We start from the raw sequence: 115,343 nt of genomic DNA, 5'->3' as shown, positions 1-115,343 counted from the left end.
TACGGCGGAGCCGGAATGGATTTTACATCCTACATTCTGGCGATTCATGAACTGTCAAAAGTAAGCGCCACACTGGGCGTTGTCTTATCTGTTCATACTTCGGTAGGAACAAACCCGATACTGGACTTTGGAAACGAAGAACAGAAAAAGCGATACGTACCCAAACTGGCATCAGGTGAGTATATCGGTGCCTTCGCTCTAACCGAGCCAGGCTCCGGAAGTGATGCGGCCGGGATGAAGACGACCGCTGTAAAAAAAGATGATCATTACATTCTGAACGGATCGAAAGTGTTTATTACAAATGCAGGTGCTGCCCAAACGTATATCGTTTTTGCCAAGACAGAGCCGACTGCAGGCGTTAAAGGCATCAGCGCATTTATCGTGGAAAAAGATACACCGGGATTTACGGTCGGCGCGAAGGAAAAGAAGATGGGCCTTCACGGTTCAAACACGTCTTCCCTTTCATTTGAAGATGCCAAAGTACCTGTTGAAAACCTTCTTGGTGAGGAAGGAGAGGGCTTTAAAATCGCCATGGCAAACCTCAATTTCGGCCGGATCGGCATCGCTGCCCAGGCGCTCGGGATTGCTGAAGCGGCCCTCGAGTACGCAACAGCCTATGCTAAAGAACGAAAGCAATTCGGCCGCTCGATCGGCTCCCAGCAAGGTGTCGCCTTTAAGCTTGCAGACATGGCCACTAAAGTGGAAGCAGCCAAGCTCCTCACCTACCGTGCAGCAAACCTGAAAGAACACGGACGCTCCTGTGGAATGGAAGCATCCATGGCGAAGATGTTCGCCTCTGACACAGCCATGAAAGTGGCAACAGAAGCGATTCAGGTCCTCGGGGGATACGGCTATGTAAAAGAATACCCGGCAGAGCGTTTCTTCCGCGATGCAAAAGTCACACAAATCTACGAAGGAACCAACGAAATTCAACACCTCGTAATCAGCAAAGCACTACTTAACAACTAAATGCTTTGTTGGAATTACTGAAAAAGGGATGGGGTAATCCGAGATCATCACAACCTTTTACGATTAAAACACCTTCCAACTTTATTGAGCAGTACTTCTGTAAATAAAAGAAGATGAATCCTGAATACACGAGTCTCATGTGAAAGCGCATGAAAGAAACTGAAAAAATAAAAGTGTGACGCCAAGAACGTCATGCTTCAAGGCTCTAGAATTGCAGAAAAATCAGGATTTGATTCTTTGACAACTAAAGGACGTTGTCGTTAAAAGTAGTGTTGATTGGAGCGAATGCGCGACACTCCTGCGGGAGGAGCGAGTCCCTGGGAGACCCCGGAAGCGCAAGGCGCTGAGGAGGCTCCCGGACCGCCCGCGGAAAGTGCAATGAGCGTAAATCAAGATCTACCTGTAACAGAGCCGATGTTTAAAGTAAATGGACTTTTTCAGTGGTCTCCACCAGCACAAGGAGGCTCGGCGGCACCGCGGATAGCGAAAGACATGGCGACAGCATCAAACCGATTTCTTACCAAACCAAAACAAAACAACAGAACAACGAGAATAAGAGGCTGTAAGCATGACAGCCCAACCTATGGAGGAATAAAAATGGATTTCTTACTCAGTGAAGAACAACAGATGATCCGGAAGATGGTCCGGGATTTTGCAGAAAACGAAGTAGCACCGACAGCGGCAGAACGTGACGAGGAAGAACGATTCGACCGCGCCATTTTTGACCAGATGGGAGAACTCGGACTGACAGGCATTCCATGGCCGGAAGAGTACGGCGGTATCGGAGCCGATTACTTAAGCTACGTCATTGCCGTAGAAGAACTTTCCCGTGTCTGCGGATCAACAGGCGTAACCCTATCCGCCCACATCTCACTGGCAGGGTGGCCGATCTATACGTTTGGAACAGAAGAGCAAAAGCAAAAATTCCTTCGTCCAATGGCCGAAGGAAAGAAGATGGGAGCCTACGGGCTGACAGAGCCCGGATCCGGAAGCGATGCTGCCAGTATGAAAACTGTGGCAAAGCGAGACGGGGACGACTACATCATTGACGGTTCGAAAATTTTCATTACCAATGCCGGCGAAGCAGAGATCTATGTTGTTTTTGCCCTCACAGATCCAGAGAAAAAGCACAAAGGATGCTCCGCATTTATCGTTGAAAAAGGAACGCCCGGCTTCTCCATGGGGAAAAAAGAAAGCAAACTTGGCATCCGTTCGTCTCCAACCCTTGAAATCATTTTCGACCAGTGCCGTGTACCTGCAGAAAACATGCTGGGCAATGAAGGAGACGGCTTTAAGATTGCCATGATGACCCTTGACGGCGGACGAAACGGGATTGCAGCCCAGGCAGTAGGGATTGCCCAGGGAGCGCTGGATGCGTCTGTCAATTATGCAAAAGAGCGTAAGCAGTTCGGAAAGCCAATCGGCGTTCAGCAGGGTATCGCCTTTAAACTCGCAGATATGGCTACTAAAATTGAAGCGTCCCGCCTTCTCACGTATCAGGCGGCCTGGAGAGAAAGCCAGGGCATCTCCTATGGAAAAGAATCAGCGATGTCGAAGCTGTTCGCAGGAGATACCGCCATGGAAGTGACAGTGGAAGCGGTTCAGGTATTCGGAGGATACGGTTATATTAAAGAGTATCCTGTAGAGCGCTACATGCGTGATGCGAAAATTACACAGATTTACGAAGGTACCAACGAAATTCAGCGCCTCGTCATTTCAAAAATGCTGCTGGCAGATTAATAGAATGAAAGGGGGAAAGAGAATGGAAAACATAGCAGAACGGATCAGAAACAAAGAACTCCGTGCCCTTGCCAGAGGAATCAGCTACGTTGAAGACAATCATGAACAAAAACAGGAACTTCTCTCCACGCTCTTTCCCCATACAGGGAAAGCCCATATCGTAGGAATTACCGGTTCCCCCGGAGCCGGTAAAAGCTCTCTTGTGAACGGTCTGGTGAAAGTATGGCGTAAGCAGGGGAAAACCGTCGGAATTGTAGCGGTTGATCCTACTAGCCCTTTTTCAGGCGGGGCCCTTCTTGGAGACCGTGTACGCATGCGGGACCACGAAGAAGATGACGGCGTTTTTATCCGGAGCATGGGAACGAGAGGGAGTCTTGGGGGACTGTCCGAAGCATGTAAGGATGCCATCCGTCTTATGGATGCCTCAGGTCTTGATATTGTCATCGTGGAAACCGTGGGTGTAGGGCAGAGTGAACTGGACATCATGAAGATCGCCGATACGATTGCCCTTGTTCTTTACCCGTCGGGCGGCGACGTGATTCAGGCGTTTAAAGCAGGGATTATGGAAATTGCCGATGTGTTCGTGATTAACAAAGCCGATCTTCCGGGCGTCGATCAATTAAAAGGGGAAGTGGAAGATCTGCTTCACTTAACCGCTGAACATAAGGACTGGAAGCCGCCGATATTGAAGACTGTATCGACTGAAGGAAAAGGAATGGACGACGTTGTCTCCCGAATCACTGCTCACAAGGAACAGCTTTTATTGTCAGGCGGTGGAACTGAGCGCAGGCTCAGTCAGCTTGAAGAGGAAGTCACAAGAAGACTGAAAGAACAATTCGCAGAGGATATCCGCGATCTTGTCCGAAGCGAGCTTGAAAATTCGCAAGAACCAGGTGACCCGTACGATACGGCTGCCCGGGTTTACAGACAATACAGAGAAAAATCAGGGGTCAAGGAGGGGAACGCGTGAAGAAAAAACAAGTGCCGTCCATGGTGAAGGATCAGCGTCTGGTTAAAAAACGCAGAGATCAGATTGTAAAAGCAGCGGTTCAGCTATTTAACAAAAAAGGGTATCACAAGACAACCACTCGTGAAGTTGCCCAGGAGTCGGGCTTCAGTATTGGGACGCTTTACGAGTATATCGGCTCAAAAGAAGACATTCTCTACCTTGTCTGTGACTCTGTGTACGATGAAGTAGTGGAAAACTGGGCGCAGCTCATGGATGAAAACCTTCATGGGCTGGAGCGTCTTAAACAGGTGATCGAAGCGTACTTCCGTGTGGTAAACGATCTGCAGGATGAGGTCCTCGTTATGTATCAGGAATCCAAGTCCCTTTCCGGGGAAGCCCTCAATTATGTGCTGCAAAAAGAATTGAAAATGAAAGCCATGTTTGAAAAAGAACTGCAAAATGCCATTGACGAAGGGTACTTATCCCTTACAAAAGAAGAACTTGATCTTGCGTGCCACAACATTTTAGTTGCAGGACATATGTGGACATTCCGGCGCTGGGTGGTTCAGCGTGAATACACAATCGATCAGTACTGCAAGCTTCAGCTACGTCAGTTGCTTGAAGGCTTTAACCTTCAGACATCACCCAGCGTTGAAAAAGAACTGAGCTGATTACTCACAGAAGAAGGCACTAAAAAAGTTCGGTCTTTAACTTTTTTAAGCGCCTTCTCAGAAAGGAAGGATCAACATGAAACGTTACGAACCGAAAAACCCGGTCCGCTTTGTTACGGCTTCAGGCCTTTTTGACGGCCACGACGCCTCCATTAATATTATGAGGCGGATGCTTCAGGCAACAGGTGCCGAAGTCATTCATCTCGGTCATAACCGCTCCGTAGAAGAGGTCGCTGACGCTATCGTCCAGGAAGATGTCCAGGGTGTAGCCATCTCTTCTTATCAGGGGGGGCACGTGGAATATTTTAAATATCTCTACGATTCTCTTAAAGATCGAGGGGTAAGCCATGTAAATATTTTTGGCGGCGGGGGAGGAGTTATTATCCCTGCAGAAATGAAAGAGCTTCATGACTATGGAATCAAACGAATCTATTCTCCGGAAGACGGGCGGAAAATGGGCCTCCAGGGGATGATTAATGAAATGATGGAGTTGTGCGATTTCCCTCTGGACGATGTGTCGGATGTGGATCTTCAAAAGCTTACAAACCGTGAAGCGAAAGATATTGCACGAATGATCACGGTAGCTGAAAAACGGGCGTTCAACAGCCGGGAAGTGGCAGCCTCTGCAGAAACACTCTTTGAAGAAGCGGTCAATCAGTCGAATCTGCCCGATGTCCCTGTCCTTGGGATTACCGGAACAGGAGGCGCAGGGAAAAGTTCGTTAACCGATGAACTGGTCCGGCGTTTTTTACGGGCATATGAGGACAAAACCCTGGCGATCCTGAGTGTTGACCCGACTAAGAAAAAAACCGGTGGAGCACTGCTCGGTGACCGGATCCGGATGAATGCGATTCATCATCCCCGTGTTTACATGAGAAGCCTTGCTACCCGTGACAGCCGTCAGGAACTGTCAAAAGCGATTGAAGAATCCATCCGTGTAGTGAAAAAAGCCGGTTTTGACCTGATCATTGTGGAAACGAGCGGAATCGGTCAGGGAGATGCTGCCATCTCAGACGTGGCAGATGTATCCATGTACGTCATGACAAGCGAGTTCGGGGCGCCTTCTCAGCTTGAAAAAATCGATATGATCGATTTTGCCGATCTGATTGCCATTAATAAATTTGACAGAAAAGGCTCAGAGGATGCCCTCCGTGAAGTGCGCAAGACGTACCAGCGAAGCCATACGCTCTTTGAAGAAGATCCTGAGACCATGCCTGTTTTCGGCACAATTGCAAGTCAGTTTAACGATCCGGGAACGAACCGTCTATTTTACGAGCTTGCAGCCATTCTGGATAAAAAATGCGGCGGCAGCTGGGGCACCGACCTCGGTAAAACTGACAAGCTGACAGAAAAGGATGCCATTATCCCTCCTGAGCAGATCCACTATCTTCGTGAGATCGCCCAGACAGTAAGAGGATACCATGCTGATACAGAGGCTGAAGTAAAGAAAGCCCGCCGATTGTTCCAGGTGGAGGGAACCCTTGAAGCGATCGATGAAGAAGGTACAGAAGGTGTTGACCGCACGAGCCTTCTTGAGCTTCGGGATCACTACTCCCAGTCTCTTAATTCACATTCAAAAGAAACTCTTGATACGTGGGAAAGCACGAAAGAAGCCTATGCTAAAGACGAGTTCGTCACGAAAATCCGTGACAAGGAAATCGTGACGGAACTGAAGACAACAAGCCTGTCCGGACTCGATATTCCAAAAGTGAGTCTGCCGAAATACGAAGACTATGGCGAGATTGTCCGCTGGGTCCGTAAAGAAAACGTACCGGGCAAGTTTCCTTACACAGCAGGCGTGTTTCCGTTCAAGCGTAAAGGGGAAGACCCGAAGCGTCAGTTTGCCGGAGAAGGATCTCCTGAACGCACCAACCGCCGCTTCCACTATTTATCCAAGGACGACGAAGCGAAGCGCTTATCCACTGCCTTTGACTCCGTTACGCTGTACGGGGAGGACCCGGGATACCGTCCTGACATTTACGGAAAAGTCGGTGAGAGCGGTGTGAGTATCTGTACCCTTACCGATATGAAAAAGCTATATGACGGGTTTGATCTGTGTGCTCCGTCTACGTCTGTTTCCATGACGATCAACGGGCCGGCACCGATTATTCTCGCCATGTTTATGAATACAGCGATCGATCAGCAGCTCGCATTCTTCGCAGAGGAAAACGGCCGCCCTCCAACGGATCAGGAGGCTGCGGGAATTAAAGCCAAGACCGTTTCTACGGTCCGAGGTACTGTTCAGGCCGATATTTTAAAAGAAGACCAAGGACAGAACACGTGTATCTTTTCAACGGAGTTTGCTCTTCGTATGATGGGAGACATCCAGCAGTACTTTATCGATAACAAAGTACGTAACTATTATTCAGTCTCCATCTCCGGCTACCATATTGCCGAAGCCGGGGCGAATCCGATCAGCCAGCTTGCCTTTACACTGGCTAACGGATTTACGTACGTGGAGTATTACTTGAGCCGCGGAATGAACATTAACGACTTTGCGCCGAATCTGTCGTTCTTCTTCAGTAACGGCCTCGATCCTGAGTACACCGTTATCGGACGTGTAGCGCGGCGTATCTGGTCTGTAGCTATGAAGAACAAGTACGGAGCAAATGAGCGAAGCCAGAAGCTGAAGTATCACATTCAAACATCGGGCCGTTCTTTACACGCCCAGGAAGTGGACTTCAACGACATCCGTACAACACTTCAGGCACTGCTTGCGATATATGACAACTGTAATTCTCTTCATACGAATGCCTATGACGAAGCGGTGACAACACCGACAGAGGAATCTGTCCGCCGTGCCATGGCGATCCAGCTGATTATTACAAAGGAGCTCGGCCTGGCAAGAAACGAGAACTCTCTTCAGGGCTCGTTTATTATCGACGAACTTACGGATCTTGTAGAAGAAGCGGTGTTAATGGAACTTGAGCGTCTGAATGACCGGGGCGGTGTACTCGGTGCCATGGAGACTCAGTATCAGCGAGGAAAAATTCAAGAAGAATCTCTACTTTATGAGACGAAAAAGCATAACGGTGACCTTCCAATCATCGGCGTGAACACGTACCTGAACCCGAATCCACCGTCAGAGGACGAGTTTGAGATGGAACTGGCCCGTGCCACAAAAGAAGAAAAAGAGGGACAGATTACTCATTTGAAAGAATTCCAGGAATCAAACGGAACAAAAGGGGAAGAAGCGTTAAACCGCCTGAAGCAGACGGCGCTGAATGGGGGCAACCTGTTTGAAGAGCTGATGGAGACGGTCCGCTATGCGAGTCTCGGCCAAATTACAAATGCTTTATATGAAGTGGGCGGTCAGTACCGCAGAAACTTGTAAACGTTATGTAGGGACCCGGGCTGCCTCAATCTGAGGCAGCTCTTGTTTATTAAAAGGAAATTTAAAAGTTCTCTGTGAATTTATAAGGAGATTTGACCGCGTAAGCTTCCTTGATCAAATGAAGTATTTAGCTTTGTTTTAATAATGGGTATTTTTAAGAGACGATTTACCTGTAGGAAAGGAATTCCTAAGTACCTAAGTGTCTCTTTCACGTCCTTACTTTGAATTGGAGAAGCGATGTAGCCGGAATCTCCGAAGACTCCTGCGGTAGTAGGGCTGGGAGAGACACCGCAAACGAAGTGAGGAGGCTCGCCGGCACCACCGCGGAAAGCGAAGGACATACCGGCTGCATGTTACATCTTACGACTTTTAATATTTGTGTTTCTCCTTAATATGGGTGGGGGTCTGTAAACTCAAGTAACGGAAATCGACCTCCGGATTTAACAGGGTCAGTGAGTAAGTTAATCCAGAGGATCTTTGCTTTTTCCGTATTTCAAAAGGTCATAAACAGCCATCATGTCACTCGGATGATCTTCTGAGTACCGCGCCGGGAAAAGGGCGAAGAACATATAATAGACTGAAAAGTAGACGAACTGGTAAAAAAAGATGTGAGGTTCAAACATGCCGGTCAGTATGAGACTGTTTATGAGAATGATGCTCCCGGCATTAAATAAAGATCCGCCGAGAAAAACGAGTATATGAGCGGTTTTCGTGTCGTGTTTCAGTTTTTCGTACTGGCAAAAGCTATGCCAGAAATAAATCCGTCTTACCTCTACAGGGCCAATGTCAAATAATTTTTTGCCGGCACCGATCGTAAAGGTAATCTTCCCTCCAAAAATCCAGGCAAAAAAAGCATGACCAGCCTGGTGAATCATTGTGATCAGAGGAAGAATGACTAATAGTGACAAAAAGAACAATGTCATGTCTTCTAAATTAAAAATAGAGATTTCTCCTCTCCTGCTCAATGTTAAAGCGTCAGGGGTTTTGAGCAGGAATTGACGGAAAGGACCGGCTTCTTAAAAGATCGTTGTGTTAAAGGTCATTGCTTTTGTCAGTAAGCGTTGATGGAGCGAAACGTGAGGAAAATCAACACCGAAGTATAACAAAACCTAACAGATAAATCCAGCCGGTAAGCGGGGGGCTTCCGGCCTCTTTTTTTAAGAAGCGGACTCTCATAATAAAAAATGTTGCTTGCTTCTGTCAATGAAACGGTGTAAAAAGGGTATAAAGAAGGTTTGAAGTGGAAAACATTGGATGGATAGGGATGGTTTGATTTACGCTTAAAGTAAGTGCTTTCCGATGGTTGCTGCAAGGTACGCTTTGTGGCTTACATACCCTTTATTTAGATTCCTGCTGTCTGGATCATTTCTTTCTTCAACCTGCTTTGATAGACTGGCATAAAGACAGTGTTTATGTTTATAATGAAAGGTGCAATTTAACAATTCTCTGTTTCGATTTTGATAAGGAAATAGTGTCGGGAGCCAAGAGGTCCACGAGGTTCTCACATTACCTATAAAGAACTAAGATTATGAGGGCGAAAGGAAGTGCCGGTTGTGAGCTTTAAACAATATAATGATACACAGCTGAAAGAATTATCCATGTTGGAGATTGCATACGAACTTTTGAAGGAGAAAAAAGGGTCTGAAGAGTACCACGTGTTGCTTAAGCAAGTAGCTGGGATGAAAGAAATCTCTGATGCCGATCTCAAAGACCGTATTGCGAACCTTTACACTGAAATGTCTCTTGACGGCCGTTTCGTAAACCTTGGAGACAACAAGTGGGGTCTTCGTTCCTGGTATCCGTTCGATCAGACGGAAGAGGAACTTTCCCAGACAAACAAGCCGAAAAAGAAAAAGCTTCGTGCATCTGCAGATGAAGATGATGACATCTTTGGTGATCATGAGGAAGACTTCGACGAGTTTGAAGATCTTGAAGATGAGCTTGACGAACTTGCCAATGAAGAAGACGAGGACTTCGAAGATCTTGATGAAGAAGACGAGTTTGACGGTGAAGAGGACGAAGAAGACTTAGACAGTGAAGACGAAGAAGATCGTTAATTTTGCCTGCTGCTCATTACAGACTGCCTATTGACATGGACGTACATTCTAGGTAGAATCATTTTTGGGCTACACAAGTACGTAAATATGAACGAAACCAATATATAAACAAAAGTGCCCCTCAATGCGAACGCTTGAGGTGGGCACTTTTGTTTTTTTGTTTTGGCTATGTTAAAAGATTATTGTTGTATTAAAAAGTTGATTGCGCGAATATGTCCCCGCGGAAAGGGAGCGCATAGGAGCGGAGATCAACATTAACAGAGCCTTGTTTTTTAAAGTGCGGAAGCTTCTTACCATTTAGGGTTATCCTAAAGGCGGATGTTCCGTCCCCTGAAATACACATAAGAAAAGGAAGGGAACGTAATGACAAAATATATCTTCGTAACCGGTGGAGTAGTATCTTCTCTTGGAAAAGGCATTACCGCGGCATCTCTCGGCCGTCTTCTTAAAAACAGAGGCCTGAAAGTGACGATCCAGAAATTTGACCCATACATTAACGTGGACCCGGGAACAATGAGCCCGTATCAGCACGGGGAAGTATTCGTTACAGGCGACGGTGCTGAAACGGATCTTGACCTTGGTCACTACGAGCGCTTTATTGATATTAACCTGAATAAAAATTCAAACGTAACAACAGGTAAGATATACTCCAGTGTCCTGAAAAAAGAGCGCCGCGGAGATTACCTTGGCGGAACCGTACAGGTTATCCCCCATATTACCAATGAGCTGAAAGAGCGGATCTTCCGTGCAAGCAAAGACGGCAGCCCGGATGTTGTCATCACTGAAATCGGCGGAACAGTCGGGGACATTGAAAGCCTGCCTTTCCTTGAAGCCATCCGTCAGATCAAGAGTGACGTGGGTGTGAGAAACGTAATGTACATTCACTGTACACTTATCCCTTACCTGGCAGCTGCAGGGGAAATGAAGTCAAAACCGACCCAGCACAGTGTAAAAGAGCTCAGAAGCCTCGGTATCCAGCCAAACGTAATCGTGGTTCGTACAGAGCGCCCCGTACCTGAAGACATGAAGGATAAAATTGCCCTTTTCTGTGACATTGAAAAGGAGGCCGTTATTGAAGCACGTGATGCTGAAACACTTTACGAAGTTCCTCTTGAGCTTCAGCGTCAGAACTTCGACGACTATGTCTGCAATTACCTTGATCTTCCGAAAGCGGAAGCAAACATGGACGAGTGGAACGCCCTTGTTGAAAAAGTAACAAACCTGTCAAAGAAAACAACCATTGCCCTCGTAGGTAAATATGTTGCCCTGCAGGATGCTTACCTGAGTGTAGCGGAAGCTCTGAAGCACGCAGGATTTAACTTTGATGCCGACGTAGATATCAAGTGGATCAACTCAGAAGATGTGACACGTGAAAATGCTGCCGAGCTTCTTGGCGGTGTGGACGGCATCCTTGTACCAGGCGGTTTCGGTGATCGCGGTATTGAAGGTAAAATTGCAGCAATCGAATACGCGCGAACGAAAAATATTCCATTCCTCGGCATCTGCCTTGGTATGCAGCTGGCCAGCGTGGAATTTGCAAGACACGTTCTCGGTATGGAAGGGGCTAACTCAGCTGAGCTGAACCCGGGTACACCATACCCTGTTATTGACCTTCTTCCGGAGCAGAAAGATGTGGAAGATTACGGCGGAACGCTTCGTCTCGGTCTGTATCCGTGTAAGCTTCAGGAAGGCACAAAAGCGTATGAAGCATACGGTGAACAGGTTGTTTACGAACGCCACCGCCACCGTTATGAGTTCAACAACGAGTACCGTGAGCAGATGGAGGAAGCCGGCTTTACATTCTCCGGGACGAGCCCGGACGGCCGCTTAGTGGAAATCGTGGAGCTTAAGGATCACCCTTACTTTATCGCGTCCCAGTTCCATCCGGAATTTATCTCCCGTCCGACCCGCCCGCAGCCGTTATTCAGAGACTTTATCGGTGCGAGCCTGAACAATAAGTAAAAGAAAAAGCTGATCCTTTTTGGGGGATCAGCTTTTTTGTATGCCAGGGTGGCGCAGTTTCAGGAAAATTTTGGGCCGTTGGAATAAGGAAAAAAGGTGTATTTTCAGGAATTAAAAATTATTTTAAGGAATCTGCACCCACACCCGCACCGCCTGCTTACAACTCCCCGCGGTGCTCGGCAAGAATTTCTTCCGTCGTAAAGTAAAGGTTGTAATACGCATAAAGGGCGATGAGGAGCTTAGGCTGACCAACCCGCTCACCCCGTTCGTTCGGAACGAGTCCTTTTTTTACCCCTAAATCAATTGAAACATCGGTCAGGTTCTCCAGGGACGGTCCGTCTTCGTCCCGTTTTTCTCCGGTGAAAACGGCAATCGTCTGGATTTCCCGTCCTCTCAGGCTGTCAGCAATCATGCAGCAGGCAGCTTCGTTTGGAGAAGGACTGAAAATGAGGACCGTATCCATTTCATCAAGCTCATGGAGCCGGCCTTCTTCAACGGCAACAAGGTTCTCAAAACGATCCACGCCCTTAATCGCCTGGGCGAGGACCCCTTCCATTTCCCCGGTGGCAAACATGCCTACTTTTCCATTGGTGATAAGGCTCTGGGCAATGAGTCTTGAGCCGTCTTCGAAAGCTTCTTCGTATGTATCATTCATTTTGTTGAGCAGCCCCTGAAGCTGCGTGGAAAAGATTTTTTGCATCGTGAAATCATGCTCCCTTCATTTTTCTACTATATGAAATTGTAAATTAACTGTAATGTTTACTGCTGTTAATAGAGTGGTACATTGTTTAAAGGTGTGTCTTTCCCCGGAAGACATATGTCCGCGAGATTCGCACATGCGTCATGGATTGCATCATTGCAGACGGAGGTTATAACGAACCTTCCTTATTCAGTATAAGCAACGAAGGTAAAAAAAAACAACGCATATGCTGACAGAAAAGAAGGAAGATCCTGTCTTCTTAGCGAAGATAATTATTGTATGCAAAAGTAATGTTTGGCGGGGGAGAAACTATTGAGAGGGGGAACCCGAGTGAAGAAGAAGCTGCTTATTGTAGATGATCAATATGGCATACGTGTCTTACTTCATGAGGTATTTGAAAAAGACGGATTCGACACATACGACGCTTCCAACGGAAAACAAGCGCTTTCGATTGTGAGAGACAAGAATCCTGATCTCGTGCTACTGGATATGAAAATTCCCGGGATGGACGGGCTGGAGATTTTAAGAGAGATGAAAAAAATGGGTGTGGAAACAAACGTCATTATGATGACGGCTTACGGCGAGCTTGAAATGATCAATGAAGCAAAGAAGCTGGGTGCGCTGGCCCACTTTGCAAAGCCGTTTGATATTGACGAGGTTCGTGAAAAGGTAAAAGAACATTTGATGGTGTAATGCCTAGGCTGTATTCGTAAAAAGAGCACCGGCTTGTGGGCCAGTGGTGTTTCAAGAAGCTGTGATCCATCGATTAACACATTTATTCTGAATAGAGGATGAAATTTTAACGGGTTATGCTATAATGGACAAGTGAATCAACCTGTTGGGATGACTTTTCTCGTGAAGAATGCTGTGATATACCGAAAGGATCATGGCTTTTTGGTACGAGCTGATAAGGATGTAAGTGAAAAGCTGCGTCTGCAAACGTCCGAGTACAAATGGTAAGGATAAAACACACTCCGGTGGTAAATAGTATCATTATCGTTTGTATTCTTATAATTACTTACACATTCCAAGGGCTGATCATAATGCTCGTGATTTCAAAGGAGGATATTTAGAATGCCTTTAGTATCAATGAAGGAAATGCTGGAAACAGCAAAAGCAGAAGGGTACGCCGTTGGACAGTTTAACCTGAACAACCTTGAGTTCACCCAGGCAATCCTACAAGCAGCACAGGAAGAAAACTCTCCGGTAATACTCGGAGTTTCTGAAGGAGCAGCACGTTACATGGGAGGATTCGTAACTGTTGTTACAATAGTTGAAGCTCTTATGGCTGAGTATGAAGTAACGGTTCCTGTGGCCATTCACCTTGACCACGGTTCAAGCTTTGAAAAATGTGTGGAAGCGATATATGCAGGATTCACTTCTGTTATGATCGACGGATCTCACCATCCGCTTGAAGAAAACATTGCGGTAACGAAAAAAGTTGTTGATGTAGCCCACGCGCTCGGAATTTCTGTAGAAGCTGAGCTTGGCCGTATCGGTGGTCAGGAAGATGACCTGATTGTTGACGATGCAGAAGCAGCTTACGCAATCCCGGCTGAGTGTGACGAGCTGATCAGAGCAACAAACGTTGACTGTTTTGCTCCGGCACTTGGATCTGTACACGGTCCTTACAAAGGTGAACCAAACCTTGGATTCGACCGCATGAAGGAAGTATCTGAACTAACGGCAGTACCACTTGTTCTTCACGGTGGAACAGGCATTCCGACAAAAGATATCCAAAAAGCGATTTCTCTTGGAACAGCTAAAATCAACGTGAACACGGAAAGCCAGATTTCATCGGCTAAAGCCGTTCGCGAAACACTTGCTAACGATGCTGAAATGTATGACCCACGTAAATATATGGGACCAGCCCGTGAAGCAATCAAAGAAACAGTTAAAGGCAAAATGCGTGAATTTGGTTCTTCCCAAAAAGCGTAATGATACAGACAGTTGGCTGCGGACAAACGTCCGCTTCCAACTTTCTTTTTCAACATGTTCGCCTGAATCTTCAGGAAATCGTAAGCGCTAACATAATGTACAGCTGGAAAGGTGGACGCCAAAGTGAGATTTTTTATTGATACGGCTAACATAGATGAGATTAAAAACGCACACGAATTAGGTATTCTATCTGGTGTGACAACAAACCCTTCCCTTGTAGCAAAAGAAGGCGTTGATTTTCATGATCGATTAAGAGAGATTACGAGTATCGTAACGGAAGGCTCCGTGAGTGCAGAAGTGATTTCCACGGAGGCGGAAGGGATGATCGAAGAAGGTAAGGAGCTTGCTGCCATTGCCCCGAACATCACGGTGAAAGTACCGATGACACTTGAGGGACTGAAGGCAGTACGGACGTTTGCAGACCTTAACATCAAAACCAATGTGACTTTGGTATTTTCAACAAACCAGGCCCTCCTGGCTGCCAGAGCCGGTGCAACCTATGTGTCCCCGTTTCTCGGAAGGCTCGATGACATCGGTCACGACGGACTGGAATTAATCAGTGCCATTGCAGAAGTTTTTGATATTCATAGTATTGATACTGAGATTATTGCGGCATCCGTTCGTCATCCTGTCCATGTAACAGAGGCGGCAATGAGGGGCGCCCATATTGCCACGATTCCCCACAAGGTGATTGCACAGCTTGCATCACACCCGTTAACGGACGCAGGAATCGAAAGGTTTCTAAGCGACTGGGAAAAAGCGAACGCATAAGCTGAGCGTTACAAAAAACAGGCACCTTTTTCTCCGGGTGCCTTTTACGTTTTCTTTAAAGAAAGACGATACTTTTTTTCCGTTGAATGGTTATAATGGGATAAAAGTAAGGTTGGTTTATAACACCTAGGAATAGAAGGGAAGCTGAATATGGAAAAGCTTTTAATTGAAGGCGGACATTTACTCGAAGGCACAGTGCCCATCAGCGGAGCAAAAAACAGTGCGGTGGCTCTCATTCCTGCAGGGATTTTGGCCGATTCCACTGTAACAATTGATAATCTGCCTGACATTTCAGATGTTGGCATCCTGGCAGAACTCCTTGAAGAAATCGGCGGAAAAACCGAGCTGGATGGCGACACACTGACAATACATCCGGAAAATATGTTTGCCATGCCTCTGCCTAATGGTCGTGTAAAAAAACTTCGGGCCTCTTATTACATGATGGGGGCTATGCTGGGAAAGTTTAAAAAAGCCGTTATCGGTCTCCCTGGAGGATGTAACCTGGGTCCCCGCCCGATCGATCAGCATATAAAAGGCTTTGAAGCGCTCGGCGCAAAAGTAACCAATGAACAAGGGGCGATTTACCTTCAGGCGGACGAGCTTACAGGAGCCCGTATCTATCTTGACGTTGTAAGTGTTGGTGCGACCATTAACATCATGCTTGCGGCTGTAAAAGCAAAAGGGCGTACCGTTATTGAAAACGCAGCGAAAGAACCGGAAATCATTGATGTAGCCACCCTTCTCAGCAACATGGGTGCGAAGATCAAAGGGGCCGGAACAAACGTTATCCGCATCGATGGTGTCGAACATCTTTCTGGCTGCCGTCACTCCATTATTCCCGACCGCATCGAAGCAGGAACGTTTATGCTTGCTGCGGCAGCGATGGGGCGTTCTGTGATCATCGATAACATCATCCCGTATCACCTGGAGTCCCTTACAGCCAAACTCCGTGAAATGGGTGTGAGAATCGAGACAAATGATGACCAGGTCTTTATTCACGGAGCAAACAGCGATCTGACCGCGGTAGACGTAAAGACGCTTGTTTACCCAGGGTTTCCGACAGACTTGCAGCAGCCGTTTACGAGTCTTTTGACCAAAGCCCAAGGATCGAGTATGGTCACAGATACGATTTACAATGCCCGTTTTAAACACATTGATGAACTCCGCCGCATGGGCGCAGACATCAAAGTGGAAGGACGATCTGCCCTGGTTAACGGTGGAAAGCGTCTTGAAGGAGCACGGGTCCGTGCAAGTGACCTGCGTGCCGGAGCAGCCCTTGTTATTGCCGGTCTTATGGCAAACGGGGTTACGGAAATAACCGGTGTTGAACATATCGACCGGGGTTACTCGAACCTGGAAGAAAAACTGAAGAATCTCGGGGCCACGGTGTGGCGTGAAACCCTTGATACGAAAGAGGAAGAAGAAGTAAAAAGCTCGTCATAATACCATCAACAGACTTGGGGGAGAGGTTTATGGAAAGAAGCTTATCAATGGAACTTGTCCGTGTAACAGAAGCAGCAGCACTCGCATCTGCACGCTGGATGGGAAGAGGAAATAAAGAAGGGGCCGACCAGGCAGCAACAGAAGCGATGCGTGATGTATTTGACACCGTGCCGATGAAAGGGACTGTCGTTATCGGAGAAGGGGAAATGGACGAAGCACCGATGCTTTATATCGGTGAACGTCTGGGGAACGGATACGGTCCCCGCGTCGATGTGGCGGTTGATCCTCTTGAAGGAACGAACATCGTAGCAAGCGGAGAATGGAATGCCCTTGCAGTCATTGCGATTGCAGACAAAGGAAATCTTCTTCACGCACCGGATATGTACATGGAAAAAATAGCAGTCGGTCCTGAATCCGTAGGTAAAGTTGATCTCGATGCACCGATTATTGATAACCTGCGAGCAGTAGCAAAGGCGAAAAATAAAGATATAGAAGATCTCGTTGTTGCGATTCTGAAGCGCGAGCGTCATGCGGCAAAAATTCAGAAAATCCGTGAAGCAGGAGCAAGAATCAAGCTCATGGGAGACGGAGACGTGGCGGCTGCGATCAACACGGCCTTTGACGACACAGGTGTAGACATCCTCCTCGGTTCAGGTGGCGCCCCGGAAGGCGTTCTGGCAGCAGTAGGACTCAAATGCCTCGGCGGTGAAATTCAGGGTAAGCTTCTCCCAAGTAACGAAGAGGAACTGGCCCGATGCAAGAAGATGGGGATCGATGATGTAAACCGTGTCCTGATGATGGACGACTTGGTGAGCGGCGATGACTGTATTTTTGCAGCTACAGGTGTAACGGACGGTGAACTCTTACAAGGTGTCCGGTACCACGGCCACACAGGTCATACCCAGTCTATGGTTATGAGAGCAAAATCAGGTACTGTCCGATTTATTGATGGTAAACACAGTCTTCAGAAAAAACCGGATCTCGTCATAAGGTAAACCCCAAATGCCTTAAAAGGTCAAACAGAGCACCTTTTAAGGCATTTTCTTATTTTACTTCCTTTTTCAACGGGTTTAAAAACAGCCCTCTTCGTAAATAATGATTCCAGTCAAATCTTTTTCTTGAAACAGTGCCTGTTTCTGATTAGAATAGAGAGTATCTACGTTGATTCTGACGAAACATTACCCAGTCCCTGCGTAAACGTTCTGTTTACCCAAACCTCAAAGTGTACTCCGTTTTTACCCTTCTGCGGTCATTTCCTAACACATTTAAAACTGATTCCAATGACCTTTTGAATGGAAAATAAACAGCCGTCCCGGCATTCGTCTGCTTATGTCTTTTTGTGCAAAACCCGTATGCCCTGACCGGACAGGACTGCAAAAACATAATAATAATTTTAGTAAAGGTGTGATTAATGGTATGGGAATCACCTTATCTCAACTGGAAAATATGAAACTTAAAGAACTTTATGAAATGGCCAAGCATCATAAAGTCTCTTACTACAGCCAATTAACAAAAAAAGAACTTATTTTTGCTATTTTAAAGAAGGCGGCAGAGAGTGAAGATCTCATGTTTATGGAAGGGATTCTTGAAGTTATCCCGACAGAAGGATTTGGTTTTCTTCGTTCAAACACCTACAAGCCGAGCTCACAGGACATTTACATTTCAGCTTCTCAGATTCGCCGCTTTGAACTCCGTAACGGAGACAAGGTAGCGGGTAAAGTACGGAAGCCTAAAGAGAATGAGCGTTATTACGGTCTTCTTCAGGTAACGGCAGTAAATGGACAGGACCCGGACCTTGCGAGAAGCCGCCCTCACTTCCCGCAGCTTACACCGTTATATCCTGAACAGAAAATGACACTGGAGTACGATCCGCGCATGGTCGCTTCCCGTGTGATTGATATGATCGCTCCGGTCGGTTTTGGTCAGCGTGGTATGATTGTAGCTCCTCCGAAAGCCGGTAAGACCCTGCTTTTGAAAGAAGTAGCGAACAGCATTGCCGAGAATCACCCGGATCATGAACTGATTGTTCTTCTCATTGACGAGCGTCCGGAAGAAGTAACGGACATGGAACGTTCTGTTAAAGGAGAAGTTGTCAGCTCTACATTCGATGAAGTACCGGAAAACCATATTAAAGTAGCAGAACTCGTTCTTGAGCGTGCCATGAGGCTTGTGGAGCATAAAAAAGACGTGGTTATTTTAATGGACAGCATCACCCGTCTTGCACGTGCATATAACCTTGTTATCCCCCCAAGCGGCCGTACCCTGTCCGGCGGTATTGACCCGGCCAGTTTCCACCGTCCGAAGCGTTTCTTCGGTGCTGCAAGAAACATTGAAGAAGGGGGAAGCCTGACAATTCTGGCTACTGCTCTTGTAGATACCGGTTCCCGTATGGATGATGTCATTTACGAGGAATTTAAAGGAACAGGTAACAGTGAGATACATCTTGACCGCAAGCTTGCTGAACGCCGTATCTTCCCTGCGATCGATATTCGCCGCTCCAGCACCCGCCGCGAAGAACTGCTTCTTCCGAAAAAGCAGATCGACAACCTGTGGGCCATGAGAAAAACGATGAACGATCAGCCTGACTTCCTTGAGGCCTTCCTGAAAAAAGTGAAGCAGACGAAGACGAACGAAGAATTCTTCAGCTCTTTTGAACAGGAAAAGACCGGAAAAGTAAGGATTAAGTCGTAAAAAAGGCGTCGCTCCTGGTTTTGAAAGAATTTGTAGTTTTTTAAACAGCTGTTGCAAATTAAACAGCATCTTGATATAATTTCGTCATATGCGAAAATCCTTGTACGCATACGTGCGTGCAGGAATTAAACTCTGATTCGAAAGATTCAGGGCGGAAGGAGATGAAAAGAATGAAAGCAGATATCCATCCAAAATACCAAAAAGTTGTATTTAAGGATACAAGCACTGGCTTTATGTTCTTAACGGGTTCAACTAAAGGTTCAGCTGAGACAGTTGAGTGGGAAGACGGTAACACGTACCCAGTAATCAACGTCGAGGTTAGTTCCGATTCTCACCCATTCTACACTGGTAAACAAAAGTTTGCCGATGCAGGTGGCCGTGTGGACCGTTTCAAGAAGAAATACAACCTTTAATCAACTGGATAATAAAAACAGGCAAGGATTTGTTCTTGCCTGTTTTTTTTGCCCGGATTCAGGGCCTTTGTATAAGTGTCCTGGATAAACATCCGATGCGGGGCGGACGAAGATCCGGTTATCCGCAGCGGTTTGAACTGGATTAAATGGAAAACCTCCGTTTTTTTTCCCTCAAAACATCAATTCTTCTCAACGATCTGTATCCGGGCGATACAAAGCGTAAAGGCCGTAAAAAGGTACAATAATCGACTAAATAAGACGTTGAGTTTTTGCCTGAAAGGGTAATATAATGGGGAAAAGTGTCAATTGGAACCGGCAGTCTGCCGGACGGTTTACATATACAGAAGGTTAAGTAGGGAGCTGTTTTTGATGAATTTAACAAGAAGAGAAGGATGGCTGGAAGTTGTATGCGGCAGTATGTTTTCCGGAAAATCGGAAGAACTGATCCGCCGGGTCCGCCGTGCCAGCTTCGGGAAATTAAAAGTACAGGTGTTTAAGCCTGCTCTTGATAACAGATACAGTGAAGAAGAGGTCGTATCCCATAATGGAACAAAGGTGACGGCACTTCCAATCAAACGTTCCACAGACATGCTGGATCGGCTTGAGAATGGAACCCAGGTGGTTGCCATTGATGAAGTGCAGTTCTTTGACGAAGACGTTCTGGATGTTGTGCAGACCCTGGCGGATGAAGGAATTCGCGTCATTTGTGCGGGACTTGATCAGGACTTCCGCGGCGAGCCGTTCGGCTGTATGCCTCAGCTGATGGCAGTGGCCGAGACTGTAACGAAGCTTCAGGCGATATGCCTGTCGTGCGGTTCTCCTGCAAGCCGTACCCAGCGCCTGATCAACGGAAAGCCTGCTTCCTACGACGACCCGATCATTCTCGTAGGAGCATCGGAATCCTATGAGCCCCGCTGCCGCCACTGCCATGAAGTGCCGGGCAGACCGGCTCCTTCTTATGAAAAACAGACAGTGGAGACAACAACGATGTAAATAGAGAAACCGCGGTACCTTTTCTGAGGGGCCGCGGTTTTTTAGTCAGGTGCGGAGTGGGGGTGAGTGGCTAAACGTAAAAAAGGGTGTGCTAAGTGTAAAATGCCTCCAATGTTACTGATCAATCTCCTTAATCACCCGGGCTGGGTTTCCGCCTGCAACCGTATTTGCCGGCACGTCTTTCGTTACGACCGCACCGGAAGCGATAACGGCATTGTCTCCGATGGTTACGCCGGGATTAATGATGGCACCGCCGCCGATCCATACGTTGTCGCCGATCGTGACAGGCTTACCGAACTCTTTGCCCGAGTATCTCCCTTCCACATCGAGAGGGTGGGAAGCGGTGTAAATATGTACGCCGGGAGCGAGCATGCAGCGTTTTCCGATCGTCACGGGACAAACATCAAGAATCACACAGTTGAAATTGGCGTAGAACTCTTCCCCCAAATGAATGTTAAAGCCGTAATCACAGCGGAAGTCCGGTTCGATATATAGTTCGTCACCTGTAGACCCGAAGAGTTTTTTCAGGAGCGTTTCTTTCATATCGTAATCGGTTTCGATTAACTGGTTAAACTGCCTTGTGATGGCCCGGGCATCTTCCCGGCCTTTCAATAATTCATGGTCCATTGGTGAATACATCTCACCGGCAATCATTTTTTCTTTTTCACTGCGCATCGTATCGACTCCTAATAAATGACTTCCACCCTTAGTTTAAGCACTTTTGTACGTCCGGGCAATGCTGAATTTTGCCCATAAAATCATAGCACCGTGAAGACTAAAAGAAGGCGTGTTTGGTTATGCTACTGGATAGGAGGTGTTCATCATGAAACTCATCCTTAAGAGCCTCGCCCTTGTCATGCTTTTGGTGACTGTGGGATGCTCTGATATGGATACACCTGATGTAGAGAGCATGAACAAGCCAAATGAACCGAATCATCCTTTTCAGCGTAACGTTGCACATGGACTGTTCGGACCGGGCCCTGCAAATTATGGTGCCATTAATGAAATGAGACAACCGCAGCATACAGATCATAGAGAAAACGTAAACGGGCTCAGCTACCGGGATCCGTTGTCAGCGCGCCAGACGATTGGTGAAGATCAGGATATGATGGAAAACGTCATTTACTCCACGCCGGGTGTAACACCGGGAATGATTCTTCTGAACGGGGCTCATGCATGGGTAAACATGCAGATTGACAACGACGGTCTTACCCAGAAAGAGAAAGACGCAAAAGTCCGGGAAGTGGAAGAAAAGCTGAAGGCCGCTAATCCTCGCTATGAGTACCGAGTTGTGGTCAATGATTTCAGGTAAGGTGTAAACATTGCTCCCCCATAATAGTTAATATAAATCAAAAAAGGCACCTGCCAGCCAACAGGTGTCTTTTTTGTATTTGCGGGGGGCGGATAGGGGCGGAGGTTTATGGAGAACTTTTATGGTTTTATGGAGAGTTTCGGGCTGTTTATGGAGAACTTCAGATGGTTTAAGCAGAGTTTGGCCCGGTTTATGCAGACTTTTCGTCCGTTTAAAGAGAATTCGTCAAAATTAGACATTTTTCACGCAATGCGCTACCTCCTACTTCATCCGTCTGGCCGCCTGCTGCAAAGGATCCCATACTCCGTTGTATGGAGGGGCGTAGCTCAGGTCAAGATTTTCAATATCAGCCATGGTCATGCGGTGATACAGCGCCGTTGCTGCCACGTCAATCCGCTTGTCCACGCCGTTTTTCCCGACGGCCTGAAGTCCGAGAAGGTGACCGGTATTTTTGTGGCTGATGACCTTTAACAACAGAGGTTCGTTGCCCGGATAGTACCCAGCGTTGGAGTGTCCTTCAAATTCAAGTGTTTCAAAGTCAAAGCCAAGGTCCTCTGCTTCTTTTTCCCCGAGTCCGGTCTTGCCTACTGTCAGGTCAAAGAATTTCATGATTGATGTACCGACGATTCCCTGAAAAGGCTGGGAGCCGCCGCTCATATTAATACCGGCGATCCGGCCCTGTTTGTTGGCATGCGTTCCGAGAGGCTGGTAATCGTTTTTCTCTTTAATCCGGTGGTACTGGGTTGCACAGTCACCGGCTGCGTAAAGGTCTTCCACGTTTGTTTCCATATAGGCGTTGACGATAATGGCGCCGTTTTCGCTTGCGTGGACCCGTGTGTCATCAATCATGCTCGTGTTTGGTTTTACCCCGATGGCGACGATGACCAAGTCTGTAGAGTACGTTTTGCCTCCTGTCACGACGGACTTTACCCGTTCTTCACCTTCAAAACGTTCAACTGACTCACCGGTAACGACTTCAATGCCGTGACGTGCGGCTTCGTCTTCAATTGCTTTACTGAATTCTTTGTCGTAAACCGAACCGAGACGGGATGCCTGGTCAATGATGCGCACCTTTTTTCCTTTTTCCACAAGGTTCTCCGCCATTTCAAGGCCAATGTAGCCGCCTCCGATAACGGTAACATCGGAGGCGTTTTCCAGGTCGTCAACGATAGCTTCCGCATCCGGAATCGTCTTAAGGGTATGGACACCTTCCAGTCCCGTCCCTTCAAAAGGAGGGACCACTGGTGCGGCACCGGTTGCTACAAGACATTTGTCATATGAAATCTCAAACGACTCCCCGTTTTTTAGATTGGTTCCGAAAACACGCTTTCCCTCGGTGTCGATCTTCGTAACTTTATGATAAACCCGGGCGTCAATCCCGTATTCTTCTTCAAATGTATCCCGGCTTCGTGCGATCAGGTCATCACTGGACTCCGTGAGGCCTCCAATGTAATAAGGCAGGCCGCATTGGGCGTATGAATAAATACCACCCATTTCAAGTGTTGTAACCTTTGCTTTTTTATCTGTGCGGACAATCTGCATGGCTGCACTCATGCCTGCTGCATCACCGCCGATAATTACGTAGTTCATTCTATGCTCCTCCTCATCTATGACTGCATCTATTCTACAATATCCCACTAATCCCTCTAAAAAAAACGGGGAATTAAAAGTTTGGGGGTCTGTCCCTATAGCCATCAAGTTAAGGTGTGGCTCTATTTTCAGAAAGCTGAAGGTTTCTGGATGTAGCCGGAATGTCCTTCGCTTTCCGTGGTGGTCCGGTGAGCCTCCTCACTTGTGCTTCTTCCTCTGATAGTAATGGTTCCAAGCTGACTGCGTCGAAGCAGCTCGCAGCTTATTCTTGAAGTAAGCGCTCGTCGTTGCGGGGTCTCACCTTGGCCCCGACTACCACAGGAGTCTCGGCCATTCCGGCTACATCCTCTTTCATGTTCAACCTAAAAAGCGTTTATCATGAGGTGGCTTAATGTTTTTCACATGAGGGTATCCTCCTTTTAAGGAGCGTTTTGAATGTCACCTGTGTGGCCAACTCATCGCTCTTTTAATCTCCAGTATGATATTACATTTGGTGCGCGTAGTGCGTTGTTTAAGAGGGAAGAGATTGTATATCACCAAGTAAGTTGAGGAAACTATTTTAACTATACATTTAGGCGGTTGGCAGTCGATGTAGAAAGTGTAAAAAGAAGAAAAGAGAAACACCAATTGCGATTTTGAAAAACACGATAAAATAGAAAGAAGAAAAAGAAATCATACAAGATTTAGGGATCAACTTGTCTCGTGTGAATCTTATTTGATAAAGGAGAAATGGAGCGAAAGGTGGCGACTCCAGCGACGAGCGTTTACATCACGAATAATCATCGAGTTGCTTCGACGCAGATACTTCGAAGCATACGCTAGTAGAGGAAGAAGCAGGAAAAACCCACCCGAAGACCCCGCAGGGCGCTTTTCCCGAGGAGACTGAGGCGATGCCCGCGGAAAGCGTCCGCCTGTAGCGGAATTCATCCTTGTTCAAAAAAATCTTCCGACAGAAGGCTTCTTTGATATGGGTTCCTAAGGATTCCGTAAAAAAAAAGAGAAGAAGCCCCCAAGTTTTGCTTAACTTGACAGCTATGGGGTCTGTCCCCGCACAATTTCCGGTGTTCGCTTGACAAAGAGGGGGGATTGAGGGGGCTTTGACGGCAGAGGCGGGCTGTACTATAATAAGACTGTTATGCAGAAGATGAGGTGAAGAGAATGTTTGAACGCCTGCAAGCGGTTGAAGAACGCTATGAACGTTTAAATGAATTACTTATGGATCCGGATGTGATCAGTGATACAAACAAACTCCGGGAGTATTCCAAGGAACAATCCGATATTGAAGATACAGTAATGACATACCGGGAATACAAAGAGGTTAAGTCTCAGTATGACGACGCCCGTGAAATGCTGAACGACAACCTTGATGATGAAATGTACGAGATGGTCAAGATGGAGATGGATGAGCTGTCAGACCGCATCCCTCCATTGGAAGAAAGGCTCCACATTCTTCTTTTACCTAAAGACCCGAACGACGACAAGAACGTTATCGTTGAGGTCCGGGGGGCAGCCGGCGGTGATGAAGCTGCCTTGTTTGCCGGTGACCTGTACCGGATGTATTCGCGCTATGCGGAGGATCAGGGCTGGAAGATTGAAGTCATTGAAACGAACCAGACAGGAATCGGTGGCTTTAAAGAAGTGATCTTTATGGTTAACGGAAAAGGTGCTTACTCAAAGCTTAAGTACGAGAACGGTGCCCACCGTGTGCAGCGTGTACCATCAACAGAATCCGGTGGCCGTATCCATACATCTACAGCAACGGTAGCCGTGATGCCTGAAGCGGAAGAAGTAGAAGTGGATATTCACGAAAAAGATATCCGCGTTGATACATTTACATCGAGCGGACCGGGCGGACAGAGTGTTAACACGACAATGTCAGCCGTTCGTCTTACACACTTGCCGACAAACACTGTTGTATCGTGTCAGGACGAAAAGTCCCAGATTAAGAACAAGGAAAAAGCGATGAAGGTACTTCGTGCCCGAATCTATGATAAGGTTCAAAAAGAAGAACAGGCTAAATATGATGATGCCCGTAAATCTGCCGTAGGTACCGGTGACCGATCAGAGCGAATCCGTACGTACAATTTCCCGCAAAGCCGGGTAACGGACCACCGTATCGGTCTTACCATTCAGAAGCTTGACCAGATTCTTCAGGGGAAGCTTGATGAAATTATTGAGGCCCTCATTGTCGAAGAACAGTCCAGAGCAATGGAGCAGGCAGGAGAGTAACTGATGGAAAAAGATCAAAGAGTATACGAAGCCCTTGCATGGGCTTCTTCTTTTTTAGAAAAAAACGATGTTGAGCCGGGAGTCGCAGAGGTACTTCTCAGCCATCATACAGGCTGGAGCCGGGCTCGCTGGCTGTCAGAGATGAGAACCGAACTCGATCCCGCCGTATGGGAGCTGTTTCAGCGTGACGTAAAGACCGCAGCAACCGGGGTTCCGGTTCAGCACATTACCGGTGTGGAAGAGTTTTACGGCCGTACGTTTCGCGTGTCAAAAGACGTGCTTATCCCGCGTCCTGAAACAGAAGAGCTGATTGAATCGGTTCTTACTGAGGCGGAAGAGAGGTTCCCGAAGGATCATCCCCTTCATCTCGTTGACGTTGGGACAGGAAGCGGAATCATTGCCATTACGCTGTTTAAAGAATTAAAGGAACGAGGATGGTCTCCAAAAATCCAGGCAGTGGATATTTCAGAAGCTGCGATAAAAGTGGCGAAGGAAAATGCCCGGAGGCTGGAGGCGGAAGTCGCATTTGTCCACGGGGACCTTCTTGGACCTTTGGTCGAAAACGATGCTAAAGTGGACATCGTGGTCTCAAACCCGCCGTATATTCCGGAAGGACAAAGAGAGGGTCTTGCGAAAAACGTCCGGGATTTCGACCCTGAAACCGCTCTGTTCGGCGGGGAAGACGGACTTGTTTTTTACAGAGGGATGGCCCGGCAGCTTGGATCTGTGCTGAAACAGCCGGGAATGGTGGCCTTTGAAATCGGCTTCGATCAGGGAAGAAGCGTGCCTGGATTATTGCAGGAGCACCTTGGACAAAGCGGGGATATCAGGGTGTTAAAGGACATCAACGGGAAAGACCGGATCGTCTTATTTACCCGTTAAATTAAAGCCAGTCGCAAGTCATGTCATAACATGTCGGGCGATTGGCTGTTTACTTTCTTTCACCAGTGACCAGACTGGTTGGTGAGAGGAAGGTGTCAGAAAAATGAAACAACGAGCCCTTATTTATACAATTATTTCTTTTTTAGTTTTGATCATGAGCTGGGAAGGCCAGCAGGTAAACCCGGCATATGCGAATGATCCGGATGCGATTCCGGAAGAGTCAATCCGGCTGCGGATTCTCGCCAACAGTAATAGTCCGGTGGATCAGCTGGTTAAGCGGAATATCCGTGATGCGATTAACGTCCAGATCACAGAATGGGTCCAGGAAATTGTGTCTCTTGAAGAAGCGAGGAATACGATCGAAGAGGGGCTGCCTGAGCTTGAGGCTATTGTAGCGTCAGAGCTTGAAGCTGCCGGGAGCAGTGAGAATTTTACTGTAAGCTACGAGGATGTCCAGTTTCCAACGAAGCTTTACGGGAATTTTTTGTACCCTGCAGGCGAATATGAAGCGGTACTTGTGTCAATCGGAGAAGGCCGAGGAGACAACTGGTGGTGCGTACTGTTCCCGCCACTTTGCTTCCTTGATTTCGGTAACGGGGATGCGGTCGCAGCTGAGACGGCAGAAGAAGATGCTGAAGGTGAAGAGGAAGAAGTGGAAGTGACGTTCTTCTTCGTAGAGTTCTTCGGAGGGCTGAAAGACAGGATTTTTGGATAGGCAGTTATGGCGCATGAAAATAGGCGTGTGATTTGTTTTTGGACAGGTTATCTTTATCCTCTGAATATTCAATGTGTTGTGCTAAGTTGACCGGAATATGCGAGACTCCTGCGGAAGTGCTAGACAGGCTAGACCTTGCACCTTACCGGGGAAGCTCAGCCCGAGTCCGCGGAAAGAGAGCGTATATCGGTCAACGAAGCTTAGAACATCGATGAGAGGTTTGAAATCTCCCAAATTGTTTTACAGGGTAGTGGTTCGCCGGCATCACTCTATTAAATCAACGTTCGTATCATAATCCACAGGTTGTCCACATAAGGTGTAAAAACGACACTGGAAAGGGTGGACGATGTGGGAATGATCGTGCGAAAAGCATTGGAAGAAGATACATTGCAATTGCAGAGGCTCCTTTCTAAAGCCGGAGTCATAGAGCAGGTTTATGACGAGGAGCCTACGGAGTTTATCGTCGCAGAGAATGAAAACGCCGAGCTGGTAGCTACGGCAGGACTTGCTGGAATCGGGAAAAAAGATGTGATTCTTCGTTCCCTCGTGATTGATTCTGAAAAGGTAGGGGCAGTATTCCTGCTCGAATTTCTGGAAACGGCCACCGCCTTTGCAGAAAAAAGGGGCTATAAAAGCTTATATCTGTTAACGTCCGGCCAGCAGGCGTTCCTTGAGCAGGTAGGCTTTTCCCTTCTTCAAAGCGATGAGGTGCCGAAAAGGGTCAGGGAGTCGAATCACTATAAACAAAACGTAAAACGGAGCCCGAAAGTGATGCATACCCGCCTGGCTGTGAATAAATAAAAGTTTCACCCACAGTTTATAAACAAGGTTATCAACAAAAACATGGAGTTATCCACCGATGAATGTGGATAACTCTTTCTTATTTCACAAACCTGCCGGGCCGTTGACAATCGGTGTAAACATCCGCAAAATAGACAACAGCAAGGAGGAACGAATAATGACTAATCAACGGAACACGTTTATATGGACTGTGGAAAAAGATGTGGATAACCTCGCAGAATCCCATCATATTCAGGAAGCAGCAGAACGTTTAATACAAAATGAAGTTGTGGCTTTTCCCACTGAAACCGTCTATGGTCTCGGTGGAAATGCGCAATCTGATAAAGCCATAGACCGGATTTTTCAGGCAAAAGGCCGTCCGTCTGATAACCCCCTCATCGTCCATATTGCCAAAAGGGATGATGTGAAGCGGTATGTGGAAAAAACAAATGAACTTGGTGAAAAGCTGATAAATGCTTTTTGGCCGGGGCCACTGACTCTTGTTTTTCGTCATAACGGCCGGTTATCAACGAAAGTCACCGCGGGTCTCGATACGGTAGGAATCCGGATGCCCGATCACCCCGTAGCCCTCGCTGTCATTGAAGCATCGGGGCTTCCGATTGCAGCCCCGAGCGCGAATACTTCGGGAAGGCCGAGTCCGACGACGGCAGTCCATGTTCAGGAAGACCTGAGAGGAAAAATTGCCGGGATTGTGGACGGAGGCGCCACGGGAGTCGGTCTTGAATCTACCGTGGTTGACTGTACCGGTGAGGAACCGATGATTCTTCGCCCAGGCGGCATTACGAAAGAACAGCTCGAAGCGGTGGTGGGAAAAGTAGCAGTTGATCCGTCACTGGCGGAGGAAAAAGAAGCACCACGGTCACCGGGGATGAAATACACCCACTATGCCCCGAAGGCAGAGATGACCCTGGTGGACGGATCCGACCGTTTTTTTCAGGAACAGATCGACGAAGCAAATCGTAAGGGATTAAATGTAGGCATCCTCGTTCCGGTGGAGAAAAGCGAGACGTTTTCAGGGATGAGAAGAAAGGAAATCTGCGGCACGGAAAGTGATATCAGTACCGTTGCCCGGGAGCTGTACGGAGCTTTAAGAAGCTTTGACTCCGGAGAGGCGGTCGACGTTATTTTTGCCCGGACGGTGGGTGAAGCAGCCCTCGGTCAGGCTGTGATGAACAGGCTTAGAAAAGCGGCGGGAAACAGAGTTCTAACTGAAAACGAATTACAGAAATAAAACCCCTTGGACGTGCATACGGTAGAGTAGCACGTCCAAGGGGTGATTTCGTGATTGGAGAAGCATTAACGATAGGGATAATGGCTTTTGCTTTGAGTATGGACGCGTTCTCCATCTCCGTGGGGATGGGGATGATCGGTCTCCGTCTGCGCCAAATCGGGATGATCGGAACGACGGTTGGCCTGTTTCATGTGGCCATGCCGCTTTTAGGTATGATTTTAGGCAAGATCGTTTCTCAGTACGTGGGTGTGTTTGCGTATCTTCTTGGAGCAATCGTGCTGATTATATTAGGCCTGCAGATGATTTTTTCTTCTTTTTCGAAAGATACAAAAAGCTTTCTGCAGCCGGTGGGATTAGGACTCATTTTGTTCGCTGTGGGCGTGAGTATCGACAGCTTTTCCGTCGGGTTGAGCCTGGGGATGCTCGGGGCGAAAACGTTACTGACTCTTGTATCCTTTGGCATCATGAGCGCTTTTTTAACGTGTGCGGGACTGCTTCTTGGAAGAAAAGTCGAAGGACTCCTCGGAGGATACAGCGAAATGTTGGGAGGCCTCATTTTGGTGGGGTTCGGTGTTAAGATTTTGTTTGTATAAGTTGTTTGGTTTACCCTGAAAAAGAATTGAATTCAGCTTCTATGAATGGAATACGCTCCATTTTGCAGACTTGAGCCGAAAAGTCCAATTCCGATAATTGTGTCACCATTTAGGGCTCTAATTGCAGCCCATATAAAAGTTTTTGATGTGCTAAATGTCTTTGTCGTTTTATAAAAAGTGTTGATTGGAGCGAATGCGCGACACTCCTGCGGGAGCAGCGAGCGGTTACACCACGAATATGCTGCGAGTTGCTTCGACGCAGAAAGCTTCGTAGAGTAGCTGGCAGAGGAAGAAGCAGGGGTTCATCCTTTCACCGGCGCCCCCGCTGCAATGAGCGGAAATCAACACCTGACTTTACTGAGCCTATTTTAAACAAAATGGATTTTTTCAGTGACCTCTCGAAGTGTGAGGAGGCTCCCGAGCCGCCAGCGGAAAGTGCAATGAGCGTAATTCACATGAGTTTAACAGAGTAACTTTTAAAGTATGTGAGTGTGAAGGCAGGGGACGCGGTTTCCGTGCCTTTTTTGATCTGTTGAAAGAGTAAGGATAAAGGTGCTTAGTGAAAGGAGGGGGCACTGCTGAATCCGGTATAGGACTATTTTCTGAAATCATCTTCCGTTACCGGTTACAAAGGACCGGTATGGTAAAATATAAGTGTGAAAAAAAGTAAAAGAGGTAACGAATAGGAGTAAGTTTGAATTTTTACTCACAAGGAGGAAGCGGCAGCAATGAAAAAAGTACTGTTTGTCTGCACAGGCAATACGTGCCGGAGCCCACTGGCCGAAAAGGTGTTCATTGAGAAGACAAAGAGCTTCCCGGAACAGTATGAAGCCCGTTCTGCAGGAATCCATGCCATGGACGGCGTACCTATCTCAGAAGGGTCAAAAGCTGTTCTTGAGGATAAAGGAATAGAGCATTCACATCAATCCAGGTCTCTGGATAAGGACCTCCTGGAGTGGGCGGATGTGGTATTGACAATGACTCAGGAACACAAGCGAAGAATAATCGAACATTTTCATAAAGACCAGAACAATGTGTTCACATTGAATGAGTTTGTCCATGATACAAAAGAACACCGAGAAAAGAAAAAGAAGATTGATCAAGAAGCGGCCCAGCTTGAAATTAAGAGGGCGCAGTTTATAGCAGAAAACCAGAGTAAAGTGGATGACTTTCTTAAAAATAATGATACGTCCAAACAGCAGGAACTTGAAGAAGCGCTGCTGTCCGAGATTAAACCTCATCAGGAAGCGATCGATGAACTGATTAAAGATTTTCCTTCCATGGATATTGCCGATCCCTTTGGTGGAGACAAACACACATATAAACAAACACTCATTGAAATAGAACAAGCCATAGATAAACTTGTTGCCAAGCTTAAAAGAGATAAAGAATAAAAGCTTCTAAGGCAATGAGCGTAACGGTTGCATTTCTTAAATACCTGGTACGAGTGGGTTTTTCGTCCCAGGCGTGCAACCGAGTGGACCCATTGCAATTCTAATAAAAGGCACTGAAAAAGTTGTTTTGTACTTTGTCAGAGGCCTCTCTAACCAGGGGGAGTAAGCGTTGTCTAAACTGCAATCATCGTCATACCGGTTCAGTATCAGAAAGAAAATGGTTCTTGGAATTTGTTCGGTAGCTGTCATCACATATGCTACGAGCGCGTTTTTTATCTTCTTTTTAAGTGATTATCTTGGCGGTTTACTCGGAGTTAACGAGAATATCTTTACCGTCATCACCTTAGTGCTCGGAGTCATGTGGTGCGGGGTATTGGGCTTTATCGGGGCTACTGTAATCGCTAAGCCTCTTCACAGACTGGAGAAGGCCGCCGGGAAGGTGGCTTCCGGGGATATTTCAGAACACGTGGAAGTTCCGAAGTCAGACGATGAGCTGCGCGGCTTGGCATTGGCTTATAACAACATGGTGGACAACCTCCGCTCCATGGTTCAGGATATCGACCGCAATTTCATGAGTACAAATGAGCGCGTGGCCGAGATTAACGGTGCCTCCCTGGCTGCGGCTGAGCAGGCAGATAACATCAGCCGGACTGTAGACGAAATCTCACAGGGAGCTGAAAACTCAGCGGCTTCCATTCAGGAAACCGCAGAATCGGTTGAAGATGTGATGCAGATTGCCACACAGGTGCAAAATCACGCCCAGACTTCAAACCGCCTGAGCGAAGATATGGTAGAGACGCTTGCTGAGAGTAAAGAAGTTATTACCTCTCTCGTGGAGGGAATTCAGCAGCTTGCCAAGGATAACGAAACGTCTCTGACTGCTGTTCACCGGTTGGAAAAAAATGCGAAGAAAGTTGAAGAGATTATTTCTCTTGTCGGGGATATTGCCGGACAGACGAATCTTCTTGCTTTGAATGCATCCATCGAAGCGGCAAGAGCCGGAGAACAGGGCAGAGGATTTGCCGTAGTGGCAGAAGAAGTGAGAAAATTAGCTGATGAAAGCGGGAAAGCTGTACAGGGAATTTCCTCTCTCATTAAGAGTATCCAATCAGAAGTCACCAACGTGGTAGGGCAGATTACCGATCAGGTTCAGGTGGCAAAAAAAGAAGCGGATAAAGGATCTGCCACGAACGAAGCAATAGCGGATATGGGAGAGTCTGTTACAGAAGTGGCGAAATCAGTAGCTGAGATTTCCATACTCGTTGAAAAACAGATGAAGTCCGTTGAAGCGTCCGCCAGCCAGTCTGAGGAAGTGGCAGCCATAGCACAGGAGACGTCCGCCGGGGCAGTGGAAGTAAGCTCCGCTACCCAGGAACAGTCGGCAGTTATGGAGGAGATTGCGGCAGCTTCTGAAATTCTGTCTGAAGAAGCGGGCAATCTGAAAAAAGTGATACAGAAATTTCACGTGTAGGGGCTGTTAAGAGCGTGCCCCTAAAACCTAAGGAGGACAACGAGATGAAAGTAGCAATCGGTTCAGATCACGGTGGAAGAAATTTAAAAGAAGAAATTAAATCATTAATGGACGACCTTAACATTTCCTATGACGATGTAGGCTGTGAGTGCAGTGACTCTGTCGACTATCCGGACTACGGAATTCCAGTTGCAGAGAAAGTGGCAAATAACGAAGCAGACCGCGGAATTGTCATCTGCGGAACAGGGATCGGCATGTCCATTGCGGCCAATAAAGTAAAAGGAATCCGCTGTGCGCTGGTGCACGACCTTTTCAGTGCAAAGGCAACCCGGGAACATAACGATTCAAACGTCCTTGCGATGGGGGAGCGTGTAATCGGACCTGGCCTTGCACGTGAAATTGCGAAAGTGTGGCTTACTACAGAGTATGAAGGCGGACGCCATGATCGCCGTCTTGAAAAAATCTCTGACTACGAAGGGTAGTCGGTAAGGAGCTGATAAGTGTGTCTGATCACCTGACCCAGTTAACCGAAGACCTCGAAGCCGCGCTTGTTGACCTGAACGAAGCTGCGAAGCTTAGGGAAGGGCAGATTCTTGTTGTAGGTACAAGTACGAGCGAAGTAAAAGGAGAGCATATCGGGAAGGCCGGTTCCATGGATATTGCAGAAGCGTTATGGAGAGCCCTTGAATCGTTCAGGATAAAAACCGGCGTTCATCTTGCCTTTCAATGCTGCGAACACTTGAACAGAGCGCTTGTGATCGAAGGAAACACAAGAGATTACTGGAGGATGGAAGATCATGTATCAGCGATTCCTATGCCACGGGCAGGGGGATCGATGGCGTCTTATGCCTACCGGCAGATGAACAGTCCTGTAGTGGTGGAAACAATAAAAGCACATGCAGGCATCGATATTGGAGATACGCTAATCGGTATGCATCTAAAGCAGGTTGCTGTTCCTGTCCGCAGCCGGATTAAGTCCATCGGAAGCGCCCACCTGACCCTCGCACGAACACGGCCGAAACTCATCGGAGGCGAACGGGCCGTTTACACGATCGACACAACAGAACCACCATCCACATGTGATTAACGTAGAGAAAACCCCGCCACCCGGCGGGGTTTTCTCTACGTTACAGGGATCCGTAAAACCAGAGGTCTGTCCCTATAGCCCATCGAATTAAAGGAATTCTTGAAGCAGAAGAAGTCAGGATGCAGCCGGAATGCCCTTCGCTTTCCGCGGGGGCGCCGGTGAGCCTCCGGGTGCTCCGCGAAGGCACTGAAAAAGTTGTTTTGTACTTTTTCAGTGGCCTCCTCCGCACTCCGGGGTCTCACCCTGCCACCTGCTTCCGCAGGAGTCTCGAACATTCCGGCTGCATCCTCTTTTACATTCTTATTTGATTGCTTTTAAACATGAAGCAGCTTACAGATTTCTATATGCGAGTATTCTCCTTTTACAAAGTTTAAATGGGGATAACGGAACTCGAAGAAAAAAGCACTCCAACTCCTCTTCTCTGAGTATTCTCTTAACCGTATAGGTAAAGAGGTGTAAGGAAGAGGAACCCGGAGGCATTACTTTTCTGCTGCTCTGTGTAAGCAGCCAAGTTTCTGTTGGAAACGATAAGCTAGGATGCTGGAACCATGTCCAATTTTTTTATCAAAGGTCATTGTCCTTTATAAAAGCTCGTTGATTGGAGCGAATGCGCGACCTCCTGCGGGAGGAGCGAGTTCCGGGGAGACCCCGCAAGCGCGGAGCGCTGAGGAGGCTCCCGAACCGCCCGCGGAAAGGGAGCGCAATGAGCGGAAATTTACATCTGACTTCTATGAGTTTAGTTAAAAAATCTACTTTTTCAGTAGCCTCACGTTAGGGCAAGTAGGAAAACCCGCCGGGAAGCCATGTCCATAGCGACAGCATCTAGATCATTTACTTATGGAGGTAATACTAGAATATTGTGAAGCATCAAATAAACAGATGAAATTGCCGGTGGATATGCGTTATACTGTTAATGTTATGAAAACAACATGAACGGGATTACTTGAGGAGGCGAACGAAATGGAAACGTTGAACCAGGAACGATTGGCTCATGTAAAAAAGCAGGACAATGATGTTTTTCAGGCAATGGACAAGGAATTGAAACGCCAGCGTGACAATATCGAATTGATTGCATCAGAGAACTTTGTGTCTGAAGCGGTAATGGAAGCACAAGGTTCTGTGTTGACGAATAAATACGCAGAAGGCTATCCTTCCAAGCGCTATTATGGCGGCTGCGAACATGTGGACGTTGTAGAAGACATTGCCCGCGAGCGTGCAAAGCGTTTGTTCGGTGCGGAACATGTTAACGTTCAGCCTCACTCAGGTGCGCAGGCGAATATGGCTGTCTATTACACAGTTCTTGATCACGGTGATACGGTTCTTGGCATGAACTTAAGCCACGGTGGTCACTTAACTCATGGAAGCCCTGTTAACTTCAGCGGAAAGCAGTATAACTTCGTGGAATATGGAGTGGACAAAGAAAATCAGGTTATCGATTACGATGATGTCCTTGCTAAAGCCAAGGAACACCGTCCGAAAATGATCGTTGCCGGTGCAAGTGCCTACCCGCGTAAAATTGACTTTGCCAAGTTCCGCGAAATTGCAGACGAAGTGGATGCACTGCTGATGGTTGATATGGCGCACATTGCAGGACTTGTTGCTGCCGGTCTTCATCAGAACCCGGTTCCTCACGCAGACTTTGTGACGACAACAACGCACAAAACCCTTCGCGGTCCACGTGGCGGTATGATTCTTTGTAAAGAAGAATTCGGAAAGAAAATTGATAAAGCGATCTTCCCTGGTCTTCAAGGCGGACCTCTCATGCACGTTATTGCTGCCAAAGCAGTTGCTCTTGGCGAGGCTCTTGGAGATGAATTCACAGGTTACGCCAAGCAGGTTGTTGATAATGCGGCTACTCTGGCAGAATCCTTAACAGAGCAAGGAATTGATCTTGTGTCTCGCGGTACGGATAACCACCTTGTCCTTCTTGACCTCCGTAAATTAGGAATTACGGGTAAAATTGCAGAAGAAGCTCTGGATGAAGTTCGTATTACGACGAACAAGAACACCATTCCGTTTGACCCGGAAAGTCCGTTTGTTACAAGCGGTCTCCGCATCGGTACTGCTGCGGTTACGTCCCGCGGATTCGGTGTGGATGAAATGAAGGAAATCGGCAAAATCATGGCAGCTGTATTGAAATCCCCTGATAAAGACGAGGTTCTTGAAGCAGCCCGTAATCAGGTCGCCGAACTGACTTCCCGTTTCCCGATGTATAAATAAGAAGCTGTGATGTCCCGGATGATTCATTTAGAAATCCGGGACATTTTTGTGGATAAAAAAGATACGGGTGTGGATAACCAAAAACATTTTGTTAATAAAAAACCAGGGATTGTGTGTATTTATCTACAGTTGTGAATAAGTTGCACTATTTTTGTGGACAAACATCTTTGATTGTGGATAATTGGGCATAACTGTGTGCATAACTTTTCCGACATCGGGAGCGCTGCCTTCATTTACAATGAATAACTTTATGGAATTGGCTTGAATCAGTCCATGTTTTTATGTAGAATCTTCAAAGGGTATAATAGAGATCACGTCCCGAACTAATCTTTGAGTCTAAAGGAGCGATATAAACCATGAGTAAGGTGTATGTCTTTGATCATCCGTTAATTCAGCACAAGCTGACGTATATTCGCGATAAAAATACAGGTACGAAAGAGTTTCGTGAGCTTGTGGATGAAGTTGCAAGCCTGATGGCGTTTGAAATTACACGTGAACTTCCGCTTCAGGAAGTGGAAATTGAAACACCGGTAGGTCCGGCGACGAGTAAGACGATTGCGGGTAAAAAGCTCGGTCTGGTGCCGATTCTCCGTGCCGGTCTTGGTATGGTTGACGGTATTTTGAAGCTGATTCCCGCTGCAAAAGTGGGACATGTCGGTTTATATCGTGATCCTGAAACGTTAAAGCCGGTTGAGTATTACGTGAAGCTGCCGAATGACGTGGAAGAAAGAGAATTTATTGTGATCGATCCAATGCTTGCTACGGGCGGTTCTGCGGTGGAAGCGATTAACTCTCTTAAAAAGCGCGGAGCAAATAACATTAAATTAATGTGTCTGGTAGCAGCGCCGGAGGGTGTGGAAATTCTTCAGGAAGAACACCCGGATGTGGATATCTATCTTGCTGCAATGGATGATAAATTAAACGAAAAAGGCTACATCGTACCGGGTCTTGGTGACGCCGGAGACCGTTTGTTCGGGACGAAGTAATAATAAAGAAGTGTGGGAAGAGAGATGCAGGTCTCTCTTCCTTTTTTTATTGGAAACATGTTAAGAGGAAACCCCCGCAGGTAAAAGCGCTGTTTCAGAAGTAAGCTTCGAGTTGATGTGATTTAGACTGCTTAAGAGCCTAACTGGGACAGAAGGAAGCCGAAAGTCTGAGAAGGCTGCCGAACAGATCAAAAAAAGGTAGCGAAAAAGCGTAAAACAACACCAAATGTAAAAATCTTTCTATTATGATTGCGGGTAAGGTTTTTTTGGCGTCCGGATACTCTCTGCGCAAAATCCTCCCAATTCCACAATCTTACACAAAATTGTGCGGGGACAGACCCCGGTGCGAACTTATACATGAAATGGGACAGAGTCACGCATGCTATAAAAATAATACTCAGCTCCGGGAGGTCTGTAGATGATGATGAGGCGTGTGTGGGGAATGCTGGCGGCAGCGATGGTAGTGACGATGTTGTTTTCACCTTATCAGGGGTTGGCAGAAGAAAGCGGCGGATTGTATCCTGAACGGCCGCCCCTGCCGGAAATAGATCCGGAACAAATGCAGATTGTGATTGTGGAAGCTGACGATGATCCAGTTGAAGCGATGGCACGGGTACAGGAGCAGCTCCCTGACACTCAGGTGCGCCGGACATTTCTGACGTTATTTAATGGTTTTTCACTTGAAATCAAACAAAAAGATATAGAGCAGCTTCAGACAATCAAAGGGGTTAAGCGAATTGATCCTGTTGCCATGTACGAGCCGTCCATGGATGAGAGCATTCCGTTTATCGGTGGAAACGAAATTCGAAGCATGCTCGATGAAGACGGCGACCGCCTTACAGGGGAAGGAATAAAGATAGGAGTAATTGATACGGGCATTGATTATCATCACCCCGACCTTAAGAAAAACTACCGGGGCGGATATGACGTGGTGGATGAAGATGATGATCCGATGGAAACGACGAAAGAAGAAGGTGTGCCGACCCTTCACGGTACGCACGTTGCAGGGATTATTGCAGCAGACGGCAGAATGCACGGCGTAGCCCCTGACGCTGAAATTTACGGGTACCGGGCACTCGGTCCGACAGGAATAGGAACCACTGAGCAGGTGATCGCTGCCATTGAAAAGGCGGTAGAAGACGAGGTGGATGTGATCAACCTGTCTTTGGGCAACACAGTAAACGGACCGGACTGGCCCACAAGCGTAGCCCTGGATAAAGCTGTAGAAGCAGGGGTTGTGGCGGTAACATCGAACGGAAACAGCGGCCCGAACCTCTGGACAGTCGGTTCACCGGGGACATCATCAAAAGCCATTTCAGTAGGGGCTTCAACACCGCCCCTCAGAATTCCCTACCTTGTTCTTGACCGAAACGAAGAACAGGAATGGGCGATCACGCCGATGATACGGGCGCAACCTTGGGACCAGAAGAGGGAAGATGAAATTGTCTATGCGGGTCTTGGCCGAAAAGAAGACTTTAACAACACGGATGTAAAAGGAAAAATTGCGATCGTTGAACGAGGTATCGTGACCTTTACCGTTAAAGCAAAGGCTGCGAAACAGGCTGGTGCGAAAGGGTTAATCGTATACAACAATCACGACGGGGAATTTGCCGGGACGCTTGAAGAAATTGTAGATCTCCCTGTGGTGAGTATGTCAAAAGAAGATGGTGAAGCACTTTTGAGTGAGCTTTCAAAGACGAATCATTCCCGGATCCGAACGGTTTATCATGAAGAGCAAGACTTTATCGCCCCATTCAGCTCAAGGGGGCCGGTAACCTATTCGTGGGATGTAAAGCCGGATCTCGTAGCACCGGGTGTGGCCATTGACAGTACCGTTCCTAAAGGGTACCTGGATATGAACGGTACGAGCATGGCAGCCCCTCACATCGCCGGTGCCGCAGCACTTGTTTTGCAAAAGCATCCCGACTGGACGCCTGATCAAGTGAAAGCAGCGCTGATGAATTCGGCCAAGCTGATCTCTGACCGTGACGGAAATGTGTATCCGCCCCATGTTCAAGGAACGGGGAGGGTGGACCTGAGTCGTGCATTAAAGGTCGAAACCTTGGTGTACCCGGGGGCAGTCAGCTTTGGGAAGTGGCTCCGGGATGATACGCGGATTGAGAAGCAGGTCAAAATTACCGTGGACAATCAATCGGATGAGAGAAAGCGGTACACGGTGGATCCACCGTTTGAAGTGCCTGATGGTATTCAGTGGAAAGTACCGTTTTCGTTTTATCTGAACCCCGGTGAAAAAAGAGAAGTGCCGATTATTATGGACGTTCTTCCTTCTGTATTTGAAGGAGGAATGTACAACGGGATCATTGAGGTTAAGAGTAAAGACGAGATCATTAACGTACCGTACCTCTTTTTTGTGGAAGAGCCTGATTACCCGCGGGTGATGGCCTTTATGCTTGAGCATACAACGGAGGAAGATGTGTATCAGTACGAAGTATACCTTCCGGGGGGCGCGGAGGAGTTCGGGATTGTTTTATACGAGCCGGATACGTTCCAGTTCGTGAAGTATATCGAGGCTAAAAAGGATGTAGACCGGGGGATGCTTGAAGAAAAGCTTGAGATCCAAGGTGTGGAGCCCGGTGTTTATAAAGCACTGATTTTTGCAAGGCAGGACGGGAAGGAAGATACGATCGAGCGTGATATTATTATCGGCCAGTACCTGGGACCGTCTTCCAGCCGGTAATGGCAGAAAAAAGAGGCGTTTCGGCAGAATAAATACGGTTACCGGAAGAATAACGTCATGTATTGGAAGAATCAACAAACCCGGCACCTCAAAAGGCGCCGGGTTTCCACTTTTATCACGCTTTCAATGCAGGAGTCTTATTTGTTTACTACATTGAAGCTAAACAAAGCCTCGACCTTTAAAGAAAACCTCGAGAATCTGCTGCCGCTGTCTTCCAGCCAGTAATGGCAGAAAAAAGAGGCGTTTCGGCAGAATAAAGCCGATTATCGTCAGAATAAAGCCGATTATCGGAAGAATAACGCCCCGTATCGGAAGAATCAAAAAACCGGCGACCCAAATGGCGCCGGTTTTTCTGATTTTATTAAATAAACGACCAGCTTTAATTTACTGAAAATTAGAACATTTATTTTCTTTGTGAATCGTCACGCAAAGAAATTAAAATTATGTATAATATGAACTGTGTCATTTTTTTAATTCCCACTAACTTAATGAGGATTAATGAAAGCGCTTTTCCTTGTGCGAAAAACTTCCATGTGTTTTTCCCCGGATTCGATTGACACAAGAGGGGCTCTATTATACGATTACAAGGGGGATTTACCACCTTTGTACATAATTGTGTCATCGTTTTCAGTCGGCCGGGCGGAGCTTGTTATCCGGCATGAGGATTCTAAAAAGTCTGATATTTCGACGTGCTTTTTGAATCGTTCAAACAACTGTTTAACGACGTCGCAGATCGGAGGAAGAAGATGGCTGACGAACCGCAGTTCAAGTCTTTGATGCGGAAGATGGCGTTAGTATCCACGATCACTTCCTACCTCATTGGTGCCATTCTTGTCGGCGTGCTCGGCGGGAGATGGCTTGACCAGCACTATGAGACAGGGGGGCTGCTTCTGGCGCTCGGGTTTGTTATCGGGCTTGGAGCAGGTGTGTACGGGATTTACCAGGTACTCAAGAGGTTTATGGGAGACGATATGTAATGGAGTTTCGCAGTACAGCAAGACGAATATCGCTTTATGCATTCGTCCTCATTGGTTTATATGCCTTGCTGGCGGTGGTCACACCCTATGAAACCGTGTTTTTCGGTCTCATACTCGGTACAGCATTCAGTCTTTTGAATCTGCTCACCACCTATGTACAAGTAAAACGAGTAAGTAACGCGGTACTCGGGAGAACCAAGTTTGCCTTTGGAACGGCAAGCAGGATCCTGACGGCAGTTGCCTGTATTCTGGTCACCGTGAACTTTCCGGATTTTTTTAATCTTGCTGGTGCGATCATAGGACTTATGAGTACCTATGCCATCATCATGATAGAACCTATTTTTCATATTAAGCGTTTACAGTGACGACGGTGTTTGTACTTCGTTGAACAAACTTAGCCGTTGCAGAAGCGAGAAAAGAGGTGAAAGTAATTGGAACATCAAGAGCTAGTGATTGAACTCTTTGGGATTTCCTGGCTTGCCATGAACGTAACGAACATGATTACCGTCACGGCAACGCTTCTTATCATCTTCCTGGTCTGTTTCTTCATGTCCAGAACCATTAAGATGTATCCGACAGGTGCCCAGAACGCCCTCGAATACCTTGTGCAGTTTGTTAAGAACATTATCAGCGCAAACATGGCCTGGGAAAAAGGGAAGAACTTTATCATGCTCGGTATTACCATTATCCTTTATGTGTTTACGGCAAATATGCTCGGTCTGCCTTTTGAGATCGTAACGGAGCCTGGACACTATGTGTGGTGGAAGTCACCGACATCCAATGCCTATCTGACATTGACATTGGCAGCCATGATCGTGTTACTCACACATTTCTATGGCGTTAAGATGAAGGGGCCGAAAGAATACACGAAAGACTATTTCCGACCTGTATTCTTCTTATTCCCATTCAAGATCATTGAGGAGATTGCCAACACTCTTACACTTGGAATGCGTTTGTTTGGTAACGTATTTGCAAAAGAGATTCTCATGATTATGATTGTAGGTCTTGGAACCTCCGGAGTCCTTTGGGGGATTCTCGCATTCGCACCACTCGTAGTCTGGCAGGCATTCGGACTGTTTATCGGTTCACTCCAGGCATTCATCTTCTGTATGTTAACGATGGTGTACATGAGTCACAAAGTAAATGAAGAACATTAATTTTTGGTACCAACAGCTCTAACAAATTCATGGTAGAGCGTAAGTATAAAACTTTTTTCAGAATTCAAAGGAGGATTTTTTTAATGGGTACTATCGCTATTGGAGTAGGTATTGTTGCAGGTCTTGCAGCACTTGCGGGTGCACTTGGAGTTGCAATTGTTGTAAAGGGAACGTTGGAAGGAATCACTCGTCAGCCTGAGCTTAAAGGACAACTGCAAACAGTAATGTTCATCGGTATTCCACTTGTAGAGGCCGTTCCGATCATCGCAATCGTTATTTCGATCCTGCTATACGGACAAATGTAATAACGCCGGCGTCCTCATAGGACAAGCCGGAACTGATTTAGAACTTATATGGCGGAGAACGTTTGGATCACATACATCTTCGCCTTTCCTTATGTATGATTGAAGTAAAGGGGGCAGAACTGTGTTAGGACCATTTACAATCGTTGATGTTCTCTTCCAGCTCGCAGGTTTCGTCGTTCTCTTGCTCATCTTGAAGAAATATGCTTTCGGTCCGATTATGGACATGATGGAAAAGCGAGAGAAACACGTAGCAGAACAGATTTCTACTGCGGAAAAGAACCGCGAAGAGTCGGAAAAGTATCTTGAAGAACAGCGTGAAGCGATCAAAACAGCGAGAGCAGAAGCGAAGGAAATCGTGGAAAACGCTCGCAAGCAGGCTGAACGTCAGGAAAAAGACATTATTGCCAATGCTGAAAAGCAGGCTGAACGTAAATTGCAAGAAGCACTTGCTTCTATTAAGCAAGAAGAAGAACAAGCGATCTCTGCACTTCGTGAGCAAGTTTCGACCTTGTCTGTACTGGTTGCAACGAAGGTTATTGAAAAAGAGCTGGATGATAAAGAACAAGAGAAGCTTATTCAGGAAACTCTTAAAGAAGTGGGTCAGACGGTATGAAACGGGACCCGTTAGCGTATCGTTACGCCAATGCTCTTTTTGACCTTGCCAAGGAGCGCGACCAGCTCGAGCTCATTGGTGAGGAGTTGCAGGCAGTAAAGGATGTTTTTGAAGAGACGAACCTTCTTGACGAAGTGTTCAGACACCCAAGCATCACGAATGAAGAAAAGAAATCGTTGTTAAAAACGCATTTCGGCACACAGGTGTCAGGAGCGGTGATGAACCTGCTGTTCCTGCTCGTTGACCGGAAGCGCATCAGCATCATTTTGGCTGTTGCTGACGAATATAAGCGTCTTTCCTACGCATCAAGAGGCGTTGCTGAAGCCACTGTGTATACAGCAAAGCCGCTTAGCGAAGAAGAAAGACAAGCGGTGAAAGATACGTTCGCGAAGAAGACGAACACTGGGGAGCTTCTTCTTGATGAAGTAAACGATCCTGACGTCCTTGGCGGATTTAAAATCCGAATCGGTGACCGCGTCTTTGACGCAAGTGTCGCAAGTCAGCTTGAACGTATTCATAAGCGTATGATTTATGGGAACGCAAGTAGATAGGGGTGAAGCAAATGAGCATCAGAGCCGATGAAATCAGCTCTCTGATAAAGAAGCAGATTGAAGATTATCAGTCTGAAATTCAAGTAAATGAAGTCGGCACCGTAATCCGAGTTGGTGACGGGATCGCCGTTGCTCACGGACTTGAAAATGTCATGGCCGGTGAGCTTCTGGAATTCTCAAACGGTACAATGGGTATGGCCCAGAACCTTGAGGAAGATACAGTAGGTATTATTATTCTTGGACCATACGTGGACATCCACGAAGGTGACGAGGTTAAACGTACCGGACGCATCATGGAGGTTCCTGTAGGGGAAGCCCTTCTGGGACGCGTAGTAGACCCACTTGGAAACCCGCTGGACGGGCAGGGGGAAATCGAGTCAGAAAAGCGCCGTCCAATCGAAAGCCCGGCACCAGGGGTTATGGACCGTAAATCTGTACACGAACCACTACAAACAGGAATTAAAGCAATTGACTCTCTTATCCCGATCGGCCGTGGACAGCGTGAGCTTGTTATCGGAGACCGTCAAACGGGTAAAACAGCAATTGCAATCGATACAATCATTAACCAGGCAGACCAGGACATGATTTGTATTTACGTCGCGATCGGTCAAAAGGAATCTACAGTGGCAGGGGTAGTAGAAACACTACGTCAGCACGGTGCCCTTGATTACACGATCGTTGTAAGTGCGAGTGCGTCCAAGCCTGCACCACTTCTTTACCTTGCTCCGTATACAGGGGTAACAATGGGTGAGGAGTTCATGTACAACGGAAAGCACGTATTGGTTATCTACGATGACCTTTCCAAGCAAGCGGCAGCATATCGTGAGCTTTCCCTTCTGCTTCGTCGTCCTCCAGGCCGTGAAGCATTCCCGGGAGATGTTTTCTACTTGCACAGCCGTCTTCTTGAGCGTGCGGCAAAGCTTTCCGATGCAAAAGGCGGCGGTTCTTTAACTGCACTGCCATTCATCGAAACACAGGCCGGAGATATCTCTGCCTACATTCCAACAAACGTAATTTCCATTACAGACGGACAGATCTTCCTGCAGTCCAACCTTTTCTTCTCCGGTGTACGTCCGGCGATCGACGCTGGTTTATCCGTATCACGGGTAGGGGGATCTGCACAGATCAAAGCGATGAAGAAAGTTGCCGGTACGCTGCGTCTTGACTTGGCGTCCTACCGTGAGCTTGAAGCATTCGCCCAGTTCGGTTCCGACCTTGATAAATCCACTCAGGCGAAACTGAACCGTGGTGCCCGTACTGTAGAAGTTCTTAAACAAGGCCTTCACCAGCCATTAGCTGTAGAGAAACAAGTTGTGATTCTCTTTGCTCTTACAAAAGGCTTCCTTGATGATGTTGCTGTTGAGGATGTACAACGCTTTGAAGCGGACATGTACAGCTACCTTGAGCACAACAACAAGGATCTCTTGGATCACATCCGCACTACAGGAAACCTTCCTGAAGATGCTGATCTCAGAAAAGCGATCGAAGACTTCAAAAAGACATTTAACGCTTAATAACAGATTGGGAGCGGCTGTCTCCATTTCAGCCGCTCCGTCCCTGAGAAGGACGGTCAACCGTTAAGCGGCAGGCTGTGAGGTTACGAGGGTAACAGTGTCAATAACACACAGCCGGGTCGGAAAGAACAGACGCCCTTTTGCCCGGACAAAGAGGACAGCGAGTTTTGAAAAAAAGGTGGTGAAGTACGATGGCTTCTCTTAGAGATATTAAGTCTAAAATTACGTCTACAAAAAAGACGAAACAGATTACCAAAGCGATGCAGATGGTTTCTGCTGCCAAGCTGAACAAGGCGCAGAACAAAGCTCAGTCGTTTTGGCCATACACACAGAAGATTCGTGATGTTGTTATGAGTATCGCTACAGGAACCGGGGCATCCCACCCGATGCTTGAGGCCCGTGACGAAGTGAAAAAGACAGCTTATCTTGTCATCACATCGGATCGCGGTCTTTGCGGTGCCTACAACAGCGGTCTGTTAAGACACACGATGAATACGATTAACGAGCGGCACAAGTCCCAGGATGAATATGGGATTATCGTGATTGGAAAAATCGGACGTGATTTCTTCAAGAAGCGTAACATGCCAATCTACCAGGAAATTGTAAGTATTTCCGATCAGCCAAGCTATGCAGACATTAAAAATATCGCTGCCACCACTGTTGAGATGTTCACAGACGAGGTGTTTGATGAGATTTATCTCCATTACAACCACTTTGTGAGTGCCATTTCACAGGAAATCACTGAAACAAAGCTCCTTCCTCTTACGGACTTTGACGGAAGTGAGAAGGAAGCGAGCGGTGATACGCCAACGTATGAATATGAGCCGAACGAGGAAGCGATTCTTGAAAAGCTTCTTCCACACTACGCAGAAAGCTTGGTGTTCGGCGCATTATTAGATGGTAAAGCCAGTGAGTTCGGAGCGCGTATGACTGCGATGAGCGCAGCCACAGACAATGCTTCTGATATGATTGACCAGCTGAACTTGCGCTATAACCGTGCAAGACAGGCCGCGATTACGCAGGAGATCAATGAAATTGTAGGTGGAGCATCAGCTCTCGAATAACGTTCATTCGTGTTCATAGGAAGTGAGGAGGAAAGATGATGAATAAAGGACGCGTCACTCAAGTAACAGGACCGGTTGTAGACGTAAAGTTCAACCGCGGAGAATTACCTGAGATCTATAACGCGATTAAAATCCAGCACAAAGCTCAATCCTCTGGTGAAGTGGACGTCGACGTAACGTTAGAGGTTGCCCTTCACCTGGGTGATGACTCCGTGCGTACGATTGCCATGGGATCCACTGACGGATTGACCCGCGGGCTGGAAGTAGTCGATACAGGTAAGCCAATCGCAGTACCAGTAGGGGACGCAACTCTCGGACGTGTATTTAACGTTCTTGGGGAAGCGATCGACCTTGGAGAGGAAGTAGCTGAAAGTGTGCAGCGTGACCCGATTCACCGCGAAGCACCGAAGTACGAGGAACTTTCCACTGAAACAGAAATCCTTGAAACAGGAATCAAAGTCGTTGACCTCTTGGCTCCTTACATCAAGGGTGGTAAGATCGGTCTCTTCGGAGGTGCCGGCGTAGGTAAAACGGTACTTATCCAGGAGCTTATCAACAACATCGCACAGGAGCACGGTGGTATTTCCGTATTCGCAGGTGTTGGTGAGCGTACCCGTGAAGGTAACGACTTGTACCACGAAATGACGGATTCCGGCGTAATCAAGAAAACATCCATGGTATTCGGTCAGATGAACGAGCCGCCTGGTGCACGTATGCGTGTTGCCCTGTCCGGTCTTACAATGGCTGAGCACTTCCGTGATGAAAAAGGTGCCGACGTACTTCTTTTCGTTGATAACATCTTCCGATTTACGCAAGCCGGTGGTGAGGTATCCGCCCTACTCGGACGTATGCCGTCTGCCGTAGGTTACCAGCCTACACTTGCAACGGAGATGGGTATGCTCCAGGAGCGTATCACGTCTACGAAGAAAGGTTCGGTAACATCCATCCAGGCGATCTACGTACCTGCCGATGACTACACTGACCCGGCACCGGCTACAACGTTCGCCCACTTGGACGCAACAACTAACCTTGAGCGTAAACTTTCGGAGATGGGTATCTACCCGGCCGTTGACCCACTGGCGTCAACGTCCCGTGCGTTGTCCCCTGAGATCGTTGGAGAAGAACACTACAACGTTTCCCGTGAAGTTCAGCAGACGCTTCAAAAATACAAAGAGCTTCAGGACATCATCGCCATTCTTGGTATGGATGAGCTCTCTGAAGAAGATAAGCTTGTCGTACACCGAGCTCGTCGTATTCAGTTCTTCCTATCCCAGAACTTCCACGTTGCCGAGCAGTTCACAGGCCAGAAAGGTTCTTACGTACCAGTTAAAGAAACCATCCGCGGCTTCCGTGAAATCCTGGACGGCAAATACGACGACCTTCCAGAGGATGCCTTCCGTCTTGTCGGACGCATCGAAGAAGTCGTTGAAAAAGCGAAGGAAATGGAATAACAAGCCGGCATTGCGAGTGACGGCGGGGGTGGCTGGGCGGCGCTGCGGTAAAGCGGTGCCCAGCCACCACGCCGGGGGTCTGACCCCGCTCCGCCTTTTTATGAGGCTGGGGAGTCACTTGTAAAAGCGGTGAAGGAGGATAAACCATGAAGACGATGCAGGTCAATGTCGTCACTCCCGATGGCAGTGTCTTCGAAGCAGAGGCCAATATGGTCAGTGTGAAAGCAGAGGAAGGTGAGCTCGGTGTTTTGCCAGGTCACATTCCCCTCGTCACACCTCTTCGCATCGGCCCTGTCCGAATCAAGCAAGACAATCAAGTCCATCTGGTGGCGGTAAACGGCGGCTTCATGGAAGTTCGCCGAGATGAAGTCAACATTCTGGCTGAATCAGCCGAATTGCCAACGGACATCGACGTCGTGAGAGCCCGTGCTGCCAAAGAGCGTGCCCAGCGCCGTCTGGACGTTGCCAAGCAGGACAACATCGACTTCCGCCGCGCGGAGCTCGCACTGAAGCGTGCGATCAACCGCCTGGAAGTATCAGGAGAATAATGTTTTAGTACAGCACCCCCGGTTCCGCATATATGAATGCGCTGAGCCGGGGATGTTTAGTAAGATAGTTTTTTGAAGAGAGGGAGGTGTCGAACCGCGTCGATTTTTGACTAATTCTCTTTAAGTGGGTAGAAGTTCTGCATAAAACGTCCGAAAGTCTGCATAAACCTCTGAAAGTTCTCCATAAATCCTCCCAAACTCTGCATAAAATCAATAAAGTTCTCCATAAAAACCTCCCCCGAAAGGAAGTTACCTCTAAATGTTCATAAAACCCATCCAAAAACCAGCAAAACTACTCCAATACGAAGCGTTAAGTAGAAGATTGGCCGATTCCCATCCTAAAAAAGAAGAAATCGTTGCAAGATACCACTCAGAAAGAAGCGGCTTTAAAGGAGAAGAGTCCATGGGATACTATCTCAACAGCCATGAACTCGAACAATGGAAAATCTTCCACAATATTAAACTCCACGACGGTTCTTCAACCTTCCAAATCGATTTCCTGCTGGTATCCCCCACACTCATATCAATTCTCGAAATCAAAAATATCTCAGGGAAGCTACGCTTCGAACCAGACCTGCAGCAAGTCATCTGGACAAATAAGCAAGGAATAGTAAAAATCCTTCCCGACTTTGTTATCCAGGTAAACACCCAGAAACGAAAACTTGCACACTGGCTTCGAAAAAATAAATACCCCAACATTTCAATTGCCCCATTGGTCATTATTACTAATCCACGCTGCCTCCTGGAAGTCCCTGACCACTGTAAAAAACACTCATCACTATCCGCTATCATAAGGAATTCTCTTTTCCCGTCCAAATTCTCAAACCTCATTGAATCACACAACGATCTTCTGTTAAAAAAACTACAGCTCAATAAACTCACCAAGCACATCCTCAGAGAAGACGTTTCTTCCGGCGAAGATGTATTAAGTAAATACGCATTCTCTTTAACTGACCTTCACACAGGGTTTTACTGCCGGAAATGCGAGAACTTCTCAAATGAAAAACGCAGACAATCATGGAGATGTATCATCTGCGGCCAAACAATTACAACTCAGGAACCCTTGCTTCAGGCTCTGAGAGACTATAAATACTTGTTCAATCACACTATCTCAAACCAACAATTCCGTTGGTTCACGAATTCATCTTCACGAGCAGATGCCTATTACCTGCTAAAAAGTTTAAACCTCCCCACAACCGGCGCAAAGAAATCCACCACCTACGACCTCACCGACCTATAACTTGCCGCTCAGCCCCACGAACAACCCAACCACAACCCAACCACAACCCAACCCTTTACCGACCCAAGCCATTTTACGCTCCGCTCAGCAAAATCCAAAACCCGTCCCCCATCCAAGCACTTCGAAATTTCCACTGATAATCCTGTCCATCCACTCATACCATTTATTGAGGCACACTAAAAAGTCAGGCCTGTGCAGCAGCAAACCTCTGCACATTGCCTGACCTAAAACCACACTGCCTTGAAAAGACCCAGCCGCACCTGTCAAAAGGAGGGACCAGCCGACCATCATAGACCGCGCAAAAACGCAAAAGATGACGAACCTTGACTAAAGTTCAGATAATTCGGAATACTATAGACGGATAATTCCAAGCTTTGGTATACTTTGGGAGAGTAAGACTTGACGAATGGAGGGGAGTGACAGTATGGATTTAGCGCTTTATTACGAAAATTACACTTATGTGGTGATCTTTTTGCTGCTTGGTGTGGCGCTGCCGGTTGCAGCTTTAACATTTGGAAGGCTAGTAAGACCGAAGAATCCTTATGAAGAAAAGCTCGTTACCTATGAAAGTGGAATAAAACCAACGGGTGACGCGCAGGTTCGCTTTCACGTCGCTTACTATATCGTTGCACTCGAATTTATCATTTTTGATGTTGAAACCGTTTTCTTATATCCGTGGGCCGTTACCCTCGACCAGCTTGGCTGGGTGGGCCTAAATGCCATGCTCATCTTCATCTTCATTTTAGCCTTAGGGCTTGCATACTCCTGGAAAAAGAAGGTGCTTGAATGGAACTAAAAGGATTTCAAGACTTAGAACGATACGACCCGAGACTCGCTGAAGACCTAAAGAGAAATGTATTTTTCACCAAAGTCGAGCAGGTAAAAGCCTGGGCCCGTACACGGTCACTATGGCCCCTCACATTTGGACTTGCCTGCTGCGCCATCGAAATGATGGGAACAGGAGCGGCGCGCTACGACTTTGACCGTTTCGGTGTTATCTTCCGTGCATCCCCGCGCCATGCGGATCTCATGATCGTCGCGGGCACCGTGACTGCAAAAATGGCACCGGTACTCAGACAGCTGTATGACCAGATGCCCGAGCCCAAATGGGTGATCGCCATGGGTTCTTGCGCCACATGCGGCGGCCCTTACAAAGATGCGTACAGCGTTCTGAACGGCGTGGACAAAATCGTCCCCGTTGACGTTTATGTTCCCGGATGCCCGCCGACACCACCGGCCCTTCTCGACGGCGTCGAGCTGCTCAGGAAAAAAATCCGCGACGAAGCAGCAGGGAAGCAGGTGGTCAAAAAATGAGCGAGGAGCTTCTCGACACCATTACCCGGCGGATCGAGGGCCTTCAGGGTGAAGGCTCAGTCCTTGAAGCGACAATGAATTTTTCCAAACCGATGATCACCCTTGATACCTCACAATGGACACCGCAAGTAGCACAGCTGCTTCACAACGATCCCGAACTGAAGTTTAATTTTCTCAGCTGCCTCACAGGAATTGACTACGAAGAACACATGGAAGTTATCTATAATCTCTATTCAATACCTCACGACTATTATCTGTATGTAAAAGTAAAAACGCCACGGGACACACCGAGCGTACAGTCAGTTCAGCCGATCTGGAAAACGGCAGACTGGCTCGAGCGGGAAACGTACGACCTTTTAGGCATTGAATTCCCCGGTCACTACAACTTAAAACGCATTTTACTCGACGACGACTGGGAAGGACACCCGCTCAGAAAGGACTACGTTACAGACAAAAAAGCACTGGGACTGGATTAAGGGGGCAACAGGATGTCAATTCGCACAGAACAAATGACATTAAACATGGGGCCGCAGCACCCCAGTACACACGGGGTATTCCGGCTCATCCTCACCATCGAGGGGGAAACAATTAAACACGCCGAACCGGTCATCGGCTACCTGCACAGAGGCTCTGAAAAACTCGCCGAAGGGCTTTTGTACACCCAGTTCATACCCTACACCGACCGGCTCGATTACTTAAACGCCATGACCAACAACTACATCTACTGTGCCGGAGTGGAGGAACTCCTCGAATGGGAAATTCCCGAGCGCGCCGAGTACCTCCGCGTTCTCGTTATGGAACTGAACCGCATCGCCAGCCACCTCGTCTGGTGGGGCACATTCATGCTCGACATCGGCGCACTCAGTCCGTTCCTTTACGCCTTCCGCGACCGGGACCTCATCCTCGACCGACTGAACGAAATAAGCGGCGCACGAATGACGTTCAACTACGTCCGCATCGGCGGCGTAAAGTGGGACGCGCCAGAGGGCTGGATCGACCGGGTTAAAGAAACAGTGAAAGAGGTCCGGGAAAACATAAAAGAATACGACACGCTGGTTACGGGTAACGAAATTTTCCAGGCACGCACAATCGGTGTCGGGAAGATCAGCCAGGAGGAAGCAATCAACTGGGGCCTCTCAGGACCAATCGCGAGGGGAAGCGGGATTCGCTTTGATCTCCGTAAAGAAGAACCGTACAGCATTTATGACCGGTTTGATTTCGATATTCCTACCTTCAAGGAAGGGGACGTGTACGCCCGTTATAAAACGCGGATTGCCGAAATGCACGAATCTCTCCGGATTATCGAGCAGGCGTGCGAGCAGATTCCTGAAGGGGAAATCATTCATAAAAAAGGCAAACGGATTATGATGATCAAGCCGCCTGCTGGAGAAGTGTACAAACGCTGTGAAGCATCAAAAGGTGAGATTGGCGTTTATATCGTGAGTAACGGCAAAACCCAGCCGTACCGGGTGAAGCTCCGCCGTCCGTCCTTTGTAAACGTCCAGATTTTGCAGGAGCTTCTCATAGATGAGTCGATCGCCAATCTCGTAGCGATCTTCGGAAGCCTTGACGTGGTGCTTGGGGAGGTGGATGCGTAGTGGACCTCGTGTTCATGATCGTCTACGCCGTCTGTCTCATGCTCCTTCTTCTCGGGGCTGTCACATACGCGATCCTTTTCGAACGGAAGGTGATCGGCTATATGCAGGTGCGAATCGGCCCGAACAGGCACGGTCCATGGGGGATGCTTCAGACGGTCGCCGATGTGTCGAAGCTTCTGATGAAAGAAGACGTCATCCCCCGGGCTGCAGACCGGCCGATTTTTATCCTCGCGCCGGTCGTTGCCTTCGTACCGTCGTTTGCCATTTACGCCACAATCCCTTGGAGCGAGAACCTGTACGCTGCCGACCTGAATATCGGAATTCTCTACTTCATCGGGATTTCATCCATTACAACCCTCGGCGTTGTGATGGGGGGATGGGCGTCCAACAACAAATATTCACTCATGGGGGCCATGCGAAGCGTCGCACAGGTGATCAGCTATGAGATTCCCCTCGTTTTGTCCATCGTCGGTGTGGTTATTCTCGCCGGATCGCTCAACTTCCGTGAGATTGTTTTTTACCAGGAATCGATCGGCCTGTGGCTCATCATTCCACAGTTTCTCGGTTTCCTAGTCTACATGATTGCAGCGATTGCCGAGCTGAACCGTTCACCGTTTGATTTGCCCGAAGCTGAATCGGAGCTTGTCTCCGGCTATCACACAGAATACTCCGGTTTCCGGTATGCTTTCTTCATGCTTGCTGAATATACGTACGCCATCGCCATCTCAGCCCTGGCCACAACCCTTTTCCTTGGCGGGTGGCTCGGACCGGCCTTTCTGCCTGGCGTCGTATGGTTTTTACTTAAAATGTGTGTGTTTATGTTCATCTGGTTCTGGCTCCGCGCCACTTTGCCACGCGCTAGGGTCGACCACTTAATGGGCTTCGGATGGAAAGTGCTCATCCCGCTGGCCCTCCTGAACATCGTGATAACGTCGATCATCAAAGTGTGGATGGGGTGATAACATGTTTCGACTGCTCAAAGGATTCGGCGTCACACTGAACTACTTCACGAAAAAGAAATTCACAATCCAATACCCCGAAGAAAAAGTAGAAATGCCGGAACGGTTCCGGGGCGTTCACCGCTTTTTTCCCGAAAAATGCATCGTCTGTGACATGTGCGTAAAAGTGTGTCCCACAGACGTAATCACACTGACGGGTAAAAAGAGCGAGGCGAATCCGAAAAAGAAGGTCATCGACACTTACAACATCGACTTTCAAGGGTGTATCCTCTGTGATTTTTGCACGGAAGTGTGCCCTACGAACGCGATTGTCATGACCGCCAAGTATGACAACCTGTCTTCCTACACAAGAGACGAACACTTTAAAGATATGGGATGGCTCACCGAAAACAAAGTGTTCGGAAACTACACCGAGCCCGATCCAAACGCAGAAGCAGAAAAACCGAAAAGACCCGCCCGTACCAAAACGGGGTCTGACCCTGTGAGAAAAACTTCACAAACAGAGAAAGATCCGAAAGGGGAAGCGGTGAAAGAGAAAAAGGCTCCGGTGAAGACAGAGGCTGAAGCCGAGGTTAAACCGGCTGAGGCTGGGAAAAAAGAAGCGAAGCCTTCTCAGGAAGCTACAAAGCCGGAAGTGGAAGGAAAAGCTTCGGAAGTACCACCTTCAGCTGAAGAGCCTAAGGAACGACCGGTAAAAAAAGAAGCTTCGGAAACCCCGTCAACAACGGAGGAGCCGAAAGCCTCGCCAATGAAAACTGAATCCGAAACTCCGGCAGAAGCGCCTTCCCCGGAGAAGAAAAAGAAAGAAACCGAAGAAGAAACACCGGCCGAGGAGCCAAAAGTACAGTCTGAAGAAGATTCGGCGCCAAAAGAAGCAGAAGAAGTTTCAGAGAGTAAGCGAGGTGGGGGAGAGTGAGTGCTCAAATGACGTTTTTCCTCATTTTCTCGTTTGTGATTATCGTGTGTGCCGTCCTTGTGCTGGCACTGCAGAGGATTTCCCACCGTCTTGTGGCAATGGCGTTCTGCTTTTTCGCCATAGCCGGAATGTACTTTTTACTCCGAGCCGAGTTTATCGGCATCATTCAGATCATGGTTTACGTGGGGGCCATTTCAATTCTCTTCATCTTTGGAATGATGCTCACCGATCACCGGGCGGTCGGGTTCGGACCTGATCGGAGCCGGCTCCATAAGGTGTTCAGTTTTCTCGGTGTTGCCACACTGCTCGGGGGGATGCTGTACGGAATTTTGACGGCTGATTTTGCGGTAAACGAAGAGCCGTTTGTAGGTACTGCCGAAGCCATCGGTCTTGAGCTTTACGGGAATTACCTGATTGCGTTTCAGGGTGTTGCCATCCTTCTTCTGGCTGCTCTCGTCGGTGCAATCGTCATTGCCCGGAAGGAGGCGGACTGACCATGGTTACGGTGAATTTATTTTTAGCCCTTGCGGCGATCCTGTTTTGTATCGGTTTGTACGGTGTCCTCACGAGACGCCATCTCGTTGTGGTACTCATCTGTATCGAGTTGATGCTGAACGCCGTGAACATTAACCTGGTGGCCTTCTCGAGTATCGGACCTTTTGCCAGCATAACCGGGCAGGTGTTCACACTCTTTGTCATCACAGTGGCAGCTGCAGAGGCAGCGGTGGGACTCGCCATTTTAATTGCCCTCTACAGAAACCGTGCATCGATTGACGCCATAAAACAAGACCTCCTTCGCTGGTAGGTCAGGTCGAAAAGATAACAGAAAAGGTGATGGTATGTTACAAAACGCTTGGATCATCCCGGTTTTTCCGTTGATTGCCTTTATCGTCCTGCTCCTTTTTGGGCGGACGTTAAAACATAATGCTGCTTATGTGGGAATAGCTGCCCTGTTCCTCTCCTTTCTTTTTTCCACCATCGTGCTTGTTGAACGGTGGGGAGGGGAGTCCTACACGGGGGTGGCGGAATGGATCACATTCGGTGAAATTACGGTAACGATGGGTTATGAAGTATCGGCACTCAATGCCATGATGCTGTTTGTCGTAACGGCCGTGAGTCTTCTTGTTCACGTTTTTTCGAGACAGTACATGCTTGCCGATGACCGGGTACACGTATTTTACGCCTATCTAGGGCTGTTTTCCTTTTCAATGCTCGGACTCGTTCTTGCCCCGAACATTTTGCAGCTGTTTATTTTCTGGGAGCTGGTAGGACTCTGTTCTTTCCTCCTGGTCGGGTTCTGGTATTTTAAACCGGAAGCAGCAGCGGCGGCGAAAAAAGCCTTTCTCGTTACGCGGATCGGAGACGTAGGGCTTTTAATCGGGCTTATCCTTTTATTCAACGCAACAGGAAGCTTTGAATACGGGGCGGCATTTGAAGCGATCAATGCCGGACTTGTATCAGACACACTTGTGACAGCAATTGCTCTATGTATCTTCCTTGGGGCCGTTGGGAAATCAGCACAGTTTCCCCTGCATGTATGGCTTCCGGATGCCATGGAGGGGCCGACGCCGGTCAGTGCCCTCATTCACGCGGCTACGATGGTAGCGGCCGGTGTGTATCTCGTTGCCGTCACGTATCCGATCTTTCAGGCATCGGGAACAGCTCTCACAGTCGTTGCCTACACCGGAGCGGTCACCGCCAGTTTCGCCGCGTCAATTGCCCTTGTGAATACAGATATTAAACGGATTCTTGCCTATTCCACTGTGAGTCAGCTCGGTCTGATGATGCTCGCTCTTGGAACGGCGGGGTACGTGGCGGGTCTGTTTCACCTGATGACACATGCGTTCTTTAAAGCGCTGCTCTTTTTAGCAGCAGGATCGGTGATTTACACCCTCCATCACAGACAGGACATCAACAAGATGGGCGGTTTGTGGAAAAAAATGAAGATTACCGCTGTGACATTTCTGATTGGCTCACTGGCTATTGCAGGGATCTTTCCCCTCGCAGGGTTCTGGAGCAAGGAAGGCATTCTTGCGGCAGTTTGGGCAAACGGAGATGTGTTCTTGTTTGCGATTGCGATTCTTACATCGTTTATGACTGCGTTCTACATGTTCCGTCTGTTTTTCAAAGTGTTCACCGGTGAATTTCGGGGGGAGGGCAAACTTATAGAGGATGCCCGGGAAAATACAGGCTGGATGACAGTTCCCCTTATCGCTCTTGCCTTTTTCGCTGTAGTGGCGGGAATCATTAACAGTCCGTTAACCGGGTACAGTCTGGAGAGTTTCCTTACTGAAGGACTGGCATTGGGGTCACAGGCACATGGAGGACTGGGGCTGGCTGCTATTTCGCTTCTTGTTGCTGCTGCCGGGATCGGACTGGCGTGGCGGATGTACAGCGGAGCACCTGAACAAAGAGAAACCCGTTCACCTTTTTATAACGTTTTATTGAACAAATATTACATCGATGAACTGTACGACACGGTTATTGTAAAACCGACAATCGGACTCAGCCGACTGCTGTTTGCTGCTGACCGGAGATTAATAGACGGCTCTGTCAATGTTCTTGCCCGTTCCGTCAGAGGGATCGGGAGAACGGCAGGGAAGCAGCATAACGGACAGCTTCAGACATATGGACTTGTGACGGTAGTTGGAAGTCTGGCTGTAATAGCGGTTGCGTTTATCGTCAGGGGGTATTTCGGATGATTCCTAACATTCTCTCGTGGCTCGTATTTTTACCACTTGCAGGGGCTCTTATCCTGCTCGTAATCCCAAGGGAAAATAAAAACGTCATCCGCTCACTGGCAGCGGGGACGGCTTTAATCACACTGATTCTTTCCCTTATTGTGTGGTCGGGTTTTGACAGAGGGGCTTCCAGTGCTCAGATGGGGGTGAGTTATCCCTGGATTGACTTCGGTCTCCTACAGATCAATTATGAGCTTGGGATTGACGGTCTTTCCCTGCCGCTCCTCCTGCTCACAACCGTTGTGACTACCCTCGGAATTTTTGCATCCTTTACAATTCAGGACAGGATTAAAGAGTATTTTGTCTGGACACTCGTTCTCATGACCGGGATGCTCGGTGTGTTTACAGCACTCGATCTGTTCCTGTTCTTTCTTTTCTTTGAACTTACTCTTATTCCTATGTTTTTTATCATCGGAATCTGGGGCGGGAAAAAACGTGAATACGCCTCATTTAAATTTCTGATCTACACAGGGCTTGGGAGTGGCGTGATGTTTCTCGCTTTTATTGCCATGGCTTTCAAAGGTTCAGAGGCAATTGGGGCGGCAGAAGCCACATTCAATATGGCGGCCCTTGCAGACATTTATGCCAACCCTGCAAACCCGGAGGCGGTCAGTGCTGCTTTTAAAACAGGATTGTTTGCTGCTTTACTGCTTGCTTTCGCAGTGAAGTTGCCGATTTTTCCCCTTCACACCTGGCTTCCTGACGCGTATGCCGAAGCGCCTGTAGCAGCAACAATGATTCTGGCCGGTGTTCTTTCAAAGCTCGGAGCCTACGGACTGCTCAGAATCGGTTATGGTATTTTACCCGATCAGGCTGTCTCGTTTGCCACATTCATTGCTGTGCTCGCAGTGATCAATATTCTATACGGTGCGTGTCTGGCGCTTGTTCAGACCGATCTGAAAAAGCTGATTGCCTATGCGAGCATCAGTCATATGGGAATCATTCTTCTCGGTGCGGCTTCTTTTACGGAAGCAGGCCTTCAGGGAGCGATCTTTCAGATGGTTTCCCACGGTGTCATTACCGCTCTCCTGTTCTTCATGGTTGGAGCCATTTACGAACGGACCAAGACCCGGGAACTGTCGGAGCTCGGAGGACTGTCCAAGTCGATTCCGGTGCTCACAGGGTTTATGCTTGCTGCAGCCCTTGCATCTTTGGGACTTCCCGGACTCTCGGGATTTGTGAGTGAACTCCTTGCCTTTATCGGCATTTTCGGTGCTTCGCCGGATGTCATTCCACAGGCTGTGCCCATTGCTGTGATCGGAGCTCTCGGAATCATTCTGACGGCTGCTTACCTCCTCTGGGCGGTGCAGCGGACGGCGTTTGGGCAGCTGAATGAGAGATTTACAGGTCTGAAGGATGCAAGGCCGGTGGAATACATTCCGATGGTCGGTCTTCTTGGAGTGAGTCTCCTGATCGGGATTTATCCGAATGTGTTAAGTGACGTGATAAACAGTACCGTAATTGACTTTGTGTCAAGGATAGGGGGGTAAAGACATATGCTTTCTTTTGATGCGGACTGGTCTTTAATGACCCCGGAGATTGTATTGGCAGCTGCTGCTTTACTCATCTTTACGATTGACTTTATGACAGGGATCAACGGGAAAAAGCCGTTCATCGGCCGCCTGAGTATCGTTGCTCTTCTGGCCACTGCGGCCCTGGTTCTGTTCTGGAACGGGGGGAATTCCGGAAGTATCGGTGATATGTTCGTCGTTGACCCGTTTTCGACCGCTTTTAAAATACTGATTCTCACAGGCACGGCCATTGTGATCGGAATCAGCATGTACTATCTTGACCGGCATCCCGATGTGTATCAAGGTGAGTTTTATTCTCTGCTTCTGTTCGCTTCTCTCGGGGCTATGCTCATGGTTTCATCGGCAGACCTGATTACACTGTTTATCGGTCTTGAAATTTTAAGTATTTCAGCTTACTGTATGGCCGGGTTTAAAAAGTACAGTAAGAAATCAACTGAAGCAGCAGTGAAATACGTTGTCCTGGGCGGGACCGCTTCCGCTTTCATTCTCTACGGAATGTCCTTTATGTATGGCCTGACAGGAACAACAAGCTTAGTAGAAATCGGTGCACAGATCGGTTCGCTGTTCGATGCGTATCCATTCCTTGTGATGATGAGCCTTTTGTTTATGCTCGTCGGATTCGGCTTTAAGATATCCGTCGTTCCGTTCCATATGTGGGCGCCGGATGTGTATGAAGGTGCACCGACGCCGGTGACATCCTTCCTGACGGTCATATCCAAAATCGCAGCTTTTGCCATCATCCTGCGCGTCTTTTTCACTGGATTTGGCGGCATTTATGAAGAATGGGGGTTTATTATCGCTATCGTGGCGGCGGTCACGATGATTGCCGGAAACCTCATTGCCCTTACGCAGCATAACGTAAAGCGGCTGATGGCATACTCGGGCATTGCCCAGGCGGGATATCTTCTCGTACCAATTGCCGCTTTTGTAACGCTTGATATGACAGTCAGTGTGATCTTGTTTTACGCTGTTGCGTACATGGTGATGACTCTAGGAGCCTTCGCTGTCATCACGATTGTGACCGAGAGCTCGGGCTCGGAAGACATCCTGAGCTTTTCAGGATTATACCGGCGCTCTCCTTTTCTCGCCATTGCCATGAGTGCATTCTTAATTTCTCTTGCCGGTCTGCCCGTTTCTGCCGGTTTTACCGGGAAGGCATGGATCTTCTTTCAGGCCATATCCGCAGACATGCTCTGGCTTGCGGTGATTATGATCGTGACAAGTATTGTTTCGTTCTTTTACTACTTCGGAATTATCAGGCAGATGTTTATGAAAGAACCAAAAGAGAAGGAGGGGCAGCTTCGGATCCCTGCTGGAATGTCGGGAATCGTAACCGTTACGCTGATTTTCACTCTGGGCCTTGGGATTCTGCCATTTTTACTGATTAACTTCTTTACGACGATGCAATGGATGGCGTTTTGAGTTAAATCCTGCATTGTTGTTTCTTGGTAAATACTAGATGAAGCCTAAGTACCCTTCGCTTTCCGCAGTGGTTTCTGGCGAGTTTCCTCACTTCGTTTGCGAGGTCTTACCTAGGTTCCGTATAAAGTAAATGTAAAATTCTTTTTAAATTGATCATTTAACCTCTTTGGCGTTGATTTCCCTTTCCGCTGGCCCTGGAATAATTGTAAATATTTTGTCGAGATGACGGACAGAAAAAGAACTCTCTCCACGGACAATGTTTTATGGACATTGTGGAGAGGGTTCTTTTTGTCGGTTGAACATACACAAAATTCAGGTAACGATGTAAACATTTTTGAATAAATGGAATAAATTATGTAAAAAAGAAGTCGATTTCATAAAAAATCCAGTTATTTTCAGTTTAGAAGTTTACATTCATGTTACAAGTGTTATGTAATATACTACAAGTCAATTTTAACCCCATTCGACAATGAATTGTGTACAAAACGTGACAAGGAGAAATTTACCTGAAAAAAGTGTAATTTAGGTAAAACAATCCATAGCATTTGAGTGTGATTTTCGTTAAGATAGTTTTTGTGAAGTTTTGTATAGACGAGTTGATAACGTTAAAAGTTACCACGTTTATCATAAGACTTCAAGCAGAAGACATTCAAAAAGAAAAAGAGCTATGGACGTTAGCGTTGGAGGTAATGCAGTTTTGGAACAGTTCGGTCAGCAGGCGTTGGTCAGTCTTTTTGTAAATATCACAGTTCTGGTCACAGTCTGGTGGGCTTTACAGACATTCAAGTGGGACTTGTTTGTATCAGACCCTGACGGCCCCAAGGCAAAAGCATTTGTTATCCTGATCGCCATCGCCATTACGCATTTGGTAAGCAGCTTCCTGTTGAACTACCTCAATTGGTCAACAATGCTACAGCACTTATTTTAAGTTTTATTTAAGTCATGATTTAGTACTGGAAATGAGCTCAGACAAGCTCGAAGATTGTCGTGTATTAGCTTTAAATTCCATGTATGTCCCCCTTCTGAGAGGTAACAATGCTAGTAAGAAGTAACGTGCGAAACGTTATATCCGGGGGAGAGAAAAAACATGGGGAAATACACGGTTGTCACAGGGAGTCTGATATTGATTTTCCTGCTATGGATCGGAGTAGCTCAAGGAAACGAAAATTTGGACAAAGACGTAATAGCACAATCACCAATACAAACAATACAGCAGATGAACGATAAAATGACGGAAAATACCATTCGTACAAGTCGTTGGCACATTTACGCCAGAAACAATGACCCGAATACGATGACGAAGAGTACGTTTGAAGAATTTGTTCAGCAGAATAAAGGACAGCTGAGTATGTTCGATTGGGCAAAGATTACGTACGAAAATGGAAATGAGGTTTGGGAAGGGATAAGAACGGATATTAACCAAACTGTAACGGAAAGAGTCACCTTAACGTCTATACGTGTTGCAGATGATGAATATCAGGCTTATCACACCTATAACGCATCAATGATCCCCATCAAACATGATGGAAACACCGAGTTCTCAATGCTTTTTGACAACGTTCAATCACCTGAATGGCTGCAGCAATCAGAATTTTTTGTTCGTGCAGAAGGCGTATTACCCGAGAACAGCGCAGACGATTTTGAAAAATGGGGAACAGAGATTACACAAACATTTTCCGCAAATGTAGTTGAATCCTTACAAGAAGCATCATTCGTTTCAATTTCCGCATATGCCCCTTTTTTAGGGACACCTCTTGAAGCGAACGGCGAACCGATGAACTTACAGATCGCTCTAAGGAAGAATGAACAAGGATTGGGCGGTGAAACAACCGTCACAATTGGCACGCCAATAATTACGGCTGAATATTAATAACTATAGAAACTGGACGCGGAGGGGAATACGTTGGAAAAAATTATTGTCCGCGGCGGCAGGCAGTTGAGCGGCACAGTTCGCATTGAAGGTGCGAAAAACGCCGTATTGCCGGTCATCGCAGCATCTATACTCGCCAGCAAAGGGAAGAGCAAGATTTATGATGTTCCAGCTTTAGCTGATGTATACACGATCAATGAAGTTTTACGAAACCTTAACATTGATGTTAATTACGAAAACGGCGCCATTGACGTGGACGCTACAAAAGCACTGAAAACGGAAGCACCGTTTGAATATGTACGTAAAATGAGAGCATCTTTCCTTGTAATGGGACCGCTTCTTGCAAGAGTGGGCCACGCCCGTATTGCACTCCCTGGTGGCTGTGCAATCGGATCACGTCCGATAGACCAGCACCTGAAAGGCTTTGAAGCCATGGGAGCGAAAGTGGAAATCGGTAATGGCTTCATCGAGGCCAAAGTGGAAGATAAGCTTGTGGGGAACAAGATCTACCTTGATTTCCCAAGTGTAGGTGCAACTGAGAACATCATGATGGCTGCTTCAATGGCTGAAGGTACAACGATCATTGAAAACGCAGCAGAAGAGCCGGAAATTGTTTGTCTTGCAACGTACTTAAACTCCATGGGAGCAAAGGTGCGCGGAGCAGGTACAGGTACGATCCGCATTGAAGGTGTGAAAGAACTGACCGGAGCAGAGCACACAATTATTCCGGACAGAATCGAAGCAGGTACCTTTATGGTTGCGGCGGCGATCTCTAAAGGTAACGTGCTTCTTGAGAACGTAGAGCCTGAACATTTACGCCCGCTCATTTCCAAGCTTAACGAAATGGGTGTCATCATCATCGAAGAAAGCGACGGGATCCGTGTTATCGGTCCTGAAAAACTCAAGTCTGTAGACCTGAAAACAATGCCTCACCCTGGTTTCCCAACGGACATGCAAGCCCAAATGATGGCGCTTCTGCTTCGTGCTGAAGGAACCAGCGTGATCACGGAAACGGTATTTGAAAACCGCTTTATGCACGTGGAGGAATTCCGCCGCATGAACGGTAACATCAAAATCGAAGGCCGTGCTGCCATTGTATCGGGACCAAATGAACTGCAGGGAGCTGAAGTTTCTGCGACGGACCTTCGTGCCGGAGCTGCCCTTGTTGTAGCAGGCCTTGTGGCTGACGGCTACACAAGAGTAACAGAACTTAAGCACATCGACAGAGGTTATGTTGACTTTGCAGGTAAATTGAAAGCACTTGGCGCAGACGTAGAGCGTATTTACGAAGCGCAGGAAAATGAACTTGAAAATCTTGAAGCACCGGCTCCATTAAAGATGGATCCGAACTTTGCATAAGAAATAATATTATTGATTATTATTATGACCCTGAGCACCCCGCGTGCCAGGGTTTTTCTTTGTGTTCACTGTTATAGATACCCTGCCTGAAGCAATATAGAGAATGCTCCACGGAAGGGAAGACAGTGGCCGGAGGTGCTTCACAGCACCACCGGGAATCTCCTGGTAGTGGGTTGCATCTTCAACATAGGGGGAGGTTCACCGTTGGCACCTGTTCCGGAAAAAGCTTACTTAAAACCATAGCAGCTTATTTAAGGTAACAGCAATTAAAATACATATATTGAAATTTATGTTTGTTATCACTCGACATTATTTTCAGGGAAATAATCGAATGGAAGGGAAATTTGCGGAGTTGCACTGAGTAGGTAAAGCGTATAAATCTTAAGAAGGGAGCCTCACCATTTACCTGCACCCTGCTGCATCAAGGGAAATGAAGAGAAGGGATAGTAGGACATAGATCCACGGAAACCGGCTCTTTTCACAGCCTCTATCTTTTCTATTAATTTAAAGAAACTAGTATAAAATCCCGCCTGCCTGTTCTAACTAGTAATAAGAAAACATAGATATGTATCAGAAGTGGGCAAGTCAGATATAGCAAGAATCTACATTATTCTTCATTACAGTTGGAAGGGACGGGAGCGTGTAGGAATGAAGCAATTTATATTTGTCGGAATTATTCTCATGGGGGTCATCTTAGTGATTCCCTCCCTGCTTGTTGTCTGGTTTGCAGGAGATGAGCCTGAGCAGGCGGCACAGGAAGCAACAGCCTCAATCGACTCGCTGCAACAACAGGAGGAGACTCAGAGCGCCCAGAGCGCTGGTGGAGAGCTGACAGTCTCAGTTTTCAGATCTCAGAGTGAAACCATTGAAGAAGTGGATTTCGAAAGCTACATTGCTGGTGTAGTTGCTTCAGAGATGCCGGCCTCTTATGAAAAGGAAGCATTAAAGGCCCAGGCGCTCACAGCACGCACCTATATTATCAGGCAGCTGACGAGTCCGAGTGACGTCAACATTCCCGAGGGGGCCGATGTGACCGATACGGTCATGCATCAGGTTTTTCAGGACCAGGAAGAGCTTAAAGCGAGACATGGAGACAACTATGAAGATATGATGGCCAAAATTGAAGAAGCGGTTGCTGAAACTAAAGGAGAGGTCATCACATTCAACGGCAGCCCGATTACTGCAACGTTTTTCTCGACGAGCAACGGTTATACAGAAAACTCGGAAGAATACTGGGAAAATGAAATTCCTTATTTGCGCAGTGTAGAAAGTCCGTGGGATAAAGAATCACCTCGATTTAGCGGGGAGCGTACATTCACGGTTCCAGAATTTGAATCAACTCTCGGTGTAAGCGTGGCCGGCATATCGGGCAGCGCTATAGGTGAAATAACAGAGCGTACAACCGGCGGACGTGTAGGGAAGGTCCGTTTTGGTGATACAGAATTCACTGGAAGGGAGATCCGCGATAAACTCGAATTGGACTCAAGTGACTTTACGATCACCCGTAACGGAACTGAAATTGTTGTTACTACTAGAGGCTGGGGCCACGGCGTGGGTATGAGCCAGTTTGGAGCAGACGGGATGGCCAAGGAAGGAAAGACTTATCAGGACATCATTCATCACTACTACAAGGACGTTCAGATCACAGAGGCCGAAAACATACTGGGCAGCTTTACAGCCAAAAAATAATTGTCGGGGGTCTGTCCCCCGACAATTTGCATTTTACTGTTGACATAGGGGAATGCCCGTTTTTCAAAGGTTTGAGCATGTATAGGAAGGTGGAGGGGACAGGCTTCAGAACTTTTTTCTGAATAATGTATAAACTGTTGACAATTTGATCAGAATGGTTGCTGAGGTGATGATCAAATGAATCAAGAAGAAAAACAAGTTTCCAAAGTGGAACAACTTAAGGCGAATCTCAAACGCCTGATGAAAAAACGTTTTACAATGCCGGCTCTTTACTTAACGCTTGCTGCAGTCGTAATTACAGGTTTTATCTGGCTAACATCTACAAGTGAAGATCTTACGCAGGATCCAACGCAAGACTCTGAGTTTGATATTGTTCAGCCAGGGGACGATGAAGATGCTACACCTGTAGCGGTGCAAAACGAAGTGTTTGAAATGCCGGTACTTGATGAAAACGAAGTAAGTGTCGTAGGAAGCTTTTATGACTATGAGTCTTCTGTTGACGAGCAAGTAGATGCCTTAATTCAGTACAATAATTACTACTACCAAAATAAAGGTGTCGACTTTGCATCTGATAACGGAGAAAGCTTCGATGTGACAGCAGCCATGAGTGGTACAGTTGTTAAAGCTGAAGAAGACGCGTTGTTCGGACAAGTGGTTCACGTAGAACATGATGATGACATCCTGTCTATCTATCAAAGCCTTGAAGGCGTACTGGTAGAAGCGGGTCAGACTGTGAAACAAGGTGACGTAATGGCAAGAGCCGGACGTAACCTGTATAACACAGATGCTGGTGTTCACCTGCACTTTGAGATCCGTAAAGACGGTGTTCCGGTAAATCCACTGGAGTACATGGAGCAGCCAATCGCTTCTCTCCCGGATGTTGACGAGGATCAGGCGGCACAAGAGCCTGGAAGTGAAGAACTTCCGGAATCAGTTGTCGAAGATCTCAGACAGGAAGACTAGTTACGGGATCAGGTTAAGTCAAGGTTTCACTGGAATCCAGGCTCATGCCGGAATTCCAGACGTAAACAGGCACTGAATACAGCAAATGAAGCACCAAAAGAAAAAGCGTAAAACGCAGCTTTCCATATTGCCAACCAGTAAGCTAGTTTTAATTCCAACTAAACCGATAAAGTAAAACCCTAAAGGAAGTACCTTCAATACTTCCTTTAGCAGTCACAATCTCATGTGACACCCTCAGCAGCAGCCCCCACCGCGTCCGGGGGCTGCTGTTTTTATGTGTGCAAAATTTATAGTTTGAGAAAAATTAAGTTTTTTCGAATGAATATAAATATCCAATTTTTCTTTATTTTAAGTTCCTTTCGTATGGGGTTTTCTAAAAATCAGTTGTTGATTTACGCTCATTGCGCTCCCTTTCAGCGGGCGGCTCGATCCTCAGCGCTGCGCGCTTACGGGGTCTCCCCGGAACTCGCTCTTCCCGCAGGAGTGTCGCGCATTCACTGCAATCAACATTTTTAAAACAAATGGTATTTAACAAAGTTTCTTAAAAGATTGTTGTTGAACATCACTTCAGCCTCCTTGAGGAAAACAGGCCTGCGGGTCCTTAAGTTCCATTTTTTTCACTTCTTCCTCTAGTGACGTGCTGTGTATGTGTCTAAGCAAATCAACGTTCATCCGATATATATGCTCGGTGCTGTAGTCAATTCCTCCGCTTCGTTTCTTATTATGAAAAAGTAATCATATTTTTTCGGATATGAAAAAAATCGATGCAGTTGGAATGGCCGAAGACTCCTGCGGAAGTGGGGGCCAGGGTGAGGCCCCGCAGGGCGAAGCCTGAGGAGGCTCGCCGGCACCTCCGCGGAAAGCGAAGGGCATTCCGGCTGCATCAACCCTCTTCAAGGGTCTGTCCCCCGAACAATTGTGTAAAACATCGAAAACGCCTTGACGAGACAGGGATTTTACATCTTCTGTGATTTTTGTGCATATCTAAGCAAGCTCGTTAATAAAATTTAACAAACCTTACCACATTGACAAGGTCGTTCAAGGAGATAGCGAGTGCTGACAGGCAACCTGTTTGGAACTTGGGAACGCAACCACCAGCAGCAGGAATAGCATCTATGGGTGGCTGTCTTTTTCTCCGTCTTTTTGAACCTAGAAACATTAGGGAGGCGAGAGGTGTGCACGATTACATCAAAGAGAGGACAATCAAGATCGGTAGGTACATCGTCGAGACGAGAAAGACAGTACGAACCATCGCAAAGGAATTCGGCGTTTCCAAAAGCACGGTCCACAAAGATCTGACCGAGCGGCTGCCTGAAATCAACCAGGAACTGGCGAATGAAGTAAAAGAAATTCTCGAGTACCATAAATCCATTCGTCACCTTCGCGGAGGAGAAGCAACAAAAGTGAAGTACAAAAAGACTCATGTGGGAAAAAAGATGGCGGAAACGAAAGCGTAAACGCCACGTTTCTCTTTAACCACCAAAGAGCGCCCGTTATTGACCTGAAAGAAGGATGCAGCTAAACACGATCCTGTCTGGCTTTTGTATAGTGTGAAGCCGGATGTACTTCAGCCTGCGCGCTCAGGCGCTGATAAATCGTTGGAGATGCAGGAAACCTTGACTAATCCGCTATCCCTATCTTAACGGTGTAAAAAAAGCCCGGCACAACCAGAAAAGGACGCATCATCGTAAAACCGGAACTTCGTTTTGCACCCATCCTTTTTGAGGGTTTTTGTACAAAAATTTCATGAAACTCCCACCTTATTCTGACAAATTGTGATAAAATTAAACATTGGATACTTTATCTACAATGAACGGAATATAAAAAGGCGCAAATATACAATATCAGGGAGGAAAAATGAAATGTTTGGTAGGGATATCGGAATAGATCTCGGTACAGCTAATGTACTTATTCACATGAAAGGGCGGGGGATTGTTCTTAATGAACCATCCGTTGTAGCCATTGACACAAACACAAAACGAGTATTGGCAGTCGGTTATGAAGCTTTCCGCATGGTCGGACGTACGCCCGGGAACATCGTGGCGCTCCGCCCGATGAAGGATGGTGTTATCGCTGATTTTGACATGACTGAATCAATGCTTAAGCACTTTCTTGATAAAATAAAAGTCCGTAACTTTTTCTCCAAACCAAGAATCCTCATCTGCTGCCCGACCAACATTACTTCCGTTGAGCAGAAAGCGATCCGGGAAGCTGCAGAAAAAAGCGGCGGCAAATCCATCTTTATTGAAGAAGAACCGAAAGTGGCAGCGATCGGCGCCGGCATGGATATTTACCAGCCATACGGAAACATGGTGGTCGACATCGGCGGAGGAACAACGGACGTAGCTGTCCTTTCCATGGGCGATATCGTAACAGCTTCTTCCATAAAAGTAGCCGGAGACCGTTTTGACCACGACATCCTGAATTACATAAAGAAAAAATACAAGCTTCTCATCGGCGAACGTACTGCCGAGCAGATTAAATTTGAAGTAGGAACTGTATCACCTGAGGGTCGTAACGAAGAAATCGATATCCGCGGACGCGATATGGTGAGCGGACTGCCAAGAACGATTACCGTCACCTCCCAGGAAATCAGCGAATCCCTTGAGGAGTCGGTCTACCATATTGTACAAGCGTCCAAGACTGTTCTTGAGCAGACACCACCGGAACTTTCAGCAGACATTATTGACCGCGGGGTCATCCTCACCGGAGGAGGCGCGTATCTTCACGGCATGGACGAGCTTCTCGCACAGGAGCTAAAAGTACCGGTTTTCGTAGCCGAAGAGCCGATGAACTGCGTCGTGAACGGAACAGGAAAACTCCTGCATAACCTGGACCGCCTGTCTAAACGGGGAATTAAAGTCTGATACCGACCTTGCCGATAAAAGAAAGAGACGAATCTTTTTACGAAACAGAGGTGTAATACCATGCTCAGAGGACTTCACACAACGGCATCAGCCATGATTGCCCAGCAGCGCCGTCAGGAAATGCTTACTGATAATTTAGCAAATGCGAATACACCAGGGTTTAAAGCAGATCAAGGCTCGCTTCGGACGTTTCCTAACATGCTCATTCAGGCCACAGGAACCGACCATTCCCGGCGGTTTGGATCAAACCACGTAGGAGAGCTTGCAACTGGCGTTTATATGCAGGAACGAACACCGGATTTTACCCAGGGCGACATTCAGGAAACGGGCAATGTCACTGATCTTGCGCTGCTTCAGGGGAACGTTCCGGTTAACGAAGAGACAGGACAGGCTGCAACGCTTCTATATACTGTGGAGTCTGATGACGGCACCATCCGTTACACCCGAAACGGAAACTTCACCGTTGATGGCGCAGGCTTTTTAACAACGTCACAGGGAAATTACGTTCTTGACAGTGAGGGAGAGCGGATCAACACAGGGAATGAGCAATTTACCGTGAACGAATGGGGAGAAATCCTGACCGGGCCAGATCAGCAACCACTGACCCAGCTTAACGTTGCCATCGTCCCTGATCCGGCCCAGTTGGTTAAAGAAGGGAACGGCCTTCTTCGCTACGAAGGGGAAGAACCCCCGGTTACAGCGGTCAACAACGATGATGCTGAGTACCAGATCCAACAAGGGTTTATTGAACGATCGAACGTGGACGCAGCCCGGACCATGACCGAAATGATGGCTACGCTGCGCTCTTTCGAAGCAAACCAGCGCATGCTGCAGTCCTATGATAAAAGCATGGAGCGGGCAGTGAACGATGTAGGCAGAATCGGGTAATGAAAAGGAGGTGCATCCACTGTGAATCAAGCAATGATTAACTCAGCCGTAACGCTCGGACAGCTCCAGCACAAAATGGACACCACCGGGCACAACCTGGCAAACATGAATACATCAGGATATAAACGGCGGGACGTCAGCTTTTCCGACCTGTTATTCCAACAGGTCAATAATCAAACCTCCCAACAGTACGAAACAGGAAGGCAGACACCGGCAGGGATCCGCACCGGAACGGGGGGAGCCGTAGCCCAGACAGCCGTCCGCTTCGAACAGGGATCCATCTCCCAGACAGGCCGTGATCTTGATGTTGCCATCACGGAACCAGGCTATTATTTTGAACTCGTACCAGGAGAAAACGGCGAACGGCGCTTCACCCGTGACGGTGCCTTTTATCTGTCACCAAATCCGAACAACCAAGCCGAGAACTTCCTCGTCGACCGATCCGGCGAATACATACAGTCACAGGATGGCCAGCCCATCACGATCCCGGGCAGCTTCCGTGACCTGAGAGTGAGTGAATCCGGCGAAATCCAGGTCACACTGAATGATGGGGAAAATACAGAGGTTACTGCAGGACAATTGCAGCTTGTTTCTATTACAAAACCGCAGCTCTTGGAAAGTCACGGGGGAAATTATTATGGACTCCCTGATTTAGATGAGCTTAACCTCGGGATCGATGACGTTCTCACAGAGACCGCAGGCACACAAGTGTTCCAGCAGGGGGCTCTTGAGATGTCCAACGTGGACATGGCCAAAGAAATGAATGATATGCTTCAAACGCAGCGGGGATATCAGTTTAATACCCGTGCCATTTCGATCACTGATGAGATGATGGGACTTGTAAACAACATCCGTTAAAGCTACAATGTGTAGAGAGAACCATTGTAAACAAGGAGTTTATACATGACCAAAGAGAACGAAACACATCATATGACTCGTGAAGAGATAAGGAAACAAAAACACGAGGCGCAGGAACAGGAAAAAGTCCGGAAGAAGGAAGAAAACATTTCCAGGAAGATACCCGGACGAATCCGGTTAATCCCAATCTGGCTCCGCTTGATTCTGGTGGTTATCTTCTTGTTTATCAGTCTGGCAGCCGGTGCCATGATCGGCTACGGCGTTGTAGGCGACGGTAACCCTGCCGATGTCTTTGAAAGAGACACCTGGTATCACATAGTGGATATTATCTATAAGGATACAGATGTACCTGAATAACTTTCATCCCCTGGCCGCACCCGCGCCAGGGGTTATTTTTTTCTTCCAGCGGGTGCGGGTGCGTGGGCCTAAACGTAAAAAGATAGGGACTAACTGTAAAAAAGCTCGTTATAACTGTAAAATAGCAGGAGCGAAACGTAAAAAAGACGGATGTAAGTGTAAAAACCAGTGCAACTCCTCGTTCACCACTCAATAGTAACAACGGGCTTTTACAAACCGACAAAAAAAAGATAAACTAAACGTAGTTAAAAATTAAAACCAGCATATAAGAGGAGGTACTAACTCATGTTAAATACAGAACAAATCAAAGAAATCATTCCTCACCGATATCCTTTTTTACTTGTCGACCGGATTCTTGAAGTGGAAGAGGGGAAGCGCGCGATCGGAATTAAAAACGTCACTGCCAATGAAGAATTTTTCAACGGCCATTTCCCTGAGTACCCGGTTATGCCTGGAGTATTGATTGTGGAGGCCCTCGCTCAGGTAGGTGCTGTCGCCATTCTGAAAAAAGAAGAAAATAAAGGCCGCCTTGCCTTTTTTGCCGGTATTGATAAATGCCGCTTTAAAGGCCAGGTAACACCAGGAGACCAACTCCGCCTCGAAGTTGAAATGACACGACTGCGGGGCAGTATCGGGAAAGGCAAAGCCGTTGCCACAGTTAACGGCGAAACCGTTGCAGAAATGGAAATGATGTTCGCCCTCGGCGACAAACAGGAATAATCCGCAATCCACAGAGGAGGGGCAAAAGGTGAAAAAACACACCTTTTGTCCCCTCCTCTTTCTTCATGTCAAATTCCCCCGCCTTAATCAAACGTTTAATTAATCTCCAAAAGTTCGGGGGTCTGTCCCCAAAAAATTCCACTAATCCTATTGACATGGCTTCATCCGACAAATAATTACCACAAACGAAGAGACAAAATGCGCACTGCCGCAATCTTACAAACAATTGTGCGGGGACAGCCCCCCCCATTTTGGCTAACATTTTATGGGTGAGACTTTGGGAGGATGCTGTGAGAATGTGTGATTGTGTGTGAATACTGTCTTTTTACGTTTGGGATTGGAGGAAAGGTGATATATCTCGAGTAGAGTCACTGATCACAGCAAATTAAAAAGCTGGACTCATATTCGAATTATTTTTACCGGACAGGAGGCTGATTCCGTGAAAAGAAAAGCCTTATTAACAGCAGCATCTTCACTTCTTGCCGTTGGTGTTCTGGCCGCATGCGGTGACCAGGAGCAGGAAGTTGACGTTGATGATAGTGATGCCGATACAGGTGTAGAAGAAGACACTGAGGATAACGGCGGCGACGCTGATGTTGACGCAGATGTTGATGTTGAGGGTGACATGGAAGAAGACGGTCAAGAAGAATAACAAGTCCCACATGCTGCATTGCATGACTAAAAGATAAACAGATCACAATAAGCAGAAGTGGCATTCATTGATTCATGATCAGACACAATCACTCAGTCATATGAGCATCCAGATAAACACAAAAATACTTTTAAAAAATCAGGAGGAATTTAAAATGAAGAAAAAATTATTACTTTCAGTACTTTCCGGAGTTTTAGCCATTGGAGTATTAGGTGCATGTGGTGACACAGAAGAAGATCCAGGTATGGAAGAAGATCCGGGCATGGAAGATGACGGTATGGAAGATGACGGTATGGAAGATGACGGCATGGAAGACGATGGCATGGAAGATGACATGGAAGATGACGACATGGGTGACGATATGGAAGAAGACGACGAAATGGATGAATAGTCCTGATTTAGTCTAAACTATACTCTACAGTGTCCCGGCATTGCCGGTTAACATGTATATTACCTTTTTCCGGTATACTATTTAAGCCGGATGGTTTTGAATCATTTCAATTCTTCAAGGAGGAATAAGTAATGAAGAAAAAACTGTTCTTATCTGTACTGGCAGGAGCAATGTCCCTTAGCGTTCTCGCTGCCTGCGGAGGCGATGTAGACGACCCGGGTATGGAAGATGACCCGGACATGGAAATGGAAGATGACATGAATGATGACATGGATGGCGACACTTAATCCAATCACCTGACATTGAACCGGGGATTTTTGCCCCATAACCCTTATTCGTATAGAACAACCAACACGACCACTACATCTTAGAAGGAGGGACAAGTTATGAAAAAGAAAGTATTACTTTCTCTTTTAGCCGGAGTTTTATCCATTGGAGTCCTGGCAGCTTGCGGAGACGCTGAAGAAGATCCGATGCAGGATGACCCAGGCATGGAAGACGACGGCGGCATGGACGACGAAGGCGATTATTAAGCCTTCCCGCTTAAGTTATCCTAAGGTGTGGGGGGAATCCCCTGCATCTTTCCATGAGAAAACGCATTTTGGTAAAATCTCAAAATGTGCAAAAAACTTGCAAGATCTATTGCAGTTGGTTTTTTCTCGCGTTATGATGATTCCGACGTTGAAACACAGCGTCCATCGAAACAGGGATCTCGCTAACATCCCAAACACTAAAAACAACAACCATCTTGGAATGGTACAACTAGGAGGAATTTAATCATGAAGAAAAAGCTTATGCTTTCAGTATTATCAGGAGTACTAACAGTAGGAGTTCTCGCAGCATGTGGAGATGCTGAGCAAGACCCAGCAGAAGACGACATGGGCGATGACACTGGTGTAGAAGAAGATGCTGACATGGAAGATGACGGCATGGAAGATGACGGCATGGAAGACGACTTCGAAGAAGAAGACGATCTTGAAGAAGACGATGAGTTTGACATGGAAGATGACATGGAAGAAGACGACGAAGACGCTGACATGTAATCCGGGCTTAACCCACCCAGGCATTACACTCTAACCCTTTAATTTATACAACCCTAACTCTCTAAATAACCCATCCCTGGGTGTCCTGAGGCCTAACCCCCCTCGCTCACCCGGGGCAAGGATAAACAAATCCTTACTGTGAATAACACTTGTAACGCACGTTCAACCTATATTCTCTCCCAATTCCCCCTTAATTGAAGATAAATATAATGAACGTGAAAAGACCAGGGCCTCAACCACCCTGGTCTTTTTTTGTATTCTTTTTAGTCTGTAAAAGCAGAAACCTGAAGCATTAAAACCCAAAAGCTTTTACCTGAAATACATAAAAAAGTCCCACCTTTACAAAGGGGAAAACAAACACAGGTATTCCTTTCTTATAAGTCCCAAACAACCCTTAACCACAATCCTTCCAAGCTAAACCTGATCCTTTTGAAATTTGACTTAAAGATAAAAAAGTCCCGCCATGAACCGTTACCTTATTCGGTTGTTTCTGATAGTGTACAAATGGTATTGAATCTCACCAACTGCAGGGGTAAAATTAAGTATAAAATAAGCCAAATTTAGCCAATTAAAACATAAAATAAGAGGAGCGGTGTAATAATGTCATTGTTGTCGTCGAAAAAAGCAATTGTTACAGCTTCAGTTGCTGTGGCAGGAGTTGTATTTGCGGCTCCATCAGCTACAGAAGCATCATTTGGTGAACGAACCCTTCATTTTGGTATGAATAATAATGATGTCAAAGTACTGCAGGAAACACTGAAGGAAAAAGGATTTTTTCAATTCCACACGGCGACAGGCTTTTATGGTGAAGTGACCCGCAAAGCTGTAACTGATTTTCAAAAAGCAAACGGACTTACGGCTGACGGTATCGCCGGTCCTCAGACATTTGGAGCGCTAAAAAGTAATTCATCCTCCAACGGCAGCTCTCAACCTGCCCGACAGGAGGCTTCAAAAACAATCCCTGACACCCAGCTCCTCAGACAAGGATCTTCCGGCAGTGCGGTTACACTGCTTCAGGAAAAACTAAAAGAACTGGGGTACTATACCGGCTCGGTAAGTGGCAGCTTTCAGGCTGGTACAAGAGAGGCTGTCCTTGCTTATCAGCAGGCAAACAGCCTGCTGCGTGATGGTATTGCCGGTCCACAGACAATCGGTCACATGAATAGTGGAAAAGGGAAAGCATACAGTCCGGAGCAGCCGTCTTCGTCAAATGGCTCAAAAAATTCCGGCTCACTGCCTGCCAACACCGTTCTTCGTTTAAATGACAAAGGGTCTGCAGTAAGTGAACTGCAGGAAAAGCTAAAAACACACGGATTTTACAATTCCGGTGTCACAGGTACATATGGTACGATAACCCGCCAGGCCGTGCGGGACTTTCAAGAGGCAGCAGGTATAGGAGTAGATGGCATTGCCGGCCCTCATACTTTCAGAGCCCTTGAAAACTGGACAGGCCAAAGCCAGAATGGCAACTCAGGCAATAACAATTCAAACTCAGGCTCAAATAACAGCAGTTCTGCATCAACCCTTAGAGAAGGGGCGGAAGGTACGGCGGTGACAGAGCTTCAGAACCAGTTGAGGACGCTTGGCCTGTTCCATGTGCAGCCGACAGGGTATTATGGCTCGATTACAAAAGAATCAGTAAGGAAGTTCCAGCAGCAGTGGAACCTTACAGCTGATGGTATTGCTACGAAAGCTACAATTCAAAAGCTGAATGAAGTGGCAGAAATACATAGGAAGAGTGCTGAGAACAGTTCCTCCCAGCCGTCAAGAGGAAGCTTTCAGGTATTAAACCTGATCGCGGATGCATCAACATTCCTTGGAACGCCTTATGTGTGGGGCGGGGCTTCTCCTACCGGTTTTGACTGCAGCGGTTTCATCCAGTATGTTTTCAAGCAAAACGGGCTTACAGTACCCCGTACAGCTGCCCAGCAGTACAACTTTGGTAAAAACGTGAGTAAGCCGCAAGTAGGGGATATTGTTTTCTTTGAGACCTACACATCGGGTCCTTCTCATAACGGTATTTATATCGGAAACAATCAATTCATTCATAGTGGTTCATCCACCGGTATCACGATTGCTAATCTGAATACAAGCTACTGGAGCCAGCGTTACCTGGGAGCTAAACGTCTTCATTAACAAAAAGCGCCTTGCCGATTGAACCCGGCAGCGGCGCTTTTTTTGTGCTCGAAAAAAGAAATAGCCCGTTGTTTTTATGTGTACACACCAGAAAGACAAATGTTTGCAGAAATTAATCAAAAGGTGAAACTTTTTTGACATCAGGCTCGTCTATTATAGTAAGAGTGTGAAAGGGTGTGACCTACCTTTTCTTTTCTCTTCTCCCATTATTAAAGGCGCCCGTCTCGTCCACGGGCGCCAAGTGTAACAATGATTATTATGTTTAAAGCTATATAGTCAGGGTAGATTAAATGTAGGGTTGATTTGTGTAGTTAAGCTGCATTTAGTTTAAGATATTTTAGAAACGTCCTGCTCCAAGGTATCGTGGTCCCCAGTAAGTGTTGTTCATATCTGCAACAACAACCCCTGTTGACGATCCTGAGTGGATGAATTGTCCGTTACCCAAGTAGATACCCGCGTGTGAAGGGCCTGTACGAGTTTCGAAGAATACAATGTCTCCTACTTGTGGAGAAGACACCCGTGTGCTCGCGCTCCACATTTGAGCTACAGTTCTTGGAAGGCTTTTGCCGTTTTGAGAGAATGCGTAATTAATGAATCCACTGCAGTCAAAGCCTGATGGGCTTGTCCCGCCCCATACATAACGAGCGCCAACTTGACTTCTCGCAGTTGAAATGATGTTTTGAACACTGCTATTTGCAGAAGTGGAAGTTCCAGTGTTTGATGTGCTGTTGCTTGAACGACTTGTGCTAGCTGATTTTACTACAGTTTCACCATTTAATGCACGGTAAGTCTGTGGTCCTGCGATTCCGTCAGCAGTAATACCGGCTGAGCGTTGGAAGCTGCGTACCGCCTGTGCTGTCTGAGGTCCGAAAACGCCGTCAGCAGAACCTGCACTGTGGCCAACAGAATTCAATGCGTCCTGAAGACTGCGTACGCCTGCACCTCTTGAACCTTGGCGAAGTGTTCCGTTAAATGAGATCCAATCACCTGATCCGGAAGATACAGATGTTGACCCTGAGTTAGAAGAAGAACTGTTGTTGCCACCAGATACGTTCATTGCGCTGAACGTTTGTGGACCAGCGATGCCATCAACAGCAATTCCTGCGTCTCTTTGGAAATCACGAACGGCTTGACGGGTAATAGAACCAAAGTAACCTGTTGCCGTATGGAAACTGAAGTGACCTTCTGAGCGTAATTTCTCCTGTAATTCTTTTACATCCCCGTGATTCATACCTTGACGTAAAGTCTGATCCCCTAATGCTGCGTCCGCTGCCTGCGGTGCCAAGAAAACCCCACCTGCTAATGCTACACTTAATACAACCTTTTTCATTCTAATCTCTCCCCTTAATCCTATGTGTTTATAAAATTGTTTAAATCTCCCTGTGTTGTACAATAGTAACTATACAAGAGCTTTTTACATACGACAATAGTATTTGATAATTCGATATATAACGTTAAACAGTCTGTAAAATTTGTAACATTAGCAAATAATTTGGCGAAAATATGCATCAATAAGACGAAAAAACCAGTACTTTAGTCACTTCCATAAATGAAAGAACTGTATATCTACTTTTCTCTGGATGGGTAAAGTGTCCTACAAACCCATATATTAACAGTTTCGTTTGTAAAAAGACGCCTGTCTCGTCCACAGGCGTCTATAAAAATCATGTTTGCATTTCGCTACAAGAGGGTAGCGTATAAAGGTACAAGTTTTTCATTTTACGGAATATCGTTTTTTACAGTCGGCCGGCACCCAGGTAACGTGGGCTCCAGTAAGAGCTGTTCATATCTGCGATCGTTACACCAGTAGATGATCCCGCATGGATGAACTTTCCGTCCCCAAGATAAATACCAGCGTGTGACGGACCGGAAGTGTAAGTTTCAAAGAACACAAGATCCCCGCGCTGCGGAGTAGAAACAGATGTTGCGGCATCGTGAATGGTTGCTACTGTTCGTGGAATGCTTTTGCCGTTTTGCGCAAATGCATACTGAAGGAAGCCGCTGCAGTCAAATCCTGAAGGGCTTGTCCCGCCCCATACATAAGGCGTTCCTTCTAAGCTTTTCGCAGTAGAAATGATGCTCTCAACAGTGCTGGATGCAGAACCACTGTCTGAAGAGCTGCCAGTGCTCTCTGATTTAACAACAGTCTCACCATTTAAAGCCTTATACGTTTGTGGTCCGGCAATACCGTCTGCGGTAATCCCAGCGTCACGCTGGAAGCTGCGAACAGCCTCAGCAGTTTTAGGACCGAATACACCGTCAGCGGAGCCTGCGTTGTGGCCAAGAGAATTTAAAGCGTCCTGAAGGGTAGTAACACTTGCACCACGTGAACCTGAACGCAGTGTTCCATTATACGTAATCCAGTCACCTGAGCCGGAGCTTACGTTTGAAGAGCTGCTTCCCCCGCTTACACCCATGGCGTTAAACGTCTGCGGTCCTGCAATGCCGTCTACATCAATCCCTGCGTCACGCTGGAAATCACGAACCGCCTGGCGGGTGATAGAACCGAAGTATCCTGTAGAAGTATGGTATGTAAAGTGACCTTCAGAGCTTAACCGATCCTGTAATTCTTTTACATCCCCGTGATTCATACCCTCACGTAAAGTCTGATCTCCCAAAGCTGCGTCCGCTACCTGTGGAGCCAAGAATACTCCACCTGCTAGTGCTACACTTAATGCGACCTTTTTCATTATTCTCTCTCCCCTTAATTTATGTTTTTTATATAATTGTCTCTCTCCCTGTCTTGCACAGTTGTAACTATACAAAAGCTTTAAAAGTCCTACAATACTTTTTGAAGATTCGATATATAACGTTAAACGGTCTGTAAAGTTTGTAATATAAACAAATAAAACCGCGAAACTATAGGTCGAATTGTCACAGGAAACAGGTCTAAAGACCCTTTCTTTGCCTGATCGCGCCTCTCTCTTTTTTCCCTCTCTCACATTCACTTTTCCTGATTAAATAGTTTCAAGAAATAATTGTTAATGAAAAAATTGAATATAAGATGAGTGAATCAACCAGAAAAACCCATACTAACGGTAGAAAAATCATTCCATTATTTAGATAAGATTCAGGACATACTAACGGAAATCGAATGGATTAGAGAAGCGGGAGGACCCCAACATGTTATTAATTCCACTCTCATGTGTGCTTTTGTTCGTCTTCGGCGTCTTAGAACGAAAACGCCACCAGCGAAACGTTGACAGTATCCCGGTCCGGATAAACATTAACGGTGTCAGAGGGAAATCCACTGTCACCCGGCTGATTACAGGGATCATGATGGAGGCAGGGTACAAAACCATCGGAAAAACAACCGGAACCCAGGCAAGAATGATCTACAATGACCGTGAAGATCCGATCATCAGGGATCCTGAAGGACCGAACATCCGTGAACAATTAAAAGTAATGAAAAGTGTTTCAAATGAAAACACAGAAGTGCTAGTAAGTGAATGCATGGCGGTCAACCCGGATTATCAGAAAGTATTTCAGAATATTATGCTTCAAGGAAATATCGGTGTGATTGTAAACGTCCTTGAAGACCACATGGATGTCCTCGGTCCTACTATTGATGACGTCGCCAGATCCTTTACCGCAACAATTCCGTATAACGGCCACTTAATCGTAAATGACGGGCCGTACCAGGATTTTTTTAAAGAGATTGCGGCAGCACGGAACACAAAAGTAATTGTGGCGGACACGTCAACGGTTTCAGAAGATTACTTGAGAAAATTTGAGTATATGATGTTTCCTGATAACGCAGCTTTGCCTCTTGCGGTTGCAGAAGCGATGGACATTGACCGTGAGACGGCTCTAAAAGGCATGCTGAATGCACCGCCCGACCCGGGAGCCATGAGAATTCTGAAGACAGGGAATCCTGAGCGTCCGTCCTACTTTTTCAATGGCTTTGCAGCAAATGATGCTTCTTCAACACTGAACATCTGGAAGCGGGTAAAAGAGCTTGGGTTTCCATCGGATCATCCGATTGTCATTATGAACTGCCGAAAAGACAGAGTGGACCGCTCGGAACAATTTGCCCGTGACGTACTGCCAAACCTGGACATCGGGACTCTTGTTGTTATTGGAGATCTTACCTCCCCAATCGAACAGGCCTACAGAGACGGGACCATTGAGGCAGATGAATTTATCAATTTAGAAGGCCGCTCCACTGAAGACATCTACAACGAGCTTCAGAAGATAATGGATCGCTCGTCCGTTTTCGGAGTAGGGAACATCCACGGAGCAGCCGAGCCTCTGGTGGAGAGAATTCAGGCTGAACATCATGAGGAACATGCATCTTAGAAAGGGAGGTGGCATCCAGTGTTTGGAGCCGATTTATATATCACATTGGTTGTCGGAATTGTACTAAGTTTGATTTATGCAGAAAAAGCAGGAGCTCTGCCGGCGGGGATTATTGTCCCGGGGTATCTGGCCCTGATTTACGATCAGCCCTTTTTCCTTATGTCTATCTTCTTTATCAGCTGTGCCATTTACTTTCTGGTTGTTCATGTGTTCTCGAGGTTCACGATTCTTTACGGACGCCGGAAATTTGCAGCGATGCTCCTGACAGGTGTTGTACTCAAGCTTGCCTTTGACTTCTTCTATCCAGTGTTTCCATTTGAGATTTATGAACTGCGTGGAATCGGGGTCATTGTACCGGGACTCATTGCCAACTCATTTGAAAAACAAGGTGTCTACATAACCGTGACGAGCACCATGGTCCTCAGTGGACTCACGTTTTTAATCATGACCATCTACTACATGTTTTAAGGCGGGTCAATTATGAAAAATAAGCGTTATCTAACGAAAAAAGAAAAGCTCCTTGCACTTACAAAAAGACATAAAGAAAAGGCAGACAAGCACGCACTCGTGTTTCTTATTGCTCTTTTTCTGCTGATCACACTCGGTCAGATTGTAAGCTTTGCTCAGATACCTGATGTTGAAAAAGACGAGGAATCGGTTGTGACCGGGACCGTTGTAGGAGACCTCATGTTCGGACGCTATGTGGAAGAGGTAGTGTCCAGAAAAGGGTTTGATGAGCTGTTTACATTTGCAAAGCCGTATTTTGATGCCTCAGACTATGTGAGCGGCAATTTCAAGCAGACGATCATCGATATGCCAACAAGTGCCATGGAAAATAAAAACGGCGATACCCTTGAAAACATTACGGAGAACGAAAACAAGCAGATGATATTTTCTACCACCTATGAAAGTGTGGAATCCCTTATTAACCAGGGATTTACGAACGTAAATCTTGCCAACAACAATCAGTTTGACTTTAAATATCTCGGCTTTCGCAACACGTTAAATGTCTTTGATTTATATGAAAATGAAATCAGCTATGTAGGGGCAGGAGTCAATACAGAGCAGGCAATTACACCGGCAGTGCAGGAGATTAACGGGACAATGGTGGCGACGGTCGGCTTCACAGATATCTATGCGCCTAACCACGCGGTGGACCAGGACCGTTCCGGCGTGCTTACGACCCGCCGGCTTGCTGATGTCTACGAAGCTGTCCAGCTTGCCGAAGAGCAGGCTGACTTTGTAGTTGTTCATGCCCACTGGGGAGAGAACTTTAACAACCGCATCTTCTCCAGACAGCGGGAGATTGCCCACTACCTTGTCGATCTCGGCGCGGACTTGATTGTCGGACACTACTCTCACGTAATCAGCCCGATGGAGGTATATGAGGACAGTCTCATTTTGTACGGTGTCGGCAACTTTATCTCAGACCAGGGGTGGTCAAGAACCTCAGATGCTCTCATTACCCAGTTTCATTTATTTGAGGACGGCAAAAAACAGTATATTTTTTCACCCATGATGATCAGAGAGGCGACTCCGCTTCCTGCTACAGAGCCTTTTGGCAGCATTCAGAAGCAGCGGATCTTCAGAACCCTCACGAAAGAACTCGGAAGCGATGTCAACGCGTGGCGGGATGACGGTAAGCTTTACCTTGAGATTGGTGGAAATGACGAGGGAGATTCCCTGTAAAAGAAAGGAGTGAGACGGATGCGCCTTCGCTTTGCAACAAACATCATCGGAACTGTTTTAATCATCGTCTTTTTAATCGCCGGCTTTAATGAAATTGAGTTCACCCAGAACCAGGGTCTGCAGGAAGATGATGATATCCCGGAAGAGGAAATCGCCAGTGGTGAACAGTCGTATGGTGTAAGTGCTGCTCACCCATATGCTGTTGATGCAGGGATGAAAGTCCTCAAAGAAGGAGGCAACGCGGCAGACGCCTTTATCGCGGTCTCTTTCATGCTCAATGTCGTCGAACCTTATGGCTCGGGCATTGGGGGAGGAGGCTCACTCCTTTATTACGACCCCCAGTTCGGTGCAGCTCCACAATACCTTGACTACAGGGAGACAGCACCCTATAACATTCCCACGGCTGAACAGTACGGCAGCAGCTTTGGGATCCCGGGCTTTTTAATCGGGATGAGCACCGTCTTTGATAACTATGCTTCCGGAAACCTGAGCTTTGCAGACCTTCTCGAGCCGGCCATTCAAATTGCCGAAGAGGGATTTGAAGTAGACCGCTATTTAGCCGGACGGCTTGTCCATGCCCAGTACAGAATGGACCCTTCCCAGATTCCTCACTTTTATGAAGGGGCAGAGACAATCCAGAGCGGAGGCCTCCTTGTGCAGGAAGAGCTGGCGGAAACCCTTCGGACAATACAGGAAATGGGCCCCCGCCAGTACTTTTTGGAAGTACTCGCACCGGCAATGGAACAGCGTTACCCTGGCCTGACGGTAAACGACTTTCAGCAATATCAGGTTAAGCAGCCTGAACCGGTCACCGGCACGTTTCAGGGATACAGTGTTTACAGCGCTCCTGCACCTCTGGCAGGACCGACGCTTATTCAGCTTCTCCAGGCTTCGGAATATCTGGATTTAGAGGAAATAAAAGAAAATGAAAACGATGACGAATCGTGGTATCTTACTTATGCAGAGCTTCTTTCGAGGGTACAGATTGAAGCCTACAACGATCGTCTGCAGTTTATTGCGGACCCTGATTTTAATCAGGGGAACCAATGGGAAAACCCGTTTCTTGAGAATCTGAACCGCCTCACATCAGAGGAATATGCCCAGGAACTGGCCGCAGATGCCAGGGAAGGAGTCGTTTCAGAAGAGATGGAAGACGACGCCCCGGCCATGACAAACAACCATAACAATACCAGTCATTTTGTAATCGTGGATAAAGAAGGACGGATGATCTCTGTGACCCACACCCTGAGTAACTTTTTCGGCTCGGGTCAGTATTTCGGAGGCTACTTCCTGAACGATCAGCTGAGCAACTTTAACCAGTCACCGGAATCAATCAACCGCTATGAACCGGGCAAAAGGCCGAGAAGTTTTATGGCACCGACCATTCTGGTGAGCGAGGAAAAAGGAGTTCTCGGCATGGGTTCCCCGGGTGGGGCCCGTATTCCGAATATGCTCGCCCAGACACTGATTCAAAAGGAAATCTTTGATTACGGCCTGAAAGCAGCCGTCGAACAGCCGCGCTTCCACTTTGATGACCGGATTGACCGTACTGGTGAAATCGGTGTGTTCGTGGATTACAAATTCCCGTCGGACTGGCAGGTGGACCTGGAAGCCCGCTTAAATGACCGGGAAGACATTGAAGGCTGGATTGTTCAGCAGGACGACAGTGATATGTTCTTTGGCGGCATTCAGGCAATGCTTATAGATACGTCAAACGAAATTCTCTACGGGGCATCAGACCCTCGCCGGGGAGGAAAGTGGGAAGCGAGCGATCCGGAAAAAGAAGAGGAAGAAGACACAGACTTCTTCGATCAGGACGATATTCAGGAAGAGGAGGGACAATACGATGAATAGCAAGTGGTTGCAAAAATACGGGTCATTACTTTTTCTCGTCATTGTTTTTGCCTTCATGGCCTTTTTCAGGCACGACATCGACCTCACGGACAATGAAGAGCGCATGACAGAAAACTACTTTGACCACCACGTAGGTGATGACTCAGATACCAGTGACGACATCATCACCTCACCGGAAGAAGACGCCGGAACAGAGAGCTGAACCTCTTCCGGAAACCCCGCTGCCGATGATTTGGCACCGGGGTTTTTGGGCTGTTGGGGGAGGGGGGATTCTAAGTTCGGGAGGATTCATGATAATACAGAAAAATCATGATAACCTTCACAGGATTAACGATAACCCCAAACCACCTTGCGCAAAAAACAGCACTCCCTAAAAGAAGTGCTGCCATTCAGTCAATCAAACAGTTTCAAGTCATCGATCCGCCGGACAGCCTCAAGCAGCCGCTCTTCACTGGCGAGGAGGCCGACGCGCAAATAGCCTTCGCCGCACTCACCGAAGCCGTTCCCGGGGGCGGTCACCACATGAGCCCTGTCCAACAGCAGTTCAGCAAACGCTTCAGACGTGTACCCTTCAGGCACAGGAAGCCACGCAAAGAACGTACCTTTGGACTCAGGCACCTTCCAGCCAATGTCATTCAATGCCGGAATCAGTACATTTCGGCGGTGTTCATATGTTTCCACGAGATCACGAACCGCGCTCTGGTCACCGGTTAACGCTTTGGCGGCCGCCTGCTGGACTGCACCGAACAAGCTTACATATCTGTGATCCTGAATCAAATTAAGACTCTTAATCACTGACGGGTTTCCGACTGCAAAGCCAACGCGCCAGCCCGCCATGTTGTACGTCTTCGAGAGGGTGTACATTTCCACCCCGACATCCTTGGCTCCCTCACTTTGAAGAAAGCTTCTCGGCTTTTCCCCATCGAATCCAATCGCGCCGTACGCGAAATCGTGGACAACGCAAATATCGTGTTTTTTGCCCAAGGCCACGGTCTGGTCAAAAAACGATACGTCAGCCACCGCCGACGTCGGGTTGTTCGGGTAGTTTAAAAAGAGAAGCTTCGCCTCATCGAGGGTGTTCTCATTGATGCTTTTGTAGTCAGGCAAAAAGCGGTTCTCTTCAAGCAGCGGCATAAACGATGTCCGGGCATTGGCAAGGGCGATGCCGGACATGTAGTCCGGGTAGCCCGGATCGGGGAGAAGGGCGAGATCCCCTGGGTTCAGGAGGCACTCGCTGATCTCCACAAGACCGGTCTTCGCCCCGAACAAAACAGCCACCTCCGTCTCGGGGTCCACATCCACATCATACTCCTGCTTGTAAAACGCAGCGATCGCTTCTTTTAAAAAAAGGTGTCCCGTGAAAGGGGAATACTTATGATAAAGAGGGTTTTCCGCTGCTTCCTGAAGTTCTGAAACAATATGTTCAGGGGTAGGCAGGTCCGGATTTCCCTGGCCGAGGTTGATCAGATCATGACCTTCAGCCGCAAGATCCTGGACTTGTTTGGCAAGCCGGGCAAAAAACTGCTCGGGCAGACGCTTTAATGTATCAGACGGTTCAAATGTACGCATAGCAATCACTCCAGAAAAAAATTCTCGTAATACTTGAAATAGTAACACAAATCTTATACTGTTGATCACAACCACAACAAAAAAGGAGCCTGAATATGAAAGTAAACACTGCACTTCTTCAAATAGATATTGCTTTTGGCGATCCAAAAGCGAACCGCACAAAAGTGGAGCGGTATTTTCATGAAGCTATGAAACAGAAAACAGACGTAGTTGTCCTGCCCGAACTCTGGACGACCGGCTATGATCTCGGGCGTCTTGATGAGATCGCGGACCGCGGGGCAGAAGAGACTGTCGGCTTTATTTCAGCTCTGGCGAAAGAATACTCGGTGAACGTTGTAGGCGGCTCTGTTGCAAAACAAACAGCCAATGGTGACGTCACCAATACGATGCTTGTGATTAACCGTGAAGGTGAGCTCGTGAAAGAATACTCGAAAGCGCACCTGTTCCGCTTGATGAGCGAGGAAAAATTCCTTAAAGAAGGGAACGAAGACGGGAATTTTGAGCTTGACGGCGAGCCGTGTGCCGGCGTGATCTGCTACGATATCCGTTTCCCGGAGTGGATTCGTACCCACATGCTGCAAGGGAGCAAGACCCTTTATGTAGTGGCTGAGTGGCCGAAGCCCCGCGTCGATCACTGGCGGGCGCTGCTCATCAGCCGCGCCATCGAAAATCAGTGCTACGTGGTGGCCTGCAACCGTGTGGGGAGCGACCCGAACAACGAGTTCGGCGGCCATTCGATTATAATTGACCCGTGGGGAAAAGTCGTTGCCGAAGCCGATGACCGGCAGGAGCTCGTTCTCCGGGGAGAAATTGACACGAGCGAAGTGGACACGATCCGCGACCGCATGACGATCTACGAAGACCGCCGCCCGGAATTGTATAAGATCTGAGTGAGAAGACAAGCCTTTTGGGGCTTGTCTTTATTAGTGGTGGGGGGATTTATTTATTTTCTAAAGAGTTTTTGCTGAATAAAACAGAGAGGATTCTGCTCAATTCTTCCCCCAAAGAAGTTACTTCTTTAAAGTCCAAAAGCCCGCAAAAAACACATGCACGCCCCACTGGAGCGTGCATGAACCTTACCTACCGCCGGCCGGCTATCTCCCGCTGTTGTTCGATCTGACTAATCACGTCATAAAAAGTGGTAAATGAAGTATGGTTCAGCCCGAACTCACGGCATTTTTCCAAGAGAAAATCATCGCAGGCAAAAACCTGATGTGCTTCTTTTGCGGCTTCAAGGTTCGATATGGAATCTCCAATCACAATTTTATAGTATTCATCGTCAGGGAACTGCCGGAGAATGGAAGCTTTACAGCAGCCGCAATCCTTATCGCAGGCTTCATCACACGCATGAGGCCAGGTAATTCGGATCGTGTCCCCAGAAAAGTCACTTCCATTACAGAAAAGCTGATCGAGAAGCTTGTACGGTTCCAAAAGGGGCTCGATGAAAAAATCAATCCCGCCACTGACCACGCGAATCCGGATCCCGCGGTTTCTTGCAAACGCTAAAAATTCAGTGAACCCTTTACGCATCTCCGCCTGTTCCAACACATAATTTACAATCTCAATTTTCTTTGCGGAAGGAATAAGAGAAAACATTCTTCCAACGCCTTCGCGAAGGGAGATTCTCTCCTCGAAGATATCGTCTTTGATTGCCTTCCACTCGGGTGGCGCAAACTCCTTCATAATCGTGATGATGTTGTCTTTTACCGTAATCGTACCGTCAAAGTCACAAAAGACGATCGGCTTTCTTTTCATTAAAGGGCTCATAACTGCACTCCTTTCTTTTATCCTGGCAAAAAACGAAAACATCCTCTTCAATAGGTGAAGAGGAGGATTTATCATTTTCGGTGCAGTTTCGATTGATATGAATTATGACAGGATTAAAGTTATCTGTCAATTCGAACAAAACAGAGAGGATTATTTGGAGAAGCTTAAGCATTTTGTTAGAAGATAAGCCTGCGGGCTTGTTTTTTTTGGTTGAGAGGAGGGGGGATTCACCTCTTATGTAAGTTATTTCTCCCCTAAGTCGAATTAATTCCCCCCTAACTTCACTTTTTCCCCCCTAAGGAATTAACGCCCCCAGAAAATATCTTCTGGCTTTTGTTTCCCCATCATAATTAAGATCGAGACGCTTAAATGTCTTCTTAATCGTCTTCCTGTTATTTATTTCACACCATTGAGAGAACAACTGATTAGTTATAGATTTCCCGGTCTTGAGGTAATAGTCTTTGAGTGTATCGAGCAACACTTCTTTCGAATAAAAACCACAAGCAGCACACTCCCAAGTTCTATGAACCTTCCGCATCTTTAAATACTTACAGTCCGGACAATGAACCCCTTTCTTCAGTTCCTCAAAAGACACATTATACCGCTCCATCCCCGGCTTAAAAAGCTCCCTATGCTGACTCAACAGGGCTTGGTCCAGATCCCGAAGCACACCTTCAGTTAAAATACTCTTCTTATGCTTCTGATCAAATTCATAAATGAGATATTCGAGATAAGAGGGGCGAATGACGCGGTCGCGCTCTTTATAAGAGGGGGAGAGGATCACTTCACAATGGGGATTGGCCATTACAACGAAGTATTCGACGGGCATCGGGGGCAGATTATTGGTCCTGAGCCAGAGTTGGAGTTGCTTTTTCTGTTGCTTCACTTGCAATATGGGATCATCAAACGTATTCTTCTTCTTTTCATACGATTTCCATGTAAGCTGGTGAGGGTCCGCCTTTAACGTAACAGGTTCGCCGGAGTAGTGCTTCACTTCCAGAATTAACAAATATCCGGGAAAAGTTAGGAGTACATCCATTTCGAATGCTTCATCATCTGGACGTTCAAACCTCAGGTTGTGATAGATGTAACTTGAAGAAAGAGGGCAGTTCTTGAGGTAGTAATCAACGGAGGATTCCCCTTTATAGCCGGAGGAAAAATTTCTGTGGTCCTTTTTTATATAAGGATACCGGGGATGCAAGGGGGGCGTGCGCCTGTGAGCAGCTTCTGCAATAAGGAGAGCAAGCGGAATACTGCGGTTTTTTTTGATCAAACATATCATCTCTTCTATTAAGTTAGTAAAATTATGGCATTACCAGGGTTGTGCGTCAATCAAGACAAATTTAACGCGTAATTCTTCTACATACGACAGGATGCTATTATTTTACATATAGAAAAGAGGGGGAAGAGGGGCTGTAATTCTTTATAAAGAACCACTCAGGTATATGAACTTTATCAATTATTGTTTAATCTTATGTCTTTTTAGTTTACTTTCTAATTATTTAGTAGTATTATTCTTTATATAGAACAAACCCAAGCATTATAAAGAACTTATTTTTTTGATCTGTTTGTTCTTTATTAAGAACAATAAACGGGGTGTTTCTGATAAAGAGTCTATCAATCGTAATACTTGTCATAGTGTTTGGGTCTATCCCTTTTCTGTTTGAGAGTTTAATCAGTCAGTTCAAAACGCAGGTGGAAGAAATAACGGAAGTAACCATGCATGCTGCCAGGGCCGTTAATGCTAACGACTTAAAAAGAAATTTAGGGCCCGAAAGTTTAATTGTACCTCAATACTATGATGAGAATGAAAAAAAATGGAGATTGATTTGGAGAGACGAATTTGAAGAGGACGCTTTAGATACGAGTCGTTGGAATACAGAATATTGGCCTGCTGAAAAGAACAATGAATTACAATACTATACTCCGGAAAATGTGAGCGTGCGTAATGGCAACCTTATATTATCCAGTAAAATTGAGATTTATGAAGACCGGTCGTATACATCCGGTGCAGTCCATTCAAAGGACAAGTTTAGTTTTAAGTACGGAAAAATAGAAATGAGGGCCCGTCTCCCGGAAGGAAAGGGAATGTTTCCGGCATTTTGGCTTCTTCCAAACATAGATCATACATGGCTTCCTGAGATTGATATTTTAGAAATGTTAGGTGATAAGCCGAATGAAATATGGATGGTGGTTCATTGGGAGGATGAAGAGGGCAACCTCTCAAGTGATTTTAGCTCATATTATGGCAGTGATTATTCCAAGGGGTACCATACTTACGGAATTGAGTGGAACCCATCAGAAATCAGGTGGTTTATTGATGGAATTGAAAGATTTAAAACCAATCAATTTGTCCCTCATGAAGAGATGTATTTGTATATAAACACAGCGATTGGCGGCGATTGGCCAGGCTCCCCGGATAAAACGACGTCCTTTCCTCAATTTTTTGAAGTCGATTATGTGAGAGTTTACCGAGCTGAAGGGGGAGAGTAAAATGATGATCCTTACACTATCGTTATTCTCAATATTTATCGTTTTTCAAATCCTGTATATCTTTGTACCCCTATACTTGGTGAAAGAAAAAAGAGAATTTATTAAAACGAGTGAGGAAAAACGTATTTCTATTTTAATACCGGCTTTTAATGAAGAAAAAATAATTATGAACTGTATTGAGGGGATTCATCATTTAGACTATTCGAACTATGAAGTCATCATCATTAACGACGGATCCGTCGACCAGACAAAAGAGTTGCTCATAAATAAATTAAAAATGAAACGGGTCATAAAGTCATCGGATGAATCACTTTCTTATAACCTCATTAAAGGCCTCTATAAATCTGCTGTTTATCCGAATATTTATATGATTGATAAGGAAAATGGGGGGAAGGCTGACGCATTAAATGCAGGGATTGACCATTCTGAGAGTGAAATCGTGATCACTTTAGACGCTGACAGTGTACTCGAATCCAACTCATTGAATGTGATTAATACCAGGTTTGACGATCAGCATATTATGGCTGCAGGAGGAATGGTTCAAATTGGACAAGGCTTTTATGGAGATCTGAAAAATCTTCAGCCTACCTTTTATACCAAAGGGTTAATAAAGTATCAAATCATTCAATACCTTACAGACTTTTATCTGCACCGGTTAACACAAACCAAGTTTCAATCTATGACAATTATTGCCGGAGCCTTTGGTGTCTTCAGGAAAAATATACTGCTGGAAGTGAATGGATACCGGAAGACAGTGGGGGAAGACATGGACATTACACTCCGCTGCCTGAGATTAAAAAAAGAAAAGTATAAAAAGCATAAGCTTGTTTTCATTCCAGAAGCCATATGCTATACGGAATGTCCATCATCGTTCATTGATTTATTCAAGCAAAGGATAAGGTGGCAAAAAGCGTTTCTCGACTGCATCCTTAATTACAAGACTGCTTTTTTTAAAAAGCTGGGCTGGGCACCTTCCATATACTTGTTGTTTGACTCTTTTATTCTTGGAACTATCAATGCATTTTTTACCATATTTGTCTGCGTCATTTTAGTAGTGACTCAAGGGAACTATATGGTTGCTTTAGCCTTTCTGTCTGTAACCTTTTTACTCGCTGTTTATAGAAGTGTGACAGCCATGGTGATCAGCAGAAGGTTTGGCTTAGCATACAGCAGAAAGGATTACTTTAAAATATCCTGCTTTATTCTTTATGAGATTATAACTTATAGATTGCTGGGTTTGGTTTTTGTAACGGTTGGAACGATCATGTATGTGAAAAATAAGGAAGGGTGGGACGCCTCAAGGAGGAATGGAAAGAGTTTTCAAACATCGCCTGAAAGAGGTCAGCTCAGGAGGACGGGCTCATGAGAATAATGCTGGTTAATGCCTTATTTCTGTTAACCTTTGTATTTTTCTTCAGTTCCATTGTTAATTATTATTATGATGATTTCGCAACTGCCATGGATAGTAATAGTGGTTTATTTACAGAAAATAAATCTATAGATTTAAATGATACAAACCAGGGATGGGGCAGGGGCGTGAGGGACTTTAAGGTCGATGAGGGCAGTGCAGCACCTGAAATACCTGTTCTGTTGTATCATAGAATCTTGGACGATAATGACATTCAAGACCATCATTACAACAAGAATGGCGAACTATACAAAACCATTACCCTGAAATCACAATTTGAGAAGCAAATGGACCTTTTAGCAAAAGAGGATTTTGTAACGTTAACTTCAAAGGAATTTGAATTATTTATGAGAGGAGAAATAGATTTACCCGAAAAAAGCGTACTAATTACATTTGATGACGGATTTAAAGACAATCATATTGAAGCCTATCCAATTTTAAAAGAACATCAATTTACCGCGCTGAATTTTGTTATAACTGGATATATTGATGAATCAGATTCCGAATATGAACCGGCCCATAACCAGTACCTGAGTATTTCGGATATCATGGCCGCCACAGATGTATTTGAATACTACAGTCACACCTATAATTTTCATCACCAGAATGAAAAAGGGGTAGCTTATCTCATCTCTGAACCTATAAGCGCTGTGAAAAAAGACATCGAAATTAGCGTGAACAATCTAAATAACCGTTCTGATTATTTTGCCTATCCATACGGGGCATATAACAATAAAACAGCTGATTTATTGGAAGAAATGGACTTTAAAATGGCTTTCACCAGTGATTTAGATAAAGCCCGTCCCGATCAGGATCCTTACCGTATTCCCCGTATCGAGATAAGTAACCGGGATGATATAGAAGACTTTAAAGAGAAAATAGGATTAGAGAAAGAGTAGGGAGTGTCGGCCTGTCATCACAACCGGAATAAACTCATTTAAGTCCCCCGTCCAAAGCAGGCGGGGGACTTAAATGATGCCTTCTTTGCCCTCCTCTTTAACTGCAGCAAAAAACCCCGCTCCTTAAAGAGCAGGGTTTTGGTTCTTACGTATACTTCGGCTTCATCTCGCCGCTTTCAATCTCTTCAATATAATGGCAGGCGGCGTTGTGGCCTTCTTTCATCATATCCTTGCCAGTGTTGCGAAGCTCCGGAACTTCGTCTTTACACTTGTCCGTTGCAAACGGGCAGCGGGTGTGGAAACGGCAGCCGGTCGGCGGATCGATTGGAGAAGGAACATCGCCCTTCAGGACAATCTGATCGCGCGTGGCAGTCGGATCCGGAACAGGGATCGCAGACAGCAACGTCTTCGTGTACGGGTGCTTCGGATTGTCGAACACAGACTTTTTGTCACCGATTTCGACAATTTTACCGAGATACATTACCATAACACGGTCGGAAATGTGACGGACAACACCCAGGTCGTGTGATATAAACAGGTACGTGAGGTTAAATTCCTTCTGTAATTTTTTAAGCAGGTTCAATACCTGTGCCTGAATGGATACGTCAAGAGCGGATACACTCTCGTCACAGACGATAAGCTTCGGATCCACAGCCAGCGCGCGTGCAATACCGATACGCTGACGCTGTCCGCCGCTGAATTCGTGAGGGAAGCGGTCAAGCTGGTGAGCCCCGAGGCCAACCGTCTCCATCAGTTCCATCATGCGGTCAAGGCGTTTCGCCTTAGGCACAACGTTTTGAATTTCCATTGCTTCGTTTAAAACCTGGCGCACTGTCTGACGCGGGTTGATGGAAGCATAAGGATCCTGGAAAATAATCTGAAGATCTTTCCGGCGCTTACGCATGTCGCTTTTACTTAGAGCCAGCAGATCTTCACCGTTGAACGAAACTTCACCGCTCGTCGGCTCGTCAAGACGGAGGATCGCACGGCCTGTTGTGGATTTACCACAGCCGGACTCTCCTACGATACTTAACGTTTCACCTTCGCGAACGCCGAATGTGATGTCGTCTACGGCTTTAACGTCATTGATACGGCGGCCGAAGATTCCACCTTTAATAGGAAAATACTGTTTAAGATTGTTTACTTGCAGCAGATTCGTAGTCATTTTTGACGTTCACCTCCGGGCCGTCCCATTTGTCGGTATGAATCCAACAGCGGACTTGATTTCCTTGTTCAAGATCCTCTAAGTGAGGCAGGCTCTCGCGGCACATCTCACGTGCGAACGGGCATCGCGGTGCGAAACGGCAGCCTTCTGGCATATTATCAGGTGTTGGTACCGTCCCTTTGATGGTGCTTAGATCACCTTCCATATCAATATCGTGACGCGGGAGGGATTTTAACAGTCCAACCGTGTACGGGTGTTTCGGGTTCGCAAACAGTGTATTCACATGTGCGTACTCCACAATTTTACCGGCGTACATAACCGCTACGTAGTCACACGTGTCAGCTACAACACCAAGGTCGTGGGTAATCAGAATCACACTCATATCAAGCTCGTCCTGAAGATTACGAATTAAGCGGAGGATCTGCGCCTGAATCGTTACGTCAAGAGCTGTCGTCGGCTCATCGGCAATCAGCACCTCCGGACGGCACGCAAGAGCAATCGCGATCATCACACGCTGGCGCATTCCCCCCGACAACTCGTGAGGATAGTTTTTCAAACGTGCTTTCGGAGAAGGAATTCCTACGAGCTCAAGCATCTCAAGGGATTTCTTCATCGCTTCTTTCTTCGATAACCCCTGGTGAATCATGACGGCTTCAGAGATTTGATCCCCTACCGTGAATACAGGGTTCAACGATGTCATCGGCTCCTGGAAAATCATTGAGATCTGATTTCCACGGATCCGGCGCATCTGGCCCTCGGATTTGTTCAACAGGTTTTCCCCGTTAAAGTTAATTTCGCCGCCTATAATTTCACCTGGCTCATTAATGAGGCGCATGATGGAAAGAGAGGTGATACTTTTGCCCGAACCGGACTCTCCTACAATTCCGAGCGTTTTACCGCCTGGTACGGCAAAAGTAACGCCGTCAACGGCTTTTACTTCTTTTCCATCAACGAAAAAGGATGTTTGCAGTTCTTTTACATCAATAATATTTCGTTTCTTTTCCATAGAAGTACCCTCCTCTCCTTAATCCAGTTCAATTCGTTTATTTAAGAATCGGTAACTCAAGTCGACAATCAAGTTTACAAGCACGAACAACAGGGCAATAACAAGAACAGACCCTTGGACGATCGGGAAGTCCCGGGCATTAATCGCCTCAATTACCAGTCGACCCATACCGTTTATTGCAAAAACTGTTTCTGTCAGCACCGTTCCGCCAAGAAGAACCCCGAACTGAAGTCCAACTACCGTAACAACCGGAATCAGGGCGTTACGAAGGGCGTGTTTGTAAATAACGTACTTCTCTTTTACCCCTTTGGCACGGGCTGTACGGATATAATCCTGATTGATAACTTCAAGCATGGACGAACGGGTCATACGGGCAATAATCGCAGCTCCGGCCGTACCAAGTGTAATAACCGGAAGAACGATATGACCCGGAGTTCCCCAGCCGGAAACCGGGAACCACTGCAGCGGCGGCAGGGCAAAGTACTGAATAAGCATAAGTCCAAGCCAGAAGTTCGGCATGGAAAGTCCGAACAAAGCCACAATCATAATTCCTGTATCAAGAAACGTGTAACGCTTCGTTGCAGAAACAATACCGGCAATAAGTCCCATAAAAATACTTAATATCGTACTGTATACGGCGAGCTCTATGGTTACCATAATTCGTCCGCCAATCTCGGCACTAACCGGATTTCCGCTTCGGATGGAGTTCCCTAAGTCACCTTGAACAACACCGCCGATGAATTTTGCATACTGAACAGGAAGCGGCTCGTTCAAGCCAAGTCGTTCACGCATCTGTTCAACCTGTGCTTCACTGGCACTTTCACCGGCGATGATCTGAGCCGGGTCACCGGGAATAAGGTGCATCATGGAAAAAACTAAGATTGTAACCCCGATCAGTACGGGGATGGTTTGTAATAAGCGTCGAATGATATAGACAAACATCGTTTCTCACCTCTCTCTTCGTTATTTCGTCTTAGGATCAAGAGCGTCGCGTAAACCGTCACCAAAAATGTTGAAGGCTAATACGACAATGACAATGGCGAGACCAGGGAATAAGGCAATGTGAGGGCTGTCCCACATATAGTTACGCCCGGCACTCAGCATGGCACCCCATTCAGGTGTCGGCGGCTGTGCACCTAAACCTAAGAACGAAAGTCCGCTGGCTGTCAGAATCGCAGTTGCCATACGGAGCGTCGACTGAACGATGATGGGTGACATAATGTTAGGCAGGATGTGTCTGAAAATAATGCGCGTATCCGTTGCACCCAGTGCACGAACCGCATCTACATATTCAAGTTTTCGAACCGCAAGCGTGGAACCACGCACAATTCTTGCAAACATTGGAACCGAGAAGATACCAACGGCGATAATCACGTTTTGCAGGCTTCCTCCCAGTACACTTACAATCGCAAGAGCAAGAAGGATACCAGGGAACGCAAGAAGCACGTCCATACAACGCATGAGAATTGCATCTACTTTTTTTCCGTAATACCCGGAGATAACCCCTATAAGCACCCCGACTATAGCCCCGATTAATACGGAAACAAAGCCGATATATAATGTGATGGACATCCCGTGGATGATCCGCGTGAAGATATCCCTTCCTTGGTGGTCAGTTCCGAACCAGTTATCCGCAGATGGTGATGCCATCCTGTTCGTCGGATCAATGGAAGTCGGTGAACCGGATGTAAAAAGTGGTCCGAAGATTGCCACTAATACAAAAAAGATAATAAAGTAACCGCCGACCATTGCCGCTTTGTTTTTGCGTAATTTTTTGAAAATGGTTTTGAAATTTTCAACCGTCGGCGATGGCGGCTTTGCAGCTGGTTTATTAACAGTCGTTTCAGCCATCAGTTCTTCCCCCTATTCTAAATTATTTGATAATTTACCTGTTTGTTGCGATTCAATTAGACACAAAAAAAATTATATCATCTCAATAAAATAATACAAGAGATTCTACTGCTTGAAATTATTGTCATACCAATATTTGCAAACGCTTTCTATGACAATAATGCGCTAATAATGCACTTAACTGCAGTGTTTATAATGTTATATTAATAAAATAATTTTCGCCACATAGCGAATACATAAAAGGTTCCGACAATTGGAACTTGTCTTTTTAAATTTAATCGTGTAATTTAGATTATGAAACATTCTCTAAAAATTTTACAAGGGGGTAACAATTTTGAAGAAAAGTAAATGGTTTAAATCCATTGCAATTCCTGCAGTCATGGCAGTTGCGCTTGTTGGTTGTGCAAGTGAGCCGGACGAAGGCGGAGACACTGGTACAGACGGCGGTGACGGTGGCGCAGACAACGGGGAAGAAGCAGAAGGTGAAGAAGGCGGCAACCTCGTCATCGCACTCGGTGCAGACATCGTTGCTTTGGATCCACACGGGTCTAACGACGTTCCTTCAAGTAACGTTCAGACAAATATCTATGAAACTCTTCTTACTCAAAGCGAGGACATGGAGCTTGAGCCGCTTCTTGCTACAGACTGGGAAGCCGTTGAAGACGACCTTTGGGAATTCGAACTTCGTGAAGACGTAACATTCCACGATGGAAGCGAATTCAACGCTGAAGTTGTAAAAGCAAACTTCGACCGTGTACTCGATCCTGAAGTCGCATCACCACGTCAGTTCCTATTTGAAATGATTGAAGAAGTTATCATTGTCGATGACTACACTGTTCAATTTAAAACAGAATATCCATTCGCTCCACTTCCATCCCACCTTGCCCACACAGGCGGAAGCATGATCAGTAAGGATGCAATCGATGCTGATTATGAAGCAATGGAAGACGGCGAAAGCCCGGGAAGTGTACTTAACAGCGAGCCGGCTGGTACAGGATTCTTCAAATTCGAATCCAGGGACACAGGTAACGAAGTTGTTCTTGCCAAAAACGAAGACTACTGGGGTGAAAACGCAAAAGTTGACCAGGTTACTTTCCGTGTAATCAGTGAGCCAAGTACCCGTGTAGGTAACCTTGAAACTGGCGATATCCACATTTCCTATCCGGTTGAGCCAAACAACAAATCCCGTGTTGAAGCGATGGACATCGCTGACGTATACGAGCAGCGAAGTTTGAGCACAGCTTACGTTGGATTTAACAACGACAAAGAGCCATTCGACGATCCAAAAGTACGTCAGGCCCTTACAATGGCAATCGACAAGAGTGCCATCATCGACGGTATCCTTGAAGGTAACGCAACTGAAGCGATCGCTCCAATCAACGACCAGGTATTCGGTTTCAGTGACAGCGTGGACGAGCTTGGATATGATCCTGAGCGCGCGAAAGAGCTTCTTGCTGAAGCAGGTTACGAAGACGGATTCGAAACGACAATCTGGACAAACGAAAGCGCTGAGCGTGAAGACATCGCGATCATCGTTCAGGACCAGCTTTCTGAAATCGGCGTAGACGTATCCATCGAAGTTCTTGAGTGGGGTGCTTACCTCGACAACACAGCAAACGGTCAGCACGACATGTTCATCCTTGGATGGGTTACTGTAACAGGTGACGCAGACTACGGTATGTTCCCACTGTTCCACTCTTCACAAAAAGGAGCAGCAGGTAACCGTACATTCACTGACAACGCTGAGCTCGACGACGTTCTTGACCAGGCCCGCAGAGAAACTGACGACGCAACTCGTGAGGACCTCTACGAGCAAGCTCTTGAAATCCTTGTAGAAGACGCGCCAATGCTGTCTCTATACCACACAACTTACCTTGTAGGTGTAAACAAAGACGTTCAAGGCTTCTGGAAGCATCCAAACGGCCTTTACATGCTGCAGGATGTAACGATTAACTAATAGGATGTTTTAAATAAAGAGGCACCCTCCCGCTCGGTTTGCGGGAGGGTGTTTTTTGTGCTTTTCGTATGCGTGGAGCGGGGGAGTATTGGTGCTAACCTGTTTAAAGGGGCGTGGAACCTGTTTAAAGCGGGCCCTAACCTGTTTAAAGGAGCGCACAACCTGTTTAATGAGGGTCCCAACCTGTTTAAAGCCACCCCAAACCTGTTTAATTCACCCAGAAGAAGGAAACCTCACTACTTTTGTCGAACGTAAGTTCCTATAACAGAAAGGAAGGTGCCCATGATAAGAAAGCCCCGCAAACCTACCCTCGAACTAGCCACTTTAGAAGCAACCGCTCCCCGATTCCCGATCACACATCCGAATTACTCTAATTTTATGAGAGATCTAGGCATGATCAAGTCCGGCTATAAAGGAGAACAGTCAGTAGACTATTACTTGCGAAACATCGCAACTTCACCAACATCCCACCTGTACCATAACCTCAGAATGTATTCCAACTTATCCCCTTTTCAATTAGACACCCTTCTCGTAACACCGAATTATTTATTAATTATGGAAATCAAGAACTGGGGCGGTGAAACCCTCGAGTTTATTGGTGAGACCCACCAAGTAAAACAAACGTTTTATGATGGAAGAAAAGAAATGCACGATGACCCGATTTTACAAGTCAAAGCGCAAAGAAACAGCCTTCTAAATTGGTTAACAATAAACGGATATCCAAACATGACGGTAGAATATTGCGTCATTATGGCCAACAAAAACCCTGAGATGATCTTTAAAAGGTTTAAGGAAAGCGATCGCGTCATAAGAAGCACATACGTAGATTTCTTTGTAGTGGAAAGTGACGCGAAGCACTTGAAGAATAAACGAACGACCAAAGAAATGATGTCTTTAGATGAAGTACTGCTGCAGAGCCACCGTGAAAGACAATGTGATGTGTTGGTAAAATATAACCTTGACCAGAATCATCTGATTTCAGGCATCATCTGCATGGATTGCCCGTCGCCAACCTCCTTGTATCGGGCAAAACGAAGCTGGGCATGCCCAAAATGCGGCTATCAAACAAATAACAAAACACTGTTGATAGACGCTTTGGTTGACTATTCATACATTGTTTCTCCAACGATCACACATGGTGGATTCAAAGATTTTTTTCATATTAAGGAGTCCCGGAAAGCAAGTACCTTATTATCCAACCTGGATTTAATCGGTGAGGGGAAGGGAAGAGGGCGGAAGTATTTTTTGGAGTATTTAAGAAACGGGGGCTAACCTGTTTAAAGGGGGAGCTAACCTGTTTAAATGAGCACCTAACACGTTTAATGCACCACCTAACCTGTTTAAAACCACCCACAACCTGTTTAAACGACCGCACCTACCACCCCCCAAAACCTCCACCCAACAAAAAACCGGGGCTGCACCCGCCGCCCCGACTCTCTCTCACTCTACTCCTTCTCCGCCAGCACTTCCTTCAACTTTTCCTCAAACCGGCGGTCCGTGTACAATTCCACAAATTTATCACGCTTTTCGTTATCTTCCACCTTCAGGAACAACCGCCCGCGCTTCATCCGCGTCTCCTTAGGAAGGCCCTCCCACTCACGAAGCGATTCTTCCCGAAGCGCCCGCTCGACCTCGCGCCGCAGCACCGCATCTTTCACGCGATCCTGCTCAGCCGAGGAAGCCAGCTCTTCCATTAACTCCGCACGCAATGCCTCCATATCAACGGCCCCGCCGCCAGACGGAAACGGCCGCAACTCATAATTTTCATTTAGCTCCTGAAAAATCTCCTCAAGAGACTTGTTCTCCTCGCGCTTTTCCTTAATCACCCGCGCGATCTCCATGTCAAACTCATCATAAATCCGCTCTTCATCCGCCCGGTTCACATAATGAAGCTGCTTTTCCTCCAGCTTGCGGAACCAGTTGTCCACCGTACTTGCATGTTTGTCCAATTCCTTTGCAAACTCACCTATTTTCCAAAATTCCACCATGAAAGAGTCACCCCTAATCCGAATTTTCCTGCTACATTATCTTTCTTGCTACGTACGCTATTTCCCTCTTTCATAAAACTCAAATCATTTTAATAGGAAAGAAACCGTCTTTTTTAATGGTAAATCATGGTGCCGTAGCTAAATAAACCACAACTTTTACCTACTTTATAACCATTTCCTAACAAAACAGTTTTGGCGATTCACAAAAGGGTATAGCTCGTAAGGAAACCAATTTCAAGGAGGAATTCAACATGTCTACAGAAGAACAGCATACAAACGACTCAAATGAGCCGCAAGTAAATGAACAGCAAAAAGGTGGAAGCAAAAAAACATTCATTACAGGAGCTCTTGTGGGAGCAGCCATCGGTTCTGCGGCTGCAATCCTTACTACACCTAAAAGTGGGAAAGATCTTCGTGGCGAAATCGCAACAGGCTACGAAAGCACAACCCAAAAAAGTAAGGACACGCTTCAGGGACTGAAAGAGTCGTCCACTGAATCTGTGAGCAAACTTAAAGAAAAAGTAGGAAACTGGCGTACCGAGAAGCAGGAAGAAATTGCCGGAAGTCTGAGAGATTCAGCAGAAAAAGTTGCTGCCACTCTTGAAGATGATACTTCTGAAGAAACTGACGAAGAATCCGAAGACCAGTCTGACGAGGAAACGGAAGAAGAAACAGAAGAAACAGAAGAAACAGAAGAAGAAACTGATTCTGAAGAAGAGTCCGAAGAAGAGGAAGAAGACGGCTCTGACGACAACAAAAAAGAGTAAACAAACCATGAAAAAAAAAGATGGTGCGAAGGCACCCTCTTTTTTAATACGTAAAAAAGACCGTTTCATGAAAGAAAGATCGGGAATTAATTCAAACAGATCCTTTTATTAGAAAGGGGAGGCTGCGATGGATAAAAATACGAGTCAATCTTCAGGTACAAAGACAGCACTTATCGCCGGCGGGATCACCGTCCTGGCCGGAAGCCTTGCGTTACTGAACAAGAATGCCCGATCCAAAGTGGTGGGTACCTTCAAGAAGGCCGGAAAAGAAACCAAAGAAGAAGCCAAGGAACAAGCAAAAGACTTCGCAGACGATCATCCAAAAGCCAAAAATGCAGCTGCAGCAACCTATATAGGAAAAAAATTCTACAATCTTTTTGAAAAAGTCCGAACTGCTAAAGAGAAAGTCAAAGACAACGTTGAAGAAGCAGGGGAAAAGCTGAAAGAAACCGGTGAAGAAGCCCAGGAGAACCTTAAGGTAGCGAAGCGCCGCATTAAATCAAAAGGCGAAGACGCAAAAGAGGAAATTAAAGACAATGAGCTCACCGGCGGCAGCGATTCCGGCAGCGACAGTGACGGAATCAAGAAGCCCAGTGACATTAAGAAGCCGTCCGACTTGAAAAAAGTGACGGAAATTAAAAGCGCTGAAAATATAAAAAAACCGTAGAGGAGAGTGCATGAAATGGCTATTCAAAAAAGTACGGATTCATCCAGTCTGGCAGAAGTGATTGACCGAATTTTAGATAAAGGGGTCGTTATCGACCTGTATGCACGTGTTTCACTTGTAGGAATCGAGCTTATTACGATTGAAGCCCGCGTTGTTATCGCAAGTGTGGACACTTGGCTTCGATACGCTGAAGCAGTCGGACTGCTTCGCGACGAAGTGCAGGGTGAATTAGACGGAGCAGAAGAAGGAGAAGGCAGCAACAGGCTGAACTTTGCCTAACCGGTAAAGGGAAGCTGGCATATGGCCAACCATATGCCAGGTTCTCTTTTCGGTGTTCAAAACAACAGATCAAAGGGTGTGTAAACCTATGAAACTAGAAGAAGTTATCAATACAGTAAAAGACTTTTTTACAGAACACGTCTACCCTGTTTACCGAATCACCTCCATCGTCACGGAAGAAAAGGCGTGGGAAGTGGAAGTGGAAGTGATCGAGGAGAAGGAATACATGAAAAAATACGGGCGCGACCAGCTACTCGGCGTTTATCAGGCCCGGGTCAATGAAGACATGGACGTGGTGTCCTTCCACCGTAAAAGCCTTCGATACCGTGCAGAAAGAATCGAAGAAAGCGAAGGGAGGTAGTCGATCATGGTCTTAAAAAAGCTCATGAATAAAGACTCCGAAGATGAAAAAGACCAGAAATCAAACGGTGACAAACAAAAGAAACAACAATCAAACGACGACAAACAAAATCAATCAAACACATCATCAAAAAAACAGTCTTCCAGTAAAAAACAAACGAAATCGGATCAATCCAATACCAAAGAGAAAAAGTCTCAAAGCAGCAGTAAATCCAGCGAAAACAAATCTGAAAAAAAATCAGATGACACGAAGCAGTCCAAAGAATCCCAATCAAGCAGCAAATCAGACGACAAATCTTCAAACGATAAAGCCAAAAGTGATTCGAATAAGCAGTCTTCAAAAGAGAACGGAAAGCAATCAAAACAGCAGTCATCCAAGGGCAAAAGCGACAAAAAACCTTCCAAAACCAAGGATGAGTCGTCTTCAAAAGAGAAAACAGACGACACATCGAGCCGGTCAAAACAGAACATTGACCTGGACAACTTTGTTGTCACGTCGGAAATTGAAGACTTAGTCGAGCGTTCAAAACAGTATTTAAAAGCTCGCTATCCGGTTCATTTCACAGGCCCTGCAGGTGTCGGGAAAACGTCACTTGCTCTTTACCTTGCAAGCCAGTATGAGCAGCCTGTTTTGTTCCTCCAGGGAAATCACGAAATGAACAATGTGGATCTTATCGGAGGCGCGAATGGTTTTTCTTCATCGAAGACTGTAGATAACTTTATCCGGTCTGTTTATAAACATGAAGAACGGGTGAATGAAAATTGGCATGAAGGTCACCTCGTGAAGGCAGTTAAAAACGGTTATACAGTTATTTATGATGAGTTTACCCGCTCGAAACCCGAGACGAATAACCTTCTACTTTCGTTGCTTGAAGAAGGGATCCTTCCGCTATATGGAACTAAGCAAAAAGATGCGTTTGTCCGGGCACACCCGAACTTTAAGATAATTTTCACGAGCAACCCCGAGGAGTATGCAGGGGTTTATCAGTCGCAGGATGCGCTGAGGGACCGGCTCATCACCCTTGAGTTGAACCGTGGATCGACAGAGACGGAGATCAAGATGGTTCAGGAGAGGACCGGGATTGAAGAGGACGAAGCGAAAGTGATTGTCCAGCTCGTTGAGAATATCCGAAAGCTCTGCGAAAAAGAAGAAGTCCAGGGGCCAAGCTTCCGGGGCAGTGTGATGATTGGCGAGATTGCCAGACAGAACGACATCGAAATCAAGGCGGATAACGATGATTTCATTTCGCTGTGTAAAGACGTGCTCGGTGCGTCAGTTGGCAGATGCTTAGGGAAAAAAGAAGCGAAGAAAAAGATCGCAGATGAACTGAAAAAGCTGTAAAAGGAGAGAGCGTACATGAGTAAAGAGGGAGTTTACATGTTTGGCGCGATTGAAACAGAGGAAGCGCAAACCTTTGAAAAAGTGAAACTGGCAGGTGAGCACCGCCGTGTGTATACGATCCCTTACAAAGGCCTGTCCATGGTTGTTACCAATGCCCCGGTGCAGATTTATGAGCCGAGCAGGCAGAATCTGAAAGCCCATCAGGATACGGTGGCTGCGGTAATGAAGCAGTTCACGATCATTCCCATGAGTTTCGGAAACGTACTCGAGTCGGAAAAAGACGTGAAGATCCTTCTGACCAAGCTCTCACCCCAGTTTAATGAAATCTTTCCCCGTATCAGAGGGAAGATGGAAGTCGGTCTTAAGCTGATCGGGAAAAAAGAGTGGATTGAAAATTCGGCGCAGAACGAACCGGCAATGAAAAAGCTGCAGACGAACGTAAAGGGGAAAAATGCTGAGGCAGGGTACTACGACCGGATTAAGCTAGGTGAAGCAGCCCGTAATTTTATGACAAAACTTCAGATGACCTTTGATGACCAGGTGTTTCAGCCTCTGGCGGAAGTGGCTGATGCGGCTAAAAACAATGAAGCGATCAGTGAGCGGATGCTTATAAATGCGGCCTTTTTGATTGATAAGGAAAAAGAAGCAGAGTTTGATGCCCTGGTAAACGAGTTTCACGAAGAGTGGGGCGACCGGGTTGATTTTAAATATACAGGCCCGTGGCCGGCGTACAACTTCATCAATCTGAAAATCAAAGCAGATGCGTCATGATCTTCAAACTTTTCACCTGGCCCATTGATACGCTCGTAATGGTCGGTAAAAAGGTCAAAGAAGAAGTGGACAAAGAATTGTACGATCTTGAACACATCCAGCAGAAGCTGATTCATCTGCAGATGATGCTTGAGATGGAAGAAATCTCTGAGGAAGCGTACGAAAAGCAGGAAGAAGAACTGCTGGAGCGATACAGAATAGCAAAAACACTTGAGCAGGAACGACTGAGGGAAAGTGTGGAAGAGAACGAAGGAAGGTGAATCGATGGAAACGAATATTGCAACGGACCAACTACTGTACTTGTATGCCTTTATACCAACTGACGAACAAGACGATACACCCGATATGCCGGGCATCGATCCTGACACCCAGGTGGAGTACGTATCGCATGGCGATATAACATCCGTCGTCTGCCGTGTGAAAAAAGATGAGTTTAATGAAGACCAACTGAAGAAAAACGTGGAGAATATGAAATGGCTTCAGGATAAAGCCTTTCACCACCACGAAATGATGAACCGTCTTCATCAGACCTTTACCATTATACCGCTGAAGTTTGGAACGATCTACGAGACCATGGAAAGCCTTGAGTCGATTGTAAATACTCACAGGGAGCGTATTGTTGAACTGTTCTCGGAGCTTTCGGATAAAGAAGAGTGGAACGTGAAGGTTTATGCGGATAAAGAGAAGTTCACCCGGAGTGTTCTTGAAAACAGCCCGGAAATTGAACGAAAGAAGCAGGAGATTGAATCCCTGTCCAAAGGAAAGCAGTTTTTTGAGCGTCGCAAGCTTGACCAGTTTGTTGAAAAACAGGCGGAGAAAGAGGTCGATGAAGAGTGCGGTCTGCTGCACGAAAAGCTCAAAGAGATTTCTTCTAAGGCCGAAGTGAAAAAGAACTGGAATCAAAAAGTCACCGGCCGCACAGAAGAGATGTGCTGGAACAGTGCGTACCTCATTGACAGAAGCGATATGGATCGCCTGACCGGGATCATGGAAGAAGCGAAGAAAGAAGCGGATGAAAAAGAGAGCGGGCTTGACTTTGCTGTCACGGGACCGTGGCCTGCGTATCATTTCTCTAGTTTTACAGAAGCCGGAGAGTAGAGTGAAGCGATGATTACACGATTAAATCAGAGATGCCGTATCGTACAGAAAGACCGAATGAGGTGGATGCTGTGAGGAGAGAAAGCCTTGAAAGAGATGACGTATCGCTGCTCGATATACTCGATGCGGTTCTGGATAAAGGCGTTGTGCTCAGAGGGGATATCACCATATCGATAGCCGATATAGACCTGGTATACCTTGATTTGCGTATTCTTCTGACGTCTGTGGAGACATTGATTGAAAGCCAGAATAAAGAGCCTGTGAAAGGAGAGGAAACAGTTGAGTAAAGCAGAACTTTTTGCCCCGGAAAACAAGCCCACAGGGCGTATATCCCTTGATCCGGAAAAAGCGGAGGAAGGTTTGTCCCAGCTCGTTCTTACGGTTATTGAACTGCTCAGACAGCTTGTGGAGAGACAGGCGATGCGCCGGGTCGACAGCGGCAATCTGACGGACGAGCAGATTGAGCAGCTGGGTGTTGCGCTTATGAACCTGGAAGAGAAGATGGAAGAAATGAAAGAGATTTTCGGCCTGGACGATGAGGACTTGAATATCAATCTCGGACCCCTTGGTAACCTGCTTTAGCACGAACACATAAAATAGGAGTGAGTGAACATGGAACCGATGAAGACCCCGAACAATTCAAACAGCCTTGTAGACGTACTTGAAACGGTTCTCGATAAAGGTGTGGTCATCGCGGGAGATATTAAAATCAACCTGGCTGACGTAGAACTGCTGACAATAAAAATCCGTCTCCTGATCGCTTCCGTGGATAAAGCTAAGGAAATCGGCATGGACTGGTGGGAGAACGACCCACACTATTCTTCGAAGGCGTCGAAGCTCCAGGAAGAGAATGATTACCTGAAAGGCCAGCTTGAGGATTTAGAGAAAAAAGTACAGCAAATCTCCTCACGGGAAGAAAGTAAAACCTGAAACTGAGGTGATGTTAATGGGAAAAAAGGACTTTTTTAAGGATTTGGAGAGACTGCTTAAAGATCTGGAAACGTCGGACCATTCGACGGTGGTCCGGTCTGAAGAGCGGCGGCTGGGTGATAAAAAGAAGGGGCCGGTTCTCCGAACGGACTATTCGATCCGGGGCCAGGTGGGGATTCCACAGCCGGGCAGAGATAGAAAGCCGAAACCAGATGAATAATTCGGGAAATCAGGGCAGAGGATGCACTGGTTTCTTTTTTTATTAAATGAGTATATCTTCACGTCAGTTTATCTGAGCTCCGCTGAACGCCATCCGCTCGCTTTCCGCGACGGTGCCGGCGAGCCTCCGCGGGCTTTGCCCTGCGGGGTCTCGCCTGGCCCCCACTGTCGCAGGAGTCTCGCTGCTGGCGTTCAGCTGCGCATGATACAAGAAGTATTTAACCTGCGTGCCCTTTGCTTTCCATAACTATGCCGGCGAGCTTCCATACTTGCCAGGAAGGTACTGAAAAAATTAATTTGTACTTTTTTCAGTGGCATCGGCCAGGGGTCTTGGACATTATTACAGCCTCTTCTTAATTATTATAGCTGTGTTAAAGAGCGATGTTGATTTTTAGAAAAGAGTTGATTGCATCGAATGCGCGAGACTCCTGCGGGAGGAGGTGGCAGGGTGAGACCCCGGAGCACGAGAAGGCTCACCGGCGCCCCCCGGAAAGTGCAATGAGCGGAAATCAACACGTAACTCTTCTGAGAAAATAGACTTTTCTTCAGTGGCTTCGCTTAGCTTATTTAGATCCTCCACCATTTCCGCAACGGCATTCTTTCAGCCTCCTCTTAATATTGAATTCCCATTGAAGACAAAATAATTTAAGCAGGTCCTCAATAGTGTTATTAGATCCCTTAGCCATGAAGTTTAGGTATGATGCTCCATATCAAAGCAAATGAGGTAAATATAACGGGAGTGTCCTGCGCCTTCAGTGGAGGCGCAGGATATCTATTATTAGATAATGGCTTACAGACAGGGCCTGGAATGTATTAGGCTGGGATTTTAAGAAAGTAATCAGCTATCTTTCGTTCGAACAATTCGGTGACATAGCGAATGAAATATACGCAGACTCCTGCGGGAGGTAAAGCTAAGGTGCGACCCCGCAACGAAGTGAGGAGGGTAACCCGCTTTCCGCGGAAAGCGAAGTATATTTCAGGAGCGGGTTACTTGCATCGCATTTTAGTTGTTCGTATATTCCCGGAATGGTGTAATAACTTCCTTCATTATTTCCTCAGACCCCACTGAGGTGCTCTCATTACAATTTCCCTGTAAAATCCCGCTGTTTCCCCACGCTTTGCAACTTAAGCAAACGTTTATTTAATCTGCGCAATTGCTCGATTTCCCGGGAAATTGACTCGAATGAACACAGAAATTGTCCAGGCTCTCCCAAAAGGCCCAAAATGTAACGTATAATAAACATCTATTCGTTAATACACTAATTCAGGTGATAAAGAGATGAATCAAAAAGAAACCAATACATTACTCAGTCATATCGTACCGCTTCTTGGGTGGGTTGCTGTGATTCAATATGCTTCCTCCCAGTCGTATGAAGAGCAGAACGTTACTCCGATACTCGGAAACATAAACCTGGCGTGGGTGGAGTCAGCCTTTGGCTGGGTGAGCTTCACTTACGGAACGAGCGTGGTGAGTCTCGAGACGAGTTCCACCGAGCAGTTTGTGGAGTTTTTCATCAGAAAAGGTGCTCATGTTTTTGTTTATTTTGTGCTGGCGGTACTGGTGTACAGGGTGGTGCGGTTGTGGCTTGGAGACCGTGTCCCCGAAGCGGCTGTCATAGCAATTCTGTGTACAACGCTTTATGCGGCTTATGATGAGGTGCGTCATTATTTTCACCCGAACCGAAGCGGAATGGTGGAGGATGTACTTCTGGATATGGCCGGCGGGGCTGTCGGGGTGCTGTGCTGGATCCTGTTAACTGAACGAAGAAAAAAGCGGCAGGCCTATGAGTAGGCTCTGCCGCTTTCGTTTATTCGTCAAGTTCATCTTCGTCTGCGCCTTGTTCTTCCTGTGTTCCTTCGTGTGTGCCGAGCTGCCATGCACCGTTACGGCGCGGGTCCCCGCCGCCGAAGATGCGCTGGACGTGACCGGCGTCGCTGTATTCAAGGCCGATTCCCTGGATTCCTCCATAGTAAAGCGGAGAGGATTCCTGTCTTAAGTCATAGCCGAAGTCTTCAAAGAAGATCCGGCGCATGTCATCATCCATGCTGCGTTCATAGTTGACGAGGTTGCCTTCCGTGTAGAAGCGGGGTCTGGAGATCGCTTCCTGAAGGGTGAACGGCTCGCCTGTGTCTTCATTTACACCATAGGTATATTCCATGATTGTCTGGAACAGCATGGCCGGAATTCGCCGTCCGCCTGGTGTACCGAGTCCTAGCTCTGCCTGGCCGTGCTCGCCTTCCAAAATGACGGGAGAGACGAACGTACGCGGACGTTTGCCCGGAGCGTAGCTGTTCGGTGACTCGTCACGGGGGCTGAAGTTGTTCAGCTGATTATTCAAAAACATTCCTTTCACGTAGCGCCCTGATCCGAAGAACTCACCAAGGGAGTGGGTGGCAGAGACCATCATGCCGTCCTGATCCACAATAACAAAGTGAGTCGTGTGCCGGGAGTCATTAATTTCAGCCGGTGAGTCATATTGCTCGTTGTAGGAAATACGGTCAACGTTGATGCCGGACTGCTCTTCATTTCCATCAATCAGTGACTGCGTATAGGCCGGCTCTGTAAAGGCGTTTGTGTCAATCTCCGGGTTGAACTGCGGGTCTCCCACAGTCTCAAGCCGGTCCCCGTAGGCGGCTTTGGTCACTTCACTCATCAGGTGAACGTATACGGGATACCATTCATCCTCGTTGACCAGGTGTCCGAGTTTCATGTTCGGATCAAGGTCAAGACCGTCAAAGCCTTCAATGGCACTGAGGGTCTCATAGACATCGAGCTGGTCAGCCATCTGAAGCATTTGAATCAATGTGGTGGATGCTGATGGTGACGCGGTTCCATAAATGCGGCGGTTTTCAAACTCGCCGGAGACCGGCTCGCTTTCGTATACGTCATAGTTGAGCAGGTCTTCGTGAGTAAACGAAGTGGCGTTCACGAGGGCATCGGCAACTTCACCTTCGTAAAAGCCTGCCGCACCTGATGCCTGAATTTTTTTCATTGTTTCTGCCAGGGCAGGCTGCTGGAGAGTTTCATACCGCTCGATGGCGAGGCCGCCCGGATAGAAGTATTCACGGTTTTGCTCGTCCATATCGATGTAGCGGGTCGCGCTGTCGATACGGTTGGTCAGAATCTGATCCACAAGGACGCCATCTTCCGCATACTCGATGGCATCTTCAAGGAGTGCTTCCCAGCTTGTTTCTTCTTCTCCGGACCAGTATTCTTCGTGAAGAAGCTCCATACCTTTTACAAGACCGGGAACGGCGACGCCACGTTCAGGCCATGCACCGCTGGATGCTGCTGCTTCACGGTAGTCGAAGCTTCGTACGCCTTGATCGGGGTCGTGAACGAGCATCATACCCCCGCCGCCGATTCCTGATCCGTAGGGTTCCACAACGCCTAATACGAAGCTGACAGCGATGGCTGCTTCGGCGGCATTACCGCCGTTTTCAACAACTCTGTTACCGGCGCGCACAGCGAGGGGGTGAACGGCACTCGTCCCAAAGACATATCCCTCCTGTTCCTGTGCGGCTTCTTCATCCGCCGGGGCTTCTGAGGTCAGTTCAAGTGTATCTTCATTTTCTTCGACCTCATCGGAGTATGGTTCTTGTGTTTGTCTGATAATATCCTGAAAACTGATCTCCCAGGCCACAAGTCCAATGAAGATGACAAGGGCAAGGATGTTTGTTATTCGTAATGCGCTCATTGGACAAGTTCCCCTCTTTCAAAAATGCCTGCAGCGTCCAGATCAATAATCAGCCGGCTGTTGTCCACCCGCCAGAGATCATCGTCAAGACTGGCGCGGAGGGTACGGAAGATCCGGTAGTCGCGGTATCCCTTAAACAGTCCCTGTGTTTCTCTTGGGGCAGAGTCAAGAACGTTCATTGGAATAAAGGAAAGCTCGCTGCTTCCGTCATCGAGCAGGTCAAGCTGGGCTAAGACCGATTCTTTTGTCCGGGTCCATCCCTGGTCAAAGACAAAGTTACCCAGGCTGTACATGACGAGGGTGTTATTTCGGTAGCGCTGTCCGTCTTCCTCAATGGTTCCCTGAATAATTTCCACGTCTTCAAGGACGTGGGAGTGGTGGCCGATCACGACGTCAGCTCCGTTATTGGACATGAAACGTGCCAGGTTTTCCTGGTGATCGGTACGGTTGCGGTAGATCTGGTACTCTTCGCCCCAGTGGATATGAACCATGACGATATCTGCATTGGCCCTTGCCTCCCTGAGGCGTCTGCTGAGAAGTTCAGTTCCGGCCTGTCCGGTCCCGGTCACGTTTGACGTGATAAATACACCTGGTGAATGACCGGCGGCAAACTGCTGGTAAAACACATCGGTAATCCCAATCATGGCAATCGTTGTATCCTCATCAAGGTCGTGATAGGAAATCCGGGCTGCATCGAGCTCTTCATTTTCAATGTCTTCGTCCTGAGTGGAAGAAGGGGTTTCCTGGGCTGGTTCTTCTTCGAACCATTCCTCTTCTTCCTCCTCCTGACCGAATTCCTGCGGATCACCAAGACGGTGGCCGATGCCGACCATCTCGATACCGCTGCCTTTCATATGACGTACCGTCTCCTGAAAGGAAAGCTCACGGTAGTCCATCGTATGATTGTTTGCAAGGCTCACAGAGTCAAAGCCGGCGCTTACGAGAGCATCGACGGCGCTAACAGGTGCGTATAAATGAATTTCTTTATGAAACTCAAAGTCTTCGATCATGTTTTTAGTTTCCTCTTCGTGGTCGGCGATGATCGGACTTTCAAGGTTTCCGGTTACATAATCCGATTCTTGAAAGTATGGAGTCACGTAACGGAACACGCGATCCATTCCTTCCCCGCTCTGCTCTGCTGCGTCCTGGACGTGGCGTCCCATCATAATATCACCGACCATGGAGATACGGTGCTCTACATTATCGGGGCGGGTATCCTCCGGGATGGGGGCTCCGTTCCAGATCGGCTGAGTAAGAATAATTGTAAGAACAATGGCTAAAGCAATAAGAGAGTGGGGGAGTGCTTTCTTTTCATGCCTTTGCGTCCAAGCTCGCATTCTATCTTTCAGGTTTTGTTTTTTCATAGATTAGATCCCTCTCTAGAACAAGTGATAGATTGTGATAAAGACAAAGGTTAAAAAGGAGATAACAAGAGTAGAGCTGAATGTCGGGATAACTCCCTGCTTATGAATGGTATTGGCAATCAGTCCCGGGACGATAACACCGATACCCCTCAGCTCAAAGTTCTCGAAGGGGACAAGTGGCCCGTAAAAGTTGTCAAAGGACATTTTCAAAAGCACTCCGATGGCAAGCATGGCGGCGAACTTTCTTCTGCCGTACATGACGGTGATCCGCCCGATCACCTGGGTGACGATTAAAAAGGTAAGCAAGCTTAAGAATGCGACGGCAACAACCGCCATTAAATGGTCGAAAATCAACGCAACATAGCCGGGCACGATAAGCCCGGCTGGCATGATACCTGTTTTTTCTACGTAAATGAGACTGAGTATAATTCCTAAAACGATAGCGATATAGAGATCTGTACCGAACACGGTGGCGACAACTCCTTCATATTTTACTGAGTCTGTGAATTATTTAAGCGGTGATTGTGCTGCTTTTATTTTCTGGTCGATGATCCCGGAAGAGACAGGCTCTTTTTTCTCCTTGGAGCATTGTCGTGCAGCCAATCTGTCCTCACTGAGAACCGTAACTTCGTCTGTTTTGTAATCTTCGAGAGACACTTCTTTGATTTTTCTCTCTTCGATCGCCTCGGCAAGTTCTTCCCCGCGGCCTTTAATGTTTCCAATTCCGTAAAGAACACTGTCGCCCGGCAGTTTTTCAAGCTCAGCCATTATGGCTTCCACTGATTTTTTCTCCAGGTTAATAAGGTTCTCATAAGGAAGCTTTCCTTCATTGTGGGCCTGAACGATCGGACTTGTTCCGCGGCCGATAAGCACGAGTGTGTCCGCATCCAGGTGTGGAAGGACGTGATCAATAAACTGAAGGGTACGGTCCATCCGGTCGTCACGGCAGTTCATCACAATCGTACGGTGATTCATCGGATAGTCGAGATCTTTTACCCGGTCCCAAATGCTCAGGGTTGAGGTAGCATCATTGGCTGCAAAGCCGTTAAAGAAGTATTTCGGCGCCTTTTCTTCTCCAAACCGGTGGACTCTCATGGCACCCGGGTCCACAGGTGCGTTCAGCATTCCTGCAAAAGCCACATCCCGGTCAATACCGAGGATGTCGGATACAGCAAGGGCGAGAGCGGCGTTCTGAGGAAAGATCATAAACGAAAACTTCTTTAAGTAGTCTTCGTCGATTTCACTCTCGCGTGCTACGATCACTTCTGAATTTTTCCTCTTCGCAGCCTGCTCGAAAAAGCGCTGGTACGTTGTTTCAGGAATAACCACATAGCCGTTTTCAGGGATGGTGGAGCTGAACGCCCGGGCGATATCATCCACGGTCGGGCCCATCACATCCAGGTGGTCCTCCATAATATTGGTAATAACCGTAATGTTGGCTTTCACAAGCTGAGCCTGAAACACCTTCTGGTACTCGGGGTTGACGGCCATACATTCGGATACAAAGGCATCGGCTCCCCGTTTTACCACTTTACGGGCCATATGTTTCTGTTCACTGATATTTGGTCCCTGAAGGCCCCGGACAATCGGTTCCTCCTCTTCCTGGTCCCAGTAAAACATGCGTGCAGACGTCCCCGTTGTTTTTCCGACAACGCGGTCGCCGTTTTCTTTCATTATTCCCATGATCAGGCGGGTGACGGTGGATTTACCCCGGATCCCGTTTATAAGAACACGGGTTGGGATTTGATCTATTTTCTTTGAAAGCGTCACACGTTCGTAGATTCCGCCTGCAAGTAACAATGCTGCAAAAATGAACAGATACGTCAATTCGCTCATTCGGTCTAGTCCTCCATTCATAGTGCCTCTGCTTCATAGTTGTAAAGGAAGAAGAGGTTGGCTGATATTACAGTTTTCGGTGATATTTGTCAGATAAGAGGGGTATGTGTAAAAGTTCATCTATTTCGACAATGCCTATAACTCCTATACCCAAAAGGTTGTATTTAAAATCATCATTTAGAAAACATATTTTGGGCGTTCCAATACTTTAAGACGATGTTTTATTGACTATGTTACCTGGTACCATTCAATTGAGCCTATAGACACAGGGAATAACCAGATAAGTAGAATCAGAGGAAGATCATTCCATCACCTGGCACGAACCGCTTTTTTTTTCGCAAGGTTTCTAGAGCAGGAAGAATGCTGTATCCTTCATTTAAACTTCGTTGACCGTAATGCGCTCCCTTTCCGCGGCGATTTGGGAGCTTCCTCATTCTCTGGAGATCCTCCTTGAGCCTTCAAATTCCGGGTTTCCTGATTTGAGGGCACTACTTTGTCTCTCTTGTATCCTCAAATTGCGTACTTCTTTGTTTGAGGGCACTACTTGACCTTTCTTTAATGCATTAAAATTCTCGATTTCCTTGTTTAACGGTACTACCTAGCCTCTCCTGCATTCTCACATTTTGGTTTTACTAGATTGTTATAAAACAAAGCTCTATCTTGCACAAAAAAAGCCCTCCGTTATGATGCAGGTGTGAACCCATTACACCACGAGGAGGACCTTGTGCAGGATTGTAAATCGAAATCAGCAATTATTCAAGTTATAAATTGAAAGGCGGAGTCCCCTAACCGTTGCAAAGATAGAAGAGTTAAAGAGGAAGTAAATAGGGAGTCTCGGGTCTTCCGGCTGCATTTGTTGCAAAAAATCGAAAACAGCCTTGCCTTTTCTAAAATTCTATCCTTTCCTGATAATTCTATTTATGGGTCCGGAAACCTCTGATTTCATTAAGTAAACGCTTAACTGTGTAAAAGCGTCCAGTCTGTTTCAATAGTGTAACAATGACCCTAAAACTCAATGACAACTGTTTCAAATGAAACACCTTCGTAAAATAATGACTTATTCTTAACCCCCACAGACACTCATATCTCTTCGATAAACTCTAAATGGATTCATAAGATACCTGCGGGCAGCGTCCGTTTTTTATTTTACAAAATGATTGCGACGTTTCTGGATTTTCCCGCAGGACGAACGGATCACCTTTCAAAAAAACGATATGGAGGTGGAGATGAATCGGAGGCACCCGTATGTGCACAATCATTGAGAATCGTCATTATTACGATCTTTCCATAATCAAGCAAATGTAAGTAAATGTGACTCCATTTACACGATTCTCAACATTTATGTAACTCGCGTTTAATGTTTAAGGCGTATAGTAATGGCCGTGTTCAAAAAAGCGACAAAAAAAGTGATGGAGGTGAAAGAGATGCCAGTCGAATATATTCTTATTTTGGGATTTGCCTTATTGGCATTCTTCCTTGGTGTTAGGGAGAAAAGAAAACATAATAAAAACATCGAACGGGTTCCTGTCCGTGTCAACGTTAACGGGATCCGCGGGAAGTCAACGGTAACGCGATTGATTACAGGCGTGCTCCAGGAAGCAGGCTACAAAACAGTCGGGAAAACGACCGGAACCGATGCAAGAATGCTCTACTGGTTTGTCGATCAGGAGGAACCGATTAAACGAAGGCCCGAGGGTCCGAATATCGGTGAGCAGAAAAAGGTCATTGAAAAAACGGTGGAACTTGAAGCAGACGCTCTAGTAAGTGAGTGTATGGCTGTAAAGCCTGACTATCAGGTCGTATTCCAGGACCAGCTGCTTAAGGCAAATATCGGACTGATTGTAAATGTCCTTGAAGACCACATGGATGTGCTCGGTCCCACATTAAAGGAAGTGGCGGATTCCTTCAGCGAAGCAATTCCCCACAACGGTGACCTGATTGTAAACGACAGCTCCTACGTTCCTTACTTCAGGGAAATGGCGGAAAAACGGAATACGAAGCTTCATGTCTGTGACACGTCGCTCATTTCAGAGGATTTCCTCAAGAAGTTTGAGTACATGGTGTTTCCTGAAAACGCGGCACTGGCACTGTCGGTGGCAGATGTTCTTGGAATCGATTATGAAACAGCGTTCAGAGGGATGCTGAAGGCATGGCCTGACCCGGGAGCGATGGAAATTCTGCCGCTCGGAAATGAAGAGGATCCGGGTTTTCTGGTCAATGGCTTCTCTGCCAATGATCCGACATCTACATTAAATATCTGGGAGCGTGTGAAGCAGCTCAGCTATCCGACGGACGAACCGGTTGTCATTTTTAATGCCCGTTCCGACAGAGTCGACCGGACGGAGCAGTTTGTAAAACAAGTGCTTCCCTATATCCCAGCCGACACCCTGATCGTGATGGGACAAGGAACAAAGCCGGTCGTTGATGCCTATCAGGAAGGCGCCTTTCCCGTAAATAAGATGCTCGATCTTGAAGGGGACGACACAGATGAAATCATCCGGGTGCTCAAGCCGTATTTATCGGGAAAAACCA

111 protein-coding genes and 1 pseudogene (2 of these 112 only partly in view) are annotated in these 115,343 nt (G+C 46.8%); 93 read left to right on the top strand and 19 right to left on the bottom strand.

Features of this window, described 5'->3' with window-relative positions:
* The 5 genes from EBO34_RS14200 to icmF form a co-directional block, all read left to right on the top strand.
* A protein-coding gene (locus EBO34_RS14200; RefSeq protein ID WP_122899661.1) for an acyl-CoA dehydrogenase crosses the window boundary here: on the top strand, positions 1-969 show its 3' portion. The gene continues 174 nt to the left of window position 1, outside the view; only the last 969 of its 1,143 coding nucleotides appear in the window; its start codon lies beyond the left edge, outside the window; its stop codon occupies positions 967-969.
* A gap of 597 nt (positions 970-1,566) precedes the next feature.
* The gene (locus EBO34_RS14195) at positions 1,567-2,709 is read left to right on the top strand and encodes an acyl-CoA dehydrogenase (RefSeq protein WP_122900129.1); all 1,143 of its coding nucleotides are present in this window, start codon (positions 1,567-1,569) and stop codon (positions 2,707-2,709) included.
* Positions 2,710-2,731: 22 nt separating this feature from the next.
* Complete coding sequence (gene meaB, locus EBO34_RS14190; RefSeq protein ID WP_122899659.1) at positions 2,732-3,679, top strand: methylmalonyl Co-A mutase-associated GTPase MeaB; 948 nt, start codon at positions 2,732-2,734, stop codon at positions 3,677-3,679.
* A complete protein-coding gene (locus EBO34_RS14185; protein WP_122899657.1) occupies positions 3,676-4,329 on the top strand; it encodes a TetR/AcrR family transcriptional regulator in 654 nt (217 codons plus the stop codon). The genes meaB and EBO34_RS14185 overlap by 4 nt, the downstream gene beginning before the upstream one ends.
* Positions 4,330-4,405: 76 nt before the next feature.
* Positions 4,406-7,663 carry a fused isobutyryl-CoA mutase/GTPase IcmF gene (icmF, locus tag EBO34_RS14180; RefSeq protein ID WP_122899655.1) on the top strand — a complete coding sequence of 1,086 codons (3,258 nt, stop codon included), beginning with the start codon at positions 4,406-4,408 and terminating at the stop codon, positions 7,661-7,663.
* A gap of 461 nt (positions 7,664-8,124) precedes the next feature.
* Here icmF and EBO34_RS14175 read toward each other — a convergent pair whose 3' ends face one another.
* A complete protein-coding gene (locus tag EBO34_RS14175; RefSeq protein WP_122900127.1) occupies positions 8,125-8,604 on the bottom strand; it encodes a hypothetical protein in 480 nt (159 codons plus the stop codon).
* Between the two features lie 612 nt (positions 8,605-9,216).
* On the opposite strand from EBO34_RS14175, the gene rpoE reads away from it, so the two are divergent.
* Positions 9,217-9,720 carry a DNA-directed RNA polymerase subunit delta gene (gene rpoE / locus EBO34_RS14170; protein WP_122899653.1) on the top strand — a complete coding sequence of 168 codons (504 nt, stop codon included), beginning with the start codon at positions 9,217-9,219 and terminating at the stop codon, positions 9,718-9,720.
* 363 nt (positions 9,721-10,083) lie between these two features.
* A complete protein-coding gene (gene pyrG, locus EBO34_RS14165; protein ID WP_122899651.1) occupies positions 10,084-11,682 on the top strand; it encodes a CTP synthase in 1,599 nt (532 codons plus the stop codon).
* A 157-nt stretch (positions 11,683-11,839) separates the two neighbouring features.
* Here pyrG and EBO34_RS14160 read toward each other — a convergent pair whose 3' ends face one another.
* Complete coding sequence (locus EBO34_RS14160; protein ID WP_122899649.1) at positions 11,840-12,382, bottom strand: DUF2529 family protein; 543 nt, start codon at positions 12,380-12,382, stop codon at positions 11,840-11,842.
* 330 nt (positions 12,383-12,712) lie between these two features.
* Here EBO34_RS14160 and EBO34_RS14155 point away from each other — a divergent pair, with 330 nt between their 5' ends.
* The 8 genes from EBO34_RS14155 to EBO34_RS14120 all read left to right on the top strand — a co-directional run bounded on the left by EBO34_RS14155 (position 12,713) and on the right by EBO34_RS14120 (position 20,631).
* Entirely contained in the window at positions 12,713-13,075 is a 363-nt protein-coding gene (locus EBO34_RS14155) for a response regulator (RefSeq protein ID WP_122899647.1), read from the top strand.
* A gap of 381 nt (positions 13,076-13,456) precedes the next feature.
* The gene (fba, locus tag EBO34_RS14150) at positions 13,457-14,320 is read left to right on the top strand and encodes a class II fructose-1,6-bisphosphate aldolase (protein WP_122899645.1); all 864 of its coding nucleotides are present in this window, start codon (positions 13,457-13,459) and stop codon (positions 14,318-14,320) included.
* 123 nt (positions 14,321-14,443) lie between these two features.
* Positions 14,444-15,091 carry a fructose-6-phosphate aldolase gene (gene fsa / locus EBO34_RS14145; protein WP_122899643.1) on the top strand — a complete coding sequence of 216 codons (648 nt, stop codon included), beginning with the start codon at positions 14,444-14,446 and terminating at the stop codon, positions 15,089-15,091.
* Positions 15,092-15,241: 150 nt separating this feature from the next.
* Positions 15,242-16,534, top strand: coding sequence for a UDP-N-acetylglucosamine 1-carboxyvinyltransferase (murA, locus tag EBO34_RS14140; protein ID WP_122899641.1), 1,293 nt, complete (start codon positions 15,242-15,244; stop codon positions 16,532-16,534).
* 29 nt (positions 16,535-16,563) lie between these two features.
* Positions 16,564-17,529, top strand: coding sequence for a class II fructose-bisphosphatase (glpX, locus tag EBO34_RS14135; protein WP_122899639.1), 966 nt, complete (start codon positions 16,564-16,566; stop codon positions 17,527-17,529).
* Positions 17,530-17,950: 421 nt separating this feature from the next.
* Entirely contained in the window at positions 17,951-19,225 is a 1,275-nt protein-coding gene (rho, locus tag EBO34_RS14130; RefSeq protein WP_122899636.1) for a transcription termination factor Rho, read from the top strand.
* A gap of 170 nt (positions 19,226-19,395) precedes the next feature.
* On the top strand, positions 19,396-19,638 hold the full coding sequence (locus tag EBO34_RS14125; protein WP_122899635.1) for a type B 50S ribosomal protein L31: 243 nt from the start codon (positions 19,396-19,398) through the stop codon (positions 19,636-19,638).
* Positions 19,639-20,007: 369 nt separating this feature from the next.
* Positions 20,008-20,631, top strand: a complete 624-nt coding sequence (locus EBO34_RS14120; protein ID WP_183163886.1) for a thymidine kinase — start codon at positions 20,008-20,010, stop codon at positions 20,629-20,631.
* Between the two features lie 114 nt (positions 20,632-20,745).
* Here EBO34_RS14120 and EBO34_RS14115 read toward each other — a convergent pair whose 3' ends face one another.
* The gene (locus tag EBO34_RS14115; protein WP_122899632.1) at positions 20,746-21,306 is read right to left on the bottom strand and encodes a sugar O-acetyltransferase; all 561 of its coding nucleotides are present in this window, start codon (positions 21,304-21,306) and stop codon (positions 20,746-20,748) included.
* Between the two features lie 148 nt (positions 21,307-21,454).
* Here EBO34_RS14115 and EBO34_RS14110 point away from each other — a divergent pair, with 148 nt between their 5' ends.
* Positions 21,455-21,943, top strand: coding sequence for a hypothetical protein (locus EBO34_RS14110; RefSeq protein WP_122899630.1), 489 nt, complete (start codon positions 21,455-21,457; stop codon positions 21,941-21,943).
* 261 nt (positions 21,944-22,204) lie between these two features.
* Here the strand turns inward: EBO34_RS14110 and EBO34_RS14105 are convergent, their stop codons facing one another.
* Positions 22,205-23,533, bottom strand: coding sequence for an FAD-dependent oxidoreductase (locus tag EBO34_RS14105; RefSeq protein ID WP_122899628.1), 1,329 nt, complete (start codon positions 23,531-23,533; stop codon positions 22,205-22,207).
* A 1,158-nt stretch (positions 23,534-24,691) separates the two neighbouring features.
* Here EBO34_RS14105 and prfA point away from each other — a divergent pair.
* The 13 genes from prfA (at position 24,692) to EBO34_RS14035 (ending at position 39,840) form a co-directional block, all read left to right on the top strand.
* Positions 24,692-25,762 carry a peptide chain release factor 1 gene (gene prfA, locus EBO34_RS14100; RefSeq protein ID WP_122899626.1) on the top strand — a complete coding sequence of 357 codons (1,071 nt, stop codon included), beginning with the start codon at positions 24,692-24,694 and terminating at the stop codon, positions 25,760-25,762.
* A gap of 3 nt (positions 25,763-25,765) precedes the next feature.
* Positions 25,766-26,644, top strand: coding sequence for a peptide chain release factor N(5)-glutamine methyltransferase (gene prmC / locus EBO34_RS14095; RefSeq protein ID WP_122899624.1), 879 nt, complete (start codon positions 25,766-25,768; stop codon positions 26,642-26,644).
* Positions 26,645-26,747: 103 nt separating this feature from the next.
* On the top strand, positions 26,748-27,359 hold the full coding sequence (gene spoIIR / locus EBO34_RS14090) for a stage II sporulation protein R (RefSeq protein ID WP_122899622.1): 612 nt from the start codon (positions 26,748-26,750) through the stop codon (positions 27,357-27,359).
* A 354-nt stretch (positions 27,360-27,713) separates the two neighbouring features.
* Complete coding sequence (locus EBO34_RS14085) at positions 27,714-28,160, top strand: GNAT family N-acetyltransferase (RefSeq protein WP_122899619.1); 447 nt, start codon at positions 27,714-27,716, stop codon at positions 28,158-28,160.
* A 157-nt stretch (positions 28,161-28,317) separates the two neighbouring features.
* Positions 28,318-29,391 carry an L-threonylcarbamoyladenylate synthase gene (locus EBO34_RS14080; RefSeq protein WP_122899618.1) on the top strand — a complete coding sequence of 358 codons (1,074 nt, stop codon included), beginning with the start codon at positions 28,318-28,320 and terminating at the stop codon, positions 29,389-29,391.
* Positions 29,392-29,471: 80 nt separating this feature from the next.
* On the top strand, positions 29,472-29,984 hold the full coding sequence (locus EBO34_RS14075) for a manganese efflux pump MntP (RefSeq protein WP_122900125.1): 513 nt from the start codon (positions 29,472-29,474) through the stop codon (positions 29,982-29,984).
* A gap of 728 nt (positions 29,985-30,712) precedes the next feature.
* Complete coding sequence (locus EBO34_RS14070; protein ID WP_122899616.1) at positions 30,713-31,378, top strand: low molecular weight protein arginine phosphatase; 666 nt, start codon at positions 30,713-30,715, stop codon at positions 31,376-31,378.
* A 178-nt stretch (positions 31,379-31,556) separates the two neighbouring features.
* Positions 31,557-32,849, top strand: coding sequence for a methyl-accepting chemotaxis protein (locus tag EBO34_RS14065; protein WP_429699522.1), 1,293 nt, complete (start codon positions 31,557-31,559; stop codon positions 32,847-32,849).
* A gap of 44 nt (positions 32,850-32,893) precedes the next feature.
* Positions 32,894-33,331 carry a ribose 5-phosphate isomerase B gene (gene rpiB / locus EBO34_RS14060; RefSeq protein WP_122899614.1) on the top strand — a complete coding sequence of 146 codons (438 nt, stop codon included), beginning with the start codon at positions 32,894-32,896 and terminating at the stop codon, positions 33,329-33,331.
* 32 nt (positions 33,332-33,363) lie between these two features.
* Positions 33,364-33,936, top strand: coding sequence for a TIGR01440 family protein (locus tag EBO34_RS14055; protein WP_122900121.1), 573 nt, complete (start codon positions 33,364-33,366; stop codon positions 33,934-33,936).
* Positions 33,937-34,896: 960 nt separating this feature from the next.
* Complete coding sequence (locus tag EBO34_RS14045; RefSeq protein WP_429699486.1) at positions 34,897-36,156, top strand: serine hydroxymethyltransferase; 1,260 nt, start codon at positions 34,897-34,899, stop codon at positions 36,154-36,156.
* Positions 36,157-36,512: 356 nt separating this feature from the next.
* Complete coding sequence (gene upp / locus EBO34_RS14040; protein ID WP_122899610.1) at positions 36,513-37,142, top strand: uracil phosphoribosyltransferase; 630 nt, start codon at positions 36,513-36,515, stop codon at positions 37,140-37,142.
* 418 nt (positions 37,143-37,560) lie between these two features.
* The gene (locus EBO34_RS14035) at positions 37,561-39,840 is read left to right on the top strand and encodes a S8 family serine peptidase (RefSeq protein ID WP_283234591.1); all 2,280 of its coding nucleotides are present in this window, start codon (positions 37,561-37,563) and stop codon (positions 39,838-39,840) included.
* 159 nt (positions 39,841-39,999) lie between these two features.
* Here EBO34_RS14035 and EBO34_RS20755 read toward each other — a convergent pair whose 3' ends face one another.
* Positions 40,000-40,161: a hypothetical protein gene (locus EBO34_RS20755; protein ID WP_183163885.1), complete on the bottom strand. Its 162-nt coding sequence runs from the start codon at positions 40,159-40,161 to the stop codon at positions 40,000-40,002.
* A gap of 425 nt (positions 40,162-40,586) precedes the next feature.
* Between EBO34_RS20755 and EBO34_RS14030 the strand changes: the two genes are divergently transcribed.
* The 39 genes and pseudogenes from EBO34_RS14030 (at position 40,587) to EBO34_RS13850 (ending at position 75,535) form a co-directional block, all read left to right on the top strand.
* A complete protein-coding gene (locus EBO34_RS14030) occupies positions 40,587-40,817 on the top strand; it encodes an AtpZ/AtpI family protein (protein ID WP_122899608.1) in 231 nt (76 codons plus the stop codon).
* Positions 40,817-41,182 carry an ATP synthase subunit I gene (locus EBO34_RS14025; RefSeq protein WP_122899606.1) on the top strand — a complete coding sequence of 122 codons (366 nt, stop codon included), beginning with the start codon at positions 40,817-40,819 and terminating at the stop codon, positions 41,180-41,182. Before EBO34_RS14030 ends, EBO34_RS14025 begins: the two co-directional genes overlap by 1 nt.
* A gap of 66 nt (positions 41,183-41,248) precedes the next feature.
* Entirely contained in the window at positions 41,249-41,974 is a 726-nt protein-coding gene (atpB, locus tag EBO34_RS14020; RefSeq protein WP_122899604.1) for a F0F1 ATP synthase subunit A, read from the top strand.
* 83 nt (positions 41,975-42,057) lie between these two features.
* Positions 42,058-42,279 carry a F0F1 ATP synthase subunit C gene (atpE, locus tag EBO34_RS14015; RefSeq protein ID WP_122899602.1) on the top strand — a complete coding sequence of 74 codons (222 nt, stop codon included), beginning with the start codon at positions 42,058-42,060 and terminating at the stop codon, positions 42,277-42,279.
* Positions 42,280-42,400: 121 nt separating this feature from the next.
* Positions 42,401-42,892, top strand: a complete 492-nt coding sequence (gene atpF, locus EBO34_RS14010) for a F0F1 ATP synthase subunit B (protein WP_122899600.1) — start codon at positions 42,401-42,403, stop codon at positions 42,890-42,892.
* The gene (locus tag EBO34_RS14005) at positions 42,889-43,443 is read left to right on the top strand and encodes a F0F1 ATP synthase subunit delta (protein WP_122899598.1); all 555 of its coding nucleotides are present in this window, start codon (positions 42,889-42,891) and stop codon (positions 43,441-43,443) included. Before atpF ends, EBO34_RS14005 begins: the two co-directional genes overlap by 4 nt.
* An 11-nt stretch (positions 43,444-43,454) precedes the next feature.
* A complete protein-coding gene (gene atpA / locus EBO34_RS14000) occupies positions 43,455-44,957 on the top strand; it encodes a F0F1 ATP synthase subunit alpha (RefSeq protein WP_122899596.1) in 1,503 nt (500 codons plus the stop codon).
* Positions 44,958-45,148: 191 nt separating this feature from the next.
* On the top strand, positions 45,149-46,021 hold the full coding sequence (gene atpG / locus EBO34_RS13995) for an ATP synthase F1 subunit gamma (protein WP_122899594.1): 873 nt from the start codon (positions 45,149-45,151) through the stop codon (positions 46,019-46,021).
* Positions 46,022-46,059: 38 nt separating this feature from the next.
* On the top strand, positions 46,060-47,472 hold the full coding sequence (gene atpD / locus EBO34_RS13990; RefSeq protein ID WP_122899592.1) for a F0F1 ATP synthase subunit beta: 1,413 nt from the start codon (positions 46,060-46,062) through the stop codon (positions 47,470-47,472).
* Positions 47,473-47,618: 146 nt separating this feature from the next.
* Positions 47,619-48,020, top strand: coding sequence for a F0F1 ATP synthase subunit epsilon (locus tag EBO34_RS13985; RefSeq protein ID WP_122899590.1), 402 nt, complete (start codon positions 47,619-47,621; stop codon positions 48,018-48,020).
* A gap of 259 nt (positions 48,021-48,279) precedes the next feature.
* Complete coding sequence (locus EBO34_RS13980; protein ID WP_122899588.1) at positions 48,280-49,260, top strand: nuclease-related domain-containing protein; 981 nt, start codon at positions 48,280-48,282, stop codon at positions 49,258-49,260.
* Positions 49,261-49,684: 424 nt separating this feature from the next.
* Positions 49,685-50,056, top strand: coding sequence for an NADH-quinone oxidoreductase subunit A (locus tag EBO34_RS13975; RefSeq protein WP_122899586.1), 372 nt, complete (start codon positions 49,685-49,687; stop codon positions 50,054-50,056).
* The gene (locus EBO34_RS13970; RefSeq protein WP_122899584.1) at positions 50,047-50,574 is read left to right on the top strand and encodes a NuoB/complex I 20 kDa subunit family protein; all 528 of its coding nucleotides are present in this window, start codon (positions 50,047-50,049) and stop codon (positions 50,572-50,574) included. The genes EBO34_RS13975 and EBO34_RS13970 overlap by 10 nt, the downstream gene beginning before the upstream one ends.
* Complete coding sequence (locus EBO34_RS13965; protein ID WP_122899582.1) at positions 50,571-51,050, top strand: NADH-quinone oxidoreductase subunit C; 480 nt, start codon at positions 50,571-50,573, stop codon at positions 51,048-51,050. The genes EBO34_RS13970 and EBO34_RS13965 overlap by 4 nt, the downstream gene beginning before the upstream one ends.
* Positions 51,051-51,062: 12 nt before the next feature.
* Complete coding sequence (locus tag EBO34_RS13960) at positions 51,063-52,172, top strand: NADH-quinone oxidoreductase subunit D (RefSeq protein WP_122899580.1); 1,110 nt, start codon at positions 51,063-51,065, stop codon at positions 52,170-52,172.
* A 14-nt stretch (positions 52,173-52,186) separates the two neighbouring features.
* Entirely contained in the window at positions 52,187-53,131 is a 945-nt protein-coding gene (gene nuoH, locus EBO34_RS13955; protein WP_122900115.1) for an NADH-quinone oxidoreductase subunit NuoH, read from the top strand.
* Positions 53,132-53,135: 4 nt separating this feature from the next.
* Positions 53,136-53,522 (top strand): annotated as a pseudogene (locus tag EBO34_RS20945) (NuoI/complex I 23 kDa subunit family protein); the annotation flags it as partial.
* Between the two features lie 521 nt (positions 53,523-54,043).
* Positions 54,044-54,541 carry an NADH-quinone oxidoreductase subunit J gene (locus EBO34_RS13945; protein WP_122899576.1) on the top strand — a complete coding sequence of 166 codons (498 nt, stop codon included), beginning with the start codon at positions 54,044-54,046 and terminating at the stop codon, positions 54,539-54,541.
* Complete coding sequence (gene nuoK / locus EBO34_RS13940; RefSeq protein WP_122899574.1) at positions 54,538-54,852, top strand: NADH-quinone oxidoreductase subunit NuoK; 315 nt, start codon at positions 54,538-54,540, stop codon at positions 54,850-54,852. Before EBO34_RS13945 ends, nuoK begins: the two co-directional genes overlap by 4 nt.
* 34 nt (positions 54,853-54,886) lie before the next feature.
* Complete coding sequence (gene nuoL, locus EBO34_RS13935; protein WP_122899572.1) at positions 54,887-56,749, top strand: NADH-quinone oxidoreductase subunit L; 1,863 nt, start codon at positions 54,887-54,889, stop codon at positions 56,747-56,749.
* The gene (locus EBO34_RS13930; RefSeq protein WP_122899570.1) at positions 56,746-58,278 is read left to right on the top strand and encodes a complex I subunit 4 family protein; all 1,533 of its coding nucleotides are present in this window, start codon (positions 56,746-56,748) and stop codon (positions 58,276-58,278) included. The genes nuoL and EBO34_RS13930 overlap by 4 nt, the downstream gene beginning before the upstream one ends.
* A 6-nt stretch (positions 58,279-58,284) precedes the next feature.
* Complete coding sequence (locus EBO34_RS13925; protein ID WP_122899568.1) at positions 58,285-59,742, top strand: NADH-quinone oxidoreductase subunit N; 1,458 nt, start codon at positions 58,285-58,287, stop codon at positions 59,740-59,742.
* A gap of 667 nt (positions 59,743-60,409) precedes the next feature.
* Complete coding sequence (locus EBO34_RS13920; RefSeq protein ID WP_122899566.1) at positions 60,410-60,670, top strand: DUF1146 family protein; 261 nt, start codon at positions 60,410-60,412, stop codon at positions 60,668-60,670.
* Positions 60,671-60,829: 159 nt separating this feature from the next.
* On the top strand, positions 60,830-61,612 hold the full coding sequence (locus tag EBO34_RS13915) for a YwmB family TATA-box binding protein (protein WP_122899564.1): 783 nt from the start codon (positions 60,830-60,832) through the stop codon (positions 61,610-61,612).
* A gap of 33 nt (positions 61,613-61,645) precedes the next feature.
* Positions 61,646-62,971: a UDP-N-acetylglucosamine 1-carboxyvinyltransferase gene (gene murA, locus EBO34_RS13910; RefSeq protein WP_122899562.1), complete on the top strand. Its 1,326-nt coding sequence runs from the start codon at positions 61,646-61,648 to the stop codon at positions 62,969-62,971.
* Positions 62,972-63,619: 648 nt separating this feature from the next.
* On the top strand, positions 63,620-64,660 hold the full coding sequence (gene spoIID / locus EBO34_RS13905; RefSeq protein ID WP_122899560.1) for a stage II sporulation protein D: 1,041 nt from the start codon (positions 63,620-63,622) through the stop codon (positions 64,658-64,660).
* 177 nt (positions 64,661-64,837) lie between these two features.
* Positions 64,838-65,623, top strand: a complete 786-nt coding sequence (gene spoIIQ, locus EBO34_RS13900) for a stage II sporulation protein SpoIIQ (RefSeq protein WP_122899558.1) — start codon at positions 64,838-64,840, stop codon at positions 65,621-65,623.
* A gap of 1,175 nt (positions 65,624-66,798) precedes the next feature.
* Positions 66,799-67,080, top strand: coding sequence for a sporulation transcriptional regulator SpoIIID (spoIIID, locus tag EBO34_RS13895; protein ID WP_122899556.1), 282 nt, complete (start codon positions 66,799-66,801; stop codon positions 67,078-67,080).
* 405 nt (positions 67,081-67,485) lie between these two features.
* Positions 67,486-68,490, top strand: coding sequence for a rod shape-determining protein (gene mreB, locus EBO34_RS13890; protein ID WP_122899554.1), 1,005 nt, complete (start codon positions 67,486-67,488; stop codon positions 68,488-68,490).
* A gap of 60 nt (positions 68,491-68,550) precedes the next feature.
* The gene (locus tag EBO34_RS13885) at positions 68,551-69,378 is read left to right on the top strand and encodes a flagellar hook-basal body protein (protein WP_122899552.1); all 828 of its coding nucleotides are present in this window, start codon (positions 68,551-68,553) and stop codon (positions 69,376-69,378) included.
* Positions 69,379-69,399: 21 nt separating this feature from the next.
* Positions 69,400-70,236, top strand: a complete 837-nt coding sequence (locus EBO34_RS13880) for a flagellar hook-basal body protein (RefSeq protein ID WP_122899550.1) — start codon at positions 69,400-69,402, stop codon at positions 70,234-70,236.
* Positions 70,237-70,281: 45 nt separating this feature from the next.
* Positions 70,282-70,593: a DNA-directed RNA polymerase subunit beta gene (locus EBO34_RS13875; protein WP_122899548.1), complete on the top strand. Its 312-nt coding sequence runs from the start codon at positions 70,282-70,284 to the stop codon at positions 70,591-70,593.
* A 285-nt stretch (positions 70,594-70,878) separates the two neighbouring features.
* The gene (fabZ, locus tag EBO34_RS13870; protein WP_122899546.1) at positions 70,879-71,313 is read left to right on the top strand and encodes a 3-hydroxyacyl-ACP dehydratase FabZ; all 435 of its coding nucleotides are present in this window, start codon (positions 70,879-70,881) and stop codon (positions 71,311-71,313) included.
* A 439-nt stretch (positions 71,314-71,752) separates the two neighbouring features.
* Entirely contained in the window at positions 71,753-71,965 is a 213-nt protein-coding gene (locus tag EBO34_RS13865; protein ID WP_122899545.1) for a hypothetical protein, read from the top strand.
* A gap of 154 nt (positions 71,966-72,119) precedes the next feature.
* Positions 72,120-72,356 (top strand): DNA primase, encoded by a 237-nt coding sequence (locus EBO34_RS13860; protein ID WP_122899543.1) that lies wholly within the window; start codon positions 72,120-72,122, stop codon positions 72,354-72,356.
* 131 nt (positions 72,357-72,487) lie between these two features.
* On the top strand, positions 72,488-72,643 hold the full coding sequence (locus EBO34_RS20750) for a hypothetical protein (RefSeq protein WP_183163884.1): 156 nt from the start codon (positions 72,488-72,490) through the stop codon (positions 72,641-72,643).
* A 99-nt stretch (positions 72,644-72,742) separates the two neighbouring features.
* The gene (locus tag EBO34_RS20745) at positions 72,743-72,889 is read left to right on the top strand and encodes a hypothetical protein (protein WP_183163883.1); all 147 of its coding nucleotides are present in this window, start codon (positions 72,743-72,745) and stop codon (positions 72,887-72,889) included.
* A 246-nt stretch (positions 72,890-73,135) separates the two neighbouring features.
* Complete coding sequence (locus tag EBO34_RS13855; RefSeq protein ID WP_122899541.1) at positions 73,136-73,399, top strand: DNA primase; 264 nt, start codon at positions 73,136-73,138, stop codon at positions 73,397-73,399.
* Between the two features lie 600 nt (positions 73,400-73,999).
* A complete protein-coding gene (locus EBO34_RS13850) occupies positions 74,000-75,535 on the top strand; it encodes a C40 family peptidase (RefSeq protein WP_122899539.1) in 1,536 nt (511 codons plus the stop codon).
* A 337-nt stretch (positions 75,536-75,872) separates the two neighbouring features.
* Here the strand turns inward: EBO34_RS13850 and EBO34_RS13845 are convergent, their stop codons facing one another.
* The gene (locus tag EBO34_RS13845; protein WP_122899537.1) at positions 75,873-76,865 is read right to left on the bottom strand and encodes a C40 family peptidase; all 993 of its coding nucleotides are present in this window, start codon (positions 76,863-76,865) and stop codon (positions 75,873-75,875) included.
* A 406-nt stretch (positions 76,866-77,271) separates the two neighbouring features.
* On the bottom strand, positions 77,272-78,225 hold the full coding sequence (locus EBO34_RS13840) for a C40 family peptidase (protein WP_122899535.1): 954 nt from the start codon (positions 78,223-78,225) through the stop codon (positions 77,272-77,274).
* A 433-nt stretch (positions 78,226-78,658) separates the two neighbouring features.
* Between EBO34_RS13840 and pgsB (EBO34_RS13835) the strand changes: the two genes are divergently transcribed.
* From pgsB (EBO34_RS13835) to EBO34_RS13815, 5 genes are read left to right on the top strand one after another with little or no spacing between them, the layout of a single operon-like run.
* Positions 78,659-79,834 (top strand): poly-gamma-glutamate synthase PgsB, encoded by a 1,176-nt coding sequence (gene pgsB / locus EBO34_RS13835; protein WP_122899533.1) that lies wholly within the window; start codon positions 78,659-78,661, stop codon positions 79,832-79,834.
* An 18-nt stretch (positions 79,835-79,852) separates the two neighbouring features.
* Entirely contained in the window at positions 79,853-80,302 is a 450-nt protein-coding gene (gene pgsC / locus EBO34_RS13830; RefSeq protein ID WP_122899531.1) for a poly-gamma-glutamate biosynthesis protein PgsC, read from the top strand.
* Between the two features lie 12 nt (positions 80,303-80,314).
* Entirely contained in the window at positions 80,315-81,523 is a 1,209-nt protein-coding gene (locus tag EBO34_RS13825; protein WP_122899529.1) for a CapA family protein, read from the top strand.
* A gap of 18 nt (positions 81,524-81,541) precedes the next feature.
* A complete protein-coding gene (locus EBO34_RS13820) occupies positions 81,542-83,377 on the top strand; it encodes a gamma-glutamyltransferase family protein (RefSeq protein WP_122899527.1) in 1,836 nt (611 codons plus the stop codon).
* Complete coding sequence (locus EBO34_RS13815) at positions 83,370-83,579, top strand: hypothetical protein (protein WP_122899525.1); 210 nt, start codon at positions 83,370-83,372, stop codon at positions 83,577-83,579. The genes EBO34_RS13820 and EBO34_RS13815 overlap by 8 nt, the downstream gene beginning before the upstream one ends.
* A 191-nt stretch (positions 83,580-83,770) precedes the next feature.
* On the opposite strand, the gene EBO34_RS13810 is transcribed toward EBO34_RS13815, so the two are convergent.
* Complete coding sequence (locus EBO34_RS13810; protein WP_122899523.1) at positions 83,771-84,946, bottom strand: pyridoxal phosphate-dependent aminotransferase; 1,176 nt, start codon at positions 84,944-84,946, stop codon at positions 83,771-83,773.
* Between the two features lie 95 nt (positions 84,947-85,041).
* Between EBO34_RS13810 and EBO34_RS13805 the strand changes: the two genes are divergently transcribed.
* Positions 85,042-85,836 carry a carbon-nitrogen family hydrolase gene (locus EBO34_RS13805; protein ID WP_122899521.1) on the top strand — a complete coding sequence of 265 codons (795 nt, stop codon included), beginning with the start codon at positions 85,042-85,044 and terminating at the stop codon, positions 85,834-85,836.
* A gap of 190 nt (positions 85,837-86,026) precedes the next feature.
* Here EBO34_RS13805 and EBO34_RS13800 read toward each other — a convergent pair whose 3' ends face one another.
* Together EBO34_RS13800 and EBO34_RS13795 are read right to left on the bottom strand one after the other, a co-directional pair.
* Positions 86,027-86,701 (bottom strand): 2-hydroxy-3-keto-5-methylthiopentenyl-1-phosphate phosphatase, encoded by a 675-nt coding sequence (locus EBO34_RS13800; RefSeq protein WP_122900113.1) that lies wholly within the window; start codon positions 86,699-86,701, stop codon positions 86,027-86,029.
* A 307-nt stretch (positions 86,702-87,008) separates the two neighbouring features.
* Positions 87,009-87,986, bottom strand: a complete 978-nt coding sequence (locus tag EBO34_RS13795) for a nuclease-related domain-containing protein (RefSeq protein WP_183163882.1) — start codon at positions 87,984-87,986, stop codon at positions 87,009-87,011.
* 323 nt (positions 87,987-88,309) lie between these two features.
* Between EBO34_RS13795 and EBO34_RS13790 the strand changes: the two genes are divergently transcribed.
* Genes EBO34_RS13790 through EBO34_RS13780 form a run of 3 tightly spaced genes read left to right on the top strand, consistent with a single transcriptional unit; the run spans position 88,310 to position 91,513 of the window.
* Positions 88,310-89,206 (top strand): glycoside hydrolase family 16 protein, encoded by an 897-nt coding sequence (locus EBO34_RS13790; RefSeq protein ID WP_249414100.1) that lies wholly within the window; start codon positions 88,310-88,312, stop codon positions 89,204-89,206.
* Position 89,207: 1 nt separating this feature from the next.
* The gene (locus tag EBO34_RS13785; protein WP_122899514.1) at positions 89,208-90,572 is read left to right on the top strand and encodes a glycosyltransferase family 2 protein; all 1,365 of its coding nucleotides are present in this window, start codon (positions 89,208-89,210) and stop codon (positions 90,570-90,572) included.
* A complete protein-coding gene (locus tag EBO34_RS13780) occupies positions 90,569-91,513 on the top strand; it encodes a polysaccharide deacetylase family protein (protein ID WP_122899512.1) in 945 nt (314 codons plus the stop codon). Before EBO34_RS13785 ends, EBO34_RS13780 begins: the two co-directional genes overlap by 4 nt.
* Positions 91,514-91,658: 145 nt before the next feature.
* On the opposite strand, the gene EBO34_RS13775 is transcribed toward EBO34_RS13780, so the two are convergent.
* The 4 genes from EBO34_RS13775 to opp1C are packed head-to-tail and all read right to left on the bottom strand — an operon-like array spanning position 91,659 to position 95,535.
* Positions 91,659-92,678, bottom strand: a complete 1,020-nt coding sequence (locus tag EBO34_RS13775) for an ABC transporter ATP-binding protein (protein WP_122899510.1) — start codon at positions 92,676-92,678, stop codon at positions 91,659-91,661.
* Complete coding sequence (locus EBO34_RS13770; protein WP_122899508.1) at positions 92,644-93,684, bottom strand: ABC transporter ATP-binding protein; 1,041 nt, start codon at positions 93,682-93,684, stop codon at positions 92,644-92,646. Before EBO34_RS13770 ends, EBO34_RS13775 begins: the two co-directional genes overlap by 35 nt.
* A gap of 18 nt (positions 93,685-93,702) precedes the next feature.
* Positions 93,703-94,626, bottom strand: coding sequence for an ABC transporter permease (locus EBO34_RS13765; protein WP_122899506.1), 924 nt, complete (start codon positions 94,624-94,626; stop codon positions 93,703-93,705).
* A 21-nt stretch (positions 94,627-94,647) separates the two neighbouring features.
* Positions 94,648-95,535: a nickel/cobalt ABC transporter permease gene (gene opp1C, locus EBO34_RS13760; protein ID WP_122899505.1), complete on the bottom strand. Its 888-nt coding sequence runs from the start codon at positions 95,533-95,535 to the stop codon at positions 94,648-94,650.
* A gap of 334 nt (positions 95,536-95,869) precedes the next feature.
* Between opp1C and EBO34_RS13755 the strand changes: the two genes are divergently transcribed.
* Together EBO34_RS13755 and EBO34_RS13745 are read left to right on the top strand one after the other, a co-directional pair.
* Entirely contained in the window at positions 95,870-97,492 is a 1,623-nt protein-coding gene (locus EBO34_RS13755; RefSeq protein WP_346725803.1) for a glutathione ABC transporter substrate-binding protein, read from the top strand.
* A gap of 282 nt (positions 97,493-97,774) precedes the next feature.
* The gene (locus EBO34_RS13745) at positions 97,775-98,764 is read left to right on the top strand and encodes a nuclease-related domain-containing protein (RefSeq protein ID WP_122899500.1); all 990 of its coding nucleotides are present in this window, start codon (positions 97,775-97,777) and stop codon (positions 98,762-98,764) included.
* Between the two features lie 173 nt (positions 98,765-98,937).
* Here EBO34_RS13745 and EBO34_RS13740 read toward each other — a convergent pair whose 3' ends face one another.
* A complete protein-coding gene (locus EBO34_RS13740; RefSeq protein WP_122899498.1) occupies positions 98,938-99,480 on the bottom strand; it encodes a MerR family transcriptional regulator in 543 nt (180 codons plus the stop codon).
* Positions 99,481-99,731: 251 nt separating this feature from the next.
* On the opposite strand from EBO34_RS13740, the gene EBO34_RS13735 reads away from it, so the two are divergent.
* From EBO34_RS13735 to EBO34_RS13675, 13 genes are all read left to right on the top strand, one after another.
* Entirely contained in the window at positions 99,732-100,247 is a 516-nt protein-coding gene (locus EBO34_RS13735) for a YtxH domain-containing protein (RefSeq protein WP_122899496.1), read from the top strand.
* A 127-nt stretch (positions 100,248-100,374) separates the two neighbouring features.
* Positions 100,375-100,914: a hypothetical protein gene (locus EBO34_RS13730; protein WP_122899494.1), complete on the top strand. Its 540-nt coding sequence runs from the start codon at positions 100,375-100,377 to the stop codon at positions 100,912-100,914.
* Between the two features lie 15 nt (positions 100,915-100,929).
* Positions 100,930-101,193 carry a gas vesicle structural protein GvpA gene (gene gvpA / locus EBO34_RS13725; RefSeq protein WP_122899492.1) on the top strand — a complete coding sequence of 88 codons (264 nt, stop codon included), beginning with the start codon at positions 100,930-100,932 and terminating at the stop codon, positions 101,191-101,193.
* 88 nt (positions 101,194-101,281) lie between these two features.
* A complete protein-coding gene (locus tag EBO34_RS13720; protein WP_122899490.1) occupies positions 101,282-101,554 on the top strand; it encodes a gas vesicle protein GvpO in 273 nt (90 codons plus the stop codon).
* Positions 101,555-101,560: 6 nt separating this feature from the next.
* Complete coding sequence (gene gvpN / locus EBO34_RS13715; RefSeq protein ID WP_249414099.1) at positions 101,561-102,895, top strand: gas vesicle protein GvpN; 1,335 nt, start codon at positions 101,561-101,563, stop codon at positions 102,893-102,895.
* Positions 102,896-102,910: 15 nt separating this feature from the next.
* On the top strand, positions 102,911-103,666 hold the full coding sequence (locus tag EBO34_RS13710) for a GvpL/GvpF family gas vesicle protein (protein ID WP_122899488.1): 756 nt from the start codon (positions 102,911-102,913) through the stop codon (positions 103,664-103,666).
* Positions 103,663-103,926, top strand: a complete 264-nt coding sequence (locus EBO34_RS13705) for a gas vesicle protein GvpG (protein ID WP_122899486.1) — start codon at positions 103,663-103,665, stop codon at positions 103,924-103,926. Before EBO34_RS13710 ends, EBO34_RS13705 begins: the two co-directional genes overlap by 4 nt.
* Before the next feature lie 4 nt (positions 103,927-103,930).
* Complete coding sequence (locus tag EBO34_RS13700; RefSeq protein ID WP_122899484.1) at positions 103,931-104,764, top strand: GvpL/GvpF family gas vesicle protein; 834 nt, start codon at positions 103,931-103,933, stop codon at positions 104,762-104,764.
* Positions 104,765-104,835: 71 nt separating this feature from the next.
* On the top strand, positions 104,836-105,051 hold the full coding sequence (locus EBO34_RS13695; RefSeq protein ID WP_249414098.1) for a gas vesicle protein: 216 nt from the start codon (positions 104,836-104,838) through the stop codon (positions 105,049-105,051).
* On the top strand, positions 105,044-105,346 hold the full coding sequence (locus tag EBO34_RS13690; protein WP_122899480.1) for a gas vesicle protein K: 303 nt from the start codon (positions 105,044-105,046) through the stop codon (positions 105,344-105,346). The genes EBO34_RS13695 and EBO34_RS13690 overlap by 8 nt, the downstream gene beginning before the upstream one ends.
* Before the next feature lie 39 nt (positions 105,347-105,385).
* Complete coding sequence (locus tag EBO34_RS13685; protein WP_122900106.1) at positions 105,386-105,694, top strand: gas vesicle protein; 309 nt, start codon at positions 105,386-105,388, stop codon at positions 105,692-105,694.
* A 16-nt stretch (positions 105,695-105,710) separates the two neighbouring features.
* Positions 105,711-105,914 carry a hypothetical protein gene (locus EBO34_RS13680; RefSeq protein ID WP_122899478.1) on the top strand — a complete coding sequence of 68 codons (204 nt, stop codon included), beginning with the start codon at positions 105,711-105,713 and terminating at the stop codon, positions 105,912-105,914.
* 1,278 nt (positions 105,915-107,192) lie between these two features.
* Positions 107,193-107,705, top strand: a complete 513-nt coding sequence (locus EBO34_RS13675) for a VanZ family protein (protein WP_122899477.1) — start codon at positions 107,193-107,195, stop codon at positions 107,703-107,705.
* Between the two features lie 16 nt (positions 107,706-107,721).
* Here EBO34_RS13675 and EBO34_RS13670 read toward each other — a convergent pair whose 3' ends face one another.
* From EBO34_RS13670 to pgsB (EBO34_RS13655), 4 genes are read right to left on the bottom strand one after another with little or no spacing between them, the layout of a single operon-like run.
* Positions 107,722-109,611, bottom strand: a complete 1,890-nt coding sequence (locus EBO34_RS13670; RefSeq protein ID WP_122899475.1) for a gamma-glutamyltransferase family protein — start codon at positions 109,609-109,611, stop codon at positions 107,722-107,724.
* Positions 109,608-110,975: a CapA family protein gene (locus EBO34_RS13665; RefSeq protein ID WP_122899473.1), complete on the bottom strand. Its 1,368-nt coding sequence runs from the start codon at positions 110,973-110,975 to the stop codon at positions 109,608-109,610. Before EBO34_RS13665 ends, EBO34_RS13670 begins: the two co-directional genes overlap by 4 nt.
* Positions 110,976-110,990: 15 nt before the next feature.
* On the bottom strand, positions 110,991-111,443 hold the full coding sequence (pgsC, locus tag EBO34_RS13660; protein ID WP_122899471.1) for a poly-gamma-glutamate biosynthesis protein PgsC: 453 nt from the start codon (positions 111,441-111,443) through the stop codon (positions 110,991-110,993).
* Positions 111,444-111,482: 39 nt separating this feature from the next.
* Entirely contained in the window at positions 111,483-112,811 is a 1,329-nt protein-coding gene (gene pgsB, locus EBO34_RS13655; RefSeq protein ID WP_122899469.1) for a poly-gamma-glutamate synthase PgsB, read from the bottom strand.
* A gap of 1,424 nt (positions 112,812-114,235) precedes the next feature.
* Between pgsB (EBO34_RS13655) and pgsB (EBO34_RS13650) the strand changes: the two genes are divergently transcribed.
* Positions 114,236-115,343, top strand: partial view of a poly-gamma-glutamate synthase PgsB gene (pgsB, locus tag EBO34_RS13650; protein WP_122900105.1) — the 5' portion only. The gene runs 86 nt beyond the window's last position; only the first 1,108 of its 1,194 coding nucleotides appear in the window; its start codon is at positions 114,236-114,238; its stop codon lies beyond the right edge, outside the window.

The organism is Alteribacter keqinensis, assembly GCF_003710255.1.
GTDB lineage: Bacteria > Bacillota > Bacilli > Bacillales > Salisediminibacteriaceae > Alteribacter > Alteribacter keqinensis.
This window is presented reverse-complemented; position numbering and strand designations above follow the sequence as displayed.

Excerpts from the sequence above, each read along its gene's own strand:
- EBO34_RS13685 (WP_122900106.1), top strand. The coding sequence starts at position 105,386 with ATGAAGACCCCGAACAATTCAAACAGCCTTGTAGACGTACTTGAAACG.
- EBO34_RS13740 (WP_122899498.1), bottom strand. The coding sequence starts at position 99,480 with ATGGTGGAATTTTGGAAAATAGGTGAGTTTGCAAAGGAATTGGACAAA.
- EBO34_RS13840 (WP_122899535.1), bottom strand. The coding sequence starts at position 78,225 with ATGAAAAAGGTCGCATTAAGTGTAGCACTAGCAGGTGGAGTATTCTTG.
- EBO34_RS14025 (WP_122899606.1), top strand. The coding sequence starts at position 40,817 with ATGGAGTTTCGCAGTACAGCAAGACGAATATCGCTTTATGCATTCGTC.
- EBO34_RS13885 (WP_122899552.1), top strand. The coding sequence starts at position 68,551 with ATGCTCAGAGGACTTCACACAACGGCATCAGCCATGATTGCCCAGCAG.
- EBO34_RS13930 (WP_122899570.1), top strand. The coding sequence starts at position 56,746 with ATGATTCCTAACATTCTCTCGTGGCTCGTATTTTTACCACTTGCAGGG.
- mreB (WP_122899554.1), top strand. The coding sequence starts at position 67,486 with ATGTTTGGTAGGGATATCGGAATAGATCTCGGTACAGCTAATGTACTT.
- EBO34_RS13970 (WP_122899584.1), top strand. The coding sequence starts at position 50,047 with ATGGAACTAAAAGGATTTCAAGACTTAGAACGATACGACCCGAGACTC.
- glpX (WP_122899639.1), top strand. The coding sequence starts at position 16,564 with ATGGAAAGAAGCTTATCAATGGAACTTGTCCGTGTAACAGAAGCAGCA.
- EBO34_RS13720 (WP_122899490.1), top strand. The coding sequence starts at position 101,282 with ATGAAACTAGAAGAAGTTATCAATACAGTAAAAGACTTTTTTACAGAA.
- EBO34_RS14160 (WP_122899649.1), bottom strand. The coding sequence starts at position 12,382 with ATGCAAAAAATCTTTTCCACGCAGCTTCAGGGGCTGCTCAACAAAATG.
- EBO34_RS13820 (WP_122899527.1), top strand. The coding sequence starts at position 81,542 with ATGCGCCTTCGCTTTGCAACAAACATCATCGGAACTGTTTTAATCATC.
- rpiB (WP_122899614.1), top strand. The coding sequence starts at position 32,894 with ATGAAAGTAGCAATCGGTTCAGATCACGGTGGAAGAAATTTAAAAGAA.
- EBO34_RS13845 (WP_122899537.1), bottom strand. The coding sequence starts at position 76,865 with ATGAAAAAGGTTGTATTAAGTGTAGCATTAGCAGGTGGGGTTTTCTTG.
- fba (WP_122899645.1), top strand. The coding sequence starts at position 13,457 with ATGCCTTTAGTATCAATGAAGGAAATGCTGGAAACAGCAAAAGCAGAA.
- EBO34_RS14080 (WP_122899618.1), top strand. The coding sequence starts at position 28,318 with ATGACTAATCAACGGAACACGTTTATATGGACTGTGGAAAAAGATGTG.
- EBO34_RS13665 (WP_122899473.1), bottom strand. The coding sequence starts at position 110,975 with ATGAAAAAACAAAACCTGAAAGATAGAATGCGAGCTTGGACGCAAAGG.
- EBO34_RS13700 (WP_122899484.1), top strand. The coding sequence starts at position 103,931 with ATGGAAACGAATATTGCAACGGACCAACTACTGTACTTGTATGCCTTT.
- spoIID (WP_122899560.1), top strand. The coding sequence starts at position 63,620 with ATGAAGCAATTTATATTTGTCGGAATTATTCTCATGGGGGTCATCTTA.
- EBO34_RS13800 (WP_122900113.1), bottom strand. The coding sequence starts at position 86,701 with ATGAAAAGAAAGCCGATCGTCTTTTGTGACTTTGACGGTACGATTACG.
- nuoL (WP_122899572.1), top strand. The coding sequence starts at position 54,887 with ATGTTACAAAACGCTTGGATCATCCCGGTTTTTCCGTTGATTGCCTTT.
- EBO34_RS20745 (WP_183163883.1), top strand. The coding sequence starts at position 72,743 with ATGAAAAAGAAAGTATTACTTTCTCTTTTAGCCGGAGTTTTATCCATT.
- EBO34_RS13815 (WP_122899525.1), top strand. The coding sequence starts at position 83,370 with ATGAATAGCAAGTGGTTGCAAAAATACGGGTCATTACTTTTTCTCGTC.
- prfA (WP_122899626.1), top strand. The coding sequence starts at position 24,692 with ATGTTTGAACGCCTGCAAGCGGTTGAAGAACGCTATGAACGTTTAAAT.
- EBO34_RS13805 (WP_122899521.1), top strand. The coding sequence starts at position 85,042 with ATGAAAGTAAACACTGCACTTCTTCAAATAGATATTGCTTTTGGCGAT.
- EBO34_RS14030 (WP_122899608.1), top strand. The coding sequence starts at position 40,587 with ATGGCTGACGAACCGCAGTTCAAGTCTTTGATGCGGAAGATGGCGTTA.
- EBO34_RS13785 (WP_122899514.1), top strand. The coding sequence starts at position 89,208 with ATGATGATCCTTACACTATCGTTATTCTCAATATTTATCGTTTTTCAA.
- EBO34_RS13780 (WP_122899512.1), top strand. The coding sequence starts at position 90,569 with ATGAGAATAATGCTGGTTAATGCCTTATTTCTGTTAACCTTTGTATTT.
- meaB (WP_122899659.1), top strand. The coding sequence starts at position 2,732 with ATGGAAAACATAGCAGAACGGATCAGAAACAAAGAACTCCGTGCCCTT.
- EBO34_RS13735 (WP_122899496.1), top strand. The coding sequence starts at position 99,732 with ATGTCTACAGAAGAACAGCATACAAACGACTCAAATGAGCCGCAAGTA.
- pgsB (WP_122899469.1), bottom strand. The coding sequence starts at position 112,811 with ATGAGCGAATTGACGTATCTGTTCATTTTTGCAGCATTGTTACTTGCA.
- atpD (WP_122899592.1), top strand. The coding sequence starts at position 46,060 with ATGAATAAAGGACGCGTCACTCAAGTAACAGGACCGGTTGTAGACGTA.
- EBO34_RS13855 (WP_122899541.1), top strand. The coding sequence starts at position 73,136 with ATGAAGAAAAAGCTTATGCTTTCAGTATTATCAGGAGTACTAACAGTA.
- EBO34_RS13810 (WP_122899523.1), bottom strand. The coding sequence starts at position 84,946 with ATGCGTACATTTGAACCGTCTGATACATTAAAGCGTCTGCCCGAGCAG.
- EBO34_RS13980 (WP_122899588.1), top strand. The coding sequence starts at position 48,280 with ATGTTCATAAAACCCATCCAAAAACCAGCAAAACTACTCCAATACGAA.
- EBO34_RS13770 (WP_122899508.1), bottom strand. The coding sequence starts at position 93,684 with ATGGAAAAGAAACGAAATATTATTGATGTAAAAGAACTGCAAACATCC.
- spoIIQ (WP_122899558.1), top strand. The coding sequence starts at position 64,838 with ATGAATCAAGAAGAAAAACAAGTTTCCAAAGTGGAACAACTTAAGGCG.
- EBO34_RS13775 (WP_122899510.1), bottom strand. The coding sequence starts at position 92,678 with ATGACTACGAATCTGCTGCAAGTAAACAATCTTAAACAGTATTTTCCT.
- EBO34_RS13920 (WP_122899566.1), top strand. The coding sequence starts at position 60,410 with ATGGACGTTAGCGTTGGAGGTAATGCAGTTTTGGAACAGTTCGGTCAG.
- atpA (WP_122899596.1), top strand. The coding sequence starts at position 43,455 with ATGAGCATCAGAGCCGATGAAATCAGCTCTCTGATAAAGAAGCAGATT.
- EBO34_RS14120 (WP_183163886.1), top strand. The coding sequence starts at position 20,008 with ATGAATTTAACAAGAAGAGAAGGATGGCTGGAAGTTGTATGCGGCAGT.
- EBO34_RS14125 (WP_122899635.1), top strand. The coding sequence starts at position 19,396 with ATGAAAGCAGATATCCATCCAAAATACCAAAAAGTTGTATTTAAGGAT.
- icmF (WP_122899655.1), top strand. The coding sequence starts at position 4,406 with ATGAAACGTTACGAACCGAAAAACCCGGTCCGCTTTGTTACGGCTTCA.
- EBO34_RS13915 (WP_122899564.1), top strand. The coding sequence starts at position 60,830 with ATGGGGAAATACACGGTTGTCACAGGGAGTCTGATATTGATTTTCCTG.
- EBO34_RS14075 (WP_122900125.1), top strand. The coding sequence starts at position 29,472 with ATGGCTTTTGCTTTGAGTATGGACGCGTTCTCCATCTCCGTGGGGATG.
- EBO34_RS13965 (WP_122899582.1), top strand. The coding sequence starts at position 50,571 with ATGAGCGAGGAGCTTCTCGACACCATTACCCGGCGGATCGAGGGCCTT.
- EBO34_RS13710 (WP_122899488.1), top strand. The coding sequence starts at position 102,911 with ATGAGTAAAGAGGGAGTTTACATGTTTGGCGCGATTGAAACAGAGGAA.
- EBO34_RS14070 (WP_122899616.1), top strand. The coding sequence starts at position 30,713 with ATGAAAAAAGTACTGTTTGTCTGCACAGGCAATACGTGCCGGAGCCCA.
- fabZ (WP_122899546.1), top strand. The coding sequence starts at position 70,879 with ATGTTAAATACAGAACAAATCAAAGAAATCATTCCTCACCGATATCCT.
- spoIIR (WP_122899622.1), top strand. The coding sequence starts at position 26,748 with ATGAAACAACGAGCCCTTATTTATACAATTATTTCTTTTTTAGTTTTG.
- EBO34_RS13705 (WP_122899486.1), top strand. The coding sequence starts at position 103,663 with ATGATCTTCAAACTTTTCACCTGGCCCATTGATACGCTCGTAATGGTC.
- EBO34_RS13850 (WP_122899539.1), top strand. The coding sequence starts at position 74,000 with ATGTCATTGTTGTCGTCGAAAAAAGCAATTGTTACAGCTTCAGTTGCT.
- EBO34_RS13680 (WP_122899478.1), top strand. The coding sequence starts at position 105,711 with ATGGGAAAAAAGGACTTTTTTAAGGATTTGGAGAGACTGCTTAAAGAT.
- nuoH (WP_122900115.1), top strand. The coding sequence starts at position 52,187 with ATGATCGTCTACGCCGTCTGTCTCATGCTCCTTCTTCTCGGGGCTGTC.
- atpG (WP_122899594.1), top strand. The coding sequence starts at position 45,149 with ATGGCTTCTCTTAGAGATATTAAGTCTAAAATTACGTCTACAAAAAAG.
- EBO34_RS14105 (WP_122899628.1), bottom strand. The coding sequence starts at position 23,533 with ATGAACTACGTAATTATCGGCGGTGATGCAGCAGGCATGAGTGCAGCC.
- EBO34_RS14005 (WP_122899598.1), top strand. The coding sequence starts at position 42,889 with ATGAAACGGGACCCGTTAGCGTATCGTTACGCCAATGCTCTTTTTGAC.
- EBO34_RS13765 (WP_122899506.1), bottom strand. The coding sequence starts at position 94,626 with ATGTTTGTCTATATCATTCGACGCTTATTACAAACCATCCCCGTACTG.
- EBO34_RS13960 (WP_122899580.1), top strand. The coding sequence starts at position 51,063 with ATGTCAATTCGCACAGAACAAATGACATTAAACATGGGGCCGCAGCAC.
- pyrG (WP_122899651.1), top strand. The coding sequence starts at position 10,084 with ATGACAAAATATATCTTCGTAACCGGTGGAGTAGTATCTTCTCTTGGA.
- EBO34_RS14195 (WP_122900129.1), top strand. The coding sequence starts at position 1,567 with ATGGATTTCTTACTCAGTGAAGAACAACAGATGATCCGGAAGATGGTC.
- EBO34_RS13985 (WP_122899590.1), top strand. The coding sequence starts at position 47,619 with ATGAAGACGATGCAGGTCAATGTCGTCACTCCCGATGGCAGTGTCTTC.
- opp1C (WP_122899505.1), bottom strand. The coding sequence starts at position 95,535 with ATGGCTGAAACGACTGTTAATAAACCAGCTGCAAAGCCGCCATCGCCG.
- rho (WP_122899636.1), top strand. The coding sequence starts at position 17,951 with ATGGGAATCACCTTATCTCAACTGGAAAATATGAAACTTAAAGAACTT.
- EBO34_RS13875 (WP_122899548.1), top strand. The coding sequence starts at position 70,282 with ATGACCAAAGAGAACGAAACACATCATATGACTCGTGAAGAGATAAGG.
- upp (WP_122899610.1), top strand. The coding sequence starts at position 36,513 with ATGAGTAAGGTGTATGTCTTTGATCATCCGTTAATTCAGCACAAGCTG.
- EBO34_RS14045 (WP_429699486.1), top strand. The coding sequence starts at position 34,897 with ATGGAAACGTTGAACCAGGAACGATTGGCTCATGTAAAAAAGCAGGAC.
- EBO34_RS13975 (WP_122899586.1), top strand. The coding sequence starts at position 49,685 with ATGGATTTAGCGCTTTATTACGAAAATTACACTTATGTGGTGATCTTT.
- EBO34_RS13675 (WP_122899477.1), top strand. The coding sequence starts at position 107,193 with ATGAATCAAAAAGAAACCAATACATTACTCAGTCATATCGTACCGCTT.
- EBO34_RS13730 (WP_122899494.1), top strand. The coding sequence starts at position 100,375 with ATGGATAAAAATACGAGTCAATCTTCAGGTACAAAGACAGCACTTATC.
- EBO34_RS14085 (WP_122899619.1), top strand. The coding sequence starts at position 27,714 with ATGATCGTGCGAAAAGCATTGGAAGAAGATACATTGCAATTGCAGAGG.
- EBO34_RS13860 (WP_122899543.1), top strand. The coding sequence starts at position 72,120 with ATGAAGAAAAAATTATTACTTTCAGTACTTTCCGGAGTTTTAGCCATT.
- prmC (WP_122899624.1), top strand. The coding sequence starts at position 25,766 with ATGGAAAAAGATCAAAGAGTATACGAAGCCCTTGCATGGGCTTCTTCT.
- EBO34_RS14110 (WP_122899630.1), top strand. The coding sequence starts at position 21,455 with ATGAAACTCATCCTTAAGAGCCTCGCCCTTGTCATGCTTTTGGTGACT.
- EBO34_RS14035 (WP_283234591.1), top strand. The coding sequence starts at position 37,561 with ATGATGATGAGGCGTGTGTGGGGAATGCTGGCGGCAGCGATGGTAGTG.
- EBO34_RS13745 (WP_122899500.1), top strand. The coding sequence starts at position 97,775 with ATGATAAGAAAGCCCCGCAAACCTACCCTCGAACTAGCCACTTTAGAA.
- atpE (WP_122899602.1), top strand. The coding sequence starts at position 42,058 with ATGGGTACTATCGCTATTGGAGTAGGTATTGTTGCAGGTCTTGCAGCA.
- EBO34_RS20750 (WP_183163884.1), top strand. The coding sequence starts at position 72,488 with ATGAAGAAAAAACTGTTCTTATCTGTACTGGCAGGAGCAATGTCCCTT.
- EBO34_RS13670 (WP_122899475.1), bottom strand. The coding sequence starts at position 109,611 with ATGAGCGCATTACGAATAACAAACATCCTTGCCCTTGTCATCTTCATT.
- EBO34_RS13825 (WP_122899529.1), top strand. The coding sequence starts at position 80,315 with ATGAAAAATAAGCGTTATCTAACGAAAAAAGAAAAGCTCCTTGCACTT.
- murA (WP_122899641.1), top strand. The coding sequence starts at position 15,242 with ATGGAAAAGCTTTTAATTGAAGGCGGACATTTACTCGAAGGCACAGTG.
- pgsB (WP_122899533.1), top strand. The coding sequence starts at position 78,659 with ATGTTATTAATTCCACTCTCATGTGTGCTTTTGTTCGTCTTCGGCGTC.
- gvpA (WP_122899492.1), top strand. The coding sequence starts at position 100,930 with ATGGCTATTCAAAAAAGTACGGATTCATCCAGTCTGGCAGAAGTGATT.
- gvpN (WP_249414099.1), top strand. The coding sequence starts at position 101,561 with ATGGTCTTAAAAAAGCTCATGAATAAAGACTCCGAAGATGAAAAAGAC.
- EBO34_RS14115 (WP_122899632.1), bottom strand. The coding sequence starts at position 21,306 with ATGCGCAGTGAAAAAGAAAAAATGATTGCCGGTGAGATGTATTCACCA.
- EBO34_RS13925 (WP_122899568.1), top strand. The coding sequence starts at position 58,285 with ATGCTTTCTTTTGATGCGGACTGGTCTTTAATGACCCCGGAGATTGTA.